The sequence below is a fragment of the Cardiobacterium sp. genome, from assembly GCF_057314735.1.
On the sequence record NZ_DBHKZK010000053.1, the window covers coordinates 1 to 110,614 of the forward strand.

The following is a 110,614-nucleotide window of genomic DNA, read 5'->3' on the forward strand; positions in this document are numbered from 1 at the left end:
ACAGGCGGTGGAGCGGGCTTTTATTGAGTATATTATTTAGGGTGGATGGCTATAACGGCTGACGGTTTTGACCTGATGAAACTGGCACAGTTGCGCGGGAATCTCCGGGAACAGCTGCAACAATCCTTTCCGTCCGTCGCAAACAATGCTCTGTATTGCAATGCCTTTTTCCCGCAAATCGTTCAGCGCTTCGGCATAGAGGGCGTTGGTTTCGTGTTTGACTTCACGGACGGAAAGGACTTGCCCGCTGATGCTGTCCATCAGCACCATCACACCGAAACTGCGCCCGAAGTAAGTGGTGTCCATGATGATGTTGGCTTTGGCAGGCTGCGGGAAGGTTTCCCGGATGCGCGCCCTGCGCAGATGGCGGTAGATGGTCTTGCAGCTACAACCGTGTTGCGCGGCGAGCTGGGCGGCAGTCTGCTTGCCCGCGCTGTAGGCTGTCCAAAGTTCATCGCTTTGGTGACGCCTGCTACCGTCAAATTGCCTGCCACAGTTGCAGCATTTATAGCGTTGTTGGCTGTTGCGCCGCCCGTTCTTTTTGACCTTCTTCGAGCCACAGAAAAAGCATTTTTTGTGTTCAAAGGTTTTGACCCCGCTTAAAGCCTTGCAGCATAAGGCTTACAGCGTTTTTGAGCCTCCATTTTGTCCTATACATACGCCGAGAAACTTCCTTTATCCTGCCGTTTTTAAAGTATAGCCGACCACCGAAAGTTTCAGACAAGGCGCGCCGCTGAAGACAGCACGCTTTTGTACGGCGAAGCTGCGCAACACCGTGTGAGGCTTTCGGTGGTCGGCTGTAGTTAGAGCAATGACCAAACAGCACCGGCCCACTGACAGCACCAGCACTCTCGTTAAAGTATCACCCGATAATTCAGGAAACAAAAAAACCGGCTATAAAACCGGTTTTTAAAGCAGATAGAATGTAACATCTCATTCCGAATCATCAGTAACAGGACGGTCCACTAGCTCAACATAAGCCATTGGAGCCTGATCACCCGGGCGATAACCACATTTTAGGATACGTACATAGCCTCCCGCCCGTTCTTTATAGCGCGGCGCCAATTCAGTAAACAGCTTCTGAACAGCCTTGCGATCACGAAGGCGAGAGAAAGCCAAACGACGTCCTGCAACATCATCATGATTCTTTGCATGAGTAATAATGGGCTCAATAACGCTACGTAAATCCTTAGCCTTTGGCAAAGTTGTTCTAATCAGCTCATTCTCAATCAATGAAACCGACATATTCTTAAACATCGCTTTACGATGCGCACTTGTGCGGCTAAATTTACGTCCCGCCAATTTGTGTCTCATAAAAAACTCCTAATTATATTAATGATTTAGGTTAATGGTTACCGTCACTTCCGGACCAGTTTTCCAAATCCATCCCAAGTTCTAGGCCATGTGCAGCCAAAACTTCTTTAATTTCATTCAAGGATTTCTTGCCCAAATTTGGGGTTTTCAAAAGTTCAACTTCAGTACGACGAACCAAATCACCAATATTATTAATATTTTCTGCCTTCAAACAATTGGCACTACGCACTGTTAATTCTAAATCATCAACAGGACGTAACAAGACGGGATCAACTTGTACCTCTTCTTCATATTCGGCTTCAATTTCGGTAGATTCCAAATTGACAAAAACGGCAATTTGTTTATGTAAAATCGTTGCAGCCTCACGGATGGCCTGCTCCGGATCAATGGTTCCATTTGATTCAATATCAATAACCAATTTGTCTAAATCAGTATGCTGCTCAACACGCGCCGCCTCAACACGATACGCAATGCGCTTGATCGGACTAAACGATGCGTCAACACGCAACACGTTTGGAGCATGAGTTGTTGAATCAGGCTCTTGCGCTGCCACACGATAACCTCGACCTTTCTCAACAATAACATTCATATTGAAAGGTACATTCTGAGTTAAATGCGCAATAACATGATCAGGATTACAAATTTCCAGGTTAGAAGGAACAGTAAAATCGGAAGCCTTAATCTCACCAGTCTTACTAATAGAAAGACGCATCTCAGCCCGCTCCCCTTCATGCAGAATCAACGCCAAACCTTTAAGATTAAGAAGAACATCAATGACGTCCTCACTTACTCCATCGATACCAGAATACTCATGTAAAACACCATCAATTTCACATTGAGTAACAGCGGCCCCCTCAATGGAAGAAAGCAAAACTCGACGCAAGGCAGTACCTAAAGTATAGCCAAAGCCACGCTCCAACGGTTCCAGTACTACACGCGAAGTATTTAGCCCCATTTCTTGAATCTTAACAATACGCGGGGTCAATAATTCTGATAACGCCATTTCAAACGCCTATAAAATAACCACAAAAGCAAGAAATCGTCAAAATCACTTTGAATACAGTTCTACAACCAAAGATTCATTGATTTCGGCAGACAAATCAATGCGTTCCGGTACTCGTTTAAAAATCCCAGACATCTTTACTGTATCTACATCAACCCAATCGACAAAACCTCGTTGTGCAGCAACTTCTAATGAACTTTGAATTCGAAGCTGCTTGCGACTTTTCTCGCGCACTGCAATAATGCTTTCAACTTGAACCTGATATGATGCTATGGTCACACGCTGACCATTTACTTCAATAGCACCATGCGATACCAACTGGCGCGCCTCAGCACGTGTTGCACCATATCCCATGCGATACACGACATTATCCAGACGCTGCTCTAAAAACTGAAGCAAATTCTCACCTGTAGAACCTTTCTTTTGAGAAGCCTTCTTATAATAATTACGAAACTGACGTTCTAATACTCCATAGATACGTTTCAATTTCTGCTTCTCACGCAGCTGATTACCATAGTCAGACAAGCGTCCACGACGTGCACCATGCTGACCAGGCGCAGAATTCATATTACATTTGGATTCAGTTGGTCGAATTCCTGACTTCAATTCGAGATCAACACCTTCACGACGTGCCAAACGACATTTGGGTCCAATATATCTAGCCATTAATTACTCCACATCAAATTAAACACGGCGCTTCTTGGGAGGACGGCAGCCGTTATGGGGAATTGGGGTGACATCTGTAATACTGTGGATAGTAAAACCAGCAGCATTAAGAGCACGCACAGCAGACTCACGCCCTGGACCAGGTCCTTTGATATTCACATCAAGATTTTGAACGCCAAATTCTTTGGCCGCATTACCTGCACGTTCAGCAGCAATTTGCGCTGCAAACGGAGTACTTTTTCTTGAACCGCGAAAACCAGAACCACCAGCAGTTGCCCAAGAAAGCGTGTTACCCTGACCATCCGTTATGGTCACGATAGTGTTATTAAAAGAAGCGTGGACATGTGCAACAGCATCCACCACGACACGCTTTGCTTTTTTTCTTACATTTTTTTGTTTACTAGCAGCCTTAGCCATAATGTTCTCTCTAGTTTATCGCTTAATTGGACGACGAGGACCTTTGCGCGTACGAGCATTAGTTTTAGTACGCTGACCACGTACTGGTAAACTACGACGATGACGCAAACCACGATAACAGCCCAAATCCATTAAGCGCTTAATATTCATGGAAACTTGGCGACGCAAATCACCTTCCACTTGGTATTCTGCAACCGCCGATCGCAGAGCATCAACTTCTGCATCAGACAAATCACGAATTTTTTTACTGGGTTCGACCTTTGCCGCAATACAAATACTACGCGCACGAGTGGAACCAATTCCGTAAATTGAAGTCAACGCAATTACAGTATGTTTTTGCGTTGGCACATTAATTCCCGCAATACGAGCCATTAACCAACTCCTATAGAATCGAACAAATCATAAAAACAGTAGCAAGAATTATCCTTGCCGCTGTTTATGACGCTTATCTGAACAAATAATACGCACACTACCATTGCGGCGAATAACACGGCAATTTCGGCACATAACTTTTACAGATGCACTAACTTTCATAAAAACTCCACAAAAACAGCAAAATCAATGCAAACTATGATCACCAAATCCAGACAAATTAGCTTTTTTCATAAGTGTCTCATACTGTTTGGACATAATATGCGATTGAACTTGTGAAACAAAATCCATAGCAACCACAACCGCAATAAGCAATGACGTACCACCAAAGAGAAACAACGCCTGTCCAGAAGCAGAGCCCAAATTCATTAACGTTGGCATGATACACACAAAAGCCACATAAAGTGCCCCAATCAAAGTTAGACGCTCCTGCACCATATCAAGATATTCAGCCGTTTGCCGACCTGGACGAAATCCCTGAATAAAGGCATTAGATTTCTTCAAATTATCAGCAAGCTCCCGATTTTCAAACATCATAGCAGTATAAAAGAAAGAGAACAGAACAATCAACAGTGAAAACGCTGCTATATATAACCAGTTACCCTGGAATAGTCCATGAGCTAAGTCTCCAAAAAAACGTCCCCATGAACCTGACAAATTACTAAGTAATGAAAACAGGGAAACTAATAATGTAATAATTGCAGAAGCAAAAATCGCAGGGATAACACCCGCCATATTAATCTTCAGTGGTAAATGAGAACGTTGTCCCATGCTTTGTGTCCCCATTCCCTGACGTTTAGCGTAATGTATCGCAATTTGTCGCTGGGCGCGCTCTACAAAAACAATAAGGCCGAAAAGCGCAATTATCACAAACAACATCAGGAAAAATCCTAAGAAAGTAATATTACCTTCTTTAGTCTGCGAAACCAAATTCGCTATTCCCGCAGGAATATGTACAGCTATCCCCGCAAAAATTAGCATAGAAACGCCATTACCTATACCACGCTCAGTAATTTGTTCTCCTAGCCACATCATAAATAAAGCACCTGTCGCTAAACTTATAGTACCAGTAATCAGGAATGCTTGTCCAGAAAATAACGTCAAGCCTTGCGACATTACCATTCGAGAAATAGCAAAACCTTGTACTAAAGCAAAAACTAGCGTCAGATAGCGAGTATATTGGCTAATTTTTTTTTGTCCACTACTACCCTGCTGGCGCAATTCCTTCAAAGGAGGGTACATATGTGTAAACAATTGGAAAACGATAGATGCCGATATATACGGTGCCACCCCCAAAGCAAGCAAAGATGCATTGCTCAACGCCCCGCCAGAAAACATATTAAAAAGTTGAAAGATGGAACCATCTCCACTATCAAATAACTGGCGAACCTTTTCATGATCCACGCCAGGTACTGGTATATGCACTCCAATGCGATAAATTACAAGTGCAAAAACCAAATACCACAGCCGTGAGCTTAATTCTTTATGTGAATTACTGGCAGATTTTGCCATGAACGCACCTTTCTCCTTACCATAGTTCATTCAGAAATTGAACCGCCTGTCGCCTCTATTATTTTTTTAGCCCCCATGGTAACTGCAATACCCTTTAAAGTAAGTGCCGTTAACACATCACCACTTAAAAAAACCTTAGCAAGCACAGCAGTAGACGGAATCAAATTATGTTCTTTTAATACAGACAAATCTATCTCAGGAATGCCTGAAAGTATATTTAATTCAGAAGTACGAACTTGAGCCACCATACCATTCTGGCGACTACGAAACCCGCGTTTTGGCAAACGACGCTGTAATGGCATTTGTCCACCTTCAAAGCCCACCTTATGATAGCCACCACTGCGCGCTTTTTGTCCCTTGTGTCCCTTGCCACTGGTTTTACCCCAACCAGATCCCACACCGCGTCCAAGCCGCTTTTTTCCTTTACTTGATCCAGACGCTGGTTTCAAATTATTTAATAACATTAGTGAACCTCTTCCACTTTCAAGAGATAAGAAACTTTATTAATCATTCCACGAATTTCCGGTGTATCATCAACAACACGAGTTTGACGTATTTTTTTTAACCCCAAACCCAAAATACAATTCTGATGATTTACAAGGCGACCATATTTACTTTTCATTAAAGTAATACTAAGTTTCTTATCCGACATTTGCAAGAACCTCCTCTATGTTTTTCCCGCGCTTTGCAGCGACCTCTTGAGCCGTAGTCATTTTCTGCAACCCTGCTATAGTAGCACGAACAACATTACCCGAATTACGCGTTCCCATGCATTTTGCCAAGACGTCCTTAATCCCTAAAACCTCAAAAACAGCCCGCATGGCACCACCTGCAATAATACCCGTACCATTGGAAGCGGGCTGCATATATATTTTTGCCGCACCATGCGTACCTATAACAGGATGTTGAAGTGTATCATTATTCAGAATTACTTTGACTAAATTTTTCTTAGCTTGATCCATAGCTTTCTGAATAGCAACAGGCACCTCTTTTGCCTTACCATAACCATAACCAACGCGCCCGTTTCCATCACCTACAACAGTTAACGCAGTAAAAGCAAACTGACGTCCACCTTTAACCACCTTTGTTACGCGATTAACAGCAACCAATTTCTCCAAAAATTCACTATCCTGTGACCGTTCTTTCTGTTGTGCCATAAAACTACCTCTTAAAACTTCAAACCCGCTTCACGAGCCGCATCAGCCAAGGCCTTAACACGCCCATGATACAGGAAGCCACTACGATCAAATACAATATCATTTATACCCAGTTGTTGCGCCTTTTCAGCAACAATTCTACCAACCCTAACAGCCGCTTCAATATTGGCAGTATGATTCAATCCTTGGCGAACGTCAGATTGCAAAGTGGACACACTTGCTAATACCCTACTTCCATCGGCGCTAACAATTTGTGCATATGTATGTTGCGGAGTCTTATTAACAATCAAGCTAATTTTCCCTGCCTCCCGAATATTTAATCTAATACGTTTACCACGACGAATGCGGTTAATTTTTTTCTGATTCATCATCTTACCTAAAACTCAATTATTTTTTCTTCGCTTCTTTCATAAGAACATATTCATCAACATAGCGAACACCCTTACCTTTATAGGGTTCTGGCGGACGATATGCGCGAATTTTAGCTGCCACTTCGCCTACCTGCTGTTTATCACTACCCTTTATCAGAATCTCTGTTTGACTAGGAGTTTCCACAACAATACCTGAAGGGACACTAAATTCTATAGGATGAGAAAACCCCAAAGACAAATTAAGCTTTTGTCCTTGCGCTTGAGCCCGATATCCCACTCCTATTAACTGTAATCGCTTTTCAAAGCCCTGGCTAACTCCAATAACCATATTATTAACCAGAGCCCGCATAGTCCCACACATGGCCCAATGAGCTATATCCTCTTTTACCGGAACTAAACGAATCGAACCTCCGTCCTGCTTGACATCCACATAAGTATGCAGATTTAGACTTAGATTCCCTTTACTCCCCTTTACAGTAATTTGTTTATCGACAATAGTAACATCCACGCCTTTAGGGACAGAAATAGGCTGTTTACCAACTCGCGACATAATATTCACTCCCAATTAGGCTACATAACAAATTACTTCGCCACCAATCCCTTTTTGGCGTGCCTTTTGATCACTCATGACGCCTTGAGAAGTGGAGACTACAGCAATACCCAAACCGCCTTGTACACGAGGCAGATTATCCTTTCCCTTAAAAAGGCGCAATCCGGGGCGGCTAACCCGTTTTATAAATTCAATAACAGGTCTTCCCTGATAATACTTCAAGCTTATAGTGAGCTCTCTTTTTTTATCACCTTTAATCTCAAAAGAGTGGATGTATCCTTCTTCTTGCAAGACAGTCGCAATAGCAACTTTTTGTTTAGATGAAGGCATCACTACCAACGAACGCCCAATACGCTGAGCATTACGAATACGGGTCAGCATATCAGCAACCGGATCAGTCAACATAAATAAAACCTCTTTGATTTCAGTATCAGTTCGTAAAAAAGAACTTGGAACTTAATTGTCACAGGGAAAAATAGCCTTACCAACTGGCTTTTTTGACACCCGGAACCTCACCCCGCATAGCCAACTCACGCAATTTATTGCGCGAAAGACCAAATTTACGATAAACCGCATGCGGACGACCAGTAATACGACAACGACGCTGCAATCTAACAGGAGATGCATCTCTTGGTAGTTTTTGCAATTTTTCTTGTGCCGCTGTACGCTCTTCTTCTGAATAGGAATCCACTTTTCGTATAATTTCTTTCAATTCATGACGTTTTACTGCAAACTTTTGGACCAGACAAATACGCTTGTTTTCACGATTAATCATACTTCTTTTTGCCATGACTTAAGCCCTAAACGGAAAACCAAAAGATTCAAGAAGCGCCTTGGCAGCACTGTCATTACTTGCCGTGGTCGTAAATGTAATATCCATACCACGTATAGCATCTGTTTTTTCAAAATCAATTTCTGGAAAAATTATATGCTCACGCACACCAAAACTATAATTCCCTCTACCATCAAAAGATTTAGGACTCAAACCGCGAAAATCTCGAGTACGTGGCAAAGAAACATTAATCAATCTATCTAAAAACTCATACATACGCTCACGTCGTAAAGTTACTTTACAACCTATGGGCCAGCCATCTCGAATTTTAAAGCCCGCAATTGATTTCTTAGACTTAGTAATCAACGGCTTTTGTCCCGCAATAAGACTCAAATCACGCACGGCATTATCCATTAATTTTTTATCATTAACAGCTTCACCTACTCCCATATTGATCGTAATCTTAACTAATTTGGGAACTTGCATAACATTAGTCAATCCAAGTCGCTTCTGCAATGCAGGCGCGAACTCCTGACGATATTGCTCTTGTAATCTAGCCATAATTTAAATTCCTTAATCTACTCGTGCGCCTGTAGATTTATAGACGCGAAATTTTTCGCCGTTTTCAATTTTAAAGCCAACTCGATCACCCTTTCCCGTTGATGGATTAAATAACATCACATTAGAAATATGAATTGGCGCTTCTTTTTTTTCTATCGAGCCTTCTCTTTGCAATTGATGATTCGGTTTAATGTGCTTAAAAACTTTGTTAATCCCTTCAATTACAACATGAGTATCTGTTACTTTTAATACCGTACCACGCTGCCCTTTATTGTCAACTTTTCCAGCAATAACAATAACCTCATCACCTTTTCGGATGCGCTTCATGTCAGTTCTCCTTATAAAACTTCAGGTGCGAGAGAAATAATTTTCATAAATTTCTCACTGCGTAACTCACGAGCGATAGGGCCAAACACTCGAGTACCAATTGGTTCTAACTTATTGTTGAGCAGAACTGCTGCATTGCTGTCAAAGCGAAGTACAGAGCCATCTCTACGGCGAACACCTTTTTTTGTCCTAACAATTAATGCATTATATACATCACCTTTTTTAACGCGACCACGAGGCAGAGCCTCTTTAACCGAGACTTTAATTACGTCTCCAATACCCGCATAACGTCGATGAGATCCACCAAGAACCTTGATACATTGTAACTCCCGAGCCCCACTATTATCTGCAACAGATAAGCGTGATTGCATTTGAATCATGATGATTTTCCCCCTTAGCCCTTAGCCTTTTCAACAATCTCAATCAAGCGCCATGTTTTTGTCTTGGAGATTGGACGACTTTGTACTATACGCACAGTATCACCAATATTGCACTCATTATTTTCGTCGTGTGCATGACACTTTAAAGTCCGTTTAATATATTTACCATATACAGGATGTCTTTCATAACGAACTACAGCAACGGTGATAGATTTATCACTTTTATTGCTTAAAACCTGCCCCTGCAAAACACGTTGAATACTTTGATTGTCAGCCATAGTTATACACTCACATTCTGCTCATGCAGTAAAGTTTTTATGCGGGCAATATCACGACGAACCTGCCGAATTTGATGAGGCTGTTCTAATTGAGCATTAGCCTTCTGCATCTTCAATTTCAATTGATTTTGACGCAAAGACAACAACTCCTCACGCAATTCATCTATATTTTTTTCACGCAAATCTTTGAGAGACATTACATCACCTTACGTGTTTCAAAAACGGTACGCACGGGCAATTTTGCAGCAGCCAAACGAAAAGCTTCTCGTGCCAAATCCTCAGTGACCCCTTCCAATTCATACATGACCGTACCTGGCTGAACTTTTGCTACCCAGTACTCAACATTACCTTTACCCTTACCTTGTCGTGTTTCCAAAGGTTTATTGGTGACTGGCACATCAGGGAAAATACGAATCCACATTTTACCGCCACGCTTTACATGACGGTTAATAGCTCGACGCGCTGCTTCAATTTGTCTAGCTGTGATTCTCCCTCGCGTCGTCGCTTTCAGACCATATTCGCCAAAGCTAACTTCGTTACCAGCCTGTGCCAAACCACGGTTGCGGCCTTTATGTTGTTTTCTAAATTTTGTTCGTTTAGGTTGTAACATTTTGTTTCACCTTAATCTTTACGCCGAGCATTACGGGGTTTGTTGCTACGTCTAGCACGCTTTTCTTCCGGAACTTCACCGTTCATACTTGCGTTAGCATCAAAACCTTCTAAATTTTCACCTTTAAAAATCCAGACCTTCACGCCAATAACACCGTAAGTCGTGTTCGCCTCAGCAAAACCATAATCAATATCAGCACGCAATGTATGCAAAGGCACGCGCCCTTCACGGTACCATTCCGTTCGCGCTATCTCTGCACCATTCAGACGTCCCGCAATACTAACTTTAATTCCCGCAGCACCTAGACGCATGGTGGATGCCACCGAACGCTTCATCGCACGACGAAACATTACACGTCGTTCCAATTGTTTGGCGATACCGTCGGCAACCAAATATGCATCCAACTCTGGGCGTCGAATCTCTTCGATATTAACTGAAGTAGGAACTCCCATGATAGAGCTAATTTCCTGCTTCAGAATTTCAATATCCTCACCTTTACGACCAATTACTATCCCAGGCCGAGCCGTAAAAATAGTAATTTGAGCACCATTACGTGGCCGCTCAATTTGAATTTTACTTACCGAAGCATGTGCTAATTTTTTACGAATAAATTCACGAACCTCAAAGTCCTTTTCTAAGAAATTAGCATAATCTTTCCCTTCGGCGTACCATTTGGAAACCCAATCTTTGGATACTCCCAAGCGGAATCCGACAGGATGTACTTTTTGACCCATAGATATAATCTCCAATTAGACTTCTTGTACCCGAATAAAAATATTACTGGTACGTTTTAAAATACGATTTCCACGACCTTCCGCACGAGCAGCAAAGCGTTTCATCGTCATACCTTCACCCACTTGAATCTCAGCAATATGTAAAACGTCTATATCTGCACCTTCATTATTTTCTGCATTTGCAATAGCAGAATTTAGCAACTTTAAGATAATACCAGAGGCCTTCTTTTGACTGAATGTGAGAATCTCTATTGCCTCATTAATGTGCTTACCGCGAATTTGATCAGCAACTAAACGAGCTTTCTGTGCAGAGATACGAGCAGCACGTAATTTTGCGATAGCTTGCATTATTTTCTCCTTATCGTCCTTTTTTATCTGCTGCATGACCACGGTAATTGCGCGTTGGCGCAAATTCACCCAATTTATGCCCAATCATATCTTCACTGATCAGAATAGGAATATGCTGCTTACCATTATGTACAGCAATAGTTAAACCTATCATTTCCGGAATAATCATTGAACGGCGGGACCAAGTTTTAATCGGTTTCTTATTGTTATTTTCTGCAGCGGTTTCAACTTTTTTAGCCAGGTGCAGATCAATAAAGAACCCTTTCTTTAACGAGCGCGGCATATACTTCATCCTCTCTTATTATTGCGATGCTGAACAATCATTCTTTCAGTACGCTTATTTTTTCGGGTTTTATATCCTTTAGTTGGCGCTCCCCACGGAGAAACTGGATGACGCCCACCAGAGGTACGACCCTCACCACCACCATGCGGGTGATCCACAGGGTTCATTACAACGCCACGTACGGTTGGGCGGATACCACGCCAACGTTTAGCACCCGCTTTGCCAAGAGAACGCAAACTATGTTCATGATTTCCCACTTCCCCCAAAACGGCACGGCAATCGCTCAAGACTTTACGCCGTTCACCTGATTTAAGACGAATCGTAGCGTATTTTGAATCCCGTGCAACAATTTGTGCCGAGGCACCTGCGCTACGTGCTAACTGAGCCCCCCTGCCTGGTTTCAATTCTACACAATAAACCGTAGAACCGACCGGGATATTACGAATAGGCAAACAGTTTCCTGTTTTTATTGTCGCATCGTCTCCATTACGAATGGTGTCTCCTGATTTCATCCCGCGTGCAGCTATAATATAGCGCCGTTCACCATCTGTATAACAGACAAGAGCGATATATGCAGAACGGTTAGGATCGTATTCCAAACGTTCAATGACCGCATCAATTCCATCTTTGCATCTTTTAAAATCAATTACGCGATACTTCTGCGCATGACCGCCTCCACGGTGACGCGTCGTAATGCGACCCGCGTTATTACGCCCTCCAGTACCTGTTTTCTTTTCAACCAAAGCAGCGAAAGGTTGCCCTTTATGAAGATCGGGGCGAGATACGTCTACCACAAAACGGCGTCCGGGAGACGTAGGTTTTTTTCTAATTATGGCCATTATTTATGTCTCCTTATGCCTGTTCAGACAGCAGCGCTTCCATATCCACGCTCCTTTCCAAACTAATATAAGCTTTTTTAAAGTCCTTTCGTTTCCCAACGCGCTGTCCAAAACGTTTGGTCTTCCCTTTTATGTTTACCGTATTAACCGCAACAACATTCATTTCCAACAAGTGCTCTACTGCTTCTTTAATTTGTTCTTTCGTAGCTTTACGTGCCACCTTAAAGACAAGTTGCTTTCTTGCTGTTGCAGAGGAAGATTTTTCTGTAACCAATGGACCTTGAATAACTTGTAAGATATTTTCTTGTTTCATGACAGCCACTCATTAATTCGATTGATTGCACCCTTATCTAGCACAACCTTTTTGTGACGAAGCAACAAAATCGGATCAAGCGCTTCTACATCAACTACAGTCACAGAAGAAATATTGCGAGAAGCCACAAACAAATTCTCATTCAGGGATTCTGTAATCAATAGAAAATCCTGCCCAAACCTCATCTCAGCAGCATACGCCACAAAGTCCTTAGTTTTACTAGAAGAAAAACTCAACTCTTCTACCGCACACAAACGGTCTTTTCGATGCAATTCAGACAAAATACTACAAATCGCCGCACGATACATTTTGCGATTTACTTTCTTATTGTAATCACGCGGTTTTGCTGCAAACGACACACCACCACCGCGCCAAATTGGTGAACGAATACTTCCTGCGCGGGCACGGCCAGATCCTTTCTGTTTCCACGGCTTCACTCCTCCACCGGAGACTTCGGAACGCGTCTTTTGGGCTTTTGTACCAGCGCGCCCGCCCGCAAAATAAGATGTAACAACTTGATGAATTAATGCCTCATTAAACACTGCATTAAAAACAGCATCGGAAACTGAGACTGCGCTGGAAGTATTTTTAAATTGAATATCCATAACACCTCCTTACGCTTTTACTGATGGACGAATAACAACAAAGCCTCCCTTTGCGCCGGGCACGGCTCCTTTAATCAAAAGAAGATTACGTTCACTATCAACACGCGCTACCTCCAAATTTTGGGTGCTACGCATTTCATTTCCCAAATGGCCGGACATTTTCTTTCCTTTAAAGACACGTCCAGGCGTTTGATTCTGACCAATTGAGCCTGGAACGCGATGAGAAAGCGAGTTACCGTGTGTTTTACGCTGTCCACTAAAATGATGGCGTTTAATGGTGCCCGCAAAACCCTTACCAACGCTGCGTCCACGAACATCAACACGCTGCCCTTCTGAGAAAATAGAAATCTCAATCACATTGCCCACACCAAAATTGGCAATATCTTCAGCAGCAACTCGGAATTCTTTAACAACAACACCAGCTTTAACGTTTGACTTGGCAAAATGTCCTGCCAACCCTTTAGTAATCCGGTTAATCTTGCGCTCACCTACAGAAACCTGGATAGCATCATATCCGTCTGTTTCAAGCGTCTTAATTTGAGAAATGACGTTTGGCTTGACTTCAATTACCGTCACGGCGCAAGCACTGCCATCCTCTCCAAAAATACGGGTCATACCCAATTTCTGACCCACTAAACCCATTGTCATATATTTTCCTCATGTAAATGAAAAAGGCGAGAGGAGGGCGGGTAACCCTCTTCGCCTTTCAGGACTACAAGAAAGGTGTGCGATTTTACTGCAACTCGATCTTTACGTCAACTCCTGCCGCAAGATCGAGTTTCATTAAGGCATCTACCGTTTTATCCGTAGGATCAACAATATCCATAATACGCTTATGTGTACGCATCTCATATTGATCACGCGCATCTTTGTTAACATGCGGTGATATTAAGACGGTATAGATCTCTTTCTTGACTGGAAGCGGTACTGGCCCTCGAACTTGAGCACCAGCCCGCTTGGCTGTTTCAACAATCTGCTTCGCAGAAGCATCAATCAAACGATGATCATATGACTTCAGACGGATACGAATTTTTTGTGCATTTGCCATAACTATTACTCGATAATTTTGGCGACGACGCCGGCACCAACGGTACGACCACCTTCGCGAATTGCAAAACGCAGACCCTCGTCCATCGCAATCGGTGAAATCAGCTGTACGGTCATCTTGATGTTGTCACCCGGCATAACCATTTCCACGCCTTCCGGCAGGATGCATTCACCAGTCACGTCCGTAGTGCGGAAGTAGAACTGAGGGCGGTACCCTTTGAAGAACGGGGTGTGACGTCCACCCTCATCTTTGGACAAGATATATACTTCTGCCTCAAACTTGGTGTGTGGAGTAATGGTGCCCGGTTTGGCCAATACTTGGCCACGTTCGACTTCTTCACGCTTTGTACCACGCAGCAATACACCCACGTTGTCACCGGCTTCACCCTGATCCAGCAGTTTGCGGAACATTTCTACACCAGTACAGGTGGTCTTTGCGGTCGGACGGATGCCGACGATTTCGATTTCTTCGCCAACCTTGATAACGCCACGTTCGATACGTCCGGTTACTACGGTACCACGACCGGAGATGGAGAAGACGTCTTCAATCGGCATCAGGAAAGGTTTGTCAATATCACGCTGCGGCTCGGGAATGTAGCTGTCCAATGCATCAACGAGTTTGATGATTGACGGTACACCAATGTCAGACTGGTCGCCTTCAAGCGCTTTCAGGGCAGAACCGATGATAATCGGGGTGTCATCACCCGGAAAGTCGTATTCGCTGAGCAGGTCGCGTACTTCCATTTCTACCAGTTCCAGCAGTTCGGCATCATCTACCATGTCTGCCTTGTTCAGGTAAACGACAATGTACGGTACGCCTACCTGACGGGATAACAGGATGTGTTCACGGGTTTGCGGCATCGGACCGTCAGCAGCAGAACAGACGAGAATTGCACCGTCCATTTGTGCCGCACCGGTAATCATGTTCTTAACGTAGTCGGCGTGTCCCGGGCAGTCTACGTGGGCGTAGTGGCGGTTCGGCGATTCGTATTCAACGTGTGCGGTTGAGATGGTGATACCACGGGCGCGTTCTTCCGGCGCACCGTCAATTTGGTCGTAAGCCTTGAAGGTACCGCCAAAACGTTCTGCACCTACTTTGGTCAGCGCAGCTGTCAGGGTAGTCTTGCCGTGGTCAACGTGGCCAATGGTACCTACGTTTACGTGCGGCTTGGTTCGGGTAAATTTCTCTTTAGACATGATTTAACTCCAAAAATAAAAATCAGGATTTGCTCTTGATGACTTCATCAACAACGTTGCTCGGCGCTTCGTTGTAGCAGTCAAATTCCATAGAATAACTGGCGCGGCCCTGGCTCAATGAACGCAATGAAGTAGCATAGCCGAACATTTTTGCCAACGGCACTTGGGCGCGAACAATCTTGCCACTTGCTTCATCGTCCATACCTTGAATGAGTCCACGACGGCTATTCAAGTCACCAATGACATCGCCCATATATTCTTCCGGCGTGGAAACCTCGACCTTCATCATTGGTTCCAGCAACACTGGTTTGGCCTTGCGCGCCCCCAGTTTGAAGCCTTCAGAACCAGCCAGTTTAAAGGCCATTTCCGAAGAATCCACTTCGTGGAATGAGCCATCAAACAGGGTAACCTTGACATCTACTACCGGATAGCCTGCCAGCACGCCATTCTGCATTTGTTCTTGCACACCTTTATCAACGGCAGGGATGTATTCTTTGGGAACGACACCACCGACAATGGCATTGACGAATTCATAGCCAAAACCTGGTTCTTGTGGCTCAATCCGCAACCAAACGTGACCGTATTGACCACGTCCACCAGATTGACGTACAAATTTGCCTTCCTGTTCTACGCTTTCACGCAGCGCTTCGCGGTAGGCTACTTGCGGTGCACCCACATTCGCTTCCACTTTGAATTCGCGCTTCATGCGGTCAACGATAATTTCCAGGTGCAGTTCACCCATACCGGAAATGATGGTTTGTCCGGTTTCTTCATCGGTGTGCACACGGAATGACGGATCTTCCTGTGCCAGTTTTGCCAACGCCATCCCCATTTTTTCCTGGTCGGATTTGGTTTTCGGTTCAACTGCAACTGCAATAACCGGTTCCGGGAATTCCATCCGTTCCAAAATGATAGGCTTGTTGACATCACATAGGGTTTCGCCAGTGACAACATCTTTCAGACCAACGCAAGCTGCAATATCGCCTGCATAAACTTCTTTGATTTCTTCGCGCGCGTTGGCGTGCATCTGCACGATACGACCAATACGCTCACGTTTGTCTTTAACCGAGTTGAGCACAGTAGTGCCAGCTTCCAGTACACCTGAATAGCAACGGACGAAAGTCAGCGTTCCCACAAACGGGTCGGTAGCAATTTTGAACGCTAAGGCGGAGAAAGGCGCACTATCATCTGCTTCACGACTGTCAGTTTCTTCAGTATTCGGATTAATCCCTTGAATAGCCTCAATATCAACCGGGCTGGGCAGCAGTTCAACCACTTTATCCAGCATTGCCTGAACGCCTTTGTTCTTGAATGAAGAACCACAAACAACCGGAACTATCTCGTTATTGATGGTACGTTCACGCAGACCTGCGATGATTTCTTCTTCACTCAGCGCTTCACCACCCAGATATTTTTCCATCAGGGTTTCATTCGCTTCTGCCGCAGCTTCAACCAGTTTTTCCCGCTGTACTTCACAGTCGGCAAGTAACTCGGCCGGAATATCAGCATATTTGAAGGTCATGCCTTTGTCATCTTCATTCCAGATGATTTCTTTCATCTTGATAAGGTCAATGACACCCTTGAAGTTCTCTTCGGCACCAACAGGCAACTGCAACGGAACTGGCTGGGCATTCAGCCGGTCTTCCATCTGTTTGACAACGCGCAGGAAATTCGCTCCGGTACGATCCATTTTATTGACGTAGGCAATACGCGGAACGCGGTACTTGTTAGCCTGACGCCAAACGGTTTCAGTTTGCGGTTGTACGCCGCCAACAGCACAAAGCACCAAGCAGGCACCATCAAGTACACGCAGGGAGCGCTCTACTTCGATAGTGAAGTCCACGTGTCCGGGCGTATCAATAATGTTAATGCGGTGCTCATCGAACTGTGCGCCCATACCTTTCCAAAAGCAGGTAGTGGCCGCAGAGGTAATGGTAATACCGCGCTCCTGTTCCTGTTCCATCCAGTCCATCGTTGCCGCGCCATCGTGTACTTCGCCGATTTTGTGAGACATCCCGGTGTAGAACAAAATTCGCTCGGTCGTCGTAGTTTTACCCGCATCAATGTGCGCCATAATGCCGAGGTTACGGTATTTGTTAATTGGGGTTTTGCGTGCCATGTGTTTGTTTGTCTCCTTATGGTGAACGCGTTACCAGCGGAAGTGGGCGAACGCGCGGTTCGCTTCCGCCATACGGTGTGTGTCGTCACGTTTTTTGACCGCTGCACCACGATCTTCCAGCGCTTCGAGGAACTCGGCCGCAAGGCGTTGCGCCATGGATTTCTCATTACGCTTGCGTGCTGCTTCAATCAGCCAGCGCATTGCCAGGGCGTTTTGGCGAACCGGACGAACTTCCACCGGCACTTGATAGGTCGCACCGCCAACACGGCGGGATTTGACTTCTACCGCAGGACGAACTTTTTCCAGCGCTTCTTCCAGCACTTCAACCGGTTGCAGTTGCTTTTTCTCGGCGGCTTTTTCCAGCGCTTCATAGACGACTTTTTCAGCAACCGATTTTTTGCCGCTGACCATCAGGATATTGATGAATTTCGCCACTACGACGTTTCCAAACTTCGGATCCGGCAGAATCTGGCGAATCGGAGCACGTACTCTTCTTGACATAAAACGGTTTCCTTAACTTATGACTTGGGACGTTTGGCGCCGTATTTGGAGCGACCCTGTTTACGGTCTTTAACGCCGGCGGTATCCAGCGCACCACGCACGATGTGATAACGCACGCCCGGCAAGTCCTTGACCCGTCCGCCGCGGATAAGCACCAAAGAGTGCTCTTGCAGGTTGTGCCCTTCACCGCCGATATAGGCGGTTACTTCGTACTTGTTGGTCAAACGGGTACGTGCAACCTTGCGCATGGCAGAGTTCGGTTTTTTTGGGGTGGTAGTGTACACACGGGTGCACACGCCACGCTTTTGCGGACAGCCCTGCAATGCAGGAACGTTGTTTTTTTCTTTTTGGCGCGTACGCGGGCTGCGCACGAGCTGGTTAACGGTTGCCATGAAATAATCTCTCCAGATTTCTCATAAATTAATTTAAATCAGCGCCTCAACGCCAAAGGTGGCGCATGGTATGCGTCTGCCCCGTTGTTGTCAAGCCCGCCGGTGTCCCGGCAGGGCTGGCGCTTGCATGATGGCTTACTCGGTGTCGTCAATACCGTCGTCTGGCATTTCTGCTTCAGCCATCACCACTTTTCCGCTTTCGTTTTCGGGTTCTTCTTTGACCATTTCAAACAGCGCCTGTTCTTCCTCGCGGTTGGCGCGACGCTGCTGGTGATAGGCCAATCCCGTGCCTGCCGGAATCAGGCGGCCGACGATGACGTTTTCTTTCAGACCGCGCAATTCGTCGAAACTGCCCAGCACCGCAGCCTCGGTCAGGACGCGGGTGGTTTCCTGGAACGAGGCTGCCGAAACGAAGGACTCGGTTGCCAGGGATGCCTTGGTAATACCCATCAGCACCGGTTCGTAGCGAACCGGCAGTTTGCCTTGGGCTTGCAAGCGGTCGTTCTCGCTGAGAACCCGCTGCAAATCGACCTGCTCGCCGACGATCAGACGGGATTCGCCAGCATCGAGCACCATTACCTTGCGCAGCATCTGACGCACGATAACTTCGATGTGTTTGTCGTTGATTTTTACACCTTGCAGACGGTAAACGTTCTGGATTTCGCGCACGATATGTGCCGCCAGTTCCGCCACACCACGCAGGCGCAGAATGTCATGCGGGGTCAGCTCGCCATCAGCCAGCACGTCGCCCTGCTTGACCTGCTCACCTTCAAAGACGTTAAGACGACGCCATTTTGGGATGAGAATTTCGATGACTTCGTTGTCCTCGGTGCTGATGATAAGCCGCTGTTTGCCCTTGGTTTCTTTGCCGAAGGAGACGGTACCGGTTTTTTCGGCAAGGATTGCCGGTTCTTTCGGTTTGCGTGCTTCAAAGAGGTCGGCAACACGCGGCAAACCACCGGTAATGTCCGCCGTTTTGCCTGAAGCCTGCGGCATCCGCGCCAAAACATCGCCCACTTCTACTTTGGCGCCATCGTCAAGATGGACGATTGCGCCGCCCGGCAAGAAATAGTTGACCGGCAGGTCGGAACCCGCCTGTTTGATTGGCTGTCCGTTATCGTCCAACAGTTGAATCAACGGGCGTTTGTCCTTGGCGGAGGTGGAGCGCAGCGCGTTATCCATGATGGTACGTACTGTCAAACCGGTGTCCGCGTCAGAGGATTCCTGCACGGTAACGCCATCCTCAAAATCATGGAAGGCGATGCGCCCGCTGACTTCGGCAATAATCGGGTGGGTGTGCGGATCCCAACTGGCGAGCAGTTGTCCCTGTTTGACTTCATCGCCGTTTTCGATTTCCAGCGTGGCGCCGTAAGACACTTTGTAGCGCTCGCGTTCGTGGCCGTTCTGGTCGATGATTGACATTTCGCCGGAACGGGAAACCGCGACCAGCTTGCCGTCTTTATTGGTGACGGTTTTGATATTGGTCAGGCGCACGGTACCGTTGGTCTTCGCTTCAACCGAGCCGACGGCCGCCGCGCTGGATGCCGCACCACCGATGTGGAAGGTGCGCATGGTCAACTGCGTTCCCGGCTCGCCGATGGATTGGGCAGCGATGACACCGACCGCCTCCCCAACATTGACGCGGTGGCCGCGTGCCAGGTCGCGTCCGTAACATTGTGCGCAGACACCGTAGCGGGATTCACAGGTGATGACGGAACGCACCACCACGCGGTCAACACCCGCGTTTTCCAGCACGGCGATTTCTTTTTCTTCCAGCAGGGTACCCGCGTTCAAGACGACTGCGCCTTCCTGGTTAACGACCGGTTCGGCCAGTACGCGACCCAGCACGCGATCGCTCAGGCGTTCGACCACGTCGCCGCCTTCAACCACCGCCTGGATTTCAAAGCCGCGCGTCGTGCCACAATCTTCTTCGTTGACGACCACGTCTTGCGAGACGTCCACCAGACGACGGGTGAGATAACCGGAGTTCGCGGTTTTTAGCGCGGTATCGGCGAGGCCTTTGCGCGCGCCGTGGGTGGAGATGAAGTATTGCAGGACGTTCAGCCCCTCACGGAAATTGGCGGTAATCGGCGTTTCGATGATGGAGCCGTCCGGCTTCGCCATCAGACCACGCATCCCGGCGAGCTGGCGAATCTGTGCCGCAGAACCCCGCGCACCGGAGTCGGCCATCATGTACACCGAGTTGAAGGATTCCTGCTTGACCGTTTCGCCGTCGCGGTTGACCACGTCTTCCTGACGCAGGTTGTCCATCATTGCCTTCGCCAGTTTTTCGTTGGCACGCGACCAGATGTCGATGACCTTGTTGTATTTTTCGCCTTGGGTGAGGAGACCGCTGGCGTACTGGTCTTCGATTTCCTTCACTTCGTCTTCGGACGTTTGCAGGATTTCAGTTTTCGCCGCCGGCACGACCATATCAACGATGCCGATGGAGGCGCCAGAATAGGTCGCATAACGGTAGCCGGTGTACATCAGTTGGTCGGCAAGGATAACGGTTTCTTTCTGGCCAATCTGGCGGTAGCACTGGTTGATCAGGTTGGAAATCGCCTTTTTGTTCATCGCGCGGTTGATGAGGTCAAACGACAACCCTTCCGGCAGAATTTGCGACAGCAAGGCACGGCCAACAGTCGTCTGGATGCGGCGGAAATTCTTGACACCGTCTTCGTACAAGTCAAGACGAACTTCAATTTTCGCTTGCAGATGCACTTCGCCTGCCTGATAGGCACGCTCCACTTCCTTGATGTCGGCAAAGCGCATCCCCTCGCCTTTCGCGTTGATGCGCTCGCGCGTCATGTAATAGAGACCGAGTACCACGTCCTGCGACGGCACGATAATCGGCTCGCCGTTGGAGGGTGAGAGGATGTTGTTCGAACTCATCATCAGCGCACGCGCTTCCAGTTGTGCTTCCAGCGACAGCGGCACGTGTACCGCCATCTGGTCGCCATCGAAGTCGGCATTAAATGCCGCACACACCAACGGGTGCAACTGGATGGCCTTGCCTTCAATCAGAATCGGTTCAAACGCCTGAATGCCCAGGCGGTGCAGCGTCGGCGCGCGGTTGAGCATGACCGGATGCTCGCGGATAACGTATTCCAGTGCGTCCCAAACTTCCGGCTCGTCGCGCTCCACCATCAGCTTCGCCGCCTTGATGGTCGGCGCCTGTTCTTTTTCAATGAGTTGCTGGAAGATAAAGGGCTTGAACAGCTCCAGCGCCATCCGCTTCGGCAGACCACACTGGTGCAGGCGCAGCGTCGGGCCGACCACGATCACGGAGCGACCGGAGTAATCGACGCGCTTGCCGAGCAGGTTTTGGCGGAAACGCCCCTGCTTGCCCTTGATCATGTCGGCGAGCGACTTCAGCGGGCGCTTGTTAGAACCAGTGACAGTGCGGCCACGGCGACCGTTGTCAAGCAGCGAATCGACCGCTTCTTGCAGCATCCGCTTCTCGTTGCGGACGATGATGTCCGGCGCGAACAGCTCCAGCAGGCGCTTCAAGCGGTTGTTGCGGTTGATGACGCGGCGGTAAAGGTCGTTCAAATCCGAAGTCGCAAAGCGGCCAGAATCCAGCGGTACCAGCGGGCGCAGGTCAGGCGGCAGCACCGGCAGCACGTTGAGAATCAGCCATTCCGGCTTGCCGACCACTTTTTTCGGGTCGTCCGGGTCGGGGACAAAGGCATCAATCAGGTTGATGCGCTTCACCAGCCGTTTTTTCTTGGTCTCGGAAGAGGTTTGCTCCAGCTCTTCTTTCAGCGTTTGCAGGACATCGCGCCAGTCAGTGGTACGCAGGATTTCCTGAATCGCTTCCGCGCCCATCATCGCCTTGAATTCGTGACCGTATTCTTCCACCGCCTGCAAATAGGCTTCTTCGTTGAGCAACTGGTTTTTTTCCAGCGGCGTCATGCCCGGATCGAGGACGATGAAGGATTCAAAGTACAGCACCCGCTCGATTTCGCGCAGGGTGAGATCAAGCAGCAGACCGATGCGCGACGGCAGTGATTTCAAAAACCAGATGTGCGCCACCGGCGTTGCCAGTTCGATATGCCCCATGCGCTCGCGACGCACGCTGGATTTGGTGACTTCCACGCCGCACTTTTCACAAACGACACCACGGTGCTTGAGGCGCTTGTATTTGCCGCAAAGGCATTCGTAATCCTTGATTGGCCCGAAGATTTTGGCGCAAAACAGGCCGTCGCGTTCCGGCTTGAAGGTGCGATAGTTGATCGTTTCAGGTTTTTTGACTTCACCGAACGACCAGGAACGGATCATGTCGGGGGAAGCAAGGCCGATGCGGATGCGATCAAAGTCATCCACGCCGTCCTGCGGTTTGAACATATTGATGAGTTCTTTCATGAGAAAACCTGCCTGCGTTGCTTATTCTTGTTCCAGATCGATATTGATGGCGAGCGCCTTGATTTCTTTGGTGAGGACGTTGAACGATTCCGGCATACCCGGGTCAATTTGCAGATTGCCATCGACGATGTTTTTGTACATTTTGGTACGCCCTTCGACGTCGTCCGATTTCACCGTCAGCATTTCCTGCAGGGTATAGGCGGCGCCATAGGCTTCCAGCGCCCACACTTCCATTTCCCCGAAACGCTGCCCGCCGAACTGGGCACGACCACCGAGTGGCTGCTGGGTGACGAGCGAGTACGGGCCGGTGGAGCGGGCGTGCATTTTGTCATCAACCAAGTGATTCAGCTTGAGCATATACATATAGCCAACGGTCACTTCGCGGTCGAACGGTTCACCGGTACGCCCGTCATAAAGCCGGGTCTGGCCGCTCTTCGGTAACCCGGCCAACTCCAGCATCCGCTGTACTTCGCTTTCTTTCGCGCCATCGAAAACCGGCGTCGCCATCGGCACTCCGGCACGCAGGTTTTGGCAAAGCGCGACCAAATCTTCATCGCTGAGCGAATCAATCGCCTCGCGCTGACCGTCGTGGTTATACACCTCGTTCAGGTAATCACGCAGTTTGCGCGGTTTTTCGTTCTGATCGAGCATCTCGCCAATGCGCAAACCAAGACCGCGCGCCGCCCAACCCAAGTGGGTTTCCAGCACCTGGCCGATGTTCATCCGCGACGGAACACCGAGCGGGTTGAGGCAAATATCAACCGGGGTACCATCTTCCATATAGGGCATATCTTCCACCGGGACGATGCGTGACACTACCCCCTTGTTACCGTGACGGCCTGCCATCTTGTCGCCCGGTTGCAGGCGGCGCTTGACGGCGAGATAGACCTTGACCATTTTTAGCACGCCCGGCGCGAGGTCATCGCCCTGGGCGAATTTGGCCTTCTTCTCCTCGTAGTAATCCTGCAACTCGCGCCGCTTGTCGAGCAGCAACTGGTGCATACCATCCAGTTGCTCGTTGATGTCAGCTTCCTGCAAGCGCAGGTCGAACCACTGCTCCGGCTTGAGTTCGTTCAGCAGGGCTTGGTCAACCAAATCGCCTGCCTTGCGTTTCGGCGCTTTTTTGATCGGCTGTTCGAGCAGCAAGCGCGTTACCCGTTCATGAATATCGCTCTCGAAAACGCGCAACTGATCTTTGATGTTTTTGGCGATACTCTCGATTTCCATCGCCTCGATTTCCTTCGCGCGCGCATCTTTTTCCACGCCATCACGGGTATAAACGCGCACATCAACGACAGTACCATCCATGCCGGTCGGCACGCGCAACGAACTGTCTTTCACGTCTGACGCCTTCTCGCCAAAAATCGCGCGCAGCAGTTTTTCTTCCGGCGACTGCGAACGTTCACCCTTCGGCGTAACCTTGCCGACGAGAATGTCGCCCGCCTTCACCTCCGCACCGATGTGAACAATACCGGTGCCATCCAGCTTCGCCAGCGCACTTTCCTTGACGTTCGGGATGTCGCTGCTGATCTCTTCCGAACCGAGCTTGGTATCGCGCGCGACGCAGGTCAGCTCTTCAATGTGAATCGTGGTGAAGCGGTCTTCTTGGACGACACGCTCGGAAATCAGGATGGAGTCCTCGAAGTTGTAACCGTTCCAGGGCATGAAGGCGATAAGCATATTCTGCCCCAACGCCAGTTCACCCAAATCCGTGGACGGACCGTCTGCAAGCACATCGCCACGCGCGACAACATCGCCCGGCTTGACCAGCGGTTTCTGGTTGATACAGGTGTTCTGGTTGGAACGGGTGTATTTGGTGAGATTGTAAATATCTACCCCCAAACCGCCCGGCTGTACTTCATCATCATTGACCTTGACGACAATACGCGAAGAATCAACGAGATCAATCACCCCACCACGTTCAGCACGCACCAGCACACCGGAATCGCTGGCAACGGTGCGCTCCATGCCAGTACCCACCAGCGGCTTGTCAGCACGCAATGTCGGCACCGCCTGGCGTTGCATATTCGAGCCCATCAGCGCGCGGTTGGCGTCATCGTGTTCAAGGAAGGGAATAAGCGAGGCCGCAACGGAAACAATCTGTTTCGGCGAGACGTCCATATAGTCAATGCGATCGGCGCGCGACAACATAAATTCATTTTCAAAACGCGCAGAAATCAGGTCATCACGGAAAGAGCCGTCTTCATTGAGGGCAGCATTCGCCTGGGCAATGACATATTTGGACTCTTCAATAGCGGAAAGATATTCCGTTTCCATTGTCACCTTGCCATCAATCACCTTGCGATACGGCGTTTCAAGGAAGCCATATTCATTGGTCTTGGCATAAACGGCGAGCGAGTTAATCAAACCGATGTTCGGGCCTTCCGGCGTTTCAATCGGACAAAGACGGCCATAGTGGGTTGGATGCACGTCACGCACCTCAAAACCGGCACGTTCGCGGGTCAAACCACCCGGCCCCAGCGCGGAAATGCGACGCTTGTGCGTGACTTCCGACAAGGGGTTGTTCTGATCCATGAATTGCGACAATTGCGAAGAACCGAAAAATTCCTTGATTGCGGCAGAAACCGGTTTCTGGTTAATAAGGTCTTTCGGTGTCAATTGCTCAGATTCCACCTGGCTCAGGCGTTCCTTGATGGAGCGTTCCAAACGTACCAAACCGATGCGGAACGCATTGGCTGCCATTTCGCCAACGCAACGAATGCGACGGTTTCCCAAGTGGTCAATATCATCCACCGTACCGTCGCCATCTTTAATGGCAATCAGCGTCTTCAACACACGAACAATATCTTCCTTGGACAATACGCCTTCGCCGGTATCACCTTCAATACCGAGGCGACGATTAAATTTCATCCGGCCTACACGGGACAAATCATAGCGTTCCTCATTAAAGAACAGATTTTCAAACAACCCGTCCGCCGCATCTTTCGTCGGTGGCTCACCCGGACGCATCATGCGATAAATTTCGGCGCGCGCATTATCCTGATCCGTCGTTTCATCGACACGCAGCGTATCAGCAATATATGCACCCCGGTCCAGCTCATTGACATAAAGCGTTTCAAACGATTTCACGCCCAATTCAACAAATTTAACCAGATGTTCTTCTGTCAGCACAGTATTGGCAGGCAATATCAGTTCGCCACTTTCCTTGTCAATGAGATCTTTGGCAAGAATTTTGCCGATAACAAAATCCATCGGCACGACCTGACTGCTCACATTTTTTTCTTCCAGCTGGCGCACATGGCGGGAAGTAATCCGCTTGCCCGCTTCAACCAGCACTTCGCCATCTGCCATAATATCGAAAGCAACCGCTTCGCCCTTGAATTGCGCCGGTTGGAATTTCATTTCCAGCTTGTTCTTGCTGATTTTGAAACTTTGCGTTTCAAAAAATTCGCCGAGAATCTCCGCATCGGTATAACCCAGTGCGTGTAACAATACCGTTACCGGCAATTTGCGACGACGGTCAATACGGCAATAAAGCAGATCCTTCGCATCAAATTCAAAATCCAGCCACGAACCGCGATAGGGAATAACGCGCGCCGAGAACAACAATTTGCCGGAGCTATGCCCGACTCCCTTGTCATGATCAAAGAAGACGCCCGGCGAACGGTGCAATTGGGAGACAATAACCCGCTCGGTACCATTGATAACAAAAGTACCATTATCCGTCATCAGTGGCATTTCGCCCATGAAGACCGGTTCGGATTCAATCACTTGCTTCAGTTTGCGTTTGTCATGATTGCCCTTGTCATAAATAGCCAAACGCATCCGTACCCGCAACGGCGAAGCGTAAGTGACTCCTCGTAACTGACATTCACGCACGTCAAATTCCGGTCTGCCCAGTTCATAACCGACATATTGCAATTCAACCAGCCCATTATGGCTTACGATCGGAAAAATGGAAGAAAAGGCTTCATGCAGACCAATATCAGCCCGTTTGTCCGAAGGAATACCTTTTTGCAAAAAATCACGGTAAGAATCAATTTGCATTGACAGCAAGTACGGTGTATCCAATACCGTAGGATGTTTGCTGAAATTCTTGCGGATGCGTTTTTTCTCGGTAAACGTATAAGTCATAGCGGCACTAACCTCGGACATCAAAATATGCGCAGGGCACGGGGAATTTGGAATACTAAAAAGATTATGAGATGACAAACGGCGACTCATTTGCCATTTGCAATCGCATCATCTTTCACAGACGACAAAAAGTACTGACGCGTGAGCGCCAGTACTTTCAGAAAAGAACCGAAACAATTTATTTAAGTTCGGCTTTGGCACCGGCGCCTTCGAGTTCAGCCTTGATTTTTTCGGCTTCTTCTTTGGCAACACCCTCTTTCAGGGTGGACGGAGCGCCATCAACAGCTTCTTTGGCTTCTTTCAGACCCAAGCCGGTTACAGCACGGACGACCTTGATAACGGCAACCTTGTTGGCACCAGCATCAGTCAGAACCACATCAAATTCAGTTTGCTCTTCCGCTGCGGCAACCGGGCCAGCAGTAGTTGGTGCAACTGCAACAGCTGCGGTGGCGGTGACGCCGAATTTTTCTTCCATTGCGGAGATCAAATCAACAATATCCATTACTGACATTTCAGCAATGGCATTCAGGATATCTTCTTTAGCGATAGCCATTTTATACTCCAAAAATTAAATCAGAAATTGTTAAACAATACCCAAGGCGCAATTATGCAGCCTTGCTTTGGCGAATAGCCTCAATGGTACGAACCAGTTTGCCCGGAATTTCGTTGAGGGTGCGCGCAAATTTGTCAAGCGGCGCACGCATACAAGCCATAAGCAATGCCAATGCCTCGTCTTTGGTCGGCAGTTTTGCCAACCGTTCCAGCTCACTGCCCGGCAACACTTCACCGGAAACGCTCAAGAACTTGATCATCTTCTTGTCAAGTTTGTCGTTTTCCTTGAAGAAATCGCGCCACAAACGCGCTGCAGCACCGGGATCTTCCATTGAGAATGCCAAAACCAGCGGGCCGACCAGACGTTCTTGCGTACACGCAAATTCAGTCTCGGCGACAGCCCTTCTGGCCAGGGTATTTTTAACCACCCGCAGATAAACGCCGGTTTCGCGGGCACGTGCGTGCAATTGCGTCATATGTGCCACAGTCAGTCCGTGGTACTCCGTCGCAACCAGCGCATATGCCTTGGCAGCAACTTCGCTGACTTCCGCAACAACCGCTTTTTTGCTGGTTAAATTCAAGCCCATTCCATACTCCTTAAGTCGGATCGGGTTACCCTAAAACCATCGGAATCCCGATGGACCTTGGTATAGCCTTTTTCAGATAGCTGAAGTCGACCTACCATCTATGCAGGAAATTAAGTTCTGGCGAACACCCGCAGTCTTTGACGATAGCTGCCACGCAGCTATCCCAAATTCCGTAATTTTATTTATGCACCAAAAGAGGCAACGTCAACGGCAACGCCCGGCCCCATGGTGGTGGACACGAAAGCCTTTTTCAGGTAAATACCTTTGGCTGCGACAGGGCGCAATTTATTGATCTCTGCAACCAATGCATTGAGGTTCTCTGCCAACTGTTGCTCAGAGAAATTAATCTTGCCAATCATTGCGTGCACAACGCCACCTTTGTCAGCACGGAAGCGCACCTGACCGGCTTTGGCATTTTCTACGGCCGTTTTGACATCAGGTGTTACTGTACCCACTTTCGGGTTTGGCATCAGCCCACGTGGGCCAAGCACCTGACCCAGTTGACCAACGACACGCATGGCAGCCGGTTCAGCGATAACTACATCAAAATCGCTACGACCACCCTTGATTTCATCAGCAAGCTCATCCATGCCTACCAAATCAGCACCTGCTGCTTTGGCGGCATCAGCTGCAGCACCTTGAGCAAAAACGGCGACACGCACAGACTTTCCGGTACCATTCGGCAATACTGCCGCGCCACGCACAACCTGGTCTGATTTGCGCGGGTCAATACCGAGGTTGATGGCAACATCAACGGATTCAACAAACTTGGCAGCCGGAATAGATTTCAGAAGCGTCAATGCTTCTACCAAAGGATAGACTTTACCCGCTTCTATTTGTGCACGATATGCTTTGGCGCGTTTAGACAATTTGGCCATAATCAATCCTCAACCTTCAAACCCATGGAACGCGCACTACCTGCAATCGTATTGACGCCCGCTTGCAAATTTGCTGCTGTCAAATCCGGCTGTTTAACCTTGACAATTTCTTCCAACTGAGCACGGGTAACTTTGCCCACTTTTTCAGTATTTGGACGGCTACTGCCGGATTTAATACCAGCCGCTTTTTTCAACAGATAAGAAGCAGGCGGCGTTTTGGTCACAAAAGTGAAACTGCGATCACTATAAACCGTGATAACAACCGGAATCGGCATCCCCGCTTCCAAACTTTGCGTCTCGGCATTAAATGCCTTGCAAAATTCCATAATATTTACACCGTGCTGACCAAGTGCCGGACCAACAGGCGGACTTGGATTTGCCTTGCCTGCAGCAATTTGCAGCTTGATGTAGCCAGTAATTTTCTTAGCCATAATTTTACTCCTGATGGGTAATAACGCCTTGCGGCTCCCCTGTTTTTACAGATCTTTCTCAACCTGATGGAATTCAAGCTCCACCGGGGTGGGACGACCAAAAATGAGTACGGAAACCTTCAGTCTGCTTTTTTCATACATGACTTCTTCTACCGTACCCATAAATTCGGCAAATGGGCCATCTATAATGCGCACTTCTTCACCGACTTCAAATAAGGTTTTGGGCCGTGGCTTTTCAGTTCCTTCCTCAATCCGGCGCAAAATTGCCTCAACTTCATGCGGCGGAATCGGCGCGGGATTTTCTGCGGTACCACCAACGAATCCTGAAACGCGCGGAATACTACGCACAACGTGCCACGTTGCATCATTCATTTCCATCTCAACCAGTACATAGTTGGGGAAAAACTTGCGCTGAGAATTGCGTTTTTTACCGTCTTTGATTTCGACAACTTCTTCCGACGGAATCAGAATTTGACCAAAACTGTCCTGCAGTCCCTCGCGTTCAATTCGCTCCATCAAGGCGCGTTTTACCTGCCCTTCAAACTGGGAATAAGTCTGCAATACGTACCACTGCTTAGACATCAGAGTAACGCCTTGACCACGCTGGTAAGTATCCAGTCAAAAATACTCAACACAATAGAAAAAATGGCCACCAACAGCAAAACTACCATCGTTGTTTTGACTGCGTCATCCTTGGTTGGCCAACGCATTTTGCGCATTTCAATGCGGGCGCCACGCATCAGGGACAAAATATGTGTGCGGTGGCTGGTTGGCCATAACGCCAAAATAGCTGCAACCAAAGAAGCCACCACGATACCGAAGCGAACAAAACCGGAAGAGCCGGTCAAAAATGTTGTTGATCCTGCCAAATAAAAACCGCCCAAAAATAAAATTACGGCCAACGCCGTAAAAAATGGATCTGAGGATTTCTTTTGTTGTTCTGCCGTATTTTGCTGCATCGCAACCTCTAGAATAATGGCAGGCGAGGAGGGACTCGAACCCCCAACCGACGGTTTTGGAAACCGCAACTCTGCCAATTGAGCTACTCGCCTGTATTTTGTGTTGAAAAGAGGGCGGGATTATAATCACCGCCCTCTGCTTTTGCAAGCGTAATATTATTCGATAATTTTGGCGACGACGCCGGCACCAACGGTACGACCACCTTCGCGAATTGCAAAACGCAGACCCTCGTCCATCGCAATCGGTGAAATCAGCTGTACGGTCATCTTGATGTTGTCACCCGGCATAACCATTTCCACGCCTTCCGGCAGGATGCATTCACCAGTCACGTCCGTAGTGCGGAAGTAGAACTGAGGGCGGTACCCTTTGAAGAACGGGGTGTGACGTCCACCCTCATCTTTGGACAAGATATATACTTCTGCCTCAAACTTGGTGTGTGGAGTAATGGTGCCCGGTTTGGCCAATACTTGGCCACGTTCGACTTCTTCACGCTTTGTACCACGCAGCAATACACCCACGTTGTCACCGGCTTCACCCTGATCCAGCAGTTTGCGGAACATTTCTACACCAGTACAGGTGGTCTTTGCGGTCGGACGGATGCCGACGATTTCGATTTCTTCGCCAACCTTGATAACGCCACGTTCGATACGTCCGGTTACTACGGTACCACGACCGGAGATGGAGAAGACGTCTTCAATCGGCATCAGGAAAGGTTTGTCAATATCACGCTGCGGCTCGGGAATGTAGCTGTCCAATGCATCAACGAGTTTGATGATTGACGGTACACCAATGTCAGACTGGTCGCCTTCAAGCGCTTTCAGGGCAGAACCGATGATAATCGGGGTGTCATCACCCGGAAAGTCGTATTCGCTGAGCAGGTCGCGTACTTCCATTTCTACCAGTTCCAGCAGTTCGGCATCATCTACCATGTCTGCCTTGTTCAGGTAAACGACAATGTACGGTACGCCTACCTGACGGGATAACAGGATGTGTTCACGGGTTTGCGGCATCGGACCGTCAGCAGCAGAACAGACGAGAATTGCACCGTCCATTTGTGCCGCACCGGTAATCATGTTCTTAACGTAGTCGGCGTGTCCCGGGCAGTCTACGTGGGCGTAGTGGCGGTTCGGCGATTCGTATTCAACGTGTGCGGTTGAGATGGTGATACCACGGGCGCGTTCTTCCGGCGCACCGTCAATTTGGTCGTAAGCCTTGAAGGTACCGCCAAAACGTTCTGCACCTACTTTGGTCAGCGCAGCTGTCAGGGTAGTCTTGCCGTGGTCAACGTGGCCAATGGTACCTACGTTTACGTGCGGCTTGGTTCGGGTAAATTTCTCTTTAGACATCTCAATCCGCCCAAGGAATATAAATAAGGAATAAAAAAGATGGAGCCCATAACCGGATTTGAACCGGTGACCTCTTCCTTACCAAGGAAGTGCTCTACCTGCTGAGCTATATGGACTGATTGACTTCTGGAGCGGGTGATGGGAATCGAACCCACACCATCAGCTTGGAAGGCTGAGGTTCTACCATTGAACTACACCCGCAAGTTAAATGGTGGAGGGGGTAGGATTCGAACCTACGAAGGCTGAGCCGGCAGATTTACAGTCTGCTCCCTTTGACCGCTCGGGAACCCCTCCGGGAAAGTAGGCGCGCATTATATACAGCGCGCCTGTGACGTCAAGCGCAACCTGACATTTTTATTCCCGGATTTTTTAACCACCTTATATTACAAGCGGTTTATTCTGCGGCGATCGTCGCGGCAAGGCGGTGATTTTCCACGTCATACGCTGCCAACTGCCCGCCCCAGGCGTAACCGCCATCGAGGCAGACAATTTTCCCTTCCGTGCGCAGCCCCAGACTCGCCCAATGACCAAACAACTGCCGCCAGTCGCACGTTTGCGTAACGCTGAACCACGGTTGCAAGCCATCCGTCTTCTCCGGCTGGTCTTTCGCGGTCAGATTCAGGCTGCCATCCGCATTCAGATAACGCATCCGGCAGAAGGCATTGACCGCGAAGCGCCAGAAATCCATCCCCTGCCAATCCGGCGACCACTGATTCGGCCAATCGCCAAAAATTTCGCGCAAAAAATCACGATAACCGCTGCCACGCAACTGCGCCGATACCGCATCGCTCGCTGCCTGTCCTTGCTCCAGCGACCACTGCGGGAACAGCCCCGCGTGCGACATCACCGTCTGCAAACGCGCATCAGCGTGTAGCAACGGAAACTGCCGCAGCCCGTCAATCAACTCCTCGCCGTCATCCTCGCGCAACAGCTCCAGCGCGGCAGGCTGCATCCGGTTACCCGGAAAACGCTGCGCCTGCACCAAAAACGAAAAATCATGATTGCCGAGCACCACCCGCTTGCGCGCAAGACCATGCACGAAGCGCAACACCCCCGCCGAATCCGGGCCGCGATTGACCAAATCGCCGACGAACCACAACTCGTCGCCATCGCCATAACCCGCCTTGTCCAACAAGCGCAACAGCGCCTCAAAATGCCCATGCACATCGCCAACCGCCAAAATCGCCATAAAAACCCCCGCTATAATGCAGCACAAAAACCGGTATCTTACATGAACACCCTCTACAACCTGCTACTGCACCTGCTCGCCCCCCTTGCCCTGCTCCGCCTCCTCTACAAATCGCGGCAAAACCCCGCCTACCGCCGCCACCTCAGCGAACGCTTCGCCCGCCGCCTCCCCCCTGCCCTGCCGGACAGCCTCTGGGTACACACCGTCAGCGTCGGCGAATTTCTCGCCATCCGCCCGCTGCTCGACAGTCTCCTCGCCACCCATCCCGCCATCAACCTCTGGCTCACCTGCACCACCCCGACCGGCCGCGCACAAATCGCCCAATACCAAGCGCGCCACCCACAGCGCGTCGCCTACAGCTACCTGCCCTACGACACCGTTGCCAACAGCCGCCGCATCCTCGCCCACATCCGGCCGCGCGCGCTCATCCTCATGGAAACCGAAATCTGGCCGAACCTCATCCGCTGCGCCGCCCGCGCGGGCATCCCGGTCATCCTTACCAACGCCCGCCTCTCCGCCAAATCGCTGCGTGGATACTACCGCTACGCCCGCCGCCTGCTGCGTGAACCGCTCGCCCACCTGCAAGTGAACGCGCAAACCCGCCAAGACGCGCGCCGCTTCCGCCAACTGGGCGTGCCTGCCACCAACATTACCATCACCCCCAACCTCAAATACCAAACCCCGCCGGAAACCCCGCTGCCGCCCGACATCGCCGCCGCGCGTGCGCCCGACACCTGGATTGCCGCCAGCACCCACTCCGGCGAAGACGAAATTGCCCTCGCCGCGCACCGCCTCGTCCAACAAACCCTGCCGCACGCCCGCCTCATCCTCGCGCCGCGCCACCCCGAACGCCGCGACGCCGTTGCCCAACAAGTGCGCGACGCCGGTTACACCCCGCGCCTGCGCAGCCGGGGCGAAAGCGCCAGCGGCGACCGCGACATCCTCATCCTCGATACCCTCGGCGAACTCGCCCACTACTACCGCATCAGCGACCTCGCCTATATCGGTGGCAGCCTCGTCGCCCACGGCGGCCACAACCCGCTCGAAGCGCTGCACGCGGATATCCCCGTCGCCTTTGGCAAAAGTATGTACAACTTCCAGCACATCCGCGACCGCCTCGTGCGACAACCCTTCGCGCGCGAACTCGCCGACAACCGCCCCGAAACCCTCGCCGCCGCCCTGCTCGTGCTGCACGCCGCGCCGCACACCGACGCCATCCGCGCCCACATGAGCGGCTACGACCACATCGTCGCCGCGCACCTGCACTACCTTGAGCCCTACCTGTAGCGCCCGCCTCATTTACATACACATGGAGCGCTCAAGTGTATGTAAATGACAAACAGCCCCCGGAAAATGACCGAAACGCAACCCCGGCCAACATTGCCCAAACCTTACCGCCGGGGTACATTACGCGCCCGAAAAACCTGACCCACGGAGAAACCACATGAAAAAACACATCCAGCCCGCAGGCCTGCTCGTTGCCCTGCTGCTCACCGGCTGCATGGGCGGCCTCACCAACAACACCCCGGCCGCACCGCAAGCCGACGCACAAACCCCGCCGCCCGCCGCCCAGCCGGCCACCGACCCGTTCAAAGGCACCTACAACGGCGTCCTGCCCTGCGCGGACTGCGACGGCCTGCAAACCAGCCTGACCTTGGACGGCGCGGGCAAATACACCATCCAGTCCACCAAACTGGGCAAAAAACCGGAAAGCCACACCGCCAGCGGCCTCTACCGCTACACCACCGACAAAAAACACCTGCAACTGGACAACAACGCCAGCAACCTCACCTTCATGGTGGGCGACAGCTTCCTCGAAGTCCGCCTGCCGGACGGCAGCAAAGGCGAACGCCCGCTGCCGGACGACAACTACCGCCTCAAGCGCCAATAAGCGCGCAGCAAAAAAGCCGGATGCACATCCGGCTTTTTAATGGCCTACATCCGGCGTCGGGTATAGCCATCCACCGAAAGTTTCAGACAAGGCGCGTCGCCGAAGACAGTACGCGGTTGTACGGCGCGGGTTTCCCTAAAAAATGGCGAAGCCATTTTTTAGGGTGCCCGGTCAGGCGACGCAACACCGTATGAGGCTTTCGGTGGATGGCTATATATGGCGGCGCAGCCGACACACCGGTGTAGGTCGGGCATTCATGCCCGACGTTTTTTGATGTCGGCCATCAATGGCCGACCTACGACTTGCCCCACCACCGCAACACCATTCGCCATAACCCGGATGCGGCGCGTAGAGCGTGTCTGCGACACACCCTGCGGGTTATGGATTGCCGTATCCCGTTATCCACAGGGCAGCGAGGTTGTCAGCCATTTTTCTTGTTTCAAATCGTTATGGTGATGGCAATCCGCTAGTCGTGCGCCTCCGGGCGCGGCTCGGTTTTGCAGGCGGCGCGTTGGGCTTCCAGTTGGCGTTCCACCGCTGCGGCAGCGGCGATTTTGGCCGGGTCAAAGGTGCTTTTCCCCAGGTCAATGTGGCTGGTGTCGTATGTGGTACTCGCGCCGCGCAGCGGATAGCCGGTCAGTTTCCGTATTTGCCGCATCAGGCCGAGGGGTGGAACGCTGCTGCTGCCGACGGTGATGCCGCCGTCTGCGTACCGGCAAATGAGTGCGGCCTCCCGCACGGAATCGTGGTAGCCCATCTGGTGATGGTGCTCCTGCTCGCAATGGCAGACGGGCATTGCCGCCGGGAAGGCGTTGTCCAGCACGCGATAGTTGATGTTTTCCTGCCCTTGCCAGGCGAGCAGCGGCGCGTCGCCCATGCCGCTGACGTCGCCGTAGTTGTCGCACACCACCGCCAGCGGCGCCCTGCCTGCGATGTGCCAGTTCACCGGGCTCCTGCTGGAGAGGAGCAGGACGTAAGGCGTGTCGTCCGTGGGCGCTTGCAGGGTGAGGCGGTTGTAGTAGTCGCTGCTTTCATGGACGGCGGCGATGTGAACGACGGTCTCCGGTGGCAGTTTGAGGGCAGCGAGGGCTGTGGCAAGGTCTTCGCTCCGGTAGGCGGGCGTGTCGTCCGGGGTGAATGCCAACTGGAATGCTGCACTATGCCAGTGGTTGTTGTATTCCACTTCAAGCAAGTGGTCGCCTGCGTCCAGCGTCAGCAGCGGCAGTTCGGTGGGGGGTACCGAACAGCTTCCGCAATTTGGGAGCGTACTTCTTTCGGCAATGATGTGTTTGTCGAGCAGGATGCGCGCCCGCGCCCAGCCGAGGTCGGTATGGATGCGGTAACGCCCCGGTTGCGGGACGTGCAGGGTGCCGACCCAGTAGGCGCCGAAATGTTCGGCTTGTATGTTGAGAAAGGGTGAGCTGTCGCTGTAATTGATGGCGATGCGACCACGGTGTTCGCTGGCAATGACCCGCTCCGGCCAGCGGGTATCAAGGTAGTAAGCGGTAAAGCCCTGTTTGGGGACGATACCGGCGGGGTTGTAGATGTCGCCCCAGCTGCGTGTTGCCCGCGGGTAGTCGGCAAGGCGTTCGCCGGATGATGCGGCGGCGGGCGGTGTGCGTGTGGTTGCCCGTGCCAGACTTTCCTCTACCGCGTCGTCTGCGGCGTGTCCCGCTATCGGTTGCAGGGTAGCGGCGAAGGTTCTGGCGATGCGATCCGTGCGCGCCCGGATGTCTTCGGGCAGAAGCGGCAGCGGTTCGTCTTCCTGCGGGACGTCATATGCTGGTGCCGGCTGGTTTTCTGCTGACTGCAGGGGGCTTATTAGCCCGTAGTTGGGGTTGGATTGCCGGATGAGCATCGCGTCAATCAGGTAGTGATAGCGCCAGTAACCGAAGGTGCAGAAGGTTGCGAGGGCGACCAGGACGAAGAGGGCGACAAGGGTTTTGGTTTTCATGGCGTTATTTTTGCAGCTGGTTGACGGTGAGGGCGAAGTTGGTGGTGTACCAGCGGTTTGCCATTTCCACCTCGAGCAGGTAGCGGCCACGGTCGAGCGGGACGATAACCGCGCTGTCTTCGCCGAAGCCTTCCAGGAGGTTTTGCCCGTTGAGGAGGATGCGGATGTCCGAGCGAGTGCGACGGGTGGCAATTTCGTATTCGCCCCGTTGCGGGATGTCCAGCCAGCCGACCCAGTAGGCGGCGAATTGTGGCGAGGGAATGCCTCTGAAGTCGCTGTTCCGGTAATGGACGGCGATATGTTTGTCGCGCTCCCTGCCGATGATGCGGGCAGGGTCTCGCCACAGCACGCCCATGCCCCAGGTGGGACTGGTATGGCGTTCAGGGTTGAAGCCGGGGTTCAGCCCGGATGCGTGTGCGGGATGGGTGATGTCAGCGGGATTGCCGCTGGTGAGGTACCAGACGTCAAAGCCGCTTTCCGGGATTTCGTTACCGGGGTTGAGGATTTCACCCCAGCGTAACGGCGCGGGCGGCTCATTGCGGAGGGTTTTCCGGGATTCGGCGCGTGGCCAGATGGGAAGGTCATCCTCGCTGTGGCGGGTCTGATACATCATGCCCAGCAGCAGGACGACTATCAGGCCGCTGGCGAGGTAAAAGAGGATGCGGAAGCTGGCGACGGGCTTACGCGGCGGGGTCTTCATGGCGCGACCTTGTCGATATGCAGGGAAAAATCGGCGGTGTACCAGTCGTTGCGGTATTCCGCTTCGAGGGTGTAATCGCCCGGCGTCAGGCGCAGGGTAACGGGCGCGCCGCTGCTGATGCGGTGGCGGTTGAGCAGGAGGCGCAACTGCCCCTTTCCGGCCTGGGGCGTGATGCGGTAATCACCGCCTTCGTCAATGCGCAGCGTCCCCATCCAGCAAGCGGCAAAATCCTGTGCGGGGATGCCCTTGAAGGCGTTGTAGCGGTAATGGATGTTGATGGCGGCGACATTTTCCGTGGCAATCAGCCGTTCAGGCTCGTCGCGCCAGCGGCTGGCGAATGCCTCCACGGCAAGCGGACGGTAACGCGATGGCGGAGCGTCGTCGCGCGTCGCCGCTTTGCGCTCGTCGATGACGCGCGGATCGCCGGTGGTGAGGTAATACGCGGTGAAGCCGCTGACAGGCGCGCGGGCGCCCAGGGCATCGCTCCAACGGTCGGCAACGACGGGGTAATCCTCCAGCGTGAGACGGTCTGCGGTGAGCACGGCAAGGCGGGGAATATCGTGCTTGTCCGCCGTATCGCGACCGGGTGGCCGCAAGGTGTATTCATCGGGGTTCAAGCCTTCATCACGCAGGATTTGCCGCTCGCGGGCGACTGCCCACCGCTCAAGCCCGGCGCGTTCGGACAGTTGCCACAAGGTATCGCCGGTGACAACGGCGATGGCGAGAACCAGCGGGATTGTGCGGGAAGTATTGCGGGGGTTCATGGGGTTGAATGGGGTGGCAAGGTTGATGCTTTGGGATGGCCGTTCGGGATGTGTGGCGGCGCAGCCGACACGCACGCGGGGAATTTTGCATCGGGAACCGCGTGCGTGCCTGCGGCACACCGGTGCAGGTCGGGCATTCATGCCCGACGTTTTTGAGGTCGGCCATCAATGGCCGACCTACGCAGTAGGCGTAGGGTGGGGCTTGCCCCACCACCACAAAACCGTCGTATCACCGTGCGCCGAGGTGCAGTCTATGGCGGATTCTGGGTGTAGGGTGTGTGGCGGCGCAACCGACACGCACGCGGGGAATTTTGCATCGGGAACCGCGTGCGTGCCTGCGGCACACCGGTGTAGGTCGGGCATTCATGCCCGACGTTTTTGATGTCGGCCATCAATGGCCGACCTACGCAGTAGGCGTAGGGTGGGGCAGCAAAACCATTGAAAAACAGCAATTTAAATTCATAGGCAATATCGCTCACCCCCACCCTGCCCCTCCCCCGCTGCGGGCTTCGCCCTGCGGGGGAGGGGATTTTCGCTTTTACCCGCAGACTTCAAACAGGCTCTTATACATACAGGGTAGCGGGGTTGGTGTATGTAAATGCTATTTCCCCGCCGACAGTTTTTGCGCCTGCTCAATCAGCGCAATCAGTCCGGCGCGTTCGCCGTAGGGGTCTGCGCCTTTGGCGGCCTGCGCCAAGCGGAGGATGCCCGCCCAGTCGAGGGCGCCGTTGTCCGCGCCGCCTTTCAGCGCCTGCGCGTAGCTGGCGGCGGCGATGGCGAAGCGGGTCGCGTCATCGGCATCCGCCAGCGGGATGCTTTTCGCCGCAATTGCCTGCTCAATCAACTGGCTTTGTTCGCCCTCTGGCGTCTTGTAGCGCAGTTTGAGCCAGCCGTATTCGTCCGCGCGGCCGCTCGCGGCGGGGGCGTTCTGGTAGTGGCGTTCGTCGAGCCAGCCGGTTTTGCCTTGCGGGATGATTTCGTAGAGGGCGGTGACGTTGCTGCCCGCGCCGATGTCGCCTGCGTCCACGCGGTCGTTGTTGAAGTCTTCTTCGCGCAAGCGGCGGTTTTCGTAGCCGACGAGGCGGTATTCCTTGACCGCCGCCGGGTTAAATTCCATCTGGATTTTGACGTCGCGCGCGACGGTGGCCAGCGTCGAGCCGAGTTGGCGTACCAGCACTTTTTTCGCCTCGTCTTCGTTGTCGATGTAGCTGTAGTTGCCGTCGCCCGCATCTGCCAGTTGTTCCATCATTTCGTCGTTGTAGTTGCCCGCGCCGAAGCCGAGGGTGGTGAGGCTGATGCCGCTTTTGCGTTTCTCGGCCACATAGCTTTTCAGCGCCGCCGGGTCGCTGATGCCGACGTTAAAGTCGCCGTCGGTGGCGAGCAGGATGCGGTTGATGCCGTCTTTGCGGTAGTTTTTCGCCGCCGCGTCGTAGGCCATGCGCAGCGCTTCGCCGCCGGCGGTGGCGCCGTGCGCGCGCAGCGGTTTGAGGGCGGCGATGATGGTTTCTTTTTGGTCGCCCGCGGTCGGCGACAGGATTTTGGCGGTGCTGCCGGAGTAGGTGATGAGGCTGATGCGGTCGTCGGCGCGCAGCGCTTCGGCGAAGTGGCAGACGGTTTTTTTCACCAGCGGCAGTTTGTCGGGGTCGTTCATCGAGCCGGAGGTATCGATGAGGAAGACGAGGTTGGCGGGCGGGCGCTTTTCCGGCGCAAGATCGGCCGCCTGGATGGCGATGCGGATGAGTTTGGCGTCCGCCTTCCACGGCGAATCCACCGTTTGCGTGTGCACGGCGAAGGGTTTGCCGTCCTGCGGCAGCGGGTAGCCGTAGGCGAAGTAGTTGAGGATTTCTTCGATGCGCACCGCGTCCGCGGGCGGCAGGCGGCCTTCGCGGGTAATCATGCGGCGGACGTTGCTGTAGCTGCCGGTATCGACGTCGATGCTGAAGGTGGAGACGGGCGTGTCGGCGACGCGGTGTACCGGGTTCGCGTCGCTGTGGGCGTAGCGTTCGCGGTTTGGCGCTTCTGCCGTGCCGCGAATGCCCACTCTGGCGACGGATTTGTTTAGCGCCCATTGGGGGTTGGCACCCGCCGGAACGGGCATATTGACGCCGAGGCGGTTCTCCAAATTGGGGGCGGCGACTTCTTTGGTCGTCGATGCAGGCGCGACCGGCGCCGCTTTCTGCAGAACGGGCGCGCTCATGGCGGCGTATTCCACCGGCGGGTCAAGCGGTGGCGGTTCCAGGTCGGCGCAGAGGTCGGCAGCGCGGGCGATGCTGCCAGCGGCGAGGAGGACGAGGGCGGAAAGGCGGTTTTTCATGGGATGCTCCGGTTGGGGGAATGCGGCGATTATAGCCAGCCATTGCAAAAAACGCTGCGCTGCGCCACATTGGCGCTTTTCCCAACCCCGGAGACCGCATGACCCATCCCCTTCTCGTCCTTGACGGCGGCATGAGCCGCGAGCTGCTGCGCTTCGGCGCGCCCTTTGCCCAGCCGGAATGGTCGGCGCTGGCGCTCCTGGAAGCGCCAGCCTTCGTGCAGGACGTCCACGCCGCCTTTATCGCCGCAGGTGCCGACATCATCACCAGCGACAGTTACGCGCTCGTGCCGTTTCACATCGGCGAAGACCGCTTCCGTGCCCGCGCGCAGGAGCTGGCGGCGCTCGCCGGGAAACTGGCACGGCAGGCGGTTCAGGCAAGCGGTAAGGCGGTACGGGTCGCCGCGTCGCTGCCGCCGCTGTTCGGCTCGTACCGCCCGGACTTGTTCGACGCGGCGCGTGCGCCGGAAATCGCCCGCCCGCTGATTGACGGTCAGGCGCCCTACGCCGACCTGTGGCTGGCGGAGACGCAAAGCAGCATCGCCGAAGTGCGCACCCTGCACGCCCTCACCGCGCGCGACCGCCCCTTCTGGGCGTCGTTCACCCTCGAAGACGAGCGCCCGACCGCCGTGCCGCAACTGCGCAGCGGCGAGCCGGTCGCGCTGGCGGTTGCCCTCGCGCTGGAGCTGCATCTCGACGCGCTGCTCTTTAATTGCAGCCACCCCGAAGTGATGACCGCCGCCATTACCACCGCCCGCGCCGCGCTCGATGCGGCGCGCAGCCCGATGCGCCTCGGCGTCTATGCCAACGCCTTCGCCGCCCACGGCGCAGACGAAGAAGCGCTGCCCGCCAACGACGGCCTCGACGACATCCGCGCCGACCTCACCCCCGCTGCCTATTGCGACTGGGCAAAGCGCTGGCGCGCGGCAGGCGCGGACATCATCGGCGGCTGCTGCGGCGTCGGCGCGGCGCACATCGCGGCGATTGCACAATGGCGCGACGCCGTGCAACCATAAACCTTTCCCAACCCACGGAGCATTTCATGAAGAAAACCCTCATCGCCCTCGCCCTCGCGCTGGGCACCGTCGCCGTCCAGGCGGAAAACACCACCACGCTGCATGGCTCCATGCCTAGTGCCTTTGAAGTCCGCAAGGCTGAACTGCCGCAGCGCCTCGACGTCAAGCTGCCGGACAGCATCCGCCTCGCCGAACAGGCGGCAAAACTGGCGCCGCTTGACTACACCCCCGGCGAAGGCAAGACGTACTACTTTGACGCCAAGGGCAACAAGGCGGAGAAACCCGTCCAGGACGGCTACTACCGCAAAATCCTCGGCAGAACCGCCGATGGCCGCACCGTCGTCCAGGACTTCTACCAGGACAGCGACAAGCCGCAAATCGCGCCGAGCATCCTGCGCCAGGGCGCGGCAGAAGACGATTTCGACGGCGATTTGTCCGACAGTACCCTCGTCAACTACAACCGCGACGGCAGCGTCAGCACCATCGTCCCGCGACAAGACGGCAAGGCGACCGGCCATCCTGCCCTCTACGACAACGGCGTGCTGGTGATACAAGCCCCGCTCCCCGAAGGCGGCAGCGATGCCAACGACCCCTTCACCACGCTCGCCGCCTACGCGACGACGCACGGACGGATGTTCTACTCGGACGGCACGCTGATGGCGATTGTCCCGTCTGGCGACGGCAAGAAGGATGCCGCCACCGCCGCCCTCTGGCGTGCCGATGGCAGCCTGCTGATGTCGCAACGCAAGCAGGGCGACAAGGAAGAAATCACCTTTTGGAGCGCGGACGGCAAGGCGCTGGAAAAAGGCTCGCTGGCAGAAATGAAAGCCGCGCAGGAAATGCTGAAACTGATGGACTCGATTGAAAACACAACCAAGGCGATGAAAGAACAGCTCCAATAGGGGGTGTTTGCAATTCATTTTGGATGCGGTCGCTACGCGATTTTTCACACCCCCTCCCTGACTCTCCCCTGCAGGGCGCGCCGCCCCGCAGCGGGCGAGTTCCGCGTAGGGTGTGTGGCGGCGTAGCCGACACGCACGCGGGAATTTGATATCGGCAAACGCGTGCGTGCCTGCGGCACACACCCTACAAACCAATGGTGTAGCTCACAAAATCGTCGCCACGCAACCGCATTGGATTGGGCGTGTTTACGGCTGAATGGTAAACAGGCCTTAACCAAACTTGCGAATGAAATCATCATGTTATAGCCAATTGTAAACAGCGCCTAAGCCTGTTTGCAATTCCGCCCGCCGCCGGTACGGTCATTGAAACCCTGCCGGCGGCGCGCGCAGCGGATTCCGTTTTTAATATCGAGCAAGAGGTCAATATGAAAAAATTTTTGTCTGTCTGCCTGCTGTCGGCATCAGCCGTGGCATTTGCAGAAGTCCAACAGATTGGCGACGAGGGCATGAAAACGCTCGGCACGGATTTTGTATAACTCGTCCAGACCAACAACCATGCTGCCGGTATCCAGGCGTTTTCGCACAAATACGGCTTCCAGCCCTTTGATTCGGTGACTGCCGGTCTGGCAGACCATGCACTGATGGTGCTGGAATCGGCGCCTCCGGCAGCGGATGACGGGGGGATTCCCGCCATGTTGCTCGCGGTTTTTGATGACAAGGTGCAATCCGTTGCCGTCGTCGGCGGCATGGAAGACGCCAATGTCAAAGTCATCGCGCAGCATTGGCATTGTGAGGACATCAAATACGCGCAGGATGTGATGCGCATGGCGTGGTGTCGCCCCAAAAGTGCCGGGCCGGGAGCAGAAGATGTGAGTCCGATGGATATGCGGATATTGAGCGCCATCATGCGTTTTTATGCCTCGCTGCCGTGAGCGCCAGACCGTGATGCGACAGGCACGCCATGAAAAACCGCCCCGGAGGGCGGTTTTTTGCGGCGGTTATTGGCCTTTTTTCTTGTCCGTCTTGGCGACGGGTTTGGCCGGTTGTGGCGGGGCGGAGCTTTCCGGGACTTCGCTCAGCGCGTTGCCGTTGTTGTTTTCTACCGGTACTTCCGGCAGCGGTTTGATGTGCCAGATGTTTTTGGCGTAGTCCTCGATTGAGCGGTCGGAGGAGAAGTAGCCCATGTTGGCGATGTTGGCGATTGCCGATCTTGCCCAGGCGTCCTGGTCGCGGTAGCGGCGGTCAATCCGTCCCTGGGCTTCGACGTAGCTGCGGAAGTCGGCCAGTACCTGGTAGTAGTCGCTGAAGATGTGCAGGTTTTCGTGGTAGCGGCTCGGCTCTTCCGGTGAGAAGGCGCCGGAGGTTATCTGGATGACGGTTTCGTGCAGTTCCGGGTCGTTTTCGAGGTAGAGCAGCGGTGAGTAGCCGCGCTGGCGCAGCGCTTCGACTTGTTCGACGGTGTTGCCGAAGATGAAGATGTTTTCTTCGCCGACGGCATTCAGGATTTCGACGTTGGCGCCGTCCAGCGTGCCGACGGTGAGTGCGCCGTTCAATGCGAATTTCATGTTGCTGGTGCCGCTGGCTTCGGTACCGGCGAGCGAGATTTGTTCGGAGATGTCCGCCGCCGGGATGATGAGCTGCGCCAGGCTGACGCCGTAGTTGGGGATGAAGACGACTTTGATGAGGTCGCGGATGCGGCCATCGTTGTTGATGACGTTGGCGATGTCGTTGATGAGGTGGATGATTTTTTTCGCCGCGTAGTAGGCGCTCGCCGCTTTGCCGGCAAAGATGAAGACGCGCGGCACCCAGTCGGCATCTGGATTTTTGAGGATGCGGTTGTATCTGCTGATGATGTGGAGGATGTTCATCAGTTGCCGCTTGTATTCGTGGATGCGCTTGATTTGTACGTCAAAGAGGGCATCCGGGCTGACGGTGATGCCGAGTTCGGCTTCGATCCAGTCGGCGAGGCGCTGTTTGTTTTGTCGTTTGACGGCGCGGATGTCGGCGCGGAAGGCGGCGTCTTCTTGCAGCGCTTTGAGCTTGGTCAGTTGTTCGAGGTGAACGCGCCAGTCGGCGCCGATGTGGCGGTCGATGAGTGCGGCGAGGTCGCGGTTGGCCAGCGCTATCCAGCGGCGCGGGGTGACGCCGTTGGTCACGTTGGTGAAGCGCTCGGGGTAGAGGCGGGCGAAGTCGGCGAAGATGGATTTGACCATGAGGTCGGAGTGGATTTTGGCGACGCCGTTGATTTTGTGCGAGCCGATGACCGCCAGCCATGCCATGCGCACACGGCGCTCGCCGCCTTCGTCGATGAGCGAGACGCGGCGGATGAAGTCGCCGTCGTAGCCCTGTTTGCGCAAGGTGTCGAGGAAGTGTTCGTTGATTTCAAAGATGAGTTGCAGGTGGCGCGGCAGGACGCGGCCCATCATTTCCACCGGCCAGGTTTCCAGCGCTTCGCCCATCAGGGTGTGGTTGGTGTAGCTGAAGATTTTGCCGCAGGCCGCCCAGGCGTCGTCCCATTTGACGCGGTGTTCGTCAATCAGGATGCGCATGAGTTCGGGGATGGCAAGCACCGGGTGGGTGTCGTTCAGGTGGATGGCGACGGTATCGGCCAGGGTGCTGATGTCCGGGTTTTCTTTGAGGTGGCGGCGGACGATGTCCTGCACGGAGGCGGAGGTGAGGAAGTATTCCTGGCGCAGGCGCAACTCTCGGCCAACGGCGGTGGAGTCGTCCGGGTAGAGGACGCGCGAGACGTTTTCTGAGGTGGTTTGTTTTTCGATGGCAGCGAAGTAGTCGCCGCGGTTGAAGTCGCCGAGGTTGAAGGTGTCGCCGGCGTGTGCCGTCCACAGGCGCAGGGTGTTCGCCGCCGCGGTGCCGTAGCCGGGGATAATCTGGTCGTAAGCGAGCGCGGTGATTTGGTCGCTGTTGTTCCAGATGCACTGTTCGCCCTGGTAGTGGATGTTGCCGCCAAAGCGGATGGTGTAGTGTTTGCTCGGGCGGCGGAATTGCCAGGCGATGTCCTGCTCAGTCCAGGAGTCCGGCCGCTCGACCTGTTTGCCGTTTTCGATGTCCTGGCGGAACATCCCGTATTCGTAGCGGATGCCATAGCCCATCGCCGGGATGCGCAGCGTCGCCAGGCTGTCCATGAAGCAGGCGGCGAGACGTCCCAGGCCGCCGTTGCCCAGACCCGGATCGCCTTCTTCGGCGATGATCTCATTCAAATCCTGTCCCAGTTCGGCCAGCGCCGCGCCCAGGTTGTCATAAACGTCTTCGGCGATGAGCGCGTTTGACAGCGCCCGCCCCATCAGAAATTCCATGGAGAGGTAATAGACGCGGCGCAGGTTTTCGCGGCGGGAATAGCGTGTGCTTTGCAGCCAGCGTTCGGCGGCAAGATCGCGCACCACCAGCAGCGCGGCGTTCAGCCAGTTGGTTTTGGTCGCCTCGGCCGGCGGGCAGCCCAAACCGAAAATGAGCTTGTACACCAGCGCCTCTTTCAGGCTCTGCACGTCGCTGCCGGGGGCGCGGTATTCATATTTTTGATTGCTGCTTAGCATGGGATCTCTCCATCGGGGTGAATTTGCCGAAATCATACGCCTCTCGCCTTAATTAAGGAAATGAAATGCCGTATTGCAGACATTCCACGCGCCGCCATCATCTTCACTTTGCTACGGATTCATGGCAAAGGGAAAAAAGTTTGCTTTATAATGCGCCGCTTTGCGTTATCCCCTCACAACAACACGAGAAGCCCATGAACATCACCCGAATAACCCCCCTCGCCCTGTCCGCCCTGATGCTCGCCACCCTTCCGGCGGCGGCACAAAACACCGCCGTTCCCCTTGACCGCGGCAACGAGCGCCTCTCCGAAGACAACATTGACAAAAGAGCGGTAGAAAACGCGCCAAAACTGCCCGCCGTCCGCCCCGCCAACACCCTGCCGAGCGACGCCGCCGGCCCGGAAAAAGACATCGTCTATACCCCGGAATACCTGAAAGCCCACCCGGAAGAGCTGGAAAAACTGCTGGTTGAACTCATCCGCCGCAACGAAACCGACGGCCTCAAACTGCTGCTGCCGATTTACGCCGAAGTGCCGAACCGCGACGACTCGCTCATTGACTGGGGCAACGCCATCATCGCCATGAACGAAAACCGCACCGGCGATGCCGTCCGCCTCTACCGCAAACTCATCTCCAACCTGCCGGACAACCGGATGCTGCGCTTCCAGACCGCGCTTGCGCTCTACCGCAACAACGAAATGATTGCCGCCAAAGAGCAACTGCAAAAACTGCGCAGCTCGGATGTCTCCGAAGCCGACCGCAAAGCGCTGGACGACTACATCGCCGCCATTGACCGCCGCGACCAGTGGTCATTCAACGGCAGCCTGAGCTACCTGCGCGACGACAACGTCAACGGCGTCGCCCCCAAAGGCACCCGCATTGAGCTCGGCAATGGCCGCAGCTTCACCTCCAACCGCGACCAGGAAAAAGCCAACGGCATCAGCTACAGCGTCGGTGCCGACAAAAAATGGTCCATCAACGACAACTTCTACAGCTCGCTGCACGGCGACCTCAGCGGCGTGTACTACTACAACAACAAAAACTACAACGACATCACCGCCCGCGTTGCCGCCGGTGGCGGCTTCCGCAACGCGCGCATTGACGTTGAAGTGACCCCGTTCGTACAAACCCGCTTCTACGGACGCGGCAGCAACGGCGACGGCAACCTGCACAACTACTCCAAATCCGCCGGTCTGCGCGTCGATACCTCCTACTGGATGACCCCGCGCTGGCGCTGGCAGAACAACGTCGAATACAGCTACGACAAGCACATCGATATGTACAACTACCTCGATGGCAACCGCATCAGCATGGGCAACACCGTCATGTTCTCGCCGAGTCAAAAACAATACTGGTTCGCCGGGCTGGATCTGAGCCACAAAAGCGCGCGCAGCGCCAGCGACGCCTACAACCGCTTCGGTACCCGCCTCGGCTGGGGACAAGAATGGGGCAAAGGCGTCTCCACCCGCCTGATGGGCAGCTACGGCAAGCGCTTCGCCAAGGACAAGGACTTCTTCAACATCAAGCGCCGCGACAACGAATACAACGTCAACCTCGCGCTGTGGCACCGCAACATCCACTTCCTCGGCATCACCCCGCGCCTCGTCTTCTCCTACAGCAAAATCGACAGCAACAACAAGTTCTACAGCTACGACACCAGCAAAGTCTATCTGGACTTCAGCCGCTCGTTCTGATGACCCGTTGCGATTACCCAGCAAAAAGCCGGATTTCTATCCGGCTTTTTTCATGGCTGCATCATCCCCGCGCGGTGATTTTCCACGCCTTGTGGATATTGGGGCGGCGGGCGAAGTCAAAGCCGATAGTGGCGGCGCTGATGTCTTCGCAGTGGTAGCGCCCGGCTATCGCCGGGTCGAGTTTGAAGCCGCGGTAGTTGTTGGAGAAATAGAGCGTGCCGCCGGGGGCGAGGCGCTTCATGCAGCGCTCTATCAGCGCAACGTGGTCGCGTTGTACGTCAAACACCCGCTGTTCTTTTTTGGTGTTGGAGAAGGTCGGCGGGTCGCAGAGGATGAGGCCGTACTGACTGTCGCCTTCTTGCAGCCACGCCATCACGTCTGCCTTGATGAGGCGGTGACGGCTGTCCAGTTCGTTGGCGTCGAAGTTGCGGTGCGCCCAGTCGAGGTAGGTTTGCGACAAATCGACGCTGGTGGTGTACGCAGCGCCGCCCAATGCCGCCTGCACGCTGGCGCTGGCGGTGTAGCAAAAGAGGTTGAGGAAGCGCAGACCACGGGCTTCTTCATATATACGGCGGCGCAGCGGGCGGTGGTCGAGAAAGAGGCCGGTGTCGAGGTAGTCGTGCAGGTTCACCAAGAGTTTTGCCGCGCCTTCGCGCACGGTGAGGTACTCGCCGCGTGCCGCCTGTTTTTGGTATTGGGCGCTGCCGCGCTGGCGTTCGCGCGTTTTCAGCACCAAGTTGGCGGCGGGGATTTCGAGGATTTGCGGGATGAGGTGCAAGGCGTCCAGCAGGCGTTTGCGCGCTTTTTCCGGGGCGACGGTTTTCGGCGGCGCGTATTCTTGGACGTGCACGTGGTCGCCGTAGATGTCCACCGCGACGGCGTATTCGGGCATGTCCTGGTCGTACACGCGGTAGGCGTTGGTTTCGGCGGCTTCCGCCGCTTTTTGCGCGGCGCGGCGGTTTTTACGCAGGCGGTTGGCGAGCATCCGCGCCTGTTCGTCCACCGGCGCGCCGGGGTCGTGCGTCTCGCCTTCGCCCTCGTGTTGTTCGCTGCGCAGGTAGAGCGCGATTTGGGTTTCGATGCCGCCGTTGTAGGCTTGGTACGTTTTGTGGCGTTGCAGGCGCAGGCGTTTCAGCAGGTCGGGGTTGCTGCTGATAATCGCCATTTGCCAGTTGGCGGGGAAGGTTTTGAACGCCGCGCCGAGCGCGTCGTAGGTGCCGACGAGTTCGCTCAAGGTGCCGAGGCGTTCGCCGTAGGGCGGGTTGGTGATGATGAGGCCGCGCGCGCCGTAGCCGGGTTGGGCGGTGAAGCGGACGAGCTCGCGCCGCTCCAGATGGAGGCAGTGGCCGAGGTCGAGGCGGGCGGCGTTGTCGCGTGCGCTGGCAAGGGTCGCGCCGTCGTGGTCGTAGCCCCAGATTTTCAGGTCAAGGCGACTAAGTCCCGCTTCGCGCCGCTCGCGCGCTTCTTCGAGCAGGCGCCGCCATACCGCCGGTTTGTGGCTTTGCCAATGGCTGAAGCCGAAATGTTGCCGCATCAGCGCCGGGGCGATGTCAGCCGCCATCAGCAGCGCTTCGAGCAGCAGGGTGCCGCTGCCGCAGAGCGGGTCGATGAGGTTGTAACCGTCGGCGGCGAGCTGCGGCCAGCCCGCGCGGTAAAGCAGGGTGGCGGCGAGGTGTTCTTTGATGGGCGCGGCGCCGTGCGCGAGGCGGTAGCCGCGCTGGTGCAGGCTGCCGCCGGCGAGGTCGAGGGCGAGGGTGAGGCGGCCTTTGCGCAAATGGGCGTCGATGCTGATGTCGGGGTTTTTTGCATCGACGTCGGGGCGGCGGTGCAGGGTGTCGCGCAGGTGGTCGGCGATGGCGTCCTTGACTTTGAGCGCGCCGAACTGGGTGTTGCGGATGCCCTGACCGATGCCGTTGAAATTCACCGCAAAGGTGCTGTCGGCGCTTAAGTGTTCGTCCCATGGCACCGCGCGGGCGAGGGCGTAGATGTCGTCGGGGTTGGCGACTTCGCCTTCGGCGACGATCCAGAGGACTCGGCTGGCGACGCGCGACCAGAGGCAGAGGCGGTAGGCGGTTTCGAGGTCGCCCGTGCCGGAGACAACGGCGACGCCGAGGCGGGCGTTTTGCAGGCCGAGGGCTTCAGCTTCGGCGAGCAGGACTTGTTCGCTGCCTTTGGCGCAGGGAAGGACGAGGGGGTGTTGCATCGGGTTCCTTGTGTGAGTAGTAGGGTGGGTCTTGACCCACCGTTATGCTTTTTCTGGCGGAGCAAGTTTTTCATGTCGGCCATGAATGGCCGACCTACGGCTATGACTATTGGGCATCGGCGGCATACAGGGTAGCGCTCAAGGTGTATGTAAATGGCATACGCAGCCCGCAGGGCTGTTCTCCTTCCCCCGCAGGGCGAAGCCCGCAGCGGGGGAAGGCCGGGATGGGGGTAAATCAACGGGCTACGCCAACCGAAGTGTGATTATTCCAGATCGCTACCCCCTCCCCGACCCTCCCCCGCTGCGGACGCTAATGCGTCCTGCGAGGGAGGGGGCGCGTTTACGCAACCACCGTGCCGAATATCTTGTCGCCCGCGTCGCCGAGGCCGGGGATGATGTAGCCGTTTTCGTTGAGGTGGCTGTCTAGCGCCGCCGCGTAAATGCGCACGTCGGGGTGCTGTTCGTTCACCAGGCGCACGCCTTCGGGCGCGGCGACCAGCACCAGCGCCTTGATGTCCTTGCAGCCCTTGCTTTTCAGCAGGCTGATGGTGGCGGCAAGCGAGCCGCCGGTCGCCAGCATCGGGTCGATAATCCACGCCGGGCGCTCGTCCATCTTGTTGGTGAATTTCTCGAAATAGGACACCGGTTGCAGCGTTTCTTCATCGCGTTGCAGGCCGACCACGCTGATTTTCGCCGTCGGGATGAGATCCAGCACGCCGTCCAGCATTCCCAAGCCCGCGCGCAGAATCGGCACCACGGTGAGCGTCTTGCCCGCGATGCGCCGCCCTTCCACCTCGCCGCTCCAGCATTGCAGCGTGTACGGCTCGCTCGGCAGCTCGCGGCTCGCCTCATACGCCATCAGCCGCGCCAGCTCGCGCGTCAGCGTGCGGAAGCGGTAAGTGCTGCAATCGGCCTCGCGCATCAGCGACACCTTGTGCGCGACCAGCGGGTGATCAATCACGGTAATGTTCAGGGGCGGATTCATGGGCAACTCCATAACGAAAAGATGACGCCATTATAATGCGGCCTTTACCACCCGGAACGAACATGGACTGCTGGCACATCCTCGGCATCGCCCCGACCCGCGACGAAGCCGCCATCAAGCGCGCCTACGCGCAACTGCTGAAAAAACACCGCCCCGACCGCGACCCGGACGGCTTCATCCGCTTGCGCGAAGCCTACGAAACCGCACTCGCGGGCGGCGAACAGTACAACACCTTTGCCGACAACACCGCCGTTGAGCCGCCGGAACTGCTGGACGCGCGCGCGCTGCGCCGCAGTTGGCGTCAGGCGAAAAGCGACGACGCGCTGCTCGCGCTGTTGCAGGAACAAAGCGCGGCGCTGCCGACCATTGACGAGCAGCTCGACTTCCGCGACCTCATCGCCAGCTGGATTGAGGGGCGCGACCGGCCACAGCGCTACCCGCAAAGCCTCATCTGGGCGATTGAAAAATACCACTTGCTGCGCGGCCTGCCCGACGACGACCCGCTTTGGGACGACTACCTGCGCGCCCTCGTACACACCGGCGCGCACGACAAGGCGCTGCGTGTCATCGCCCGCCGCGCCCCCGAACTGGGCGCATGGCTGGCGCTTTCCGGCTGGCAACAGCGCCGCTACGGCCTGGGCAATGCCTTCGTCACCGACCCCGGACGCCTGATAGAGCTCCAGCTCGCCCGCCTGCAAACCGCGCTGCGCCTCGACAACGCCGCCATCACCGCCCGCTTTCCCGCCGTCGCCCGCCTGCAAGCGCGGCTGCGCCTGCCGCACCTCGCCTGCGCCATCCTCGCCGCTGCCGCCTGCGGACTGGGATTCCCGCAAACCGCCGCCTGCCTCGCCCTCATCCTCGCGGGCGAACTGTGGTGGCGGGGCGTGCTCGCCATCCAGCGTGAGCTGCCGCTGCCTGCCGTGCCCGCGCCGCTCTACGCCGGAATGATTGCCTGCTACGCGGTACTCGCCACCTTTGCCCCGCCGGAATGGCTGCCGTATGTCATCGCCTGCGGCGTGGCGACCGCACTCGCCGGATTCAGCCGCATCCCCGCCGACGACCCCACGCGGCGCGACCATTTTTACGGCGCCGTCCTGCTCGGCATCGCCTTTGCCTGCGTGGATAACGCGCCGTGGCTGGCGTACTACTGGCTGCTGCCCTGCTGCGCCGACCTCGCCCGCCGCTACCGCGACTACGACCTGCGCTTCCTCGCCGCCGCCACCGGCTGCATCTACCTCACCCTGCTTGCCGCGCTGTGCTGGCAACTGTGGCAACTGCGCCACGCCGCGCCCGTCGCCGTCGTGCTTGCCGCCATCCTCATTGCCGCGGCCGTCTGCTGGCACCTGCTGTCCGCGCTGGACGACGGCGAAGCGCCATCTGATTAACCCAGGAGACATAACCATGCCATACGACGACCAAAAAATCGAAGACACCCTGCTCGCGCTGATTACCGTAGTCAGCAACCGCGAAACCGGCCATTTCTGGAAAAACTACGACTTTGACCTGATGAATACCCTCTACGAAAAGGGCTACATCACCCAACCACACAGCCGCAAAAAATCCGCCCATCTCACCCTGGAAGGGCAGGAAAAGGGACTGGCGCTCGCCGCCCGCCTGTTCGGCAAAGACGACAACTGATGCCGCCATGCCCGTAAAACCCACCGTCCGCTTCTACATTCTGCCCGACGGCAGCGGCCTCGAACACCGCCTGGAGCTCGCCTGCAAACTCGCCGAAAAAGCCCAACAGGAGCGGCTGCAAACCCTCATCTGTTGCGCCGACGAGGCGATGGCGGCGCAACTCGACCACGCGCTCTGGCACTACCGCGCCGACGACAGCTTCCTCACCCACTGCCGCCCGGACGACCCGCTTGCCGGCGAGGCGGCGGTACTGCTCGCCGTGCCGCCGGAGCGCATCGCCCGCGCCGACGTCCTCATCAATCTCAGCCTGGAAACCACGCCCGACCTGCCGCGCGATTGTAGCCGTGTGCTGGAAATCGTGACGCCGCAGCCAGACGTGCTGCGCAGCACCCGCAGCCGTTACGCCGCCTACCGCGAGCGCGAACTCGACCCGCAAACGCACCGCATCGGCAGCGTCTGAACCATCAGGAGCCCGTATGGAAAATACAAACCCGACAGACCTTCACCGGCAAGTGATACAGGACTACGCCAACAGCTGGAGCCTGCTGCAAGGGTACGATGCGCAAAGCCTCGCCGCTACCAGCGCCCGCCAGCCCGGAATGCGCGCGCTCGCCCTCGATGACGTGCTTGCCGCGCTGGCCGACCTCAAAACCGCGCTTGTCGCCAAAGGCGAGGCGACCGCACTCTTTGCCCAGGTGCGCGGCGACGGCCTCGCCTCGGCCATTGCCACCATCGAACAGGGCTTTGGCGACGACCTCTTTTATCCGAACATAGCCAGCCGCGCCGCTCATTTGCTCTACTTCGTCATCAAAAATCACCCGCTCGCCGATGGCAACAAACGCAGCGGCGCCTTTCTCTTTCTCTGGTATCTGCGCCTCAACCAGCACCTGCTCGACAAAACCGTCGCACAATTCATCAACAACAATACCCTGGTCGCACTGACATTACTCGTCGCCGAAAGCGCGCCCGCGCAAAAAGACCTCATCATTCGCCTCATCGAACATTTCATTCCGCTCAAAGAAAATTCCGCCCCATGAATATCCGCGTCATACTTTTTTTATATCCCGCCATTGCCAGCGCACATAATTGCGCCGAAATGGATGCCGCACTTGCCACGCCATTGCGCCAATTACAAAACACCCAATCCGTCGTCGCCTACGAACGCGGCGAGCGGGACGGCGCCAATAGCGAAATACACCGCCTGCTTGCCGCGCAGGCCAATACCAACTGGGATTGCGATTACCCGCAGGCGCAGGCGGCGGGACTGCACATCGCCACCGCCGCCGACAAACAATTCCGCGCCTGGCGCTGGGACGACATGACCGGCGGTATTGAGCGCCATTACCGCGAAGTCTGGCAATACCGCACACACAATTGGCAAACGCGCATTATCGACGCGCCCGCCATTGCCGCCACGCAAAACGAACAAACCATTGCCATTGATACCGCGCATTTGGGCAAGAAAGGCACCGCCTGGTTTCTCATCGAAAGCGACAAGGATGCGATGCTAAACCATGCGGAAAAACTGACGCTGTTGCACGTCGCAGGCGATGATCTCGTCCCCGCTGCGTGGATAGCGCACGACAATACGCTGACCGCGACCCTGCAATACGAATACGATATGCGCAGCCTGCTCGACCAACCCGCGCTGAGCAAATATCCGGCACGCACCCGTTTCATTTACGACGACGAAAAGAAGACCCTCACCTTCCCCCGCGTCAAAACCACGGCAAAATATCCCGGCGGCGCAATGCAAAATGAATTGCAGCATTACCGCTTTGATGGCGACAACTTCGTTGCGGAAACACCCACCCGTAAAACGCCCCGCCCGCAACGCAAAAGTCCTTTTTCGGGCAGATAACCCGTCCATAAAAAAACCGCCGGTCATTCCGGCGGTTTTTGTTGGTGCGATATTCAGAATTTAATCCGCACCGTGTATTTCAATTCCACTTTGCCATCCGCCGGAACAGGCACTTGCCATTGCGCCAAATCCGCGCCGACTTTTTCGTGCTTGAAGGTTTCTGCGGTGATATTCCAGTCGCCCGGCAACGGCTCAACCACTTTCACCGTGACGTCTTCTTTTTTGGCATTGCTGAGTTCGATGCTGTAAGTCGCCTCGAATTGTTCGCCATCAATCAGTTTGCCCAGTTTGCCGCTGTCCAGATTTTTCACGGACACGCTTTTCCACACGCCGGTCACGTCAAAGGCGCTGCCCAGTTTGAGGCGCACCGTGTCATTTTTGGCGGTGTGGTCAATGCGGTCTTCGCCAATGAACTGCGCGCGGTTGTCGCTGTCGTTTTTGTAAACGCGGACGATGCCTTTCGGCAGCGGGATGCCCAGTTGGCCTTTTTCTTCGTTTTTGAATTCGACGAAGACATCGACTTTGCGCTTGTCGCCCAGCTCCGGCGATTCGCCGCGCAGACTGTTGTAATAGGTGTAATTTTCGCCCTGCAGGCGGTATTCCTTGCGCACCGGGACATTGGCGGCGGAGAGCAGCGCCACCTGTTTTTTCTGGTTGTTTTTCAGCGTGGTCGGGCGGTTCAAAGTGTAGAGGTGGTATTCAAACAGCGATTCTTCCGCCATCGGCGCGGCGGCTTCCATCGCCGCGACCGGGGCGGCGCGCAGCGCCATGCTGTCAAAGTCCGGGCGCACCCGGCTGACATCGCCCGCGACCAGTTGCAGGGTGGCGTTGTCGTAGGTGGTGCCGCTCTGGTTGTCCAGCGTCACCCAGCCGGCGAGGTTGAGGCTTTTTTCGTCGTTGGCAAGGCTGGCGACGTAATCGGCCTGCCACGAGAAGCCGCCGCTGAGGTAGGCGAGATCGACGGTCTGCTCGCCCGCCTGTCCGCTTTGCAAATCGACGGTGAGCGTCGGGTGATCGCGCAGGTTGGCGGGGACGTCGCCGTAGGCGAGGCGGGCGTTGGCGGGCAGCCCGGTTTCGATGCGGTCGGCGTATTGCAGCACCACACCGTCATTGTTGGCGAGTACGGTCGCTTCTTCGCGCGTTTCCGCGCCGCTCGCCGGGTTGGTATGGATGACGGTGACACGCTTGCCGACGTATTTGCCCAAGAGCGACTGCGCGCTCAACAGGTCGTAATCGAAGTTCTGCTCCAGCAGTTGCAGCGCTGCGCCGCTGCGGGCGGCAAGGCTCGCCGTTTCCGGCATGATGCGGGCGGAGACGTCGCGCAGGGCGATGCGGTTCGCGCCCGCGTTCAGCGGCAGTTTGCGCGCTTCGCGCACCAGCGCGAGGTTTTCGTTGTAAATGGTGACGGCGACGGCTTCGCGGTCTTTGCCTTCGCTCACGGTCTCGGTGATGTCGGCAAAGGCGGCATGACTGACCACCAGCGCAAGCGCGGCGGCAATAGTGGTTTTACGGGGCATGATGGCTCCTGAGTGTGAAAAAGGCGCCACTTTACGGATTGCAAAGTGGCGGGATGATGACAATGCGGCAAGCGTTTATTTTTGGAAGCCTGCCATTTGTTGGGTAAATACCGTTTGTTTTTCGGCAGGCAGGGTTTGCAGATAATCTTCCACGATAGTTTTTATTTCGGGATATTGCTTCATGTTACTGCCCAGCGACCATTTGGCCGCACCGGTCGTTAAAGGGTCTTTGCTGTCCTTGCTGGCAATGACAAAATCCACGATTTTCTTTACATATTCCGCTTTGCCCGTCGCATAAAAAGAGACCCACAAGACATCGAGCGAGACGGCATCCGGGAAGGTCAGGCTGGTAAATTCTTCCAGATTTAATCCTTCCGTTTGCTTGACCAATTCCTGCGGGGGATTGATTTTTTCGATACATTTTTCGCTATCCGGCGTTGCCGCAAAGCGAAACAGTATCAGCAAATCGGTAGCATCTATTTTGGCTTGCAGCGCGTCGCACCATTTCATCGTTTCCTGCGGATTATCACGCAAAACCTGCGCACCCCACGCCATCATATTGAATCTGGCGCTGGCTTTATTCTGAAAGAGCGGTTTATCTGCCATATTCAGCAATAACTTCAGGGCGCGCGCCGGATCGGGATGGCGGAAATAGGTTGATATTGCTTCTTCGCTATCTTGCGGGGCGGCATCGGCGGCTTGCGCTGCCGGAGCAGCGGGCGCGTTTTCCGCCTGAGCCAGCGGGCAGAAGGCGAGCAGCAGGGCGGCAACAAGAACATTTTTATGAGGCATGACGGCTCCTGATTGTGGAAAAGACGGTAATGTAGCGACAATACGGCAGCGGCAAAATGAGCAACCCTTCATTTTGCCGTCGCCATTCGCTCATCTGTCCGGCGCTACAATAATCCCGTCCCAATAACCGGAGCAAGATGATGAAAAAACAGGGTTTGCTGGCTGCCGTACTGATTGCGGCGATGTTAATGACCAGCCCGGCGGCACTCGCCAAGAAACACCGCCGCACCATTAGCGAAGAAGAGGCGGCGATGATTGCCAACTCGATGATTCAGGGGCGGGTGGTCGATGTGGATTACGAACACCGCAAACATGGCCGCAGCTATTATGAAGTGGAAATCCGCAAGGATGGCCGCAAGTATGAAGTCTATGTGGATGCGAAAACCGGTGAGCTGATTGATCAGGATCGGGTGGAGCGCGACCGCGATGATGATCGCATCGAGATTTATCCTGACTATAACGGCGGCGGCAATTACGACCCGCATGGTTATTACGGCTACTACGGCAATCATGGTCATGGCGAAGGCTATTATGACGACGATGACGATGATGATGATTGAACGGCTGGATAAACCCGCAAAACCGCGCTTCGGCGCGGTTTTTTGTGGCGATGATGGTTTCAGGTGAAGCGACACCGCCGCTGCTCGCCAAAAAACACAAAAGCGCCGCCGACGGTGCGACAATGCCACACACGCCCATCAGGAGCACTCCCATGCACAACCTTCTCATTGCCCTCATGACCGCCCTCGCGCTTACCGCCTGCGGCGGCAACGACTACAACGTCGCCATCAGCGGCCCCGGCATCGGCATCAATATGCAGCATTACGGCAACAACAGCCCGAACCGCCCCGGCTACTTCAACCCCAACCAAAGCAACCAGAACAACCGCACCACCCCGCCCGCCGCCAACTGGCGCCGCCTGAACGGCATGGCCGCGACCACCGCGCGCACCGACGGCGACGGTATCGAACGCTACTTCCCGGACGGGAGTGCCTGCCGCGACTGCGCCGCCATTCCCGCCGCCGACCGCAACAATCCCTACTACCTCGACGGCGGCAACGGCATCCACCGTGACAGCACCCGCGGCGGCGGGCAAATCCTCTACCGCAACCTCTCCTACGCCAGCTTCGGCAGCTATCACGCCCCCGGCGACCACTACCGCCATTTCCACGTCGTCCAGCCGACGCCCTACGCCGCCGTGCCGACCAGCGGCAGCGCGCACTACGCAGGCAATGTCATCTATCGCAACGCCGAAGACGGCGCCATCGCCCTCGATGTCAATTTCGGCAACAAGGCCGTCGGTGGCCGCGTCAGCGGGCTGTCCGCGGTGAGCGGCCAGCCGCTGGACATCAGCGCCAATCTCGCCGGCAATCACATCAGCGGCAACCTGCACTACAACGACCGCAGTTACGAAAATCCCGTTGCCTACAGCGGTGGCATTCTCGACGCGACCGTCGCCGGCCCCCGCGCCGAGCACATCATCGGCCAGTTCAGTCTGCCCGCCGCCAAAGCCATCCGCAATTACCCGGAAAACACCGCCGTTTTCGGCGCCGAAAAACAATAGGAAACCGTCATGAGTACCTACCAGGAAACCCTCGCCCGCCTGCAAGCGCAGATGCAAAACCACAGCGACATGGCGCTCGAACGCCTCGCGCGCAAAATCATCATTGCACTGGAAGCGCAAATGAAAGACGAAGAAATCGCGCAGGAACTCACCATTGAGCAACCGCATTACCGCAACCTGCGCCGCATCATCCAGGAGCGCGACTGGAACGACCGCCGCATCGGCGCCGAGCTGGATATGCTCGACCAGGTCGCCCGCGCCCTCGGCGACGATTACCCCGCCGACACCGCGCAAAACAACTTGAGCTTCACCTGCGCGCTCGACTACTGGCGCGAGCTGCAACAGCGCGCCGATGCCGACCTCGTCACCGCCATCGCCGGGCTCTATCTCGACAACGCCGACCATGCCGCCTTTGGCACAGACAACGCGCCGGAGGAACACGCCTGGGCGGAGCAGGCACCAATTGCCAGCGCCATCCGCCAGCTTGAGGAATGGATTAAAAACGCCTGAAGCGGGCGGCGGGCAAAAATTACCGAATGCCCATAAAAGCCAAACCGGGTAAACTAGGCGGGTGGCGTGAGTGCCACCCGCTATCTCATTCCATTTCCATCAAGCTCAAGGAACGAAACATGAAAAGCCAAACCCTCATTTCCCTGCTAACCACCGCGTTGCTCACCGCCTGCGGCGGCGTTTATGATCCGAACGCGCCCCCGGCAGACCCGACCCCGGACGCCCTGAAACCGGGCAACACCCCGCCGCCCGCGGCCGACACCCCCAGCAGCAGCTACGGCGTGCCGCGTCGCGTCGCGCAAATCACCGGTGTCCACAGCCAGCACTACTACGACCAGCTGACCGCCCCCTTCATGACCCGCAACACGCCGACCGCCGATGGCATCACCACCGCAGTGACCGACAAGGACGACGGCACCATCAAACTGCGCCTGCCCAATTTCTACGCCAGCACCCGCCAGAACGGCCTGCTCGTTTACGGCTCGCTGGACGGCAAGGGCGGCGTGACCAAACAGGCCTATCTCTCCTACAAGACCTTCCAGATAAGCGACAGCAGCTACAAGCACTCGCAATTCGGTCTGCTCAGCACCGACACCGGCTACACCAACTTCTGGCGCGGCGAGGCCGTCACCAAAATGCCGACGACCGGCCAGGCGACTTATCTGGGCGACAGCGTCGTCGGTTTCCTCAACGACAAGGGCGTGATGGAGCGGGTTGAACAGGGTACGGCGCGCGCGGATGTGGATTTCGGCCGCAAGCGGCTGGACGTCAGCCTGGCGAGCCCGAGCTATCAGGGTAGCGCCTCCGCCCGCATCAATTACAACGCCAAAGACCACGAGGCGACTTTCCGCACCATCTACAACCAGCCCTGGGGCATCACCGGCAAATTCGCTGGCGAAAACGCCGAAGAGGTCGTGGGACGCTTTGTCGATTCCAAGAAAAATGTCGATGCCGCCTTTGGCGCGAAGCGGCAATAATCCCGCCCACACATCCCAAAAGTCTGAGAACCTGAAAAGCCCCTGCCCTGCAGGGACTTTTCATATCTAGAGGAATACACCGATGCGCTGCCACAACATCCTGAACTGGCTGCTTTCCCGCGAAGAGCTGGAACGCCCGCCGCGCGATGCTTTTTACAAATTCCAGCTCAGCGTGCGCGTCACCGCCAAATGCCGTTTCAATGCTGCCGAACGCCTGCGTCGCCAGGGCAGGTTTGCCTTTTTCAGTACCACCCTGCTCTCGCTCGGCCTGATTTTCATCCCGCTGATGCAAAACACCAATGTTGAGCTGGCCTTCCCGCCCACCGTACTCAACATGATGTCCACCTTTCTCGCCGTGGCCGTGCTCGTCTATTCCGTGGTCATCGGCACCGCCCAATACGAGGCGCGGGCAGACAAGCTCGGCCAGTGCGCCGACCACCTGAAAGCGCTGAACCGCGAACTTGACAGCCCACGCCAACAGGACGGCGACCACGAGGCGATACTGGCCCGCCTGCACAAAGAATATTCCCGCCTCCTTGCCGATACCGAAAACCACAAACGCATCGACTACCTCGCTGCCACCCTGGAGATGAAGCGGGACTACCCCATCACCGGGCTGGTTCGGCTGTACCGGCACATCCGCCTGGTGCTGCAAAGTCTGCTGCCTTATTTCCTGCCGCTGTTACTGCTGATCCTGGAAGCCGTCTTTATCAGCGATATGCTCAAAATCTCGCAACTCCTGCCCGCCCTGCTGCGTAAATAAACCGGAAACTGCCATGCTCCGCCTTTGCGGCAAAATCCTCGCCGCCCTCCTCGCCCTGCCGCTCGTCTGGCTCGCCGCCGCGCTGATTTGCGGCCATATCGTGTACGCCCCCGCACGGCACGACGGCGTCCGCGACATCACCATTTACCTGCTCGACAACGGCGTCCACACCGACCTCGCCCTGCCGCTGGCCAATGACACCTTCGACTGGAGCACGGTCATCAGCCCCGACGACGCGCGCGCCCTGACCTTTACCCCCGCCTACGTCGCCTTCGGCTGGGGCGACCGCGCCTTCTATCTCGAAACGCCACAATGGCGCGACCTGAAACTCGCAACCGCCGTCAATGCCATCAGCGGTCGCGGCGCCACCATCATTCACGCCACTTACCTGCCGCCGCTGCGTGCGACCGCCAACAGCATCGCCATCGCCGTCAGCCGTGACGAATACCGCGCGCTCGTTGCCGGTATCCGCGCCAGCCTGCGCACGGGCGATGACGGTCGTGCCCTCGTCCTCGCCGGGCGCGGTTACGGTGACCACGACGCCTTCTACGAAGCGCACGGCAGCTACAGCCTGTTCAACACCTGCAACAGCTGGAGCAACGCCCGCCTCAGGGACGGCGGCCTGAAACACGTGCTGTGGACGCCCTTCGCCCACGATCTGATGGCGGTGTATAGCCGTTCACCGAAAGTTTCAGACAAGGCGCGCCGCTGAAGACAGTACGCGGTTGTACGGCGAAGCGGCGCAACACCGTATGAGGCTTTCGGTGGACGGCTATACCGGTAAAAAAATGGCCTCCCGCCCTACCCCCGGTACACCGGGGGAGAGGGGGAGGCGATGAACGGTGCGCGGCGAACGCTTTAGAGCCTGTTCAAAATCCCGGTTATCCACACAAATTTGAATGGCTACGCCGAATATCCCCCTCCCCTGCAGGGCGCGCAGCGCCCGCAGCGGGGGAGGGTCGGGGAGGGGCTGAGCGATATAGCTCACGACATGAAACTACTGTTTTTCAATAGTTTTACTGTTTTCACCCTACCCTCTACTCTTGCTTCGCAAGCAATGCTTGCCGCTGCACGATCTGTCCCAGTCCCACAGGGAGAGGGGGCATATTCGCTGTTTTCCCGGTTTTCAGTTCCCTACACAGGCATATTCTTACGGCTGCAACGCCAGGTAAAGGTTCTGTCCGTTGCGGTAGATGAGCAGCGGCACGGGGCGTTTGCTGTTGGCTTTTTCCAGCAGGCGGCGCGCGGTTTTGACGTCTTCGACGCGCTTGCCGCCGACGCCGATGATGATGTCGTTTTGCCGCAGGCCGGAGCGTTCTGCCGCCGAACCCGCCTTGACGCCGCTGATGCGTACGCCTTTGCCACGGAAGCCGAGCTCTTCGCGGTCGTCGTCATCGAGCGCACTGAGGCTCAAGCCACGGGCGGCGGCGGTGGCTTTGGCGGAGCCGCCGTTGTCGCTACCGTCGTTGAGGTTGCCGATTTCGGCGGTGACGGTTTGTTCTTTGCCGTCGCGCAGCAGTTTGATTTCAATTTTGTCGCCAATCGGCGTGCTGGCGACCAGCGCGGGCAGGTCGGCGGTTTTGTTCACTGCCTTGCCGTTGTACTGGAGGATGACGTCGCCGCTCTCGATTCCGGCCTTGGCGGCGGGCGAGTTTTCTTCAACCTGGGCAACCAGCGCGCCTTGCGGTTTTTCCATGCCGAAGGATTCGGCCAGGTTTTGGTCCAGGCCTTGCAGGCGCACGCCGAGCCAGCCGCGCACGACTTCGCCTTTGTCTTTTAACTGGTCGGCGATGTTTTTCGCCATGTTGATCGGGATAGAGAAGGCCAGCCCGTTAAAGGCGCCGCTGCGGCTGTAGATTTGTGAGTTGATGGCGATGACTTCGCCCTTGCTGTTAAACAGCGGCCCGCCGGAGTTGCCGGGGTTGATGGCGGCGTCGGTCTGGATGAAGGGAACGTAGTCGCCGCTGGGCAGGTTGCGCGCCACCGCGCTGACGATGCCCTGCGTCGCGGTGTGGGAGAAGCCGAAGGGCGAGCCGATGGCGAGTACCCAGTCGCCGACTTGTACCTGGTCGGAATCGCCGATTTTGGCGACCGGGAGGTGGTCGCCCTGGATTTTGACGAGGGCGACGTCGGTGCGTTTATCGAGGCCGATGACGTCGGCGTTGTATTCCTTGTTGTTGTTGAGCTGGACGCGCACTTTTTCCGCGCCTTCAACGACGTGGGCGTTGGTGAGGATATAGCCGTCGCTGTCGATGATGAAGCCGGAACCTTGTCCTTGGAGGATGCGCTGTTCGTTTTGCGGCTCGGCGAATTGGCGTCCGCCAAAGGGATCGGGAATGCCGAAGAAGTCTTCAAAGATTTCCGGCGGGATGCCGTTAATGGTGGAAGGGGTATTGACGCGGCTTTCCACTTCAATGCTCACCACGGCGTCTTTGGTTTTGGAAACGAGCGCGGTGAAGTCCGGTGCGGGGTCGGCAAGGCTCAAAGGGGCGGCGAGTGCGAGAGTCAATATAACCAATGTTTTATTCATGAATACCTCTGATTGCTTTAAGATAGGGCGCATATTCTGGCTAAATCCACCTTACATTGCCCGAAACAGGCGATTAAAGAAAACTTAGGAGAACTTCATGCACGTTCTGATCATCGAAGACGACAAAGACGTCGCAGCCTACATTACCAAGGGTCTGAGTGAAAGCGGCTATGTCGTCGATGCCGCGCACACCGGTACCGAAGGCTTGTCAATGGCGCAAAGCGGCCAGTACGACATCCTTATCGTGGACCGGATGCTGCCCGAACTGGACGGACTCTCCGTCATCGAAAAACTGCGCAAGGACGGCATGAGCACCCCGGTACTCATCCTCTCCGCCCTCGGCGAAGTGGATGACCGCGTCGAAGGACTGGCGGCGGGCGGCGACGATTACCTCGTCAAACCCTACGCCTTCTCCGAACTGCTCGCGCGCGTGCAGGCGCTGACCCGCCGTCGCGGTGGCGAAATCCAGGACCAAATGATGCTCGAAGTCGCCGACCTGCAACTGGATCGCCTGAAACGCAAAGTCACGCGCAGCGGCAAAAAAATCAACCTGCAACCGCGCGAATTTCGCCTGCTCGAATACCTGATGAGCAACGCAGGCCAAGTCGTCACCCGCACCATGCTCCTCGAAAAAGTGTGGGAATACCACTTTGACCCGCAGACCAACGTCATTGACGTCCACATCTCGCGTCTGCGCAGCAAAATCGACAAAGACTTCGACCCACCCTTGATTCACACCGAACGCGGCGCAGGATATAGCCTCTATGACCCAAACGGCTATAACTAAGCGGCTGCGCGACTGGGGGAAGGCGGTAAAAACTACCGCCTTCAAATTTTCCCTGCTCTTCACCCTCGCATCGAGCTTTGTCACCGGCATCTCGATGTACACCCTCTACCGCAGCGCCGAAAAAGAAATCCGCGAACAAATCGACTCGCGCCTGCTCGCCGAAACCACCAGCCTGCGCCGCCGCTTTGAAGAGCGCACCAGCATCGGCCTCTACACCCCGGTACTCGGCATCATCGAGCGCGTCCCCGGCGACCCCAACATCACCTTCTGCGTCACCGCCAAACCACAGCCGCAAGGCAGCGGCAGCAACGGCCTGCCCTTTACCAGCCGCCGCAACAACGATCCCGCCGCATTTGACAGCAGCGCCGCCGACCTCATCATATTGGACAGCAGCGTTGCCGACCTCTGCCGCCTCAACCCCGGCAACCCCACCGACGGCGACCTGCGCATCAACCTCGTCATGCGCGTCGTCATCGTCAACACCGCCGACAACCGCTACACCCTCATCACCGCCTACGACACCAGCAACGAGCGCAAAATGCTGAAGCGGATGCTCAACAACAGCATCTACGTCACCGGCCTCCTCCTTATTGCCTCCTTCATCGGCAGCTTCCTCATCGGCTACATCATCATCCACAGCATCTCGCGCATCAGCCGCACCGCGCGACGCATCGTCGATGGCGACTTCTCCGAACGCATCCTCACCCGCGCCACCGACGCCGACGAAATGAGCCAGCTCGCGGGCGACCTCAACCATATGCTCGACCGCATCGAAGCGCTCATCACCAGCCAGCGACAAGTCACCAACAACATCGCGCACGACCTGCGCAGCCCGCTCAACCGGATGCGCAACCGCATGGAAGTGGCGCTGCTCGACCGCAACAGCAGCGTCGGCGAGTTGCGCGAAGTCATCGCCGACTCCGTCGAAGACGCCGAAAACCTGCTCAAAACCTTCAACGCGCTCTTAAACATCGCCCAGGTCGAAAGCCGCGCCAAGGACGACTTTAAACACGAAAGCCTGAGCGCCATCTGCGACGACCTGGCCGAACTCTACGACGTCATGACCGAAGAAGGCGAACACACCTTTGAAGCACACATCGAGCGCGGCCTGGACATCATGGGCAACCGCCAGCTCATCGCCCAGGGCATCACCAACCTGCTGGACAACGCCGTCAAATACACCCCCAGCGGCGGTCACATCACCCTGACCGCCGTGCAACGTGGCGAAAACATCCACGTCAGCGTCGGCGACAACGGGCACGGCATCCCGCCGGACAAACGCGACGAAGTCTTGAAACGCTTTGTGCGGCTGGACAGCGCGCGCAGCACCCCCGGCAACGGCCTCGGCCTCTCGCTGGTGAGCGCCATCGTTGCGCTGCACAATGGCAGCCTGCAACTGCACGACAACAAGCCCGGCCTTCGCATCGAAATCACCTTGCCGAGCGAAACCGCTTACCTGCGCCGCCAAAACGAAAGCGAGCTTTAATCCCCCTCGTCCGCCACAAGGCGGGATTTACACTTAAACGGAGATAACCATGAAAATCCAAAACCTTAACTCACCTTGAGTACAACTACCCTGCTCTGTGCCTGTGGAGGCGGTGGTGGTGATGGCGACAATACCGCCGATCCCAAACCGCAAACGCCGCCCGACACCAACACCCCAAACGCCGCCCTCTACCAAAAACGCTTCGATGAAGTCAAAAACAAGACCATCCCCTTCCGTGGTGATATGTCCGTCGATACCCTCGTTGATGGCCAAAAACTCATCTCCCTCACCAACAACGAACTGAAAGTAAACATCCGCAACCTGCCGCAGGGATGGTATGACGCGACCGGACAAAGCGTCTTTACTGACGGCTCCGGCATTCGTGACACCGCCCAAATCCGCAGCTACAACGGATTCTATAGCGGCGCCTACATCCAGAAAACAGATAAAGGTCTCTCCCTGCGCCTGGCCTACGGCGTAGAGCCGCTGATTGGCGAAATGCCCAATAGCGGCAGGGCGACCTACAACGGCGTTGCCTTCAACAACGATGCCAAAGGCACACTCGCCTATCAAGTCGATTTCGGCAAAAAAGAAGGACAGGGCAAAATCGCGGGGCTGGGCCGCTACGGCGACATCACCCTGCGGCCGGCACGACTCACTCTAGATAACAGCGACGATTTTGTCGTCGCGGAACTAAACGGCACTGCAACCGGTAATACTGGCGGCGCCATGCGCTATAACGCCCGTTTATGGGGGCCCGGTGCCGCAGAAATCTCCGGCAGAATACAGGACGCAGACAACGACGGCGTCGCCGTCTTCCAGGGCAGTCGCAGCGCGATTACCCCATAAAAGCGCGCGCAAAAATCAGCCCCGCCTGTACCACAAGCGGGGCTTTTTCATGTCCGTCCTTCACCGTGCCATGCTGCCGGTTTAATAGACCTCTTTCCAAACCAGGCAAAGGCATACGTTTTTTGGAATTTGTATCCCTGCCCCCACCCCAGCCCTCCCCCACGGGGGAGGGAGCTGTTCTGCGGTAGATTCAAATAACTGCTGCCGTATCGCTATGGATAGTCATGAAACTATTGCTATTTTTGCAGCCAATGAGTCCCCTCCCCTGTGGGGGAGGGTTAGGGTGGGGCAGCAGACAACAGCCCGGCAGGTTTGAGATTTTGTCGGGTTGTCGTGCAAGTTATGGTTTGGAAGGAATTCTAATGTTGCGGGACGCCTTGCGGGCTTTCAAAAATTTGCAGGCTGTAGGCACAACTGGCGGCGCGGCAGGATGCCATGATGATGCTGGCGCGGTATTTGCCGCTGCGGTCGGGAGTGTAGCGCAGCACGGGGGCGGGGGTGTCGCCGCTGGTGTCGGCGGTCAGCGTTTGTTGCAGGTTATCGCTGCGGGTGAGGGCGAGGTCAAGATCGCGGCAGGTGTCGGCGCAGTTGGCAAAAAGAACGTAGGGTATGCCCGCATCCAGCTCGATTTCCACGTCCGCCTGTTCGCCGGGAACGAGTTCGCTGATGATGGTTTTGTGTGAGATCTTGCTCTGCGGGTTCTCGCTTTTCATCCGCGCGCGGTTGGCTTTCATTTGCTGGTAAAGCTGCGCGTGTTGCGGGTCGTCCGGGATGTGTTCTTCAACGGGTTCATCGCTTTGGGGTTTGAGAAAGTCGAGGTTGAAGGTCTGGCAGGCGGTAAGCGCGAGAGCGATGAGGGTGAGGATGGCGGGGTTTTTCATGGGGCAGCGCTCCTTGCGCGTTTCAGTGCATGACTTCTTTGCCGTAGCTTTTAATGATGTCGGCGATGTGTTCGACGGTTTCTTTCGGCGGCGGATGCACGCCTTCGAGTTTGTAGGTGTCGCCGCACAGCGCCCATTTGTGCGCGCCCAGTTCGTGGTACGGCAGCAGTTCGACTTTTTCGATGTTGTCCATCGGCGCGATGTACTGGCCGAGGAGGTGGGCGGAGTGGTCGTCATCGCTGTAGCCGGGGACGATGACGTAGCGGATGCGGGTAAGCTGGTTCCGTTTTTGCAGGTGTTCGGCGAACATCAGGGTGCGGTTGTTTGGCACGCCGACGAGTTTTTTGTGGATTTCGTTGTCGAGCTGTTTGAGGTCGAGCATGACGAGGTCGGTGTGATCAAGCAGTTCTTCGAGGGTCTTGTCGTAATGGCGGGCGTAGCCGTTGGTATCGAGGCAGGTGTGGATGCCGTAGGCTTTGCAGGCGACGAACCAGTCGCGGATGAATTCGGGCTGGAGTAGTGATTCGCCGCCGCTTGCGGTGACGCCGCCGCCGGTCGCCTTGAGGTAGAAGCGGTACTGGATGACTTGCTGCATCAGTTCATCGACGGTGATTTTGCGCGATTTGTCGGTTTCCATGTCCCAGGTGTCGCGGTTGTGGCAGTAGAGGCAGCGCATCAGGCAGCCCTGGGTGAAGACGACAAAGCGCAGCCCCGGACCATCAACGGTGCCGCAGGTTTCGATGGAGTGAATGATGCCGTAGCGCATGGGGTGTTCCGTGTGGGTGGTTGGGCGCAATTTTACTGGATTGGGATGCGAAAAAAGTGCCGGTTGCCCGGCACTTTTTGTGGTTTGCAAGCGAGCGTGCCGCTTACATGGTTTGGGTGAAGGTACGGGTGATGACGTCCATTTGTTGCTCTTTGGTGAGCGAGTTGAAGCGCACCGCATAGCCGGAGACGCGGATGGTGAGCTGCGGATACAGTTCCGGGTCGTTCATGGCTTCGATCAGCATTTCACGGTTGAGGACGTTAACGTTGAGGTGTTGTCCGCCTTCAAATTCGCTGTCGTGGTGGAAGTATCCGTCCATCAGGCCGGCGAGGTTGGCTTGACGGCTTTGGTCGTCTTTGCCGAGCGCACCCGGAATGATGGAGAAGGTGTAGGAGATACCATCTTTCGCGTAGGCAAACGGCAGTTTGGCGACGGAGGTCAGGGAAGCGACCGCACCATTGACGTCACGACCGTGCATCGGGTTGGCGCCCGGTCCGAACGGCGCACCAGCGCGGCGACCATCCGGGGTGTTACCGGTTTTTTTGCCGTAAACCACGTTGGAAGTGATGGTGAGTACGGACTGGGTCGGGGTAGCTCCACGGTACATTTTGTGGCTGGCGACTTTTTTCATGAAGCGTTCAACCAGATCGCAGGCGATGCTGTCAACACGTTCGTCGTTGTTACCGAATTGCGGGTATTCGCCTTCGATTTCAAAGTCCACGGCGATGCCGTTTTCGTCACGCACCGGACGGACTTTGGCGTATTTGATGGCAGAGAGCGAGTCGGCGGCAACGGAGAGTCCGGCGATACCGCAAGCCATGGTGCGGTAAACGTCGCGGTCATGCAGTGCCATCAGGGCGGCTTCGTAGCTGTATTTGTCGTGCATATAGTGGATGCAGTTCAATGCAGTTACGTATTGGGTAGCGAGCCAATCCATGAAGCTGTCCATACGTTTGATGACAACGTCATAGTCAAGCACTTCGTCTTTCAGCGGTTCTTGTTTCGGGCCGACCTGGTCTTTGGATTTTTCATCAACACCGCCGTTGATTGCGTACAACAGGGTTTTGGCGAGGTTGGCGCGGGCACCGAAGAACTGCATTTGTTTGCCGACCACCATCGGGCTGACACAGCAGGCGATGGCGTAGTCGTCGCTGTTGAAGTCCGGGCGCATCAGGTCGTCGTTTTCGTACTGCACGGATGAGGTGTCAATGGAGACCTTGGCGCAGAAGTGTTTGAAGCCGACCGGCAGTTGTTCTGACCAGAGGATGGTCATGTTCGGTTCCGGGGACGGTCCCATGTTGTACAGGGTGTGGAGGAAGCGGAAGCTGTTTTTGGTAACGAGCGTTCTGCCGTCCAGACCCATGCCACCGATGGATTCGGTTGCCCAAATCGGGTCGCCGGAGAAGAGTTGGTCGTATTCCGGGGTACGGAGGAAGCGGACCATGCGCAGTTTCATGACGAGGTGGTCAATCATTTCTTGCGCTTGGCTTTCGGTGATGACGCCGTTTTTCAGGTCGCGTTCGATGTAGATGTCGAGGAAGGTGGAAACGCGGCCAAAGCTCATCGCGGCACCGTTTTGTGATTTGACGGCGGCAAGGTAGCCGAAGTAAGTCCACTGTACGGCTTCATGGGCGTTGGTAGCCGGGCCGGAGATGTCGTAGCCGTAGCGGGCGGCCATTTCTTTCATTTGGCCGAGGGCACGGTGCTGTTCGCTGATTTCTTCGCGCAGGCGGATGGTGGCTTCGAGGTCTTTGCCGGCTTCGAGGTCAGCTTGCAGTTCGTTGAACTGGCGGACTTTGTCGGCCATCAGGTAGTCAATACCGTAGAGGGCGACGCGGCGGTAGTCACCGATGATGCGACCACGGCCATAGGCATCCGGCAGACCGGTCAGCACGCCGGATTTGCGGCAGCGGCGGATGTCCGGGGTGTAAACGTCAAATACGCCCTGGTTGTGGGTTTTGCGGTATTCGGTGAAGGCTTTGGCGACCTGCTCGTTCAGCGGGGTTTCGTAGATGCGGCAGGAATCCATGACCATCTTGATACCGCCGTAGGGCATGATGGCGCGTTTCAGCGGTTCATCGGTTTGCAGGCCGACGATGACTTCGAGGTCTTTGTCGATGTAGCCCGGGGCGTGGCTATTGATGCCGGAGACAATGTCGGCGTCGATTTTCAGCGGGGCTTTGGTGCGGTTTTCTTCCTTGACGCCTTCCATCACGCTGTCCCACAGTTTGGTAGTAGCGGGGGTAGCGGGAGCAAGGAAGCTGCCGTCGCCTTCATACGGGGTGTAGTTCTTCTGGATGAAGTCACGGACGTTGACGCCGTTTTCCCAGTCACCAGAGATGAAGTTCGCCCATGCAGCAGGACGGTTTTCAGTTTTTGTCAGCATATTAACTCCTGATCAGATTGAAAAAGAAACGGTTGTAGCGGCAATGTCGCCATGCTGGCGCCCGCCTTTTGAAGCTGGAATTATTGTAAATTTTTTATAAAAAGATAGCAAACACCGTAGGTTGCGTGTCCCGCATTTTACGCCTCTTGCGAAGAGTTTTCATTGCAAGAACATCATTCTCCCAAATTTCGGATAATTGGATGGGAAATTTGTGAATGATGGCGGCAAGCGCACCGATGGCACCAACATCGCGTGCCCGCGCTTTGGCTGAAACTATCTGGCGAATCCGTGTAGTCCTTCGAGGTCGGGGGTTTTTTCGCTGTAGTTGATTTTTGTCCAACCGGTTTTGCCGACGGCGTTTTCGATGAGCAGCCAAAGATCGGCGCAGGCATTGCCGTCGTCAATGCGCGCGTTTTGGGAGCAATTCTGGTGCGGGGCGGCGAGTTGCAGGGTGATTTTTTCACCAGGTGCGATTTTGGCGACGGTCTTGTTGCCGTCAATACGGTCGGTGAGACGCAACGGAGTTTTTTGATCATGTGTGCCGTCAGGGGCAAGGATGCCGCGATAGTGACTGGTGAGCCCGAGGTAGTGATACGGCTGTTCAATTTCTTGCATCGCGCCGTCGCGCAGTATCCATTTTTGTCGGGCGCGGTAGTAGCGGCTGCGGCTGTCATCAACATCGCTATAGGCGTAGCCGTTACCGGGAAAATAGAAGGTTTGACCCAGCAGGCCGGCGGCGCCGAGACGGCGGATTTTGCCTTCGTTTACGGGAAGAAAGAGGCAGTAATGCTGGTCGTTCAGACTGACGGTGCAGTCGATGAAATAGCGCGTCCCGCCGGGGGTGAAGGCAGTTTCCAGCAGGCGGTCGAAGATTTCGTAAACCGGGGCGGGGTCATCCTTTCGCGGGTCAGGCGGCAGGCCGGGGGAGGGGGTATCCGGCTCGGCTTCGTCGTAGTAGTAATGGTTGTTGAGCGCCTTGCCGAGTTCAGGATGGTAATAAATGTCAAGATTGAGGCGGTCATCGTGCAGCTGTTCAAGGGCGGGGAAGGTTTCGCTGCGTCCCTCACCTGCCCGCGCCTGTACCCAGCCGGTGATGCCAAACGGCGTTTTGCCGAGAAGATGGCCATTCTTGTCCGCAAGCAGGATGCCGAGTGCCTCGCCTGCTGCAATGGTCGCAATGGTGTCGCCGCCTTCAGGCTCGCGGGTCAGGGTCAGGGCGGTGGCAGCGCGGGTTTCGCGGTTAATCCAGCCGTCATTTTGGTCGGAGATGTCGTCGGTAAAAAGCGGGGCGGCGCGGGCGACGGTGGCGAGAGCGAACAGGATAATGTGGATTTGGCGGCGCATAGTGTGGTTTGACGTGAATTTTCTGCGGATTATATAGCGGAATCCCCACTCATTTCACGCGCTACGATACCAAAAACCGTGCCGGTTCAACCTTCTGCCAACAGCGCCGCGCTTTCCAGCACTTCGGCAAATTCACCGTGCAGACTGGCTAGTGCGGTGCGGTGGATGATGTCAGCATCAAAGGAAGCGCCGTCGTAACCGGTGCGGGCGAAGGTGGCGCAGCCGTCGCTGACAAGGCGCACTGCGTAGCCGAGGTTGGCGGCCATGCGAGTGGTGGTGGAGACACAATGGTCGGTGCTGATACCGGCGATGACGAGATTGCGCACGCCCGCCGCATCGAGCCGCGCTTGCAGGTCGGTGCCGATGAAGGCGCTGTTGACGTGTTTGGTGATGATGACCTCGCCCGGCAGCGGGGCGACATCTGTCACGAAGGCAAAGCCAGGCGCGGCGGGATGCAGCGGCGATTGCGGGTTTAGCGAAGCGTGGCGGACGTGAATGACGAGCAAACCGCACGCACGCCAGTGTTGCAGCAGGCGGGCGCAGACGGCTTCCGCCTGCGGATTGTTGCGCGTGCTACCCCACCAGGCGGCGCCCTGAAAGCCTTGCTGGATGTCGATGAGCAAGAGTGCGGAATGGTGTGGCATAGAGTCTCCGGTGGTACAAGTCAAAATGTGCGATTCGAGCGCGCAAAGTTAGGGTGCCCGGTCAGGCGACGCAACACCATAACCGAAAAGCCTCCGTTTACATAAACCTTCCCCGTATAAACAGCCGCTATAATCCGCCCCTTTCACCATAACCAGGAATACCGATGAACATCACCGCCCTCCTCGCCGCCGAACTCGCCGCCACCGCCGCGCAAATCACCGCTGCCATTGACCTCCTGGACGACGGCGCGACCGTCCCCTTCATCGCCCGTTACCGCAAAGAAGCGACCGGCGGGCTGGACGACAGCCAACTGCGCACCCTCGCCGAGCGCTTGCAATACCTGCGCGAACTGGAAGCGCGCAAAGAAACCGTGCTGAACAGCATCGCAGAACAAGGCAAACTCACCGACGAACTGCGCGCCGCCATCGACGCCGCCGACAACAAAACCGCGTTAGAAGACTTATACCTGCCCTACAAACCCAAGCGCCGCACTAAAGCACAAATCGCCCGCGAACACGGCCTGCAACCGCTCGCCGACTTGCTGCTGACCGAACAGCCGCAAGACGTGGACACCGCCGCCGCGCCGTACCTCAACGAAAACATCGCCGATGCCAAAGCGGCGCTGGACGGCGCGCGCGCCATCCTGATGGAACAATTCGCCGAAAACGCCGCCCTCATCGGCGCGCTGCGCGAAAAACTGTGGGCGGAAGGCGAGTTGCACGCGCAAGTCATCGAAGGCAAAGAAGCCGAAGGCGAAAAATTCCGGGACTATTTCGACCACCGCGAAGCCATCCGCGCCATGCCCAGCCATCGCGCGCTCGCCGTACTGCGCGGGCGCAACGAAGGCGTGCTGCAACTCGCGCTCAAATACCAGCCGGACGAAACACCCGCCACCGAAGCCAGCGCCTACGAACAAACCATCGCCGCGCACTACCACATCGGCGAACACAAATGGCTGCGCGACACTGTTCGCCTCGCCTGGCGCGCCAAAATCTACCTCTCGCTGGAGCTGGACGCGCTCAACCGCCTCAAAGAAGCCGCCGACAGCGACGCCATCACCGTCTTCGCGCACAACCTCAAAGACCTGCTGCTTGCCGCGCCCGCAGGCCGCCTCACCACCTTGGGGCTTGACCCCGGCTACCGCAACGGCATCAAAAGCGCCATTGTTGACGACACCGGCAAACTGCTCGACACCGCCATCGTTTACCTGCACCAAGAAAACAACGCGCTCGCTACCCTCGCCCGCCTCATCAAACAGCACGGCGTCAAACTCATCGCCATCGGCAACGGCACCGCCAGCCGCGAAACCGACAAACTCGCGGGCGAACTCATCCGGGCGCTGCCGGAAGCAGGACTGCACAAAATCGTCGTCAGCGAGGCGGGCGCGTCCATCTACTCCGCCTCCGAACTCGCCGCCAAAGAATTTCCCGACCTTGACGTCTCGCTGCGCGGCGCCGTCTCCATCGCCCGCCGCCTGCAAGACCCGCTCGCCGAACTGGTCAAAATCGACCCCAAATCCATCGGCGTCGGCCAGTACCAGCACGACGTGAACCAGTCGCAGCTCGCCAAAACACTCGATGCCGTCGTTGAAGACTGCGTCAATGCCGTCGGCGTGGACGTAAACACCGCCTCCGTGCCGCTCTTGGCGCGCATCTCCGGCTTGAACCAAACGCTGGCACAAAACATCGTCGCCTGGCGCGACCAAAACGGCGCCTTTGACAACCGCAAAACCCTCTTAAAAGTGCCGCGCCTCGGCGAAAAAACCTATGAACAAGCCGCCGGCTTCCTGCGCATCCACGGCGGCAGCGAACCGCTCGACGCCAGCGCTGTGCATCCCGAAGCCTACCCCATCGTTGCCAAAATGCTTGCCGACAAAAAACTTGCCGCCGCCGAGCTCATCGGCAACCGCGAACACATCCGGCAAATCAAACCCACCGACTACACCACCGCCCAATTCGGCCTGCCGACCATCATGGACATCCTCGCCGAACTGGAAAAACCGGGACGCGACCCGCGCGGCGAGTTCCAAACCGCCACCTTCGCCGAAGGCATCCACGAAATCAGCGACCTGCAACCCGGCATGATTCTCGAAGGCGTCGTTTCCAACGTCGCCAACTTCGGCGCCTTCGTGGACATCGGCGTACACCAGGACGGCCTCGTCCACATCTCGGCACTCGCCGACCGCTACGTAGAAGACCCGCGCGACATCGTCAAAGCGGGCGACGTGGTGAAAGTCAAAGTGCTGGAAGTCGATGCTGCGCGCAAACGCATCGCGCTCACCATGCGCCTAAACGACGAGGCGGGCAGCGAACGCAAACCCGCCCGCGACAACAACCGCCAAAACCGCCCGCAACAGCGCCAAGAAAAACCGGCGAACACCGCGATGGCAGAGGCGTTTGCGAAGCTGAAGCGGTAATCCCTTTACCACCACAAAAACCATGGCTGACAACACCCTCATCCTCTACACCACCCCGGACGGGCAAGCGCAATTCGTCTTGCGTGAGCTGGGCGGGCAACTGTGGTTGACGCAGGCGGAAATCGCCGCGCTGTACCAAACCAGTAAACAAAACATCAGTAAACATATCGCTGCCGTTTTAGCTGAAGGCGAGCTTTTACCGGAAGCAGTTGTCAACTCACAGTTGACAACTGCTGCGGACGGAAAGAATTACCAAGTTCAGATATACGCCCTGCCGATGATTATCGCCATTGGCTACCGCGTACGTTCCAGCCGTGGTACCCAATTCCGCCAATGGGCGACACGTACCCTCGGCGAATACCTGCAAAAAGGATTTGCCATTGACGACGAACGCCTGAAAAACCCGCCTGTCGGCACCGTCGCCGCGCCTGATTACTTCGACGAATTACTAGAACGCATCCGCGATATCCGTGCCAGCGAAAGGCGCGTTTACCTGCGCGTGCGCGAAATATTCACGCTTGCTGCGGACTACCAGCCCGACTACAAAGAAACCACCCAATTCTTCAAAATAATACAAAACAAACTGCACTTTGCCTGCACCGGACACACTGCCGCTGAAATCATCCACGCCCGCGCCGATGCCAACAAGCCCATGATGGGACTGACCCACACCGCCAGCGGTGAAGTACGCAAAAAAGACATTACCGTCGCCAAGAATTACCTGAACGAAGCGGAAATTACCAACCTGAACCGCGTTGTAACCATGTGGCTGGACTTTGCCGAAGACCAGGCAAAACGCAAGAAACAAATATTCCTGCGCGACTGGCAAGAAAAGCTGGATCAATTTTTGCAGTTTAACGACCGTGAAGTATTACAAGGCGCAGGTAACATCAGTAAAGAACAGGCGGATGCAAAAGCTGCAGTAGAATATGAGCGCTACAGTGCTGCCCAACGCGCGATTAAAGAGCAGCAGGGTGAAAGTGATATTGTGGAGCTGGTGGAAATAAGCAAGAAATAGCTTTATTTTGAGCCTGGGTAAAAGTATCAAGAAAAAATATTGAATACCGCGACAGCAGATGCGTTTGCGAAGGTGAAGCGGTGATGGTATTTGAACCATAGATCAGGAGAATACTAATGACTGAAACAGAAGCCAAAAAATTATTGCTGCAGGCTATCGATTTATATCAGCAAGGAGAGCTGGATAAAGTTATAGATATCTTATGTAAGATTCAGCGTGAAGATTCGCCAGAGCTGTATGCAAAGGCGCAGTTTATTCTCGGTAGTGCGCTTGGGGAACGGGGAGATACTGAAGGAGAAATTATTGCCTACCGTAATGTCACGCATGAAGATTCACCAGAGTATTATGCAATAGCACAGTTTTATCTCGGTGCGACGTTAGGAGAACTGGGAAATACAGAGGGAGCACTTACCGCTTACCGCAATGTTACACGCAAAGATTCATCAGAGCATTATGCTATGGCGCAGTTTAATCTTGGTACTATGTTAGGGATGCAGGGAGACTTAAAAGGAGCTTTTGCTACTTGGCGCAATATCACACGTGAAGATTCATCAGAGCAATATGCAAAAGCACAACTTAATCTTGGTGTTGTATTAGGGAAACAAGGTGATAGGGAAGGAGAGTTTTTTGCTTACCACAATATAACGCGTGAAGATTCGCCAGAGAATTATGCAAAAGCGCAGATTAATATTGGTATTGCATTAGGAGAACAAGGTGACTTAAAAGGAGCTATTGCGGCCTATAGTAAAATACTACGTAAGGATTCTAAAAGTTTATATGCAAAAGCACAATTTAATATTGGTATACTATTAGAGAAGCAAGGGGATATAGAAAAAGCTATTGCCACTTGGAAAAATGTTAGGCGCGAAGATCTTGGTATTTTACATGAATATAATTATTATGAAACCGAAAGCTGTCTAAAACCATTAAGCCATAAAAACCTCACTGTTTCATTGTTAAAAATTCGACAAACTGTAGCAACGTTAATCCGCAACCTTTTGGTTAAAAAAGATTCTCAAAATACTAAGAAACCTAAAGTTGCCCATTATTCAAGTCCTGAAGCCACCTATGCTATCCTCGCTAAAAATTCTCTACTTCGTCTTACTTCTGCTAAAGGCGTAAACGATCCGTCAGAAGGTTTGGTATTATATCAATATATATATAATTATTGTAAATTAAAAATCAATACTCAGCCTCTAATATTAAGCACAGATACTTCAAATCAATCCACATCTGTTTTTATTGGGTGTTTTACTTTCAACCATGATAGTCTAAACCAATTTCGCCTGTATGGAAAAGAAGAAGGACGCGAAGCCTCCGGTATTAGTGTAGTTATCGATCAACGTTTTTTTAGTGATGAGAATTTGTTTGGGATTATGTCAGCAAGCGTGAATTCTCCAATAAAAGAAAATTTAGCAGATTTAGATAAGAAGTTTGTATCAGATAAAAAGCATAAATTAAGTAAGCAGCAAAAAAATAAATCCTTAGAAAATCTTCCCCTCTATCGGTGCTTATATCTAGATCCTAATAGCGGCTACCTTTCTATCGCACAACGAGATAAAGCCACCTTTTTTGCTGAAACTTGGTATGAAAATAAAACGGCAGATTATAAAACTATTTGCGAGCAAGCGGAGAAAGATTGGGACTCTTATTTTGAAGAAATTAGCAAATTAATCAAGATAATAAAAAATGAATTTACCCAGTTGGCGGATGCAGTGGCCGAAATATTGAAGGAATCACCTGGCAACGATGTACTAGATACCCTTGTCTTCATATTACAACCATTGCGCTATCTGGTTAAACATGCTGCATTTCAGGAAGAACAGGAATGCCGTATGCTCTATATTACCAGCTTGGAGGATACACGAATAAAATCTGAGTGGGATAATAAACGTATGTACCTTGAGTATGCGACACCGGTTAAAGAGGCTCTCGACAAAATCTACCTCTCCCCCGGTGCGCAACCTCACGAGGATTTTTTCAAAAAAGAACTACCTGACCTGGCAAAAGAAGGAAAGATTCGCCATTCACGAAACCCGTTCAGAAACAAATAAACGATACAAGTATCGTGGCTCAATATAGAAAACTGCAATAAATCCAATGGACAACATCAAACTTTACGACAACACCCAAATCCGTACTGTCTGGGACGAGGCGGCGGAAGAATGGTATTTTTCCATCATTGACGTCATCACCGTCCTGACTGAAAGTCGCAACCCGCGTCGTTACTGGAGCGATCTCAAGAAAAAAATCCTTGAAGATGAAGGGAGTAGTCAACTGTACGAAAAAATCGTACAGTTGAAAATGCCCGCCCCGGACGGAAAAATGCGCAGCACCGACGCTGCTGCCCTTGATGGCATCTTCCGCATTATCCAGTCTATTCCATCGCCTAAAGCTGAGCCGTTCAAGATGTGGCTGGCGCAGGTAGGCAAGGAGCGGCTCGATGAAATTACCGACCCTGAAATCAGCATTGACCGCGCCCTGCAAATGTATTTGCAAAAGGGCTATTCGCGTGAATGGATTAACCAGCGGCTGCAAGCGATTCAGGTGCGCAAGGAGCTTACAGATACCTGGCAGGCGCAAGGTGTACGCGAAGGGCGTGATTTCGCCATTCTCACCAATGAAATTACCCGCGCCTGGAGCGGAATGAGTACCCGCGAATACAAGGGTTTCAAGAATCTGAAAAAGGAGAATCTGCGCGACAATATGTCCACTCTGGAACTGGTGCTTAATATGCTGGCGGAGGCAACATCTGCCGAAATCAGCAAGCAGGAAAACGCACAAGGCTTTGACGAGAATCTGCAAACCGCGCGGAGGGGTGGCAAGATAGCGGGTGCGGCACGCGAGAATATTGAACGGGAAACTGGTAAGCCTGTCATCACCCGGCAAAATGCGCTGGATTTTTCCCGTGTCCTGAATGAATTGAATAAACCGAAACCAGATGATGACAAATAAAACACAAGATTTTATTCCTGCCCATTTGCTAGCAGACAAGCCGCCGGAGCCTGATTTTTTTGACCGGAAAGATACAGAAAAAGAGCGTCCGCCGTTGGTATTCAGCAAAACATTGATGCAAAGAATTGGCGTCAATCCACAACACTGCTTTCTGGTTTGCCTTCACGGCGAGGCGATGAAACCAACAATTAACGGTGAGGCGGAATTATTGATTGACCGTTCCGACGTTACGCTAGCAGATGGCTATATTTATGCGCTTGAAATTGGCACTCGCGCACTGGTGCGCCGGGTAAAACTGTATTTGCGTCATATTGTGCTGGTTTGTGATAATCCGGAATATAACGACATGGTTGTTGAGGGCGAAGATTTGCAACAGTTAAAAGTAATTGGCCGGGTGCGTTATATTGGTCAGCAGGTCTGAAAAAATCCCCGCATTGCGGGGATTTTTTATTGCCGTCATTCAGCCTCAGGCCAATATTCCGGCAAAGTTCAGTACAAACAACACGGCAAAACCCATCAGATAAATCAGTCCGACTATGGCCAATACATTCATCGTTGGGGAGAGTTTGTGTTTCTTGTCTTGCCTGACCAGCCAGTAATTGAGCCAGGCGAATACCGGCGCGGCGAGGAAGGCGGAAATCATCGCGAATTTCAGCAATTCGGCGAGGGCGCTGTTGAACCACAAAATCAGTGCCAGGCCGGAGGCGGATGTCCATAGAATCCAGGCGAACAGTTCGCGTGTGCGGAAGTATTCGCGGCCTTGTACCAGCCGCACGGATTCGGCGACCGCGCGCGAGTAGCCGTCAATAACGGTAATGGTCGTGCCAAACATGCAGGCAAAAGCGATGAAGCCAACCAGCGGTCGCGCCCATTCGCCAATGGTTTTGGTGTACATGCCGACGAGCTGCGCCACGTATAGACCGCCTTTCTGGATTTCCAGGGTTTCGCCGTTGCCGTATTGCACGTACACACCGAGGGCGAGGAAGACGATGGCCAGCACGGCGCTGGTGATGTAGCCGACGTCGAAATCGAACATGCCGTCGCGGTAACTGACCGGTTCGTGCCGCTGCCGCGCCGTGACCCAGAGCGAGTTGATAGCTGCGATTTCTATCGGCGCGGGCATCCAGCCCATCAGGGCGATGATGAAGCCGAGCGCGGCAAGATTCCATGGCGAGGGTTCGATGAAGCCTTCCTGCATCTGCATGCCTTTATTGATGGCGATGGCGACTGCGGCGATGGTGGTGATGCTCAGGCTGATAACGATGATTTTGGAGAGGCGGTCGAGCGCCTTGTAGCGCCCCATCAGCAGAATCAGCACGCAGGAGGCGACGACCAGCACCGAAAGGGCGTTGTTCGAGAGGGGAAGTCCCGGGATGGAGATTTTGATGATGACGGCGGTGAGCAGGGCGACCGCGCCGGTGCTGATGGTCGAGGAGAGGAAGCACATGATGAGGAAGACCCAGAGGTACACGCGGTTTTTCTCCGCGTAGCCTTCGATCAGGCTTTTGCCGCTGTCGAGGGTGTAGTGCGCGCTGAAGCGGAAGAACGGGTATTTGAAGAGGTTGGTCAGCACGATGATGAGCGCGAGTTGCCAGCCGTAGAGCGCACCGGCCTGGGTGGAGGCGATGAGGTGCGAGCCGCCGACGGCGGCGGATGCCATGAGGATGCCGGGGCCAAGCGCGCGCAGGCGGGTTTTCCAGGGGGATACGGTTTGCTGCATGGGTGGTAGTCTCCGTTTAGTGATAAAGCGCGGGATTATAGTAAATATTGCGCATAATGGTAATAAATTGGTAAAAATCGGGTGTTTTTCTCCCGTAATTTGTAAATTATTAGGGATTTTCTTGTTGGTTGGCTGCCACTCCGGTGTCCACGCGGACTGCTATGTGGTGCAGCCGGACATTCATGCCAGACGTTTTTGGGTGTCGGCCATAAATGGCCGACCTACGAGCTGTTTTTGGCGGTTTGTGCGCGGGCGTTCCGCGCGGCGTGGCGGGCAGTACTGTAAGGTTGGGTTAGCGCGCAGCGTGTAACCCAACAACGCAATCGGGCTTTTTTTTTCAAAGACGGCTTGTCTGCCGGAGCGTTTTAGCGTGGTTATTTTTGGCGCCGCTTTATGAGTGCGTGTGTCCCGCCGCCCGCAGCGGGCGGGAAATATGCGGGCGGTGTTCGGCGGCGTGCCAACCGTGCGCGGCGTATTGTTCGAGGATGCACAGGGCGTCGTCGAGCCACGGGCGCAGGTTGTCCGCGCTGATGTAGTCCAGGTGCAGCATGGCGTCGTCGTTGGCGATATGCGCGCTGACGCTACCGTTGCCGTGGATTTCCCAAAGGATGAGTTGCAGCCAGTCGCCGTTGGCGCGGCTGACGCAGTAGTCGCGCGCGGTGAGGTCGGCGCCGTCGTCCTGGCCGATGAGGCCGATGGTGAGTTGGTGCGCGTCCGCCCAGCGTGCCAGTTCGTGTTCGAGGGCGGCGATGTGTGCGGGCGGGGCGAAGTCAAAGGGGGTGGTCATGGGTGCTCCAGTCGGTTTGCAGCGGGCGATGGTCGGAAGTATGCCACGGTAGCGCGGTGGTATGCGCCCCGCCGTGGCGTATCAGGGCGTGATCAAGGTTGAGACCCAGCGGCAGCCAGGTCGGCAGAAAGTGGCGGGTGGTGGCGCGCAGGTCGGCGTCGCGCAGAAACGCACGGTAATGCGGTGAATACGGACTGCTATTGAGGTCGCCGACGAGCAGCACGCGGTCTTCCGTGGCGAGGCGGGCGGCGAGTTCGTGCAGATAGGTAATGCGGGCGCGGGCGAGGTCGGCGTTAATCGGCGGTGGCGGATGCGCGGCGTAGAGAATGCGGCCATCGCCCAGCACAGCGCGGATGGCGGGGTATTCTCCGGGGAAGAGGATGTCGCAGGCGGCGAGCGGCGCGCGCGCGAATACGGCGAGGGCGAAGGGGCTGTCGTCTTCGTGGGCGCAGCCGTGCGGGTAGTGTTGGCGCAGCGCCTGCCAGCCGGGGTCGCGCAGTTGTATTTCGGCAAGGGCGACGATGTCGGCGTTTTGTGCGATGAGGCGGGCGCTTTCGCCAGCGGCATCGGCATTGTCGAGGTGGACGTTGTACCAGATGACGCGCGTGGCGGCGGTGTCCGCCGGGTCAAGGCGGAACGGCCACAGCATCCAGCAGGCGAGCGCTAACGCGAGGGTCGCCCAGAGGTAGCGCCAGCGGTGGCGCAGGCAGAGCGCGGCGAGGATGAAGACGGCGGCGTAATACGGCACGAAATGGCTGAACAGTTCGGCGAGCCAGTGCAGCGCGCCGAGTTGGCCGGTGATGAGTGCGGCGAGGACGAGCCAGGCGAGAGCGGAGAGGCGGCGGGTGAGGTAGTTTTTCATGGGGTTTGGCGTAAGGATGGCGATGGTTTCAAAGCGGTTCTGCCCGGCGCAGGTAGTGAAACAGGTAATGCCCGTCTGTGCAAATGGTCTTCAAAACGCAGGGGTGATTAGGGACTGTTTACAATTGGCCATAACATGATGATTTCATTCGCAGGTTTGGTTAAGGCCTGTTTACCATTCAGCGTAAACACGCCCAAGCCAATGCGGTTGCGTGCCGACGATTTTGTGAGCTACACCATTAGTTTGTAGGGTGTGTGCCGCAGGCACGCACGCGTTTACCGATGTCAAATTCCCGCGTGCGTGTCGGCTACGCCGCCACACACCCTTGTATGTTTCCCCGATATATGATGTCAACCAAACAGGCCGCCCGCTCCGCTTCGCTGCGGGAGAGGGGGCTTTTTCAGCGCAGTTTTTCTGCCGCTTCTTGCAGGATTTTCGGCGAGACTTTGAGCGGGCTGCCCAGCTCCTGCGCGTAGGTCTGGATGCGCCAGGCTTCTACCAGCCGCCAGTAGTCCAGCAGCGCCGCGCGGGTGCTGGCGGGGGTGCCGCGTGGCGGGGGTTGCGTCGCGCGCGTCATGCCGTGTTTGGCAAGCGTTTGTTGCAGGGTCGCTTCCCACGGCGCGAGTTCTTGTTGGCGTTGCAGGTCTTTTAGCGGGTCAAGCCGCGCTTTTTCGATGCGTTTTAGGGTGGCGGCAAGGGCGCGGTCGATGAGGTCGAGGTCGCGGCTGTCGCTGGCGCGGATGAATTCGGGGTAGATGAGGCGCTCCAGGTGCGCGGCGATGTCGGCGCGGATGGCGGGCTGTTTCAGGTTTTGCAGTTGTTGTTTGGCGTCGCTGTAGCTGGCGAGGATGCGGGTCAGTTTGGCGGCGAGTTCGCTGGCCGCCGGGATGAGTTCGCGCTCGCCGCGCGTGAGCGCCGCTTCCCAGGCGGTGCGTGTGCGCGGGACGCCGTCTCGCAAGCTGACGTGTTCGAGCAGGCGGGCGATGATGTCGTCGGCGAGGGTGCTGTCGCTGCCGATTTTGCGGTAGTGCAGCGCCATTTGGGTGTAGCCGGGCAGGTTTTTGCGCAGGTATTTGATTTTGTTTTGTAGTTTGTCGGCGAGCAGGGCGTGCGTGGCGGCGTGATGCGCGCTCGCGGCGCGTTCGGGGTCGTCGTGCAGGCGCAGGCGGATTTTGCTGTCTTCGAGGGTCAGCGCGGGGTAGCCGGTGATACCGTTGGGCAGGGTTTCTTGTGCGGGCAGTTCGTCCCATTGCCAGTCGCTGATGGGCGCGTCGTCGGCGTGGCGGCTTTGGCTGCGGCAGCGGAATTGGGCGGCGGCGCTGTCGCTGTACTGCGCTTGCAGGGCGGCGAGGTCGCGGCTTTCTGCCAGCACGGCGTTTTTGCCGTCGTGCAGGCGGTAGTTCATGCGGTGGTGGTCGTCGATTTTTGTTTCGTCGAAGGCGTCTTCGGGGATGGCGGTGCCTTTGATGGCGTGGATGGCGTCCACGATGGCGCGGTGCAGCGGCGCGTCGCTGCCGGCGATGCGTTCGTTCACGGCTTGCGCGAAGGCGGGGATGGGGACGAGTTGGCGCCGCCACACTTTCGGCAGGGCGCGCAGCAGCGCTTCGATTTTCGCCGGCAGCATCGCCGGCACGAGGCGCTCGAAGGCGCGCGCCTCCAGCGCGTTCAGCGCCGGGAGCGGGATGTTGACGGTGATGCCGTCCGCCGCGCCGCCGGGGTCGAAGTGGTATTCGAGCCGCAGTTTTTGGCCGTTGATGGTGAGGCTCGCCGGGTAGTCGGCCTCATCAATGGTTTCATCGCTGAGTAATAGGTCGGTCTCGGTCATGGCGAGCGCCGCTTCGCCGTGTTGTTTCGCCCATTGTTCGAGGGTGACAACGCTGTGCACGCTCTCCGGCAGACGTGCCATGTAGAAGGCGGCTTGTTGGGACTCGTCGGCAAGGATGCCGCGACTGCGCGTTTTGTGTTCGCGCTCTTCGAGGGTTTCTATCAGGGCGCGGTTTTGTGCGATGACTTTGAGGCGGGTGTTGAGGTCGCCGGGGACGAGCGCGTCGTGGATGAAGATTTCGTGGGCGAGCGCCGGGTCGTGGCGGGCGTAGGGGACGTTGCGCCCGGCGACGATGGGCAGGCCGTAGAGGGTGGTGGTTTGGCTGGCGAGTACGTTGCCCGCTTTTTTTGACCAGTGCGGGTTGCTGTATTGGTGGCGGGTGAGGTGGGCGGCGAGGTGCTCAAGTTCGGCAAGCTGGATGGGGGCGCAGGTGCGGGCGTAGGTGCGCTGGGTTTCGATGATGCTTGCCGCCATCACCGCTTGCGGTGGTTTTTTCGCCAGCACGGAGGCGGGGAAGAGGCTGAAGCGGCTGTGGCGCGGGCGCAGGTAGTCGCGGTTTTGTTCGTCCCACAGGCCGACTTGGTCGAGGAAGCCGGTGAGCAGCGCGCGATGCAGGGTTTCCATCTGCGGGTTTTCCAGCGCCAGCCGGCCTTTGGCGCCTTCCGGCAGCTCGCTTTTCGGCGCGGCGGGGTGGGCGGTGTCGAGGTGCAATTTTTGTTCGCGGCTGTCGCGCAGCAGTTGGTTCACCAGTTCGCGCCACTCGCGCATCCGCTGCGGGTTGAGGTAGTAGTTTTTGCACCATTGGCGCAGGCGGTTGTTGCTCGCCGTGCGCCGTTCGCGCTGGTAGGCGGCAAAGAGGTTGAGCAGGGTCTGGTAGTCGCTGCTTTTGTCGGCGAACTCGCCCTGTTTTTGGTCGGCGCGCGCTTCTTGGCCGAAGGGGCGTTCGCGCGGGTCTTGGATGGATAGGGCGGCGACGAGGATGAGCGCGTCTTGCAGGCAGCCGCTTTTTTCGGCGGCAACGAGGATGCGGGCGAAACGCGGATCGACCGGTAGCCGCGCCATTTGTCGCCCCAGCGGGGTGAGGCGGCGGGATTCGTCGGTCGCTTGCAGCTCAAAGAGCAGGCGGTAGCCGTCGTTGATTTGGCGTTCGTCCGGCGCGTCAACGAAGGGGAAGGCGGCGATGTCGCCCAGTTTGAGGACGAGCATTTGCAGGATGATGGCGGCGAGGTTGGTGCGCAGGATTTCCGGCTCGGTGTAGGCGGGGCGCTGTGCGTAGTCTTCTTCGCTGTAGAGGCGGATGCAGATGCCGGAGGAGACGCGGCCACAGCGTCCGGCGCGCTGGTTGGCGGCGGCTTGCGAGATGGGCTCTATCGGCAGGCGCTGCGTTTTAGTGCGCAGCGAGTAGCGGCTGATGCGCGCCGTGCCGGTGTCGATGACTGCCTTGATGCGCGGCACGGTGAGCGAGGTTTCGGCGACGTTGGTGGCGAGGACGATGCGGCGCGGCGCTTGCGGGCGGAACACCGCCTGCTGGTCGGCGAGCGAGAGGCGGCCGAAGAGCGGCAGCACGTCGGTGTCGCGCAGTTGTTCGCGGCGCAGGCGGTCGGCGGCTTCGCGGATGTCGCGCTCGCTGGGGAGGAAGACGAGGATGTCGTTGCGCCCGTGCTGGTCGAGTTCGGCGACGGCGCGGACGATGGCGTCCGCCGTGTCCTCCTCTTCACCCGGCGGACGGTAGCGGATTTCCACCGGATAGGTGCGCCCACTGACGTTCAGTACCGGCGCGCCGCTGAAGTGCGCGGCGAATTTTTCCGCGTCGATGGTTGCCGAGGTGATGATGATTTTGAGGTCGGGACGGCGCGCGGCGAGGCGGTGCAGGTAGCCGAGGAGGAAGTCGATATTGAGGCTGCGCTCGTGCGCCTCATCGACAATGATGACTTCGTATTGCGCGAGGTACGGGTCGGAAAGGGTTTCGGCGAGCAGCATGCCGTCGGTCATCAGCTTGATGACGGTGGCGTCGCTGGTTTTTTCGTCAAAACGCACCTGGTAGCCAACGGCATCACCGAGCGGCGTATCGAGCTCCTCGGCGATGCGCGCGGCGACGCTGCGCGCGGCGATGCGGCGCGGCTGCGTATGGGCGATGGTGCCGCGTGCGCCAAGGCCGAGGGCGAGACAAAGCTGCGGCAGTTGTGTCGTCTTCCCCGAACCGGTTTCGCCGCTGATGATGATGACTTGGTGTTCGCGGATGAGGCGGAGGATGTCGTTTTTCGCGGCAAGAACGGGCAGGTCGGCGCTGAGTTTCGGCTGCGGCAGCGCGGCACGGCGCACCTCAACCGCTGCGGTGGAAGCGGCATATTCGGCGGCAAAACGGGCGCGCAGGCGGTCAGCCGGCTGGCCGCGCCGCTCGCGTTCGCGGATTTGGCGGTGCAGTTGGCGTAAGGGGTGGCGGTCGCGCGCGAGGACGGCGGTGAAATCGGGGGCGGTCATGGATGGTGATGGTTGTGAAAAAGGGCAGGCATTATAAGAAAGACGCGAAAAAGCGGGGCAAGCCCCGCTTGTATTGCTTGAGGGATTACCCCACCACCGGCGGCAGCAGTCCCGCCTTGACGAAGAAGGGGATGATGGCAACGATGATGCCGATGAGGAGGGCGATGATGAGTGCCGCATCGCCGCCGATGACGCGGTAGGGCAGGTTTGGATGGCGGCGGCGCGCTTTCCACACCAGGCCGACCGGCAGGACGACGGCGAAGAAGGCGAACATCTGCCCGGCGTAGCTGAGGGCGGCAATGAAGTCCGGGTAGAAATAAGCGAACAGCACCGGCGGCAGGAAGGTGATGACGCCGAGCAGGATGCGCCCCGCCTTGATGTCCAGCCCTTTGCGCAGCATATCTTCGGTGCAGTCAAACAGGCCGAGGGCGACACCGAGGAATGAGGTAATCAGCGCCAGGGCGGAGAAGACTTGCACCGCGGAGGCAATGACATGGCTGCCGGTAATTTCGCGGCTGGCCTCAATCAGGCCATACAGCGTCGGGTTTTCTTTGAGAATTTCGGTGAATTGGCTTTGCGTCAAAACGCCGTGGGTGGAGAGTTGCCAAAGGATATAGCCGACCAGGGTAATGGCGGAGCCGGAGACAATGGCAATGCGCAGGCCGCGCACATCGCCTTCCATATATTTGACGAGTGACGGAATGGAGCCGTGGAAACCATAGGAGGTAAAGAATATCGGCGCGGCGGAAACAATCAGCGCGTTATTGAGCGGCATCGCCATCAGGTTATGAATGCTCGCCTTCGGGAACATGACGAACATCACCACCACCAGGGCAAAAAGCATGACGAAAAAGAGCAGACGGTTAAAGCCATCGACCACTTTGGTGCTGATAATGACGAACGAGCCAAAAAACAGGGTAAAGATGCCGACGAAAATCTTGAGCGTCATTTCCGGCGATACCCCGGCAAAGAGCGTCACTTCATCGGTAAGACCAGCGGCATTGAGCGCTGCAACAAAAACGCCGCCACTTTGTAATTGCACGCCAATGTATTCAATAAAATCGTGGAATAGACCTTCCTGTCCGAACAGCCCCGATGTTTGCGTCGCTTTCATCAAAATTTGGCCACCGCCAGAAATATAGGCGGCAAGCAGCGCATAAAGGAAAACGAACATGACGGTAGTGGAAATGACCCGTCCGGCATTGCCGAAATAGAGGGCGGAGAGGGTGCCGATACCGGAATCGCTTTCGGTGGTCTGATAGACTTCGACGAATAGCAGTGCGCTGTAAGTCAGCAACAACCAGAGCGATACAAGGAGGACAACGGTAAAGGTAAAGCCGATACCGGCGGAAGTGAGTGGCATCGCCAGCATTCCTGCGCCAATCATGGTGCCGGAAACCAGCAGGGTGGTGCCGAGGGTTTTGTTCATGGTGAAGCTCCTGGATTGATACGATTCGCAGGTCGTCGTGGAATGGATGAATCCGTATCAGGGCGCTTCACGCATTAGGAAAAGATGCGTGTCGTTTGCAAGACAGTCCCGCCAATTTAGGAGGTTACGATTCAGGGAGCGGTTGGCGGGTGGCGCAGTATCATGACGAGTATTTCAATCATTTCACGAGAATCAAAAATATATAGCGGCACTCACAGCGTTCCGTACAAGGCGCATTGACGAAGGCAGTACTTTTGACAGTACGGCGAGTCAATGCAACGCCGTACGGGACGTTGTGAGGGTTGCTATAAAGGGGCATTGCCGAAACAATGCCCCTCCTTGTGCAGTTTTTATGCTTTCGGCTCGAAGCGGGAAGTGAAGAAGCGGAGCAGCTTCGGTTCGTAAACCATCTTCATGCCCTTGATATTGTCGCGGTGTTTGAACAGGGAAATAACACCGTCAGCCACAATATCCAGGTGTGAATAGGTATAAACACGACGCGGAATGGTCAGACGTACCAGCTCCAGTTTCGGCTTGTGGTTTTCGCCGGTCACTTTGTCGCGGCCTGCGGAAACAATGCCGCGTTCCATGCTGCGTACCCCGGATTCGATATAGAGTTGGGCAGCGAGGGTTTGTGCCGGGAATTCTTCTTGCGGAATGTGCGGGAAGAATGCGCGGGCATCAAGGAATACGGCGTGGCCACCGACCGGTTTAACAATCGGCACGCCAGCTTCTTCCAGTTTTTGCGCGAGGTAATAGCATTGGGCGACGCGGTGTTGGATATAGTGGAAATCCACAGATTCGGTAATACCGCGTGCCATGGCTTCCATATCGCGTCCGGCCAAGCCGCCGTATGAAGGCATACCTTCAAACAGTACGACCAGTTCGCGTGCTTTTTGGAAGAGGTCTTCGTCGTTCATGCAGAGGAAGCCGCCAATGTTGACCAGGCAGTCTTTCTTGCCGGACATGGTGCAGCCGTCGGCATAGCTCATCATCTTTTTCAGAATTTCGCGAATGGTCATGTCTTTGCATTCCGGCTCGCGTTCTTTGATGAAGTAAGCGTTTTCAACGCAACGGGTGGCGTCAAACATGACTTTAATGCCGTGTTTGCTGCACAGTTCGTGGACGGCGCGCAGGTTGGCCATGCTGACCGGCTGACCGCCAGCGAGGTTTACGGTCACGGCGACGCAAACGTAAGGAATCTTGTCGGCGCCGACTTCGTCGATGAGCGCTTGCAGTTTCTTCAGGTCAACGTTGCCTTTGAAGGGCAGGTCGATTTGGGAATCGTGCGCTTCGTCGATGATGATGTCGCGGAAGGTCGCGCCATTGCGTTCCTGGTGCGCACGGGTGGTGGTGAAGTACATGTTGCCCGGTACGTAGTCGCCCGGTTTGATGAGGATGGTGGAGAGCAGGTTTTCTGCACCACGGCCTTGGTGGGTCGGGACGATGTGCTTGAAGCCGAAGTATTCGCGCACGACTTCTTCGAGGTGATAGAAGTTGCGGCTGCCGGCATAGGCTTCGTCGCCAATCATCAGGCCGGCCCATTGGTTGTCGCTCATCGCGTTGGTGCCGCTGTCGGTCAAGAGGTCGATGTAAACATCTTTGGAATCCAGCAGGAACGTGTTGTAACCCGCTTTTTTCATGTATTCCTCACGCTGTTTGCGATCAGTCATGGCGATCGGTTCAACCGCTTTGATTTTGAACGGCTCGGCCGGGTATTTTTTCGGATAGTAGTTGCTCATGGCTAAACTCCTGGACTGTTTACAAAAACCACATCATGACACCCGTCATGACGGATACTTTTCGCCCGTTGCCGGGCAAATCTCATAAAGACCTTTCAATCTTTGTGATGAGCAAATCTTAGGCTTCTCCACACAAGATGTCAATCTTTTCACATCATGAACCACGATTTTTCACAGCTATTCACGCTTAACAACGTGTATTTATTCACGATATTTCTGCACAAATTTTTTCACGCCGGGGCAATAGTGTCGCGTTTTTGCCCCGCAAACCGCTGAAAATGCAGGTATGGCGCGCGATTGCGGCATACGGGCTGCCGCCGTAACCGCCGCTGTGAATCAGGAATCGCTGCCATGTGAAATTCACAAACCCACAAATATTTCCGCACAGGGGCGACAAACACGCACGGTTATCGGCACGGCGGACAAAAAACGGACAAATTTTGCATCCTGCTCCGGCAAACACCGCCGCCAAAATTTTCGGACAGCGGCAATTTACCCCCTCTTGCCCGGCAACCACGCCCGGCGATGCCGTTTTGCCGTGAATATCGCGCGTTTGTCGTGTGAAATTCACACTCTCATCAACATGACAAATAGCCAAATACAGCGAATGGCAGTGCACAGGCACAAAAAAACGGCGCCGCAGCGCCGTTTCCAAAGATTAAAGACCGGAATCAGTCGTCCACGGAGACGGCGACGATGCCGCCCGCGTTCATACCGCTCGGCTTGAGGCCGACGAAGAACAGCGCGGTCAGCGCCACCGCGACCACAGCACCGGCAACCATAGAAGCCTCCCAGTTGTGGGCGCTCAGGCCGAAGCTGTCCCACACCCAGCCGAAGCCGATTTTGTGGTCGAAGAACAGATAGCAGGCGCAGATTTGCGTCATCACAATCGCCGGGATGGTGCAGACCCAGTGGAATTTCTGGTGGCGGTAGAGATACGCCGCCGCCGTCCACAGCATGATGGTCGCCGTCGTCTGGTTCGCCCAGCTGAAATAGCGCCAGAGCAGGTTGAAATCAATCATCGTCAGCGCGATGCCGATGACAAACAGCGGCACGGTAATCATCAGGCGCTTGCCTATCTTGCGCTGGTCGGCATTGATGCCGTAGCTGTTGAAAAACTCGGCAATCTGCAAACGCGCGGCGCGGAAAGCGGTATCGCCGGAAGTAATCGGCAAGACCACCACGCCCAAAACCGCGAGAACGCCGCCGAATGTGCCGAGCATCTTCATTGCCGAATCAAAGACCACCGGTGCCGGAGATTTGGCGGTGGCGGCGAGCAATGCCTGCACGTCGGGATAGAATGAAAGGCCAACCATGCACCAAATCAGCGCAATCACGCCTTCGGTAATCATCGCACCATAAAAGACGAAACGGCCTTCGCGTTCATTTTCAGTACAACGCGCCATCATCGGCGTTTGCGTCGCATGGAAACCGGAAATCGCACCGCAGGTAATGGTGACGAAAATCAGCGGCCAAATGGGTAAGGCATTGGCACCTTTCGGATGAAAATTACTGAAGAAATCGCCCAAAGAAATGCCATTTTCCAAACCGAGAGTGCGATAAGCGGGAATGCCCTCAAAAATCAGGCCAAATAACATCCCGGCAGTCATGAACATCAACAGCGCGCCAAATAGCGGATAAATGCGGCCAATAATTTTGTCAATCGGCAGCAAGGTCGCAATGATGTAATAGACGAAAATAATGCACGTCCAAATCAGCGTCAGCGTATCGGTACTCATCCCCGGACTGGCGCTTTCGCTCACCGTGCCGACCGCCGCGCCCATCGCGCCCACGCCCTGATTGCTAATCGCCTGTTCGGTGAGGCGGGTTAACAAATCCGCCGGGGTGCGGACAAAGACGACGCCAACCAATACCAACAGAATCAGCGCGACGACGTTAATAATGTGCTTGACCGGCGCGCCAATATAACGGCCAGACATCGCCGGAATGGAGGCGCCATTGTTACGGATGGAAATCATGCCGCAGAAATAATCATGCACCGCACCGGCAAAAATACAGCCGACGACAATCCACAGCATAGCTACCGGGCCATAAAGCGCACCCAAAATCGGCCCGAAAATCGGCCCGGTTCCGGCAATGTTCAATACCTGAATCAGCCAAACCTTGGTGCGCGACATTGGCACATAATCGACACCGTCGCCCATCGCATACGCGGGCGTTTGCCGCTCCGGTTTGATGACAAAGATTTTTTCCATCCATGCACCATAGATGAAATAACCGGCGACCAGCATCGCCACACAGGCAAAAAATAAAACCATAAATACTCCTGAATTAAAAACTTAAACCTCTTGCGAATCCTGCCGGTGTTTCCCGGCGGATTGTCGTGTGTCCTCATTCAGCTTGCGCAGCCGATCCGGCCATTCCAATGGCGGATCTTCCTTGATGAAAGGCAGACAACGACGACAGCCCCCCACCTGGGAAAATCCGGCTTCATCATAGAATTCGTTATATTTGCGCCATAGCCATTTGAACAGGTTTTCACCCTCTTTGCGCATCAAGTCACCTCGCTTTGTGAATATTTGCACATATTATACACGCCTGCCGTGCGGTCGGCGGCTTTGTCGCGGTGGATGACGGGCGAAATAACCACGGCGCGGCTGTTTGCCATTCAGCCTCACTGCAAGCGGGAATCCTGCCCAAGCGCCGGGTTTTGCCTTGATGAAAGGGGCTACAGCGGCAATTCCGTCGTGTCCTTGATCGTTTTCAGCACCACTTCCGATCTGATGTTTTTGATGCCGATGTCCTTGTTGAAGTATTTGGTTTTGATGTGATGAAATTCATCCAGATTGGCGACGCGCATTTTGATGATGAAATTATAATCGCCCGCCATCAGATGACATTCGACAATATTGGGGATGAGCTTCATCTCGAAGATAAAGCGATCCCTTTTCTGGATGTCTTCTTCGGAAAACGAGCCAAAGAGATAGACCGCGAGATTGCAATCCACTTTTTGCGGATTGAGAATGGCAACATAGCGGTCAATAAATTCGTTTTCTTCGAGAATATTGACCCGGCGCAGGCAGGCCGAATTGGAAAGGCCGATTTCCTGTGCCAGTTCGTTGTTGTGCAGGTGTCCATTCTTTTGCAGCGCCCGCAGAATGCGGGTATTGATATTGTCCAGCAGCTTGTCTTTCGGCATAAGTGTTGCTCCTGCCGTCGAAAGGCGATTTTCGGGGGAAAGGGGTGGCTCATGCCATAAAAAAACAAAAGGCTGCCCTGGCGGCAGCCTTTTGTCAGCCATCAGCGTCCGTACAGGGAAACCTGAATGACCAAAAGCGTTGCGCCAATAGCCAGCAGGACGTCAATCATTGGCATGACGAATTTCACCCATTTGTTGAAGGGGATATTCAGCATTTGCAGCGTCACCAGTACCAGTCCGGTCGGTGCGAGGAAGAGCATGGCATATTGCCCCCAGTTATAGGCGGATACCACGATAAAGCGCGGAATACCGACGGCATCGGCCAGCGGTGCCATAATCGGCCTGGCGAGTACGGCGAGACCCGATGAGGAGGGCACGACCAGTCCGAGGAAGATAAAGACCACCAGTTGTCCGAGGATAAACATACTGGCCGGCATTCCGCTCACCAGTTGCGAAGTATAATTCAGGATGGTGTCGGAAATCATGCCTTCTTCAAGGACGAGGTTTACCCCGCGCACCATGCCGATAATGAGCGAGACGGCAACCAGTTCGGAGGCACCGTGGGTAAAGGCATTGACGATTTCTTTTTCTTTCAGGCCGGAGATGAACATGATGACGATGGTAATCGTCAGGAAGGAAGCCGCCATTTGCGGGAACCACCAGCCACCAGCCACCGGCCATGACCCCCCAAACCATAATCGGGAAGGCAATGCAGAACAGGGTCAGGATAATTTTCCGGCGCAGGGTAAATTCCACTATCGCATTCGGATCCACATCTTTCATGTAAAGCTGCACAAATTCTTCGCGCTCGGCATAGGTGTAGGAGGCTTCGGGATTGGCCTTGATTTTTTTCGCATACCAGTAAAGGTAATAAATCACACACGCGGCACCCAATACCAAACCGACGGCACGGAAACTGATGCCTTCGGTAAAGGGAATACCGGCGGCGTTGGAAGCGATGACGACCGAGAACGGGTTAATGGTGGAGAATGCCGTCCCCATTGAGGAGGCGAGGAATATCGCGCCAACGCAGATAATCGCGTCATAACCGAGGGCGAGGAATACCGGCACCAGAATGGGATAGAACGCAACCGCCTCTTCTTCAATGCCGCAGGTCGTGCCGCCCAATACCATCAGCACGGAAACACTAAAGACAATGGCAAATCCCCTTCCTTTGGTTTTTCGCGCCAGTGCCATCAAGCCGGAGTTAAAGGAGCCGGTTTTGTTGATGACGCCAATCATGCCCCCCAAAACAAAGATAAAGACCATAATATCGGCGGCTTCAATGGTGCCGTGTACCATGCTGACGGCAATATCGCCAATACCTTTCGGTTTGTTTTCCACCCGCTGATAGGTGTCAGGAATGGCAATCGGCTTTTTGATGGTGCCTTCGGTAAAGTTCTTCAGGTCTATTTTGATTTTGAGCTTTTCCAGGCTTTCTTCGGTTGCCGGATAGGTTACGTCTTCTTGCTGATAGGCCTTGACCACGAATACATTGTTGATGTTGTCATAGGTCAGCTTGGAATAGGAACCGGCGGGGACTACCCAGGTCAATACCACCGCAATAATCAGAATAATGAAGAGGATGGTAAAGGCGGAAGGGAAGTTAAATTGTTTTTTAATCTTTAATAATTCCTTGATGTGCAGACGGATTCAGGCGTACGGTCATCCGTCCGCCCGGGCAGTGTCAGTAATAGGAAATGCCGTCGGCTTGGGTCGTGATGCGCGTCCCGGCCTTGCCCTTGACGATATCGACAATATCGGAGAGCGAGCCAATCACCGCATCGTGTCCACTATGGCGGGCGAAATTGATGGCGGCCTGTACTTTCGGCCCCATCGAACCGGCGGCAAACCCTATCGCTTCTATCGCGTCGGGATGCGCGCTGGCTATCGCCTTTTGCGTTTCTTTGCCCCAATCGACAAAGGTGGCGTAAACGTCGGTGGCGATAATGAACAAATCTGCTTCGAGATTTTCGGCGAGCAGGGCGGAGCAAAGGTCTTTGTCAATGACCGCTTCCACGCCGTGCAAATTGTGCTGCTCGTCGTAATAGGTCGGAATGCCGCCACCACCGGCGCAAATGACGATGCTGCCGTGTTCGAGCAACCATTTCACCGGACGGATTTCAAAGATGCGTTTTGGCAATGGACTCGGTACCACGCGGCGATATTTGTCGCCATCCTGCGCAATCGACCAGCCTTTTTCTTTTGCCAGTTATTCCGCTTCTGCTTTGGTATAGACCGGGCCAATCGGTTTGGTCGGGTGCTGGAAGGCCGGATCATTTCTGTCCACTTCCACTTGCGACAATAATGTGGCGAGCGGTACGTCAAACGGAACGAGATTACCCAGCTCCTGCTGAATCATATAGCCAATCATGTCCACTGATTCTGCACCGAGGACATCCAGAGGATAGGTCGGTACGTCTTTGTACGCCGCCCCCTGCAAGGCCAGCAAACCGACTTGCGGGCCATTGCCGTGGGCGATAACCAGTTCGTTGTTGGGGAATACTTTGGCAATTTGTTCGCAGGCGATTTTGATATTCTGCCGCTGATTCTCAAAGGTCAGCGGTTCGCCGCGACGTAACAGGGCGTTGCCGCCCAATGCGATGACAATTCTCATGCAAGACTCCTTAATCAGGTCAGGCTGGCGTACATCACCGCCTTGATGGTGTGCATCCGGTTTTCTGCCTGTTCAAAGGCGATGTTCATCGGCGATTCAAAAACGTCTTCCGTGACTTCGATACCATTTTTAAGTTCGGGATATTTGACCGCGATTTCTTTGCCCACTTTGGTTTCGCTGTTGTGGAAGGCGGGCAGGCAGTGCATGAATTTGACGTGCGGATTGCCGCTGCGTTTCATCAGTTCGGGGGTCACCTGATAGGGCAGGAGGATTTTGATGCGTTCACCCCAGCTTTCCAGCGGTTCGCCCATCGAGACCCAAACGTCGGTATGGACGAAATCGACGTCTTTGACGGCCTTGTCAATGTCATCGGTGACGGTAATGCGCGCGCCGCTTTCTTTGGCGAATCCTTCGCACATTTTCACCAGTTTGTCTTCCGGCAATAAGGCTTTTGGCCCGCAGATGCGTACATCCATGCCCAGTTTGGCGCCAATCAGCAACAGGGAATTGCCCATGTTGTTGCGCGCGTCGCCGATATAGACGTATTTGATTTGTTTCAGCGGTTTGTCGCTGTATTCAATCATGGTCAATACGTCGGCGAGCATTTGCGTCGGGTGAAATTCGTCGGTGAGGCCATTGAAGACGGGAACACCGGCGTATTCGGCCAATTCTTCAACGATGCTTTGGCTGAAACCACGGTATTCGATGGCGTCATACATTCGTCCCAAAACACGCGCGGTGTCTTTTATGCTTTCCTTGTGGCCGATTTGGGAAGAGCCGGGGCCGATATAGGTGACGTTGGCACCCTGATCATGTGCGGCGACTTCAAAGGCGCAGCGGGTACGGGTGGAGGTTTTTTCAAAAATAAGCGCTATGTTTTTGCCTTTGAGTTTGGGCTGCTCGGTACCGGCGTATTTGGCGCGTTTCAGGTCGCGGGCAAGGTCCAGCAGGTAATTGATTTCCCGTTCGGAGTGATGTACCAGACTCAGCAGGTGACGGTTTTTGAGGTTAAAGGCCATAACGGTTCTCCTGATTTGTGTTGATTGGGTTTGAAAGCGTGTTTTTGCCGTTCTTTCGCGGGGCATCTTATAGAATCTGCCTTGAAACATTTATCCTGATTCATCTTTTGTCAGGGTGAATGTCCGTATTTTATTGCGCGAATTGCCGCCTGCGTTGGAATTTTATTTCAATGTTGTGAGCGGGCGTGATTTTTACCACGCCGTTTTGTGGTTTGTTGTGCAAGGGGTGTGGTTGGCCGGGATATTTTCAAGCGCGACGGGGCTGCGTTTACATACAGGATAGCGGGGGAAGGTGTATGTAAATGGTATGTGGTGCTTGCCGCTAACGCGGATGGTTTGCTGCCCCCACCCCAACCCTCCCCCACGGGGGAGGGCGCAATTTGGCGGACGCCCGCACGGGAATGGCTGCGCCAGCATCCGCGCTATGGAAGGAAGATGCCGCACCTTCGGAAAAACTGCGCCACACCGCCGGTTTTATCCACACTGCCGCCCTTTGCCGCCGCCCGCCCGCCCTGTATAATGCGCGCCGTTATTTTCCCGCTAACATCTTGAATCATCATTGGGTATTTCATGAATTTCCTGCATAAACGGCTTCAGCGCGCGGCCAGTCCCGCCGGGTTTGAGCGGCTGTCGGCAAGGGTGCTGCCGTGGCTCGCGCCGCTGGCGTGGGCGCTGCTCGCGCTCGGCACCGTCTGGGGGCTGGTGTTTGCGCCGATGGATTATCAGCAGAAGAACAGTTTCCGCATCATTTATGTCCACGTCCCGGCGGCGATGCTGTCGATGAGCGTGTATGTGATGCTGGCCGCCGCCGCGCTGGTGTTTTTCGTCTGGCGCAGCCGTCTCGCCGCTTTTTTTGCCCGCGCTGCCGCGCCGTATGGCGCGCTGATGACCGCCATCGCCCTGGCCACCGGCGCGATTTGGGGCAAGCCGACCTGGGGTACCTTCTGGACGTGGGACGCCCGCCTTACTTCCGAACTCATCCTGCTCTTTCTCTATCTCGCCTATATGCTGTTGCAGGCGAGCATTGAGGAGCGCGACCAGGCCGACCGCCTCGCCGCCATTCTCGCCATTGTCGGCGTCATCAATATTCCGGTGATTCATTATTCGGTGCTGTGGTGGAATTCGCTGCACCAGGGCGCGACGCTGTTCCGCGCAGGCGGCCCCTCCATCCACGGCGCGATGCTGTGGCCGCTCTTGGTCATGCTTGTCGCTTTTTATGCGCTGTTTGCGCTCTATATGCTGCGCGCCATCGGCAATCTCATTCTGGAACACCGCATCCGGCGGCAGTTGGAGGGCTAGATGAGCTTCGCCAGCCTCAGTGATTTTTTCCGCATGGGCACGCATGGCGTCTATGTGTGGACGGCTTACGGCCTGACCCTCGCCGCCCTCGTCGCCATTCACCTCTACACCGCCCGCCGCCAACGCCGCCTGCGCCACACCCTCGAAACCCTGCAACGCCACGATGACGCCCGCCAAACATAAACGCCTGACACTCATCAGTCTGATATTCGCCGCCTTCGCAGCCGCCGTCGCGCTGCTGCTTTATGCGATGCAAAACGACCTCAACCACTACTATTCGCTGCAAAGCGTCGCCGAAAATGCCGTACCGCGTGACCAGCCCGGCATCCGCGTTGGCGGCATGGTGGAGGAGCATTCACTCGTGCGCGAAGGCGACAGCCTCACCGTCAATTTCCGCATCACCGACTTCCAGCACCCGCCGCTTGCCGTCACCTACACCGGCATCCTGCCTGACCTTTTCCGCGAGAAACAGGGGGTGATTGCGCGCGGTACCCTCGGCGCGGACGGCGTTTTCCGCGCTGACGAAATCCTTGCCAAGCACGACGAAAACTACCTGCCGCCGGAAGTGAAGGCGGACATGGAACGCAGCGGCTACCAGCACCAGAGCCAACAATGATCGTCGAAACCGGCCACTACGCCCTTTGGCTCGCAGGCGCCATCGCCCTCTTGCAAGCCCTGCTGCCGACCTTCTGCGCCGACCGCCGCACCGCCTGCGCCGTCGCCGTCAGCGCCGCGAAAACCCAAAGCGCGCTGCTCACCTTCAGCTTTGCCGCCCTCGCCTACGGCTTTATCGCCAACGACTTCGCGGTGCGCTACATCGCCGCCCACAGCAACAGCTTGCTGCCGTGGTACTACCGCCTCACCGCCGTTTGGGGCGGACACGAAGGCTCGTTGCTTCTTTGGATAGAAATTTTGGGGTTATGGACTGCGGCGCTGGCGGTACGCAGCAAAACGCTGCCGGATGACCTGCGCGCGAAAATCCTCGCCGTCTTGGGCGGCATCAGCCTCGGCTTCATCGCCTTCATCGGCTTCACGTCAAACCCCTTTAGCCGTGCCCTGCCCGCGCCTTTCGATGGTGCCGACCTCAACCCGCTCTTGCAAGACCCCGGCCTCATTTTCCACCCGCCGCTGCTCTACACCGGCTACGTCGGCTTTGCCGTCGCCTTCGCCTTCGTCGTCGCCGGACTGTGGCAAGGGCGGCTCGACACCCTTTGGCTGCGTCGCGCCCGCCCGTGGACGCTTGCCGCCTGGCTCGCCCTCACACTCGGCATCGCGCTTGGCAGCTACTGGGCGTACTACGAACTCGGCTGGGGCGGCTGGTGGTTTTGGGACCCGGTAGAAAACGCCTCGCTCATGCCGTGGCTCATCGGCACCGCGCTGCTGCACAGCCTCATCGTCAGCGAAAAACGCGGCGCCTTCCTCTCCTGGACGGCGCTGCTCGCCATCCTCGCCTTCAGCCTCAGCCTCATCGGCACCTTCCTCGTCCGCTCCGGCGTCCTCACCTCGGTACACGCCTTCGCTGCCGACCCCGGCCGTGGCATCTTCATCCTCGCCCTGCTCGTCGCCATCACCCTGCCCGCGCTTATCCTTCTTATCCAGCGCGCGCCGCGCCTCGCCAGCAACGCGCCCTACGCCCTGCTTTCGCGCGAAACCGGCATCCTCGCCAACAACTGGCTGATGACCGGCGCCTGCCTCATCGTCTTCACCGGCACCCTCTACCCGCTCGCCGCCGACAGCCTCAACCTCGGCAAAATCTCGGTCGGCGCGCCCTACTACAACCGCCTCATCGTGCCGCTGGCGCTGGCCAGCCTCTTTCTACTCGGCATCGGCCCGCTTGCCCGCTGGAAAAACGACCGCGCCCGCCGCCTCGCACCGCGCCTTGCCGCCGTACTCGCGCTGGCCCTCGCCGCCACCCTGCTCACCCTCACCCTCGCCGACACCTGGCAAATCCGCACCGCGCTTGCCGTCTTCGCCGCGATGACCGCCGCCGCCGCCATCATCGTGGATACCACCGACCGCCTGCGCCACCGCCTGCCCATCACCCGCGCTTACAGCGGCATGACTCTCGCCCACCTCGGCTACCTCATCACCACGCTCGGCATCACCGCCACCGGCCTCTACAGCAACGAACAAGACCATAGCCTGAAACGCGGCAGCGTCCTCGACTTCGCCGGTTACCGCCTGACGCTGGTCGATTTCGACACGCGCGAAGGGCCGAACTACACCGCCACCGTCGGCAAAATCCTCGTACAAAAAGCCGACGGCACCCCCGTCACCATCCTCTTGCCGAGCAAACGCAGCTACCACAGCAGCAGCATGCCGATGACCGAAAGCGCGCGCCACATCACGCCAACGCACGACCTCTACATCGCCCTCGGCGAAGCGATCAACGCCGACACCTGGGCGGTGCGCCTGCAATACAAACCGTTCATCATTTGGATATGGCTCGGCGCGCTCATCATGGCCGCCGGTGCCGCGCTCGCCGCTCTACCAACCCGCAAAAACCCATGAACCGCAAAACCCTCGCCATCACCCTGCTTGCCGCCTTCGCCGCCCTCATCGCCCTCTTCGTCAGCGGTCTCGGACAAAACCCGCAAGAACTGCCCTCCGTTACCACCGGTAAAGCGCTGCCTGCCATCGACCTGCCAGCGCTGGCAAGCGACCAACAGCGCCACACCAGCGCCGACCTGCCGCAAGGCCAGCCCTACCTGCTCAACATCTGGGGCAGCTGGTGTCCCGCCTGCCATGACGAACACCCCTACCTGCTCCAGCTCGGCCAACAAATCCCCATCGTCGGCATCAACTGGCCGGCGGACAACACCCACGAAATTGCCGACGCCACCGCCTTCCTCGCCCGCCACGGCAACCCCTACCGCCTCAACCTGCGCGACACAAACGGCACGCTGATTACCGACCTCGGTGTCTATGGCGCGCCGGAAACCTACCTCATCGCCGCCGACGGCACCATAAAGTACCGCCACGCCGGCGCCCTCACCCCGCAAGTCTGGCAGGAACACTTCCAGCCACTGCTGAAGAACCCGTAGGGTGGGGCTTGCCCCACCGCCCGATCTTGACTCCCCCGCCACCCCTCACCACGGAACGACCCCATGACTCACAAAACCCACCACTACCACACCCGTACCGAATGGACAGGCAACCTCGGCAGCGGCACCAGCAGCTACACCGCCTACAGCCGCGACCATATCCACCGCGCCCCCGGCAAAGCGGACATCCCCGGTTCCGCCGACCCCGCCTACCGTGGTGACCCCGCCCGCTGGAACCCCGAAGAGCTGCTGCTCGCCGCCGCCTCGGCCTGCCACAAACTCTGGTACCTGCACCACTGCGCCGACCACGGCATCACCGTCCTCGCCTACAGCGACGACGCCGAAGCCGAAATGAACGAAGCCGCAGGCCGCATGACCGCTATTCGCCTCAAACCGCGCGTTACCATCAGTGCCGCGTCTGACCCGGCACTTGCCCTCGCCCTGCACCATGACGCCCACCGCGATTGCTACATCGCCAACACATTGAACTGCCCCGTCACCATCGACGCCCACATCGAACAAGCATGACCCGCCGCCTCCTCGCCCTCCTCCTTGCCCTCGCCCTGCCACTGCAGGGCGCAGCCCGCAGAGGAGCAGAGCCGGGGAGGAGGCAAACCAAACCGCCCCACACCACCCGCTCCAACCACAGCCGCCACACCCATGAAAATAGACCATATCGCCCTCTACACCGCCGACCTCGAACGCGCCCGCGCCTTCTACGAACGCCATTTCGGTGCGACCGCCAACGACCGCTACCACAACCCCAAAACCGGCCTGCAAACCTATTTCCTCACCTTCCCTGACAGCGCGACGCGGCTCGAACTGATGACCCGTCCCAGCCTCGCCCCCGGCGGCGAGCGGATGATGCGCGAAGGCTACATCCATTGCGCCTTCAGCGTCGGCAGCCGCGAAGCGGTTGACCGCCTGACCGCACAACTCGTCGCCGACGGCTATCCCTGCCTGAGCGGGCCGCGCACCACCGGCGACGGCTACTACGAAAGCGTCGTCGCCGACCCGGACGGCAACCTGCTGGAAATCACCATCTAAACAGCCCAAAACCATGAAAGCCAAAACCCACCACTACCACACCCGCACCGAATGGACGGGCAACCTCGGCGCAGGCACAGCGCACTACACCGCCTACAGCCGCGACCACATCCACCGCGCCCCCGGCAAGCCGGACATCCCCGGTTCCGCCGACCCCGCCTACCGTGGCGACCCCGCCCGCTGGAACCCCGAAGAACTGCTGCTCGCCGCCGCCTCCGCCTGCCACAAACTCTGGTACCTGCACCACTGCGCCGACCACGGCATCACCGTCCTCGCCTACAGCGACGACGCCGAAGCCGAAATGAACGAAGCCGCAGGCCGCATGACCGCCATCCGCCTCAAACCGCGCGTTACCATCAGCGCCACTTCCGACCCGGCACTTGCCCTCGCCCTGCACCACGACGCCCACCGCGACTGCTACATCGCCAATACCCTCAATTGCCCCGTCACCATCGCCGCCCACATCGAACAAGCATGATCCGCCGCCTCCTCCCCCTCATCCTTGCCCTCGCCCTGCCGCTCCATGCCGCGCTCAACGACGCGCCCGACTTCAGCGGCCCGGTCGAAAACACCCGCTACCAGCACCTCATCCAAAACATCCGCTGCCCCACCTGCCAAAACAGCAACATCGCCGAATCCAACGCCCCCCTTGCCCGCCAACTGCGCGAACAAGTCGCCGCCCGCATCCGCGACGGTGAAAGCGACGCCGACATCAACCGCTGGCTACAAGAACGCTACGGCGACTTCATCCACTACGACCCGCCGCTGAAAAGCCAAACCCTCATCCTCTGGGGTGGCGCACCACTGGCAATGCTGGCCGCGCTTGCCCTCTGGCTCGGCGGACGCCGCCGCCGCAAACACGGCGCGCGCCTGAGCGACGAAGAAAAACGCCAACTACAACAATGGATTGACGACGCCACATGAACTACTACCTGCCGCCGCTCTTGCTCACCCTCGCCGCGCTCGCGCCGCTGTTGCGCGCCAGCCTGCGCCGTCCCGCCGCCCCGCCTGCCGACAACCAAAGCGAACAACGCGCGCTGATTGCCGCCTGGCGCGAACAAAGCGCCGCCGACCCGGCGAACCAGGACGAACACGACTACCGCCTCTACCACGCCCTGAAAAACCTGCGCGCCGGCAAAGCCGCGCCCGCCGCGCGCGCGCCGCGTTGGCACATCCCCGCCATGCTGCTCGCCAGCGCCGCCGCCCTCCTCCTCTGGCAACTGGCCGACCACGCCAACAGCCGCCGTTGGCACGACCTCACCGCCCAACTCGCGCCCGTCCTCCTGCGCAGCCAATACCTCGGCGAAATCGAACAAATCCCCGCCGAAAGCCTCACCATCTACTGCCAGGCGCTCCAGCAGCGCATCGACCGCAGCGACCCGCAACAACTCGCCACCCTCGCCCGCTGCTACAACCGCGACAACCAGTACCCCATCGCCGCTGACATCTACGCCCGCGCGCGCAAACTGGCGCCGAACGACGCCGCACTCGCCCTCGACTACGCCCAAACCCGCCTCTTTGCCCATCCCAACCGCCCCATGCCGCCGGACATCGAAACCATCCTGCGCGCACAAAGCGGGCAGAATCCGCTCGCCAAAATCCTGCTCGCCGCCGGTTACACCCAAAGCGGCAAAAAAAACCTCGCCGCGCCGCTGTGGGGCGAACTGCGCCGCGAACTCGCGCCCGAACACCCGCTCTACCGCCTCATCCCCGCCGACAACGACACCCCGAGCGCCAACACTGCAAACGCACCGACCATCACCGTGCACATCCACCCCGACACACTGGCAAGCCTGCCGCCCACCGCCCGCCTCTACGTGAGCGCCAGCCTGCCGGGCGAACGCATGCCGCTTGCCGTGCGCGCCACCGCCCCGGCGCTGACGCAAACCCTGCAACTCACCGACCGCGACAGCATGACCGGCGAAAGCCTCGGCGCCCGCCCGCAACTCACCTACCGCGCGATCTTGAGCGCCGACGGCAACGTCAGCGGCCAACGCCTCGCCGAAAAACAGACGACCGCCCGCGGCGACGCCACCCTCACCCTCGAATTGCCATAACGCCGCCGTCCCGCTCCCTGCTCAACAGCAGCGGCACAACCACCCTGCTCGCCCACCTTGAAAGGCACCGCCAGCGGGCGGCGCGCCTTGTACAGAACTGCGCACAGAACCCGCCTAGGATGCGCCTCGGCGCACCATCCGGGTGATGGCGACGATTTTGCGGCTACAGCGACGCGCCTTGTCTGCAACTTTCGGGGGATGGCTATCGCCAGGTTTTGCAACGTCCGTGCGGTCAAGATGTGTCGGCGGCGTCCGTGTCGCAGCTTGGATGAGCAGGCGAGAGCCAAACCCGTCGCAAACAAAAACCCCCGGTAGCACGCGCTAGCGGGGGTTTTGCGCAATGCCGCCGTTATTGCGGGCGCGAACATTCACTCAGATTGCCGCTTTCATCGTGCATCTGCAGCGATTGCGCGTCATGGCTGGTGACTGTGAGGCGAATGCGCCCGTTTTTGCTGCCATGATTGAGGCTGGCGAACAGTTTTTCCTCGTAGGCGGTGAGTTCGGGCGACTTCGCCAGTATCTCCGCCATGCGCGGTTTGAGCGCGCGGATGACGGTGTAATCGCTGATGTCGATGGTGAGCGTGTTATCGGCCAGCGACCAGCGATCTTTGTTATGCACGTCGTAGTGCAACAGCCCGGCTTTCAGGAAAAAGGTCATCATACCGTCGCTTTCGGCGCTGCCATCGACGCGAAATTCGTAATGCTCGTCGAGGCGGGCGGACAACGCCGGGTAGGAGGTGCTGCACGTCCAGGCGCCCACCAGAGCGTCTTTGGTCAGCGGTTTCGTGGCTGCGGCCGGGAGCGTGGCAGGCGTTGCGGCCAATACGCCCGGTTCGGCGGCCTCGGCGGTGGGTGCAGTTTCGTTTGCCGGTTTGGCGGCGGCCGCTTCCGCAGCGCGTTTGGCGGCTTCAATGGCAGGCGAGCTCTCGCCCGTCGGTTTATCGGTTTCGGCGGCGGGCGTTGCCAGCGCCTCATTCAGCGCAGCGGGTGCTTCGGCGCTATCGGCAGCGAAGGCGGGGGCGGCAAGCGCCAGGGTGAGGAGGGTTAAACGTCGCATGGGTTCTCCTGTTGTGTGTGGGGATTCGGTGGGTTGCAGACACGGGCGGGCATCAGCCGCTGACCGGTTGCGGTTGGAACGAGGCAGTCATCTGCCAGCCGCTGGCGGCATCACCGTCAAAGACCAGAATCATGCCGTGGTTGAAGGGAAAGTAGCCGTGTTCGCCGCGCAACTGCGCCGCCAGTTGGCCAATCCACGGCAGGTGGCCGACGGCAATCAACCGTTCCTCGCCTGTCTCCGTGAGGAAATCGAGAATGGCATGGGCGGATTTGCCCGGATTGAGCGCGCTGAAGGCGGCAGAAGGAAACGGGTAATGCGCCGCGGTTTCCTGGGCGCGCAGCGCGGCGGAGGTGTAAACGGGCATCGCCGGGTAATGCGCGGCGAGCCATTGCCCGCCCTGCTCGGCTTGTTTGTGGCCTACCGGGTCAAGCGCGCGGTCGTAGCCGGTGTAGTGGCTGGCGCTGGCGTGGCGCCAAAGGATGAGTTGCATGGTGGACTCCTTGCAGATTCAAGGGGAATAGCTGCGAGCGGGCTGATGATTGTCGCCGTCAGACAGCCGTGTGCCGACGGGCATTGTATAGCGATACTCACCAAGTTCTGTACAAGGCGCGCCGCCGAAGACTGTACAGAGTTATAGCCATCCACCGAAAGCCTCATACGGTGTTGCGCCGCTTCGCCGTACAACCGCGTACTGTCTTCAGCGGCGCGCCTTGTCTGAAGCTTTCGGTGGATGGCTATAGTACGGTGCGAACGATGCGGCTGATCCGCTTTGAATCGGCTGTAAAAAAAGCCGCCCTGAAAGGCGGCTTTGCGTTTGCTGTTTTTTAGCAGCTGTAATATAGCTCAAATTCGAGCGGGTGTACTTGCAGGCGCATTTTTTCGACTTCCGCCCGTTTCAGCTCGATGTAGCCCTTGAGCAGGTCGTCGGTGAAGACGTCGCCTTGTTTGAGGAAGGCGGTGTCCGCTTCCAGCGCGTCCAGCGCCTGTTCCAGCGAGAAGGCGACTTGCGGGATGTTGTCCGCTTCTTCCGGCGGCAGGTCGTAGAGGTCTTTGTCCATCGCCTCACCGGGGTGCAGTTTGTTTTTGATGCCGTCCAGTCCCGCCATCAGCAGCGCGGAGAAGGCGAGGTAGGGGTTGGCGGTGGAGTCGGGGAAGCGGATTTCGATGCGCCGCGCCTTGGGGTTGGTGATATAGGGGATGCGGATGGAGGCGCTGCGGTTGCGCGCGGAGTAGGCGAGCATGATCGGCGCTTCAAAGTGCGGCACCAGACGTTTGTAGCTGTTGGTGGAGGGGTTGGTGAAGGCGTTCAGCGCGCGCGCGTGTTTGATGACGCCGCCGATGAAGTAGAGCGCCATGTCGGAGAGGCCGCCGTAGCCGTCGCCGCTGAAGAGGTTTTTGCCGTCTTTGCCGAGCGAGATGTGGACGTGCATCCCGGAGCCGTTGTCGCCAACGATGGGTTTGGGCATGAAGGTCGCGGTTTTGCCCGCCGCATGGGCGACGTTGTGGATGATGTATTTGAGCTGCTGCACTTCGTCGGCCTTGCGCACGAGGGTGTTGTAGCGCACGCCGATTTCGCATTGGCCGGTGGCGACTTCGTGGTGCTGCACTTCCACGCCCTGACCGACGCGGGTCAGCAGTTCGCACATTTCGGCGCGCAGGTCGTGCAGGGAATCGACCGGGGCGACGGGGAAGTAGCCGCCCTTGACGTTGGGACGGTGGCCGCTGTTGCCGCTGTCGATGTCGGCGGCGCTGTTCCAGATGCCTTCTTCGCTGATAATTTCAAACATGACTTTGTGCATACTGGTCTGGTATTTCATTTCATCAAAGACGAAGAATTCGTTCTCCGGGCCGAACCAGGCGGTGTCGGCGATGCCGGTGGATTTGAGGTAGGCTTCGGCGCGGCGGGCGAGCGAGCGCGGGTCGCGCGCGTAACCCTGCATGGTGTCCGGCTCGATGATGTCGCAGGTGAGGACGAGGGTTTTGTGCGCGTAGAAGGGGTCGATGTAGGCGGTGGCCGGGTCGGGCATGAGGATCATGTCGGAGTTGTGGATGCCTTTCCAGCCGGCGAAGGAGGAGCCGTCGAACATTTTGCCTTCTTCAAAGAAGTCTTCGTCGATGTCCGCCGGGTAGCTGATGTGGTGTTCTTTGCCTTTGCTGTCGGTGATGCGCAGGTCGAGGTATTCGATGTTTTCGTCGTGGATGAGTTGCAGGATGTCGCTGGGGGTCATGGTTCGTTCCGGGTTGGCTGATGAGGAGCGCCATTATATGCGCAGGCGGTAGGGGTTAAGCGGTAAAATGTCGCCCGCTTTGGCGGCGTTGCCGCGCTTTTTGTTTTTTATCGTAGAGGTTTTTATGGTTGTTACCCGTTTTGCCCCCAGCCCGACCGGCGATTTGCATATCGGCGGCGTGCGCACCGCACTGTATTGTTGGCTGCACGCACGCCAGCATCAGGGCGTGTTCCGCCTGCGCATTGAGGATACGGATGTGGAGCGCTCGACCGAGGCATCAACGCAGGTGATTTTGGACGGGCTGAACTGGCTCGGTTTGCACCATGACGGCGAGATTGTTTATCAGAGCAAGCGGTTCGCCGATTACGACGCGATTATTGAGCAGATGATTGCGCGCGGGCAGGCGTATTACTGCTGGTGCACGCCGGAAGAGCTGGAAGCGATGCGCGAGGAGCAGAAGCGCCTCGGCCTGCCGCAGCGCTATAACGGCAAATACCGCGACGGAGGCGAGCCGGTGCCGGGGGTCAAGCCTGCGGTACGTTTCAAGAATCCGCTCGAAGGCAGCGTCAGCTGGCACGACAAGGTGCGCGGCGTGGTGACAGTCAATAACAGCGAGCTCGATGACTGGGTCATCCGCCGCTCCGACGGCGCGCCGACCTACAATTTTTGCGTGGTGGTCGATGACGCGGAGGCGAAAGTGTCTCTGGTCATCCGTGGCGAAGACCACGTCAGCAACACGCCGAAGCAGATTAACCTTTACCGCGCGCTGGGTTACGACGTGCCGGAATTTGCGCACGTGCCGATGATTCTTGGCGACGACGGCAAGCGCCTGTCGAAGCGGCACGGCGCGACCAACGTCCTCGATTACCGCCGCGAAGGCTATCTGCCACCGGCGATTTTGAATTATCTGGTGCGCCTCGGCTGGGCGCACGGCGACCAGGAAATTTTCAGCATTGACGAAATGCTGGAATTTTTCCGCATTGATGACGTCCACAGCGCCGCTTCCACCTTCAACACCGAAAAACTGCGCTGGCTCAACCAGCACTATATAAAAGAATCCACGCCGGAAGCGCTGCTGCCGCAACTGTTGCCGCAATTCGCCGCACTTGGCGTCGCTGTGGATGAAGCGACCGTACTGCGCGCCATCCCGCATTACCAGGAGCGGGCGAAGACTCTGAAAGAAATGGCAGAGCACATGGCGTGGATATTCGTCGCGCCGCAAACTTTCCCGGCGGACGCGGCGAAAAAAGCGTTCAAAGGCGCAGAAACGGCGCGGCTGTTGCGGGATTTGCAAACGCGCATCGCCGCGCTGGATGTGGTGAACGCGGAAACCTTGCACGACGCCATCGCCGCCTGCGTCGAAGCCAACGGCGTCGGTTTCGGCAAAGTCGGTCAACCGGCACGCTTGGCCATTACCGGCGGCGCGCCATCGCCCGATTTGGCAGTCACACTATCGCTGCTGGATAAAGCGGAAATCCTGCACCGCTTGCAGTTTGCCGCTGAATATATCGCGCAAAATCAGGGATAAACAAAAAAAAGCAGTTTGCCATTTGACGAAGGCGTGTGTTCCGCATAGAATGCGCGCCTTCCCGAAACGGGGCTATAGCTCAGCTGGGAGAGCGCCTGCATGGCATGCAGGAGGTCAGCGGTTCGATCCCGCTTAGCTCCACCAAATGTCCCCATCGTCTAGAGGCCTAGGACATCGCCCTTTCACGGCGGTAACAGGGGTTCGAATCCCCTTGGGGATGCCACCTTTCGGGTGGCATCATTTTTTTGGGAAGACCACACACAGTTAACCGTATCCTGTCCCCATCGTCTAGAGGCCCAGGACATCGCCCTTTCACGGCGGTAACAGGGGTTCGAATCCCCTTGGGGATGCCAAACTGCCCAAATTCAAAAAACACGCTTTAGGCGTGTTTTTTCTTGTCCGTTTTCCGGCGACATTTATACATACACCATGAGCGCTACCCTGTATGTAAACACACGAAAGCGGCGGCAAAACCGCATTGCCGAAAGTGCCGCTTGGGCGTAATATTGCCGCCTCATTTACCCACCCCACCGGAGAACCCCATGCGCAAAATCGGCAAATCGCACAAGCTGGACAACGTCTGTTACGACATTCGCGGCCCGGTACTGGCGGAAGCGATGCGTATGGAACGGCAGGGCTACGACATCATCAAACTCAACATCGGCAACCCGGCACCGTTCGGCTTCAATGCACCGGATGAAGTGCGCGAAGACCTGATTGCCAACCTTTCCAAGGCACAGGGCTACAGCGAATCCAAAGGCATATTCGCCGCGCGCAAAGCCATCATGCACGAAACCCAACGCCTCGGCATCAAGGGCGTGACCGTTGATGACATCATCCTCGGCAATGGCGTTTCCGAACTGATTGTGATGGCGATGCAGGCATTATTAGACAGCGGCGACGAAGTACTGCTGCCGATGCCGGATTACCCGCTGTGGACAGCAGCCATCAACCTCGCCGGCGGCAAGGCAGTACACTACCTCTGCGACGAAGAAAACGGCTGGAACCCGGCCATTGATGACATCCGCGCCAAAGTCAATGCCAACACCAAAGGCATCGTCCTCATCAACCCGAACAACCCCACCGGCGCGGTCTATAGCGAAGAAATCCTGCGCGAAATCGTTGCCATCGCCGAAGAACACGGACTGGTCATCTTCGCCGACGAAATCTACGACAAAATCCTCTACGAAGACGCCAAACACATCCCGATTGCCACGCTGGTCGAAAACACCCTCTGCGTCACCTTCAACGGAATGTCCAAAGCCTACCGCGCCGCCGGATTCCGCTCCGGCTGGATGATCCTCTCCGGCAATCTGGAAATGGCACGCGGCTACCTCGAAGGACTGGATATGCTGTCCTCCATGCGCCTTTGCGCCAACGTGCCGGCGCAATACACCATCCAGACTGCACTTGGCGGCTACCAGAGCATCTACGACCTGACCCGCCCCGGCGGTCGCCTGCGCGAACAGCGCGACATCGCCTGGGAAAAAATCAACGATATTCCCGGACTCTCCATGAGCAAGCCGATGGGCGCACTCTACGGCTTCGTCAAAATGGACACCGAACGCTTCAACATCCGCAACGACGAACGCTTCGTCCTCGACCTGCTGCGCAACAAACAAATCCTCCTCGTCCACGGACGCGCCTTCAACTGGCACGCGCCCGACCACTTCCGCGTTGTCTTCCTCCAATACAAGGACGATTTAAGCACCGCGCTAGACAAAGTCGCAGAATTCCTGAAAACTTACCAGCAAAAATAGCGGATTGCGAAAAAAGCAGGACACCGCCTTGACGGCATCAGCCAATCTCCTTAGAATTCGCCGCCTCAATTCCAATCCCGGATAGCTCAGTCGGTAGAGCAAGTGACTGTTAATCACTGGGTCGGCGGTTCGAGCCCGTCTCCGGGAGCCAAATTGAGGGAAAAAGACCAATCCCGGATAGCTCAGTCGGTAGAGCAAGTGACTGTTAATCACTGGGTCGGC

108 protein-coding genes, 9 tRNA genes and 4 pseudogenes (1 of these 121 cut by a window edge) are annotated in these 110,614 nt (G+C 56.2%); 42 read left to right on the plus strand and 79 right to left on the minus strand.

Annotated elements, in window-relative coordinates; translation table 11 throughout:
• Positions 1-36: 36 nt before the first annotated feature.
• From ACO54Z_RS06655 to ACO54Z_RS06885, 47 genes and pseudogenes are all read right to left on the minus strand, one after another.
• Positions 37-531: pseudogene (locus ACO54Z_RS06655) on the minus strand (IS256 family transposase, variant Zn-binding type); the annotation flags it as partial.
• Between the two features lie 402 nt (positions 532-933).
• Positions 934-1,314, minus strand: coding sequence for a 50S ribosomal protein L17 (gene rplQ / locus ACO54Z_RS06660; RefSeq protein WP_485996325.1), 381 nt, complete (start codon positions 1,312-1,314; stop codon positions 934-936).
• Between the two features lie 31 nt (positions 1,315-1,345).
• Positions 1,346-2,317 (minus strand): DNA-directed RNA polymerase subunit alpha, encoded by a 972-nt coding sequence (locus tag ACO54Z_RS06665; RefSeq protein ID WP_485996326.1) that lies wholly within the window; start codon positions 2,315-2,317, stop codon positions 1,346-1,348.
• A gap of 45 nt (positions 2,318-2,362) precedes the next feature.
• The gene (gene rpsD / locus ACO54Z_RS06670; protein WP_485996327.1) at positions 2,363-2,983 is read right to left on the minus strand and encodes a 30S ribosomal protein S4; all 621 of its coding nucleotides are present in this window, start codon (positions 2,981-2,983) and stop codon (positions 2,363-2,365) included.
• Positions 2,984-3,001: 18 nt separating this feature from the next.
• Complete coding sequence (rpsK, locus tag ACO54Z_RS06675; RefSeq protein ID WP_485996328.1) at positions 3,002-3,400, minus strand: 30S ribosomal protein S11; 399 nt, start codon at positions 3,398-3,400, stop codon at positions 3,002-3,004.
• Positions 3,401-3,415: 15 nt separating this feature from the next.
• The gene (rpsM, locus tag ACO54Z_RS06680; protein ID WP_485996329.1) at positions 3,416-3,772 is read right to left on the minus strand and encodes a 30S ribosomal protein S13; all 357 of its coding nucleotides are present in this window, start codon (positions 3,770-3,772) and stop codon (positions 3,416-3,418) included.
• A 48-nt stretch (positions 3,773-3,820) separates the two neighbouring features.
• Positions 3,821-3,934, minus strand: coding sequence for a 50S ribosomal protein L36 (rpmJ, locus tag ACO54Z_RS06685; protein WP_485996330.1), 114 nt, complete (start codon positions 3,932-3,934; stop codon positions 3,821-3,823).
• A gap of 24 nt (positions 3,935-3,958) precedes the next feature.
• On the minus strand, positions 3,959-5,284 hold the full coding sequence (secY, locus tag ACO54Z_RS06690) for a preprotein translocase subunit SecY (RefSeq protein WP_485996331.1): 1,326 nt from the start codon (positions 5,282-5,284) through the stop codon (positions 3,959-3,961).
• A 26-nt stretch (positions 5,285-5,310) separates the two neighbouring features.
• Positions 5,311-5,748, minus strand: coding sequence for a 50S ribosomal protein L15 (rplO, locus tag ACO54Z_RS06695; protein ID WP_485996332.1), 438 nt, complete (start codon positions 5,746-5,748; stop codon positions 5,311-5,313).
• On the minus strand, positions 5,748-5,936 hold the full coding sequence (rpmD, locus tag ACO54Z_RS06700) for a 50S ribosomal protein L30 (protein ID WP_485996333.1): 189 nt from the start codon (positions 5,934-5,936) through the stop codon (positions 5,748-5,750). Before rpmD ends, rplO begins: the two co-directional genes overlap by 1 nt.
• Positions 5,926-6,441, minus strand: coding sequence for a 30S ribosomal protein S5 (gene rpsE / locus ACO54Z_RS06705; RefSeq protein ID WP_485996334.1), 516 nt, complete (start codon positions 6,439-6,441; stop codon positions 5,926-5,928). Before rpsE ends, rpmD begins: the two co-directional genes overlap by 11 nt.
• A gap of 11 nt (positions 6,442-6,452) precedes the next feature.
• On the minus strand, positions 6,453-6,809 hold the full coding sequence (gene rplR / locus ACO54Z_RS06710; RefSeq protein ID WP_485996335.1) for a 50S ribosomal protein L18: 357 nt from the start codon (positions 6,807-6,809) through the stop codon (positions 6,453-6,455).
• A 19-nt stretch (positions 6,810-6,828) separates the two neighbouring features.
• Complete coding sequence (gene rplF, locus ACO54Z_RS06715; protein ID WP_485996336.1) at positions 6,829-7,362, minus strand: 50S ribosomal protein L6; 534 nt, start codon at positions 7,360-7,362, stop codon at positions 6,829-6,831.
• Positions 7,363-7,377: 15 nt separating this feature from the next.
• Positions 7,378-7,767 carry a 30S ribosomal protein S8 gene (gene rpsH / locus ACO54Z_RS06720; protein WP_485996337.1) on the minus strand — a complete coding sequence of 130 codons (390 nt, stop codon included), beginning with the start codon at positions 7,765-7,767 and terminating at the stop codon, positions 7,378-7,380.
• A 76-nt stretch (positions 7,768-7,843) separates the two neighbouring features.
• Positions 7,844-8,152 (minus strand): 30S ribosomal protein S14, encoded by a 309-nt coding sequence (gene rpsN, locus ACO54Z_RS06725; RefSeq protein ID WP_485996338.1) that lies wholly within the window; start codon positions 8,150-8,152, stop codon positions 7,844-7,846.
• A gap of 3 nt (positions 8,153-8,155) precedes the next feature.
• On the minus strand, positions 8,156-8,695 hold the full coding sequence (rplE, locus tag ACO54Z_RS06730) for a 50S ribosomal protein L5 (protein WP_485996339.1): 540 nt from the start codon (positions 8,693-8,695) through the stop codon (positions 8,156-8,158).
• 12 nt (positions 8,696-8,707) lie between these two features.
• On the minus strand, positions 8,708-9,022 hold the full coding sequence (rplX, locus tag ACO54Z_RS06735; RefSeq protein WP_485996340.1) for a 50S ribosomal protein L24: 315 nt from the start codon (positions 9,020-9,022) through the stop codon (positions 8,708-8,710).
• Positions 9,023-9,033: 11 nt separating this feature from the next.
• A complete protein-coding gene (rplN, locus tag ACO54Z_RS06740; RefSeq protein WP_485996341.1) occupies positions 9,034-9,402 on the minus strand; it encodes a 50S ribosomal protein L14 in 369 nt (122 codons plus the stop codon).
• A 14-nt stretch (positions 9,403-9,416) separates the two neighbouring features.
• Complete coding sequence (gene rpsQ / locus ACO54Z_RS06745) at positions 9,417-9,680, minus strand: 30S ribosomal protein S17 (RefSeq protein ID WP_485996342.1); 264 nt, start codon at positions 9,678-9,680, stop codon at positions 9,417-9,419.
• Positions 9,681-9,682: 2 nt separating this feature from the next.
• Positions 9,683-9,877 (minus strand): 50S ribosomal protein L29, encoded by a 195-nt coding sequence (gene rpmC, locus ACO54Z_RS06750; RefSeq protein ID WP_485996343.1) that lies wholly within the window; start codon positions 9,875-9,877, stop codon positions 9,683-9,685.
• Positions 9,877-10,290 (minus strand): 50S ribosomal protein L16, encoded by a 414-nt coding sequence (gene rplP / locus ACO54Z_RS06755; RefSeq protein ID WP_485996344.1) that lies wholly within the window; start codon positions 10,288-10,290, stop codon positions 9,877-9,879. Before rplP ends, rpmC begins: the two co-directional genes overlap by 1 nt.
• A gap of 11 nt (positions 10,291-10,301) precedes the next feature.
• Positions 10,302-11,024, minus strand: a complete 723-nt coding sequence (gene rpsC / locus ACO54Z_RS06760) for a 30S ribosomal protein S3 (RefSeq protein WP_485996345.1) — start codon at positions 11,022-11,024, stop codon at positions 10,302-10,304.
• Positions 11,025-11,039: 15 nt separating this feature from the next.
• Positions 11,040-11,372, minus strand: a complete 333-nt coding sequence (gene rplV / locus ACO54Z_RS06765) for a 50S ribosomal protein L22 (protein WP_485996346.1) — start codon at positions 11,370-11,372, stop codon at positions 11,040-11,042.
• 10 nt (positions 11,373-11,382) lie between these two features.
• Complete coding sequence (gene rpsS, locus ACO54Z_RS06770) at positions 11,383-11,655, minus strand: 30S ribosomal protein S19 (protein ID WP_485996347.1); 273 nt, start codon at positions 11,653-11,655, stop codon at positions 11,383-11,385.
• Between the two features lie 5 nt (positions 11,656-11,660).
• A complete protein-coding gene (rplB, locus tag ACO54Z_RS06775; protein ID WP_485996348.1) occupies positions 11,661-12,494 on the minus strand; it encodes a 50S ribosomal protein L2 in 834 nt (277 codons plus the stop codon).
• A 13-nt stretch (positions 12,495-12,507) separates the two neighbouring features.
• Positions 12,508-12,807 carry a 50S ribosomal protein L23 gene (gene rplW / locus ACO54Z_RS06780; RefSeq protein WP_485996349.1) on the minus strand — a complete coding sequence of 100 codons (300 nt, stop codon included), beginning with the start codon at positions 12,805-12,807 and terminating at the stop codon, positions 12,508-12,510.
• Positions 12,804-13,412: a 50S ribosomal protein L4 gene (gene rplD, locus ACO54Z_RS06785; protein WP_485996350.1), complete on the minus strand. Its 609-nt coding sequence runs from the start codon at positions 13,410-13,412 to the stop codon at positions 12,804-12,806. Before rplD ends, rplW begins: the two co-directional genes overlap by 4 nt.
• Positions 13,413-13,421: 9 nt before the next feature.
• Positions 13,422-14,060, minus strand: coding sequence for a 50S ribosomal protein L3 (gene rplC, locus ACO54Z_RS06790; protein ID WP_485996351.1), 639 nt, complete (start codon positions 14,058-14,060; stop codon positions 13,422-13,424).
• Between the two features lie 85 nt (positions 14,061-14,145).
• Entirely contained in the window at positions 14,146-14,460 is a 315-nt protein-coding gene (gene rpsJ, locus ACO54Z_RS06795) for a 30S ribosomal protein S10 (RefSeq protein WP_485996352.1), read from the minus strand.
• A gap of 5 nt (positions 14,461-14,465) precedes the next feature.
• Positions 14,466-15,656: an elongation factor Tu gene (gene tuf / locus ACO54Z_RS06800; protein ID WP_298079389.1), complete on the minus strand. Its 1,191-nt coding sequence runs from the start codon at positions 15,654-15,656 to the stop codon at positions 14,466-14,468.
• Positions 15,657-15,678: 22 nt separating this feature from the next.
• Positions 15,679-17,775: an elongation factor G gene (gene fusA / locus ACO54Z_RS06805; RefSeq protein WP_485996353.1), complete on the minus strand. Its 2,097-nt coding sequence runs from the start codon at positions 17,773-17,775 to the stop codon at positions 15,679-15,681.
• A gap of 30 nt (positions 17,776-17,805) precedes the next feature.
• A complete protein-coding gene (gene rpsG / locus ACO54Z_RS06810) occupies positions 17,806-18,276 on the minus strand; it encodes a 30S ribosomal protein S7 (RefSeq protein WP_298079616.1) in 471 nt (156 codons plus the stop codon).
• Between the two features lie 17 nt (positions 18,277-18,293).
• Positions 18,294-18,668: a 30S ribosomal protein S12 gene (gene rpsL / locus ACO54Z_RS06815; protein ID WP_006984585.1), complete on the minus strand. Its 375-nt coding sequence runs from the start codon at positions 18,666-18,668 to the stop codon at positions 18,294-18,296.
• A 135-nt stretch (positions 18,669-18,803) separates the two neighbouring features.
• Entirely contained in the window at positions 18,804-23,036 is a 4,233-nt protein-coding gene (gene rpoC / locus ACO54Z_RS06820; protein ID WP_485996354.1) for a DNA-directed RNA polymerase subunit beta', read from the minus strand.
• A gap of 21 nt (positions 23,037-23,057) precedes the next feature.
• Complete coding sequence (gene rpoB / locus ACO54Z_RS06825) at positions 23,058-27,131, minus strand: DNA-directed RNA polymerase subunit beta (protein WP_485996421.1); 4,074 nt, start codon at positions 27,129-27,131, stop codon at positions 23,058-23,060.
• A gap of 178 nt (positions 27,132-27,309) precedes the next feature.
• Positions 27,310-27,684: a 50S ribosomal protein L7/L12 gene (gene rplL, locus ACO54Z_RS06830; protein ID WP_485996355.1), complete on the minus strand. Its 375-nt coding sequence runs from the start codon at positions 27,682-27,684 to the stop codon at positions 27,310-27,312.
• 52 nt (positions 27,685-27,736) lie between these two features.
• Positions 27,737-28,270 carry a 50S ribosomal protein L10 gene (rplJ, locus tag ACO54Z_RS06835; protein ID WP_298079384.1) on the minus strand — a complete coding sequence of 178 codons (534 nt, stop codon included), beginning with the start codon at positions 28,268-28,270 and terminating at the stop codon, positions 27,737-27,739.
• Positions 28,271-28,452: 182 nt separating this feature from the next.
• Complete coding sequence (gene rplA, locus ACO54Z_RS06840; protein ID WP_485996356.1) at positions 28,453-29,148, minus strand: 50S ribosomal protein L1; 696 nt, start codon at positions 29,146-29,148, stop codon at positions 28,453-28,455.
• A 2-nt stretch (positions 29,149-29,150) separates the two neighbouring features.
• Entirely contained in the window at positions 29,151-29,579 is a 429-nt protein-coding gene (gene rplK, locus ACO54Z_RS06845) for a 50S ribosomal protein L11 (RefSeq protein ID WP_485996357.1), read from the minus strand.
• 45 nt (positions 29,580-29,624) lie between these two features.
• Entirely contained in the window at positions 29,625-30,161 is a 537-nt protein-coding gene (gene nusG, locus ACO54Z_RS06850; protein ID WP_485996358.1) for a transcription termination/antitermination protein NusG, read from the minus strand.
• Positions 30,161-30,538: a preprotein translocase subunit SecE gene (gene secE / locus ACO54Z_RS06855; RefSeq protein WP_485996359.1), complete on the minus strand. Its 378-nt coding sequence runs from the start codon at positions 30,536-30,538 to the stop codon at positions 30,161-30,163. Before secE ends, nusG begins: the two co-directional genes overlap by 1 nt.
• Positions 30,539-30,555: 17 nt before the next feature.
• A tRNA-Trp gene (locus tag ACO54Z_RS06860) sits at positions 30,556-30,631 on the minus strand.
• Positions 30,632-30,694: 63 nt separating this feature from the next.
• Complete coding sequence (gene tuf, locus ACO54Z_RS06865; protein ID WP_298079389.1) at positions 30,695-31,885, minus strand: elongation factor Tu; 1,191 nt, start codon at positions 31,883-31,885, stop codon at positions 30,695-30,697.
• A 40-nt stretch (positions 31,886-31,925) separates the two neighbouring features.
• Positions 31,926-32,001 (minus strand) — tRNA-Thr (locus tag ACO54Z_RS06870).
• Between the two features lie 11 nt (positions 32,002-32,012).
• Positions 32,013-32,086 (minus strand) — tRNA-Gly (locus ACO54Z_RS06875).
• A gap of 8 nt (positions 32,087-32,094) precedes the next feature.
• Positions 32,095-32,179: transfer RNA gene (locus ACO54Z_RS06880), tRNA-Tyr, on the minus strand.
• A gap of 100 nt (positions 32,180-32,279) precedes the next feature.
• Entirely contained in the window at positions 32,280-33,074 is a 795-nt protein-coding gene (locus ACO54Z_RS06885) for a symmetrical bis(5'-nucleosyl)-tetraphosphatase (RefSeq protein ID WP_485996360.1), read from the minus strand.
• Positions 33,075-33,116: 42 nt separating this feature from the next.
• On the opposite strand from ACO54Z_RS06885, the gene ACO54Z_RS06890 reads away from it, so the two are divergent.
• Together ACO54Z_RS06890 and ACO54Z_RS06895 are read left to right on the plus strand one after the other, a co-directional pair.
• A complete protein-coding gene (locus ACO54Z_RS06890) occupies positions 33,117-34,361 on the plus strand; it encodes a 3-deoxy-D-manno-octulosonic acid transferase (RefSeq protein WP_485996361.1) in 1,245 nt (414 codons plus the stop codon).
• A gap of 157 nt (positions 34,362-34,518) precedes the next feature.
• Positions 34,519-34,965, plus strand: coding sequence for a copper resistance protein NlpE (locus ACO54Z_RS06895; RefSeq protein WP_485996362.1), 447 nt, complete (start codon positions 34,519-34,521; stop codon positions 34,963-34,965).
• A gap of 466 nt (positions 34,966-35,431) precedes the next feature.
• Here ACO54Z_RS06895 and ACO54Z_RS06900 read toward each other — a convergent pair whose 3' ends face one another.
• From ACO54Z_RS06900 to ACO54Z_RS06915, 4 genes are all read right to left on the minus strand, one after another.
• The gene (locus ACO54Z_RS06900; protein ID WP_485996363.1) at positions 35,432-36,919 is read right to left on the minus strand and encodes a PA14 domain-containing protein; all 1,488 of its coding nucleotides are present in this window, start codon (positions 36,917-36,919) and stop codon (positions 35,432-35,434) included.
• Between the two features lie 4 nt (positions 36,920-36,923).
• Positions 36,924-37,619, minus strand: coding sequence for a hypothetical protein (locus ACO54Z_RS06905; RefSeq protein WP_485996364.1), 696 nt, complete (start codon positions 37,617-37,619; stop codon positions 36,924-36,926).
• The gene (locus ACO54Z_RS06910; RefSeq protein ID WP_485996365.1) at positions 37,616-38,383 is read right to left on the minus strand and encodes a hypothetical protein; all 768 of its coding nucleotides are present in this window, start codon (positions 38,381-38,383) and stop codon (positions 37,616-37,618) included. Before ACO54Z_RS06910 ends, ACO54Z_RS06905 begins: the two co-directional genes overlap by 4 nt.
• A gap of 601 nt (positions 38,384-38,984) precedes the next feature.
• Complete coding sequence (locus ACO54Z_RS06915) at positions 38,985-40,697, minus strand: vWA domain-containing protein (RefSeq protein ID WP_485996366.1); 1,713 nt, start codon at positions 40,695-40,697, stop codon at positions 38,985-38,987.
• 98 nt (positions 40,698-40,795) lie between these two features.
• Between ACO54Z_RS06915 and ACO54Z_RS06920 the strand changes: the two genes are divergently transcribed.
• Both ACO54Z_RS06920 and ACO54Z_RS06925 read left to right on the plus strand, forming a co-directional pair.
• Positions 40,796-41,710 (plus strand): homocysteine S-methyltransferase family protein, encoded by a 915-nt coding sequence (locus ACO54Z_RS06920; RefSeq protein WP_485996367.1) that lies wholly within the window; start codon positions 40,796-40,798, stop codon positions 41,708-41,710.
• 26 nt (positions 41,711-41,736) lie between these two features.
• Positions 41,737-42,612, plus strand: coding sequence for a hypothetical protein (locus ACO54Z_RS06925; RefSeq protein ID WP_485996368.1), 876 nt, complete (start codon positions 41,737-41,739; stop codon positions 42,610-42,612).
• A 461-nt stretch (positions 42,613-43,073) separates the two neighbouring features.
• Here ACO54Z_RS06925 and ACO54Z_RS06930 read toward each other — a convergent pair whose 3' ends face one another.
• A complete protein-coding gene (locus ACO54Z_RS06930; protein ID WP_485996369.1) occupies positions 43,074-43,196 on the minus strand; it encodes a hypothetical protein in 123 nt (40 codons plus the stop codon).
• A gap of 108 nt (positions 43,197-43,304) precedes the next feature.
• On the opposite strand from ACO54Z_RS06930, the gene ACO54Z_RS06935 reads away from it, so the two are divergent.
• Positions 43,305-43,544, plus strand: coding sequence for a hypothetical protein (locus ACO54Z_RS06935; protein ID WP_485996370.1), 240 nt, complete (start codon positions 43,305-43,307; stop codon positions 43,542-43,544).
• Positions 43,545-43,610: 66 nt separating this feature from the next.
• On the opposite strand, the gene ACO54Z_RS06940 is transcribed toward ACO54Z_RS06935, so the two are convergent.
• Positions 43,611-46,163, minus strand: coding sequence for a glycogen/starch/alpha-glucan phosphorylase (locus tag ACO54Z_RS06940; protein WP_485996371.1), 2,553 nt, complete (start codon positions 46,161-46,163; stop codon positions 43,611-43,613).
• A 194-nt stretch (positions 46,164-46,357) separates the two neighbouring features.
• Here ACO54Z_RS06940 and ACO54Z_RS06945 point away from each other — a divergent pair, with 194 nt between their 5' ends.
• Positions 46,358-47,857: a surface lipoprotein assembly modifier gene (locus ACO54Z_RS06945; protein WP_298081474.1), complete on the plus strand. Its 1,500-nt coding sequence runs from the start codon at positions 46,358-46,360 to the stop codon at positions 47,855-47,857.
• Positions 47,858-47,918: 61 nt separating this feature from the next.
• Here the strand turns inward: ACO54Z_RS06945 and rlmKL are convergent, their stop codons facing one another.
• Positions 47,919-50,060: a bifunctional 23S rRNA (guanine(2069)-N(7))-methyltransferase RlmK/23S rRNA (guanine(2445)-N(2))-methyltransferase RlmL gene (rlmKL, locus tag ACO54Z_RS06950; RefSeq protein ID WP_485996372.1), complete on the minus strand. Its 2,142-nt coding sequence runs from the start codon at positions 50,058-50,060 to the stop codon at positions 47,919-47,921.
• A 340-nt stretch (positions 50,061-50,400) separates the two neighbouring features.
• On the minus strand, positions 50,401-51,033 hold the full coding sequence (gene upp, locus ACO54Z_RS06955; protein ID WP_485996422.1) for a uracil phosphoribosyltransferase: 633 nt from the start codon (positions 51,031-51,033) through the stop codon (positions 50,401-50,403).
• A 74-nt stretch (positions 51,034-51,107) separates the two neighbouring features.
• Between upp and ACO54Z_RS06960 the strand changes: the two genes are divergently transcribed.
• The 5 genes and pseudogenes from ACO54Z_RS06960 to ACO54Z_RS06980 all read left to right on the plus strand — a co-directional run bounded on the left by ACO54Z_RS06960 (position 51,108) and on the right by ACO54Z_RS06980 (position 54,544).
• Complete coding sequence (locus ACO54Z_RS06960) at positions 51,108-52,430, plus strand: J domain-containing protein (protein ID WP_485996373.1); 1,323 nt, start codon at positions 51,108-51,110, stop codon at positions 52,428-52,430.
• A gap of 16 nt (positions 52,431-52,446) precedes the next feature.
• On the plus strand, positions 52,447-52,683 hold the full coding sequence (locus ACO54Z_RS06965; protein WP_485996374.1) for a DUF6429 family protein: 237 nt from the start codon (positions 52,447-52,449) through the stop codon (positions 52,681-52,683).
• A gap of 7 nt (positions 52,684-52,690) precedes the next feature.
• Entirely contained in the window at positions 52,691-53,143 is a 453-nt protein-coding gene (locus ACO54Z_RS06970; RefSeq protein WP_485996375.1) for a DNA polymerase III subunit chi, read from the plus strand.
• 52 nt (positions 53,144-53,195) lie between these two features.
• A pseudogene (locus ACO54Z_RS06975) lies at positions 53,196-53,720 on the plus strand (type II toxin-antitoxin system death-on-curing family toxin); the annotation flags it as partial.
• Positions 53,717-54,544, plus strand: a complete 828-nt coding sequence (locus ACO54Z_RS06980) for a hypothetical protein (protein WP_485996376.1) — start codon at positions 53,717-53,719, stop codon at positions 54,542-54,544. The pseudogene ACO54Z_RS06975 and the gene ACO54Z_RS06980, both read left to right, overlap by 4 nt.
• Before the next feature lie 53 nt (positions 54,545-54,597).
• Here ACO54Z_RS06980 and ACO54Z_RS06985 read toward each other — a convergent pair whose 3' ends face one another.
• Both ACO54Z_RS06985 and ACO54Z_RS06990 read right to left on the minus strand, forming a co-directional pair.
• Positions 54,598-56,061: a DUF4139 domain-containing protein gene (locus ACO54Z_RS06985; protein WP_485996377.1), complete on the minus strand. Its 1,464-nt coding sequence runs from the start codon at positions 56,059-56,061 to the stop codon at positions 54,598-54,600.
• A gap of 75 nt (positions 56,062-56,136) precedes the next feature.
• Positions 56,137-56,925, minus strand: coding sequence for a hypothetical protein (locus ACO54Z_RS06990; RefSeq protein ID WP_485996378.1), 789 nt, complete (start codon positions 56,923-56,925; stop codon positions 56,137-56,139).
• A gap of 65 nt (positions 56,926-56,990) precedes the next feature.
• On the opposite strand from ACO54Z_RS06990, the gene ACO54Z_RS06995 reads away from it, so the two are divergent.
• From ACO54Z_RS06995 to ACO54Z_RS07020, 6 genes are all read left to right on the plus strand, one after another.
• Positions 56,991-57,413 carry a PepSY domain-containing protein gene (locus ACO54Z_RS06995; RefSeq protein ID WP_298080972.1) on the plus strand — a complete coding sequence of 141 codons (423 nt, stop codon included), beginning with the start codon at positions 56,991-56,993 and terminating at the stop codon, positions 57,411-57,413.
• Positions 57,414-57,565: 152 nt separating this feature from the next.
• Entirely contained in the window at positions 57,566-58,417 is an 852-nt protein-coding gene (locus ACO54Z_RS07000) for a transferrin-binding protein-like solute binding protein (RefSeq protein WP_485996379.1), read from the plus strand.
• A gap of 9 nt (positions 58,418-58,426) precedes the next feature.
• Positions 58,427-58,927: a hypothetical protein gene (locus ACO54Z_RS07005; protein WP_298080970.1), complete on the plus strand. Its 501-nt coding sequence runs from the start codon at positions 58,427-58,429 to the stop codon at positions 58,925-58,927.
• Between the two features lie 119 nt (positions 58,928-59,046).
• On the plus strand, positions 59,047-59,904 hold the full coding sequence (locus ACO54Z_RS07010) for a transferrin-binding protein-like solute binding protein (RefSeq protein ID WP_485996380.1): 858 nt from the start codon (positions 59,047-59,049) through the stop codon (positions 59,902-59,904).
• A gap of 82 nt (positions 59,905-59,986) precedes the next feature.
• The gene (locus ACO54Z_RS07015; protein ID WP_485996381.1) at positions 59,987-60,667 is read left to right on the plus strand and encodes an SLATT domain-containing protein; all 681 of its coding nucleotides are present in this window, start codon (positions 59,987-59,989) and stop codon (positions 60,665-60,667) included.
• A gap of 13 nt (positions 60,668-60,680) precedes the next feature.
• Positions 60,681-61,379 (plus strand): TIGR02117 family protein, encoded by a 699-nt coding sequence (locus ACO54Z_RS07020; RefSeq protein ID WP_485996382.1) that lies wholly within the window; start codon positions 60,681-60,683, stop codon positions 61,377-61,379.
• A gap of 438 nt (positions 61,380-61,817) precedes the next feature.
• Here ACO54Z_RS07020 and ACO54Z_RS07025 read toward each other — a convergent pair whose 3' ends face one another.
• Positions 61,818-63,197, minus strand: a complete 1,380-nt coding sequence (locus ACO54Z_RS07025) for a DegQ family serine endoprotease (protein WP_485996383.1) — start codon at positions 63,195-63,197, stop codon at positions 61,818-61,820.
• A gap of 97 nt (positions 63,198-63,294) precedes the next feature.
• On the opposite strand from ACO54Z_RS07025, the gene ACO54Z_RS07030 reads away from it, so the two are divergent.
• From ACO54Z_RS07030 to ACO54Z_RS07040, 3 genes are all read left to right on the plus strand, one after another.
• On the plus strand, positions 63,295-63,984 hold the full coding sequence (locus ACO54Z_RS07030; RefSeq protein ID WP_298081577.1) for a response regulator transcription factor: 690 nt from the start codon (positions 63,295-63,297) through the stop codon (positions 63,982-63,984).
• Positions 63,962-65,470, plus strand: coding sequence for a sensor histidine kinase (locus ACO54Z_RS07035; protein ID WP_485996384.1), 1,509 nt, complete (start codon positions 63,962-63,964; stop codon positions 65,468-65,470). The genes ACO54Z_RS07030 and ACO54Z_RS07035 overlap by 23 nt, the downstream gene beginning before the upstream one ends.
• 75 nt (positions 65,471-65,545) lie before the next feature.
• Positions 65,546-66,319, plus strand: coding sequence for a factor H binding protein domain-containing protein (locus ACO54Z_RS07040; protein WP_485996385.1), 774 nt, complete (start codon positions 65,546-65,548; stop codon positions 66,317-66,319).
• A gap of 359 nt (positions 66,320-66,678) precedes the next feature.
• Here the strand turns inward: ACO54Z_RS07040 and ACO54Z_RS07045 are convergent, their stop codons facing one another.
• The 5 genes from ACO54Z_RS07045 to ACO54Z_RS07065 form a co-directional block, all read right to left on the minus strand.
• On the minus strand, positions 66,679-67,200 hold the full coding sequence (locus ACO54Z_RS07045) for a hypothetical protein (protein WP_485996386.1): 522 nt from the start codon (positions 67,198-67,200) through the stop codon (positions 66,679-66,681).
• Between the two features lie 22 nt (positions 67,201-67,222).
• Positions 67,223-67,966, minus strand: a complete 744-nt coding sequence (gene pflA / locus ACO54Z_RS07050) for a pyruvate formate lyase 1-activating protein (protein WP_485996387.1) — start codon at positions 67,964-67,966, stop codon at positions 67,223-67,225.
• A gap of 103 nt (positions 67,967-68,069) precedes the next feature.
• On the minus strand, positions 68,070-70,352 hold the full coding sequence (pflB, locus tag ACO54Z_RS07055) for a formate C-acetyltransferase (RefSeq protein WP_298078878.1): 2,283 nt from the start codon (positions 70,350-70,352) through the stop codon (positions 68,070-68,072).
• A 273-nt stretch (positions 70,353-70,625) separates the two neighbouring features.
• The gene (locus ACO54Z_RS07060) at positions 70,626-71,696 is read right to left on the minus strand and encodes a hypothetical protein (RefSeq protein ID WP_485996388.1); all 1,071 of its coding nucleotides are present in this window, start codon (positions 71,694-71,696) and stop codon (positions 70,626-70,628) included.
• Between the two features lie 86 nt (positions 71,697-71,782).
• Positions 71,783-72,340 (minus strand): cysteine hydrolase family protein, encoded by a 558-nt coding sequence (locus ACO54Z_RS07065; protein ID WP_485996389.1) that lies wholly within the window; start codon positions 72,338-72,340, stop codon positions 71,783-71,785.
• A gap of 164 nt (positions 72,341-72,504) precedes the next feature.
• On the opposite strand from ACO54Z_RS07065, the gene ACO54Z_RS07070 reads away from it, so the two are divergent.
• From ACO54Z_RS07070 to ACO54Z_RS07090, 5 genes are all read left to right on the plus strand, one after another.
• Positions 72,505-74,757 carry a Tex family protein gene (locus ACO54Z_RS07070; protein ID WP_485996390.1) on the plus strand — a complete coding sequence of 751 codons (2,253 nt, stop codon included), beginning with the start codon at positions 72,505-72,507 and terminating at the stop codon, positions 74,755-74,757.
• A gap of 22 nt (positions 74,758-74,779) precedes the next feature.
• Positions 74,780-75,775 carry a virulence RhuM family protein gene (locus ACO54Z_RS07075; protein WP_485996391.1) on the plus strand — a complete coding sequence of 332 codons (996 nt, stop codon included), beginning with the start codon at positions 74,780-74,782 and terminating at the stop codon, positions 75,773-75,775.
• Between the two features lie 116 nt (positions 75,776-75,891).
• Positions 75,892-77,829 carry a tetratricopeptide repeat protein gene (locus ACO54Z_RS07080; RefSeq protein ID WP_485996392.1) on the plus strand — a complete coding sequence of 646 codons (1,938 nt, stop codon included), beginning with the start codon at positions 75,892-75,894 and terminating at the stop codon, positions 77,827-77,829.
• 46 nt (positions 77,830-77,875) lie between these two features.
• The gene (locus tag ACO54Z_RS07085; protein WP_485996393.1) at positions 77,876-78,730 is read left to right on the plus strand and encodes a BRO family protein; all 855 of its coding nucleotides are present in this window, start codon (positions 77,876-77,878) and stop codon (positions 78,728-78,730) included.
• Positions 78,717-79,151 (plus strand): S24 family peptidase, encoded by a 435-nt coding sequence (locus ACO54Z_RS07090; RefSeq protein ID WP_485996394.1) that lies wholly within the window; start codon positions 78,717-78,719, stop codon positions 79,149-79,151. The genes ACO54Z_RS07085 and ACO54Z_RS07090 overlap by 14 nt, the downstream gene beginning before the upstream one ends.
• A gap of 45 nt (positions 79,152-79,196) precedes the next feature.
• Here ACO54Z_RS07090 and ACO54Z_RS07095 read toward each other — a convergent pair whose 3' ends face one another.
• The 13 genes and pseudogenes from ACO54Z_RS07095 to ACO54Z_RS07155 form a co-directional block, all read right to left on the minus strand.
• Positions 79,197-80,450: an NRAMP family divalent metal transporter gene (locus tag ACO54Z_RS07095; protein WP_485996395.1), complete on the minus strand. Its 1,254-nt coding sequence runs from the start codon at positions 80,448-80,450 to the stop codon at positions 79,197-79,199.
• 391 nt (positions 80,451-80,841) lie between these two features.
• Positions 80,842-81,237: a hypothetical protein gene (locus ACO54Z_RS07100; protein WP_485996396.1), complete on the minus strand. Its 396-nt coding sequence runs from the start codon at positions 81,235-81,237 to the stop codon at positions 80,842-80,844.
• Positions 81,221-82,099 carry an endonuclease/exonuclease/phosphatase family protein gene (locus ACO54Z_RS07105; RefSeq protein WP_485996397.1) on the minus strand — a complete coding sequence of 293 codons (879 nt, stop codon included), beginning with the start codon at positions 82,097-82,099 and terminating at the stop codon, positions 81,221-81,223. Before ACO54Z_RS07105 ends, ACO54Z_RS07100 begins: the two co-directional genes overlap by 17 nt.
• Positions 82,100-82,499: 400 nt before the next feature.
• Positions 82,500-86,405, minus strand: a complete 3,906-nt coding sequence (hrpA, locus tag ACO54Z_RS07110) for an ATP-dependent RNA helicase HrpA (protein ID WP_485996398.1) — start codon at positions 86,403-86,405, stop codon at positions 82,500-82,502.
• A gap of 85 nt (positions 86,406-86,490) precedes the next feature.
• Positions 86,491-87,834: an aromatic amino acid transport family protein gene (locus ACO54Z_RS07115; protein WP_485996399.1), complete on the minus strand. Its 1,344-nt coding sequence runs from the start codon at positions 87,832-87,834 to the stop codon at positions 86,491-86,493.
• Positions 87,835-88,184: 350 nt separating this feature from the next.
• Positions 88,185-89,576 carry a tyrosine phenol-lyase gene (locus ACO54Z_RS07120; RefSeq protein WP_485996400.1) on the minus strand — a complete coding sequence of 464 codons (1,392 nt, stop codon included), beginning with the start codon at positions 89,574-89,576 and terminating at the stop codon, positions 88,185-88,187.
• A gap of 205 nt (positions 89,577-89,781) precedes the next feature.
• Positions 89,782-90,231: a hypothetical protein gene (locus tag ACO54Z_RS07125; protein WP_485996401.1), complete on the minus strand. Its 450-nt coding sequence runs from the start codon at positions 90,229-90,231 to the stop codon at positions 89,782-89,784.
• Between the two features lie 16 nt (positions 90,232-90,247).
• Complete coding sequence (locus ACO54Z_RS07130; protein WP_485996402.1) at positions 90,248-91,855, minus strand: carbon starvation CstA family protein; 1,608 nt, start codon at positions 91,853-91,855, stop codon at positions 90,248-90,250.
• A gap of 21 nt (positions 91,856-91,876) precedes the next feature.
• Positions 91,877-92,092, minus strand: coding sequence for a DUF5363 domain-containing protein (locus ACO54Z_RS07135; RefSeq protein WP_298080314.1), 216 nt, complete (start codon positions 92,090-92,092; stop codon positions 91,877-91,879).
• Positions 92,093-92,265: 173 nt separating this feature from the next.
• Entirely contained in the window at positions 92,266-92,736 is a 471-nt protein-coding gene (locus ACO54Z_RS07140; RefSeq protein WP_485996403.1) for an Lrp/AsnC family transcriptional regulator, read from the minus strand.
• A 101-nt stretch (positions 92,737-92,837) separates the two neighbouring features.
• A pseudogene (locus ACO54Z_RS07145) lies at positions 92,838-94,377 on the minus strand (YfcC family protein).
• Positions 94,378-94,423: 46 nt separating this feature from the next.
• Positions 94,424-95,353 (minus strand): annotated as a pseudogene (gene arcC / locus ACO54Z_RS07150) (carbamate kinase).
• A gap of 14 nt (positions 95,354-95,367) precedes the next feature.
• Positions 95,368-96,372, minus strand: coding sequence for an ornithine carbamoyltransferase (locus ACO54Z_RS07155; protein ID WP_485996404.1), 1,005 nt, complete (start codon positions 96,370-96,372; stop codon positions 95,368-95,370).
• Positions 96,373-96,942: 570 nt separating this feature from the next.
• Between ACO54Z_RS07155 and ACO54Z_RS07160 the strand changes: the two genes are divergently transcribed.
• The 10 genes from ACO54Z_RS07160 to ACO54Z_RS07205 all read left to right on the plus strand — a co-directional run bounded on the left by ACO54Z_RS07160 (position 96,943) and on the right by ACO54Z_RS07205 (position 103,819).
• Positions 96,943-97,671: a heme ABC transporter permease gene (locus ACO54Z_RS07160; protein WP_485996405.1), complete on the plus strand. Its 729-nt coding sequence runs from the start codon at positions 96,943-96,945 to the stop codon at positions 97,669-97,671.
• The gene (ccmD, locus tag ACO54Z_RS07165; RefSeq protein WP_485996406.1) at positions 97,672-97,854 is read left to right on the plus strand and encodes a heme exporter protein CcmD; all 183 of its coding nucleotides are present in this window, start codon (positions 97,672-97,674) and stop codon (positions 97,852-97,854) included. It begins immediately after the preceding gene.
• Positions 97,835-98,287, plus strand: coding sequence for a cytochrome c maturation protein CcmE (gene ccmE, locus ACO54Z_RS07170; RefSeq protein ID WP_485996407.1), 453 nt, complete (start codon positions 97,835-97,837; stop codon positions 98,285-98,287). The genes ccmD and ccmE overlap by 20 nt, the downstream gene beginning before the upstream one ends.
• On the plus strand, positions 98,284-100,182 hold the full coding sequence (locus ACO54Z_RS07175) for a heme lyase CcmF/NrfE family subunit (protein WP_485996408.1): 1,899 nt from the start codon (positions 98,284-98,286) through the stop codon (positions 100,180-100,182). Before ccmE ends, ACO54Z_RS07175 begins: the two co-directional genes overlap by 4 nt.
• On the plus strand, positions 100,179-100,715 hold the full coding sequence (locus ACO54Z_RS07180) for a DsbE family thiol:disulfide interchange protein (RefSeq protein ID WP_485996409.1): 537 nt from the start codon (positions 100,179-100,181) through the stop codon (positions 100,713-100,715). Before ACO54Z_RS07175 ends, ACO54Z_RS07180 begins: the two co-directional genes overlap by 4 nt.
• Positions 100,716-100,778: 63 nt before the next feature.
• On the plus strand, positions 100,779-101,243 hold the full coding sequence (locus tag ACO54Z_RS07185; RefSeq protein WP_485996410.1) for an OsmC family protein: 465 nt from the start codon (positions 100,779-100,781) through the stop codon (positions 101,241-101,243).
• Positions 101,244-101,375: 132 nt separating this feature from the next.
• Positions 101,376-101,762: a VOC family protein gene (locus ACO54Z_RS07190; RefSeq protein ID WP_485996411.1), complete on the plus strand. Its 387-nt coding sequence runs from the start codon at positions 101,376-101,378 to the stop codon at positions 101,760-101,762.
• 13 nt (positions 101,763-101,775) lie between these two features.
• A complete protein-coding gene (locus ACO54Z_RS07195) occupies positions 101,776-102,240 on the plus strand; it encodes an OsmC family protein (RefSeq protein ID WP_485996412.1) in 465 nt (154 codons plus the stop codon).
• Entirely contained in the window at positions 102,237-102,686 is a 450-nt protein-coding gene (locus ACO54Z_RS07200; RefSeq protein WP_485996413.1) for a cytochrome c-type biogenesis protein, read from the plus strand. The genes ACO54Z_RS07195 and ACO54Z_RS07200 overlap by 4 nt, the downstream gene beginning before the upstream one ends.
• On the plus strand, positions 102,683-103,819 hold the full coding sequence (locus tag ACO54Z_RS07205) for a tetratricopeptide repeat protein (RefSeq protein WP_485996414.1): 1,137 nt from the start codon (positions 102,683-102,685) through the stop codon (positions 103,817-103,819). The genes ACO54Z_RS07200 and ACO54Z_RS07205 overlap by 4 nt, the downstream gene beginning before the upstream one ends.
• Positions 103,820-104,168: 349 nt before the next feature.
• Here the strand turns inward: ACO54Z_RS07205 and ACO54Z_RS07210 are convergent, their stop codons facing one another.
• The 3 genes from ACO54Z_RS07210 to glnA form a co-directional block, all read right to left on the minus strand.
• The gene (locus ACO54Z_RS07210; protein ID WP_485996415.1) at positions 104,169-104,876 is read right to left on the minus strand and encodes a hypothetical protein; all 708 of its coding nucleotides are present in this window, start codon (positions 104,874-104,876) and stop codon (positions 104,169-104,171) included.
• A 52-nt stretch (positions 104,877-104,928) separates the two neighbouring features.
• On the minus strand, positions 104,929-105,366 hold the full coding sequence (locus tag ACO54Z_RS07215) for a SixA phosphatase family protein (RefSeq protein WP_298079456.1): 438 nt from the start codon (positions 105,364-105,366) through the stop codon (positions 104,929-104,931).
• 334 nt (positions 105,367-105,700) lie between these two features.
• A complete protein-coding gene (gene glnA / locus ACO54Z_RS07220) occupies positions 105,701-107,104 on the minus strand; it encodes a type I glutamate--ammonia ligase (RefSeq protein ID WP_485996416.1) in 1,404 nt (467 codons plus the stop codon).
• 124 nt (positions 107,105-107,228) lie between these two features.
• Between glnA and gltX the strand changes: the two genes are divergently transcribed.
• The 7 genes from gltX to ACO54Z_RS07255 all read left to right on the plus strand — a co-directional run.
• Positions 107,229-108,632, plus strand: a complete 1,404-nt coding sequence (gltX, locus tag ACO54Z_RS07225) for a glutamate--tRNA ligase (RefSeq protein ID WP_485996417.1) — start codon at positions 107,229-107,231, stop codon at positions 108,630-108,632.
• Between the two features lie 68 nt (positions 108,633-108,700).
• Positions 108,701-108,776, plus strand: a tRNA-Ala gene (locus tag ACO54Z_RS07230).
• Between the two features lie 3 nt (positions 108,777-108,779).
• Positions 108,780-108,855: transfer RNA gene (locus ACO54Z_RS07235), tRNA-Glu, on the plus strand.
• 54 nt (positions 108,856-108,909) lie between these two features.
• Positions 108,910-108,985 (plus strand) — tRNA-Glu (locus tag ACO54Z_RS07240).
• Between the two features lie 189 nt (positions 108,986-109,174).
• Positions 109,175-110,392, plus strand: coding sequence for a pyridoxal phosphate-dependent aminotransferase (locus tag ACO54Z_RS07245; RefSeq protein WP_485996418.1), 1,218 nt, complete (start codon positions 109,175-109,177; stop codon positions 110,390-110,392).
• Positions 110,393-110,467: 75 nt separating this feature from the next.
• Positions 110,468-110,543: transfer RNA gene (locus tag ACO54Z_RS07250), tRNA-Asn, on the plus strand.
• Positions 110,544-110,563: 20 nt separating this feature from the next.
• Positions 110,564-110,614 (plus strand) — tRNA-Asn (locus ACO54Z_RS07255); it runs 125 nt beyond the window's last position.

Bases quoted from the DNA above. Each gene is read 5' to 3' on its own strand.
- rplQ (WP_485996325.1), bottom strand. From the start codon at position 1,314: ATGAGACACAAATTGGCGGGACGTAAATTTAGCCGCACAAGTGCGCAT.
- ACO54Z_RS06665 (WP_485996326.1), bottom strand. From the start codon at position 2,317: ATGGCGTTATCAGAATTATTGACCCCGCGTATTGTTAAGATTCAAGAA.
- rpsD (WP_485996327.1), bottom strand. From the start codon at position 2,983: ATGGCTAGATATATTGGACCCAAATGTCGTTTGGCACGTCGTGAAGGT.
- rpsK (WP_485996328.1), bottom strand. From the start codon at position 3,400: ATGGCTAAGGCTGCTAGTAAACAAAAAAATGTAAGAAAAAAAGCAAAG.
- rpsM (WP_485996329.1), bottom strand. From the start codon at position 3,772: ATGGCTCGTATTGCGGGAATTAATGTGCCAACGCAAAAACATACTGTA.
- rpmJ (WP_485996330.1), bottom strand. From the start codon at position 3,934: ATGAAAGTTAGTGCATCTGTAAAAGTTATGTGCCGAAATTGCCGTGTT.
- secY (WP_485996331.1), bottom strand. From the start codon at position 5,284: ATGGCAAAATCTGCCAGTAATTCACATAAAGAATTAAGCTCACGGCTG.
- rplO (WP_485996332.1), bottom strand. From the start codon at position 5,748: ATGTTATTAAATAATTTGAAACCAGCGTCTGGATCAAGTAAAGGAAAA.
- rpmD (WP_485996333.1), bottom strand. From the start codon at position 5,936: ATGTCGGATAAGAAACTTAGTATTACTTTAATGAAAAGTAAATATGGT.
- rpsE (WP_485996334.1), bottom strand. From the start codon at position 6,441: ATGGCACAACAGAAAGAACGGTCACAGGATAGTGAATTTTTGGAGAAA.
- rplR (WP_485996335.1), bottom strand. From the start codon at position 6,809: ATGAATCAGAAAAAAATTAACCGCATTCGTCGTGGTAAACGTATTAGA.
- rplF (WP_485996336.1), bottom strand. From the start codon at position 7,362: ATGTCGCGAGTTGGTAAACAGCCTATTTCTGTCCCTAAAGGCGTGGAT.
- rpsH (WP_485996337.1), bottom strand. From the start codon at position 7,767: ATGTTGACTGATCCGGTTGCTGATATGCTGACCCGTATTCGTAATGCT.
- rpsN (WP_485996338.1), bottom strand. From the start codon at position 8,152: ATGGCAAAAAGAAGTATGATTAATCGTGAAAACAAGCGTATTTGTCTG.
- rplE (WP_485996339.1), bottom strand. From the start codon at position 8,695: ATGGCTAGATTACAAGAGCAATATCGTCAGGAGTTCGCGCCTGCATTG.
- rplX (WP_485996340.1), bottom strand. From the start codon at position 9,022: ATGAAGCGCATCCGAAAAGGTGATGAGGTTATTGTTATTGCTGGAAAA.
- rplN (WP_485996341.1), bottom strand. From the start codon at position 9,402: ATGATTCAAATGCAATCACGCTTATCTGTTGCAGATAATAGTGGGGCT.
- rpsQ (WP_485996342.1), bottom strand. From the start codon at position 9,680: ATGGCTGACAATCAAAGTATTCAACGTGTTTTGCAGGGGCAGGTTTTA.
- rpmC (WP_485996343.1), bottom strand. From the start codon at position 9,877: ATGTCTCTCAAAGATTTGCGTGAAAAAAATATAGATGAATTGCGTGAG.
- rplP (WP_485996344.1), bottom strand. From the start codon at position 10,290: ATGTTACAACCTAAACGAACAAAATTTAGAAAACAACATAAAGGCCGC.
- rpsC (WP_485996345.1), bottom strand. From the start codon at position 11,024: ATGGGTCAAAAAGTACATCCTGTCGGATTCCGCTTGGGAGTATCCAAA.
- rplV (WP_485996346.1), bottom strand. From the start codon at position 11,372: ATGCAAGCTATCGCAAAATTACGTGCTGCTCGTATCTCTGCACAGAAA.
- rpsS (WP_485996347.1), bottom strand. From the start codon at position 11,655: ATGCCGCGCTCGTTAAAGAAAGGGTTCTTTATTGATCTGCACCTGGCT.
- rplB (WP_485996348.1), bottom strand. From the start codon at position 12,494: ATGGCCATAATTAGAAAAAAACCTACGTCTCCCGGACGCCGTTTTGTG.
- rplW (WP_485996349.1), bottom strand. From the start codon at position 12,807: ATGAAACAAGAAAATATCTTACAAGTTATTCAAGGTCCATTGGTTACA.
- rplD (WP_485996350.1), bottom strand. From the start codon at position 13,412: ATGGATATTCAATTTAAAAATACTTCCAGCGCAGTCTCAGTTTCCGAT.
- rplC (WP_485996351.1), bottom strand. From the start codon at position 14,060: ATGACAATGGGTTTAGTGGGTCAGAAATTGGGTATGACCCGTATTTTT.
- rpsJ (WP_485996352.1), bottom strand. From the start codon at position 14,460: ATGGCAAATGCACAAAAAATTCGTATCCGTCTGAAGTCATATGATCAT.
- tuf (WP_298079389.1), bottom strand. From the start codon at position 15,656: ATGTCTAAAGAGAAATTTACCCGAACCAAGCCGCACGTAAACGTAGGT.
- fusA (WP_485996353.1), bottom strand. From the start codon at position 17,775: ATGGCACGCAAAACCCCAATTAACAAATACCGTAACCTCGGCATTATG.
- rpsG (WP_298079616.1), bottom strand. From the start codon at position 18,276: ATGTCAAGAAGAGTACGTGCTCCGATTCGCCAGATTCTGCCGGATCCG.
- rpsL (WP_006984585.1), bottom strand. From the start codon at position 18,668: ATGGCAACCGTTAACCAGCTCGTGCGCAGCCCGCGTACGCGCCAAAAA.
- rpoC (WP_485996354.1), bottom strand. From the start codon at position 23,036: ATGAAAGAACTCATCAATATGTTCAAACCGCAGGACGGCGTGGATGAC.
- rpoB (WP_485996421.1), bottom strand. From the start codon at position 27,131: ATGACTTATACGTTTACCGAGAAAAAACGCATCCGCAAGAATTTCAGC.
- rplL (WP_485996355.1), bottom strand. From the start codon at position 27,684: ATGGCTATCGCTAAAGAAGATATCCTGAATGCCATTGCTGAAATGTCA.
- rplJ (WP_298079384.1), bottom strand. From the start codon at position 28,270: ATGGGCTTGAATTTAACCAGCAAAAAAGCGGTTGTTGCGGAAGTCAGC.
- rplA (WP_485996356.1), bottom strand. From the start codon at position 29,148: ATGGCCAAATTGTCTAAACGCGCCAAAGCATATCGTGCACAAATAGAA.
- rplK (WP_485996357.1), bottom strand. From the start codon at position 29,579: ATGGCTAAGAAAATTACTGGCTACATCAAGCTGCAAATTGCTGCAGGC.
- nusG (WP_485996358.1), bottom strand. From the start codon at position 30,161: ATGTCTAAGCAGTGGTACGTATTGCAGACTTATTCCCAGTTTGAAGGG.
- secE (WP_485996359.1), bottom strand. From the start codon at position 30,538: ATGCAGCAAAATACGGCAGAACAACAAAAGAAATCCTCAGATCCATTT.
- tuf (WP_298079389.1), bottom strand. From the start codon at position 31,885: ATGTCTAAAGAGAAATTTACCCGAACCAAGCCGCACGTAAACGTAGGT.
- ACO54Z_RS06885 (WP_485996360.1), bottom strand. From the start codon at position 33,074: ATGGCGATTTTGGCGGTTGGCGATGTGCATGGGCATTTTGAGGCGCTG.
- ACO54Z_RS06890 (WP_485996361.1), top strand. From the start codon at position 33,117: ATGAACACCCTCTACAACCTGCTACTGCACCTGCTCGCCCCCCTTGCC.
- ACO54Z_RS06895 (WP_485996362.1), top strand. From the start codon at position 34,519: ATGAAAAAACACATCCAGCCCGCAGGCCTGCTCGTTGCCCTGCTGCTC.
- ACO54Z_RS06900 (WP_485996363.1), bottom strand. From the start codon at position 36,919: ATGAAAACCAAAACCCTTGTCGCCCTCTTCGTCCTGGTCGCCCTCGCA.
- ACO54Z_RS06905 (WP_485996364.1), bottom strand. From the start codon at position 37,619: ATGAAGACCCCGCCGCGTAAGCCCGTCGCCAGCTTCCGCATCCTCTTT.
- ACO54Z_RS06910 (WP_485996365.1), bottom strand. From the start codon at position 38,383: ATGAACCCCCGCAATACTTCCCGCACAATCCCGCTGGTTCTCGCCATC.
- ACO54Z_RS06915 (WP_485996366.1), bottom strand. From the start codon at position 40,697: ATGAAAAACCGCCTTTCCGCCCTCGTCCTCCTCGCCGCTGGCAGCATC.
- ACO54Z_RS06920 (WP_485996367.1), top strand. From the start codon at position 40,796: ATGACCCATCCCCTTCTCGTCCTTGACGGCGGCATGAGCCGCGAGCTG.
- ACO54Z_RS06925 (WP_485996368.1), top strand. From the start codon at position 41,737: ATGAAGAAAACCCTCATCGCCCTCGCCCTCGCGCTGGGCACCGTCGCC.
- ACO54Z_RS06935 (WP_485996370.1), top strand. From the start codon at position 43,305: ATGTTGCTCGCGGTTTTTGATGACAAGGTGCAATCCGTTGCCGTCGTC.
- ACO54Z_RS06940 (WP_485996371.1), bottom strand. From the start codon at position 46,163: ATGCTAAGCAGCAATCAAAAATATGAATACCGCGCCCCCGGCAGCGAC.
- ACO54Z_RS06945 (WP_298081474.1), top strand. From the start codon at position 46,358: ATGAACATCACCCGAATAACCCCCCTCGCCCTGTCCGCCCTGATGCTC.
- rlmKL (WP_485996372.1), bottom strand. From the start codon at position 50,060: ATGCAACACCCCCTCGTCCTTCCCTGCGCCAAAGGCAGCGAACAAGTC.
- ACO54Z_RS06960 (WP_485996373.1), top strand. From the start codon at position 51,108: ATGGACTGCTGGCACATCCTCGGCATCGCCCCGACCCGCGACGAAGCC.
- ACO54Z_RS06965 (WP_485996374.1), top strand. From the start codon at position 52,447: ATGCCATACGACGACCAAAAAATCGAAGACACCCTGCTCGCGCTGATT.
- ACO54Z_RS06970 (WP_485996375.1), top strand. From the start codon at position 52,691: ATGCCCGTAAAACCCACCGTCCGCTTCTACATTCTGCCCGACGGCAGC.
- ACO54Z_RS06980 (WP_485996376.1), top strand. From the start codon at position 53,717: ATGAATATCCGCGTCATACTTTTTTTATATCCCGCCATTGCCAGCGCA.
- ACO54Z_RS06985 (WP_485996377.1), bottom strand. From the start codon at position 56,061: ATGCCCCGTAAAACCACTATTGCCGCCGCGCTTGCGCTGGTGGTCAGT.
- ACO54Z_RS06990 (WP_485996378.1), bottom strand. From the start codon at position 56,925: ATGAAGGGTTGCTCATTTTGCCGCTGCCGTATTGTCGCTACATTACCG.
- ACO54Z_RS06995 (WP_298080972.1), top strand. From the start codon at position 56,991: ATGATGAAAAAACAGGGTTTGCTGGCTGCCGTACTGATTGCGGCGATG.
- ACO54Z_RS07000 (WP_485996379.1), top strand. From the start codon at position 57,566: ATGCACAACCTTCTCATTGCCCTCATGACCGCCCTCGCGCTTACCGCC.
- ACO54Z_RS07005 (WP_298080970.1), top strand. From the start codon at position 58,427: ATGAGTACCTACCAGGAAACCCTCGCCCGCCTGCAAGCGCAGATGCAA.
- ACO54Z_RS07010 (WP_485996380.1), top strand. From the start codon at position 59,047: ATGAAAAGCCAAACCCTCATTTCCCTGCTAACCACCGCGTTGCTCACC.
- ACO54Z_RS07015 (WP_485996381.1), top strand. From the start codon at position 59,987: ATGCGCTGCCACAACATCCTGAACTGGCTGCTTTCCCGCGAAGAGCTG.
- ACO54Z_RS07020 (WP_485996382.1), top strand. From the start codon at position 60,681: ATGCTCCGCCTTTGCGGCAAAATCCTCGCCGCCCTCCTCGCCCTGCCG.
- ACO54Z_RS07025 (WP_485996383.1), bottom strand. From the start codon at position 63,197: ATGAATAAAACATTGGTTATATTGACTCTCGCACTCGCCGCCCCTTTG.
- ACO54Z_RS07030 (WP_298081577.1), top strand. From the start codon at position 63,295: ATGCACGTTCTGATCATCGAAGACGACAAAGACGTCGCAGCCTACATT.
- ACO54Z_RS07035 (WP_485996384.1), top strand. From the start codon at position 63,962: ATGACCCAAACGGCTATAACTAAGCGGCTGCGCGACTGGGGGAAGGCG.
- ACO54Z_RS07045 (WP_485996386.1), bottom strand. From the start codon at position 67,200: ATGAAAAACCCCGCCATCCTCACCCTCATCGCTCTCGCGCTTACCGCC.
- pflA (WP_485996387.1), bottom strand. From the start codon at position 67,966: ATGCGCTACGGCATCATTCACTCCATCGAAACCTGCGGCACCGTTGAT.
- pflB (WP_298078878.1), bottom strand. From the start codon at position 70,352: ATGCTGACAAAAACTGAAAACCGTCCTGCTGCATGGGCGAACTTCATC.
- ACO54Z_RS07060 (WP_485996388.1), bottom strand. From the start codon at position 71,696: ATGCGCCGCCAAATCCACATTATCCTGTTCGCTCTCGCCACCGTCGCC.
- ACO54Z_RS07065 (WP_485996389.1), bottom strand. From the start codon at position 72,340: ATGCCACACCATTCCGCACTCTTGCTCATCGACATCCAGCAAGGCTTT.
- ACO54Z_RS07070 (WP_485996390.1), top strand. From the start codon at position 72,505: ATGAACATCACCGCCCTCCTCGCCGCCGAACTCGCCGCCACCGCCGCG.
- ACO54Z_RS07075 (WP_485996391.1), top strand. From the start codon at position 74,780: ATGGCTGACAACACCCTCATCCTCTACACCACCCCGGACGGGCAAGCG.
- ACO54Z_RS07080 (WP_485996392.1), top strand. From the start codon at position 75,892: ATGACTGAAACAGAAGCCAAAAAATTATTGCTGCAGGCTATCGATTTA.
- ACO54Z_RS07085 (WP_485996393.1), top strand. From the start codon at position 77,876: ATGGACAACATCAAACTTTACGACAACACCCAAATCCGTACTGTCTGG.
- ACO54Z_RS07090 (WP_485996394.1), top strand. From the start codon at position 78,717: ATGATGACAAATAAAACACAAGATTTTATTCCTGCCCATTTGCTAGCA.
- ACO54Z_RS07095 (WP_485996395.1), bottom strand. From the start codon at position 80,450: ATGCAGCAAACCGTATCCCCCTGGAAAACCCGCCTGCGCGCGCTTGGC.
- ACO54Z_RS07100 (WP_485996396.1), bottom strand. From the start codon at position 81,237: ATGACCACCCCCTTTGACTTCGCCCCGCCCGCACACATCGCCGCCCTC.
- ACO54Z_RS07105 (WP_485996397.1), bottom strand. From the start codon at position 82,099: ATGAAAAACTACCTCACCCGCCGCCTCTCCGCTCTCGCCTGGCTCGTC.
- hrpA (WP_485996398.1), bottom strand. From the start codon at position 86,405: ATGACCGCCCCCGATTTCACCGCCGTCCTCGCGCGCGACCGCCACCCC.
- ACO54Z_RS07115 (WP_485996399.1), bottom strand. From the start codon at position 87,834: ATGAACAAAACCCTCGGCACCACCCTGCTGGTTTCCGGCACCATGATT.
- ACO54Z_RS07120 (WP_485996400.1), bottom strand. From the start codon at position 89,576: ATGAGCAACTACTATCCGAAAAAATACCCGGCCGAGCCGTTCAAAATC.
- ACO54Z_RS07130 (WP_485996402.1), bottom strand. From the start codon at position 91,855: ATGGTTTTATTTTTTGCCTGTGTGGCGATGCTGGTCGCCGGTTATTTC.
- ACO54Z_RS07135 (WP_298080314.1), bottom strand. From the start codon at position 92,092: ATGCGCAAAGAGGGTGAAAACCTGTTCAAATGGCTATGGCGCAAATAT.
- ACO54Z_RS07140 (WP_485996403.1), bottom strand. From the start codon at position 92,736: ATGCCGAAAGACAAGCTGCTGGACAATATCAATACCCGCATTCTGCGG.
- ACO54Z_RS07155 (WP_485996404.1), bottom strand. From the start codon at position 96,372: ATGGCCTTTAACCTCAAAAACCGTCACCTGCTGAGTCTGGTACATCAC.
- ACO54Z_RS07160 (WP_485996405.1), top strand. From the start codon at position 96,943: ATGAATTTCCTGCATAAACGGCTTCAGCGCGCGGCCAGTCCCGCCGGG.
- ccmD (WP_485996406.1), top strand. From the start codon at position 97,672: ATGAGCTTCGCCAGCCTCAGTGATTTTTTCCGCATGGGCACGCATGGC.
- ccmE (WP_485996407.1), top strand. From the start codon at position 97,835: ATGACGCCCGCCAAACATAAACGCCTGACACTCATCAGTCTGATATTC.
- ACO54Z_RS07175 (WP_485996408.1), top strand. From the start codon at position 98,284: ATGATCGTCGAAACCGGCCACTACGCCCTTTGGCTCGCAGGCGCCATC.
- ACO54Z_RS07180 (WP_485996409.1), top strand. From the start codon at position 100,179: ATGAACCGCAAAACCCTCGCCATCACCCTGCTTGCCGCCTTCGCCGCC.
- ACO54Z_RS07185 (WP_485996410.1), top strand. From the start codon at position 100,779: ATGACTCACAAAACCCACCACTACCACACCCGTACCGAATGGACAGGC.
- ACO54Z_RS07190 (WP_485996411.1), top strand. From the start codon at position 101,376: ATGAAAATAGACCATATCGCCCTCTACACCGCCGACCTCGAACGCGCC.
- ACO54Z_RS07195 (WP_485996412.1), top strand. From the start codon at position 101,776: ATGAAAGCCAAAACCCACCACTACCACACCCGCACCGAATGGACGGGC.
- ACO54Z_RS07200 (WP_485996413.1), top strand. From the start codon at position 102,237: ATGATCCGCCGCCTCCTCCCCCTCATCCTTGCCCTCGCCCTGCCGCTC.
- ACO54Z_RS07205 (WP_485996414.1), top strand. From the start codon at position 102,683: ATGAACTACTACCTGCCGCCGCTCTTGCTCACCCTCGCCGCGCTCGCG.
- ACO54Z_RS07210 (WP_485996415.1), bottom strand. From the start codon at position 104,876: ATGCGACGTTTAACCCTCCTCACCCTGGCGCTTGCCGCCCCCGCCTTC.
- ACO54Z_RS07215 (WP_298079456.1), bottom strand. From the start codon at position 105,366: ATGCAACTCATCCTTTGGCGCCACGCCAGCGCCAGCCACTACACCGGC.
- glnA (WP_485996416.1), bottom strand. From the start codon at position 107,104: ATGACCCCCAGCGACATCCTGCAACTCATCCACGACGAAAACATCGAA.
- gltX (WP_485996417.1), top strand. From the start codon at position 107,229: ATGGTTGTTACCCGTTTTGCCCCCAGCCCGACCGGCGATTTGCATATC.
- ACO54Z_RS07245 (WP_485996418.1), top strand. From the start codon at position 109,175: ATGCGCAAAATCGGCAAATCGCACAAGCTGGACAACGTCTGTTACGAC.